The following is a 115,343-nucleotide window of genomic DNA, read 5'->3' on the forward strand; positions in this document are numbered from 1 at the left end:
AACGGCTAGATATACCGATGTGCGTACGCAATTGTACAGTCCGGTTGACTCGTTTAGTGGTGATCAAACCCTAAAAGACAAAGGCCTAGACGTTAAATTTAGAGTGTGGAAGGAAAGTTATTACCTGCCTGATATAAGCGTTGGATTTCGCGACTTTGGGGGCACCTAAGCTTTTTTGAAAGCGAGTACGTCAATGCCAGTAAATCTGTAGGGCCTTTTGACTTTCACTTAGGGTTAGGTTGGGGCTATTTAGGTACCGCTGACGATATTACTAACCCCTTCTGCGAATTAAAAGACAGCTTTTGCGAACGCCCTGGCGGGTTTTCTGGTCGCGGTGGCAAGGTAGACTACGATCAGTTCTTTAAGGGAACCGCAGCCTTTTTTGGTGGCGTTGAGTATCAAACCCCTTGGGAGCCGTTAACCCTGAAACTTGAGTTTGAAGGCAACGACTATTCCCGTGACAGAGCGGGTGTATTAGAGCAAGACTCGCGCTGGAACGTTGGAGCCGTGTATCGCTACAAAGATTTTGACTTCAGTCTAAATTACCAGCGTGGCAATACGGTTGGCTTCGGTGTTACGTATCGTTTCAACATGAATACTGCGTCGCAAATTAAAATTGATGAAGCTCCGCGTTCTTTGATGAGTAGACGTGCGCCAGACACGGTAGATCAGGTAAATAAGTCGCGCCTGTATAACGACATGGTACGAAAAGGTGGCTTCCTGCTATCTGATGCAGAAGTGTCAGAAGACAGCGCGGTATTTTACGGTACGCAATTGGCATACCGCGACCAAGACGAAGCCATCGAAAGGCTTGGTAGAATAGCAGCATCTGAATTACCTGATAGTGTTAAAACCTACAACATCATCGACAATGGTGCTGGCATTCCCATGGTTAACACCCAAGTTGATGCAGAGGCCTTTATCGCCGCTGCGCGATATGAATCCGTTGAGTCAGATATAAAAGAAACGTACGTACGTGTCGCGCCTACGCAAAGCCAAATGGAAGACTACGACCCCGAAAATACTACGGGTATGTTCTACGGTGCTGATTTTTTCTGGACACAGTCATTCGGTAATCCAGAAGATTTCTATCTGTATCAAACAGGCTTGTTGCTTACGGGCGGATATGCTGTTGATGAAAACTTAGCATTTATCAGCAGTGCACGCGTTACCTTGTTAGACAACTTCGATAAATTCAATTTCTTAGTTGATAACGAAGAAGTGTCACTACCTCGAGTAAGAACGCGAGTACGCGAGTATGTGTCTGAAAATGACATCTGGCTTGATACCGGATTTCTGCAATATAAAGACAGCATTAGCGAAAATGTTTTTGCGCAGGTCTATGGGGGCTACCTAGAGACCATGTTTGCAGGCGTGGGCGGCGAAATTCTGTATCGCCCAGTAGATAGCCGTGTTGCCTACGGTTTAGATATCAACTATGTCAAACAGCGTGACCCTTACAGTCAGCTAGGTATGGACGACTACGAAGCGCTAACAGGGCATGCTAGCGTATATTGGCGACCGGAATTTCTTGACGGCACCCAAATTAGTGTAAGTGCAGGGCAGTTCTTAGCTAAAGACAAAGGGGTAAACATCGACTTCGCGAAGCGATTCGACAGCGGCATTATCGTGGGTGCGTTCGCGGCCTTTACCGATGTATCGTCAGAAGAATATGGTGAAGGGAGCTTTACGAAAGGCTTCTATATCTCTATTCCAACCGACCTCTTCTTGCTGAAGCCGTCCAAAGGTCGCGGTATCTTCCCATGGATCCCGATTTCTCGAGACGGTGGTCAGATGCTGCGTAGACCGGTACGCCTGATTGATACAACAGAAGTGCGCTCACCATTTTTCGATTAGTGCAGTGCTCGCTAATTAAAAGTATAGAATGTAAAAAGGGAGCATACGCTCCCTTTTTTATTGTTCACTTACCGCCAATATCCCATCCGCTTGCGCAGTTTCAAGTTTCGAAACCAATTTTTCGGTTTCGGGCAGTTCTCAGGTCTTGGAAAGTGCTCAATCTCATCAATCGTCGCCGCTAAAACGCGCTTTGCTGATTCTCCGTCTGTGTATGGGTGCATATCACTGCTATACACATTGATGGCGTGTTCTAGCTCAACATCCATGGCGAGTGCTTTTTCAAGGCTAGATTCTAGTGCGTCAGCATTATCGATATTAATAAGTACGGGCTCTGGCTGTGCATTATTAAATGTGACTACGGGTTTGCCCATCAACAAAAACTCTGTGATAGCTGACGAGGTATCAGAAATCATCACGTTACTTTCTTGCAGCAAAGGAAGAATGCTGGATGATGCAACCACTTCGAGTTTGTCATGTTGAGCGGCTTGGTACTTCTCAACTGTGGCGCTGTCCATCTTAGGGTGAAACTTCACCTTCCACTGCCAGTCATGCTTTTTACTTAGCGCCACAATTTGTTCAAACAATGCGTCAGTAGAGGTTAGGCTTGGAGAAAACGTTGGCGCGTAAAGGATAATCGGCTTTTTGTTAGTCGAGGCATCCGCGTGGTTTGCCTTAAACAAGTTATCTAACTTGGTCCATCCTGTTTCTTTCACGGTAAAGTGAGGATGTTGCGCTCTTAGCTCTTCAAACTTCTTAGTGAAGAAAGGGCCTTGAGTGCAATACAAATCAAAGCAGCCTCTAATTCGAAAATGACCTTTCTTTTTCCACTCAAACCCGTGGAACAACTGTACCTTTAAACCAGGTAAAAATGATGGAACCAGGTTACCAGGCACAAAAGAGGCATCAGGATTAAATTGTATGGCTTGTTCAATTGTCGGCAATACTTCTTCATCTTCTTGAAAAAGCGATGTGTTAACGTCACGCCCTTCGACAAACCATTTGACGTCATGACTAAGCGTTGCGCATCTCTTGCTGAAGAGGTCGCATTATTTCAAACGAATAGTTTTGAGATAAATAAAGCAAAAATCTCATGAATGGACGTCTCGAATAATTTCAATAATTTCTGTGGTAGAGATAGACGGCGTTCTTGGTAGATAGATAACGTCACAAATGTCTTTGAACTCATCAAATTTACCTTCCCAATCATTACCCATAACCAATGCATCAGCGTTGTGCTGAGTAATGTACTCACGCTTTTTCTCAAGCGACTCTTCCATGAACACCTCATCAACGAAGCGCAACGAAGACAGTAACTCTTCTCTGCTGCTGTAAGGGTAAATAGGATTACGCCCTTTTTTACTGAAGTTGAGTTCATCAGAAGACAGACCAACGGTTAAGTGGTCGCCGTAGGCTTTGGCACGCTTAAGAATGCGGATATGCCCGACATGGAGCACATCAAATGTGCCGAAAGTGATTATTCTTCGCAAGGTAACACCTGATTATTTGTCGTGAGATAGTGAGCAATTCGTGAACTGCACTTTCCGTCCATTTCTCCTACCATAAAACGGGTAATTGAGAGGCGTTCAGAACTTTTTGCATGGGGAGCATTAACGCTTTCCCGTAGCAGTTTATTTGCGTTAACCGGGTTTGAAGCGTGGTGCGCAATATCATGAAAAATAGCTATATCGGAATCGAGACGCTTATTCATTCTAAACTTGAACAGGCCTGTGTAATTCCATTTCTTCTTAGTAAAATCGCACCATACAACGGGTTTATTAATGGCTGCGAACTCGAATATAGCAGAAGACGCATCAGACAGCATTACATCAGCAATTTTCATAAACGACACTAAGCAAAATTCGCTTTTTTGTGTGAGATATACGTTGTCATATGAAGACCACCTTTTTAGTTTTGATTTTTGGGCTGCGTATTTCTCTTTGGTCATGCTGAAAAAGTGGGGTTTAAGAATAATATTAAAATCTGATAGTGCGCTTGGCCAGTTATCGTCGAAGCGCTCTATGCTGCTTGGGAAAAAGGTGGGGGCATAAAGCACTGTCGGCTTTGCGGGATCCAGCCCCAGATCCTCTAATGACACTACGGCTGGACTGCCGTCATAAAGGGGGTCTAATTTAGCGTAGCTTATGTTGACGAAAGTGCGTTGCGGAAAAAGTTTAGTTAGCCTTGCTAATCTGCTCTCGCCCTCAACAAAACGAACATCGAAAGGGTATTCTGACACCTTGTAATAGCATGATTTAGGTCCGATTCCGTGCTGCATTAAGGCTAACTTTGCGTGTAGCAACGCTTTATCTTTACTAGGAAACGGTGGCACGTTTCCAAATATAATCCAATCTACTTCTTGCTGCTTATAAAATTCAAAGGCGTAGGATTTGCCAGAAATAAAACAGTAATCAAACTGTTCCTCGTCAAGCTTTTGCGCTTTTATCTCGTCGTATCCGGCTTCTTTGTGTAATATGAACCTTACTTCGACGTCTTGGCTTTTAAGCACCTTGGCAACAGGAAGGTACTGGGGTAAGTAATAGAGATGTTGCACATCAAAAAGGACAATTGATGCCATATTGCGACTCCCAAAATGCATGCAACGCATGTGACGTTACAAACTGACGCTTATTATTAGTATCGATCAACGCAAGCTAGTATATCGCGCTGAAATAAAAATGTAACAAAGTTTGCTCGCACGGGCGATGGCTAAGTGCAAAAAGTTGTTATTTTGGGCTGAAAAGGCGTTTTGGCTAAAAAGTGAGCGCAAAAAAAGATAAAAAGTAACCTTTTTGTAGTTTCTTATTGAAATGATCCTGCCTTTGCTGTATAAAATGCGCCCTCTAATTTATAGTAATACGTCATTTGACCCAGCGACTGTTTGAGCGATTGGGATTGACTGACGCGACAGTTATCGTTGTTCTGGAGACAAATACAATGTCAAGAGTATGCCAAGTAACAGGTAAGCGTCCAACGGTTGGTAATAACCGTTCACACGCACGAAATGCGACTCGTCGTCGCTTTTTACCAAACCTTCAAACACACCGTTTTTGGGTTGAGAGCGAAAGCCGTTTTGTAAAACTACGTTTGTCTGCTAAAGGCATGCGTATCATCGATAAGAAAGGTATTGATTCAGTACTAACTGACATCCGTGCCCGTGGTGAGAAAATCTAAGGAAGCCGACAATGCGTGATAAAATTAAACTAGTTTCTTCAGCAGGTACAGGTTTCTTCTACACTACTGATAAGAACAAGCGTAACATGCCTGGCAAAATGGAGATCAAAAAGTTTGATCCTGTTGTGCGTAAGCACGTTATGTTCAAAGAGGCAAAAATCAAGTAATTAGAAAGAGCACTTGCTTTTGTCTCCACGAAAACCCGGCCCTTGCCGGGTTTTTTGCGTTTTGCCGATAGGTTTTTGGTAGTCGCAACGGTTGGGCGATCATGACGGCAACAGCGATCCTAAACTAGGCGTAGAATCTCGTCGTACTAGACATTACTATAGCCTGTGAACAACGACCCACATTCCCAAAGGATACACGCTGGTGGCACGAATTTCTCAAAGAGCAATGAACAACGTGGTTATTGTTGCCATGCTGCTTATGATTGCGCTTTTCAATATAGATAGCTTTTTGCCAAAACAAGATATTGCACAATATCAAAGTTTGCTTCCTCAAGACGTGTACGTGTTAAAAATAGAACACGATGAAAATAGTCTAGAACGCAGTGGACAGGTCTGGCGTCAGCGTACTACTGATGCGGCATTATCTGTGCCCCCAGATCGCCAGTTTTCAGCATGGCAGAAAGCCATACTAGAGCCGATATCGGGCGTTCCACAAACCGTGTCATCTATGCAGCCATTGGTCGTAGTTGTATGGGTGGCAGGCCAAGCCAACGGTTTAGTGTATGGGTTTTATCCCAGTACCAGTCCAACCGTTGTAAAGTACGATGGCAACTGGTATACCCTGACCAACGCCGAGCTTGATAGTTTACTCCCTTGGAAACATTAAATGCCTGAATTACCAGAAGTTGAAGTTAGCCGTTTAGGTGTCTCTCCTTATTTAATTGGAAACCGCATTAATCGCATGGTAATTCGCGAGCGAAGAATGCGCTGGCCTATTCCAGAAGAAGTGTCATTGGTAGAAGGTCATGTGGTGACAGCAGTTAAGCGTCGGGCGAAATATCTATTAATCGAAACAGACGTCGGGACCTTGATTTTGCACCTTGGCATGTCAGGTAAATTACGGGTTATCGATGCTCAAACCTCGGTCATCAAACACGATCACGTAGATATTGTGCTAGATACTGGAAAATGCCTTCGGTTTAACGACCCTAGACGCTTTGGTGCATTACTATGGCAAGCACCCGGCGCATCGCTAAGTATGCTAGGCAATTTAGGCCCAGAGCCACTTACAGACGACTTTGATGATAAGCGTTTGTTTACGTTGTCGCGCAACAGAAAAGGGCCAGTGAAGAACTTCATTATGGACAATGCCATTGTTGTTGGCGTTGGCAACATATACGCCAACGAAGCGCTATTTTTAGCTGGTATTGACCCACGCCGCCCGGCAGGAAAGATAAGCGCAGAGCGATACAAACGCCTAACACAAACCATAAAGCAAGTATTGGCAAAAGCCATTGAGCAAGGCGGAACAACGCTTAAAGACTTCGCACAAACTGACGGCAAACCGGGTTATTTTGCACAACATTTAAATGTATACGGTCGTAAAGGTGAAGCGTGTGAAGTGTGCGGTAAAGCCATCGAGAGCAAAGTGATAGGGCAGCGAAATACGTTTTTCTGTACTCACTGCCAGCGCTAATACTATCCGCTTTTATGTAAGCGCTCCTTAAGCGCTTGTTCAACTACAGGGTGGCAAAAACCACTTACCGCGCCGCGGTGTAAGGCAACCTCTTTCACCAATGTAGAAGAGATAAATGAATTCTCTTCTGCCGGAGTTAGAAATACGCTTTCTAGTTTTGGGTTGAGTCGGCGATTCATGTTGGCGAGCTGAAACTCATACTCAAAATCTGATACAGCTCGCAAACCGCGAATTAAAATAGTGGCTTTTTGCTGGTCAGCAAAATCAGCTAACAAGCCAGTAAAGCCAACCACTTCCACGTTGGGCAAATTGGCCGTCACTTTCTTAATCATTTCTACACGTTCTTCTAACGTGAAAAGGGGCTTCTTGCTTGGGTTTGACGCTATAGCAACAATAACATGTGAAAACAGTTGAGACGCACGCTCAATTAAATCAGCATGTCCGTTGGTAATGGGGTCGAATGTACCTGGGTAAAGTGCTCTTGTATGCATAAGATTGCGTCTTTTCTTTGTAAGATAGGGTCAATGTCAACGGGTCTTAAATGTAACACATTGACAGAATATACCAATTACACCGTGGCGTTACTTACCGCGTTGTAACCGTCAATACAGCTCTGCCATTGCTCTACTTGCCAATGAAAAACCGGGTTCTTGTTTTTTTCTTTGTGCAATGAGCGTAAAAGCCGATCTAAGTTTTGTTTTTTCCACGCGTTGCCAGTGCGTATTTTGCAGCGGTCGAAGTCAATAAGCCAAATATGTCTTTCGTTATCCATCATGATATTACGTACGTTGGCGTCGTGATGATAAACCTGGCAGTTATGCATGGCGGCAAGGGCTTTTCCTACATTTTGCCAGTCTTGTGTACTAAGCGGGTTTTCACACAAGGCTTTGTGTAAATCGACACTATTTGGAATGGTTTGGGTAATGAGATCACCGCGATAAATTAAACCAATACGATGAATTCGTGCCGCAACAGGCACGGGCACACGGAGGCCTTTTTTACGCATGTGCTCAAGCAAACGAAACTCTTCAAATGGTCTAGAGCGCTCAACACCACCAAACAAATATTGGTCGCTAAGCACTTTACCCACTAAGCCGCCGCGCATGTAATGACGTAGCACCCAATGCTGATGATCATGCTCAATGAAAATGGTAGTACCACGCCCCTTCGCTTTACCTGTTACCTTATTCTCTAGGTGCCAGAAATGCGGCGTAAACGTATCTTCGTTGGGGTCACGGATGAGGGTGTCGTCGAAAATAAAATGGTGCCCAGCACCGAGGTCTCGTCGTATTGTCGCCATGTTGCCCACAACTTATGGTAAATTTCACATTCTAATGATTTATTTTGGTTTTTCAGCAACGAGAGAGCTTCTGTGGGAAAAAAGATTTGTTTAATGCGTTTGTCGGCCATTGGAGATGTTTGTCATGCGGCCGCTATGGTAAATCGAATTCAAACCCAGTGGCCTGATGCACAAATTACCTGGGTAATAGGCAAAGTAGAGTATCAACTGCTAAAGCTTATGCCCAATATACGGTTTATTATCTTCGACAAGTCTCAGGGAAAAGCGGCAGTAGAGCAGCTTAAGCAAGCGGTCGCTAATGAAACGTTTGACGCTTTACTTATGATGCAGGTGGCACTTCGCGCCAACATGGCATCTAGAGTGATAAAAGCAAAGCAGCGAATAGGTTTTGACTGGTCTCGTAGCAAAGAGCTTCACTACTTATTTGCTAACAAGCGAGTAGCTGCCACCAAACATGCACATGTGTTAGATGGCTTTATGGATTTTGCAGACGCCTTGGGTGTGCCCGCTGTTTCTGAGCCTTCATGGTCTATTCCGGTGTCAGACGAAGACCGTAAATGGGGCGAAGACCAAGCAAGCAGCTTGGGCAAATATGTCGTTATTTCGCCAGCGGCCAGTAAAGAAGAACGTAATTGGTTGCCACAACGATACGCAAGTATCGCAGATCATATCCAGTCCCTAGGATTGACTGTGATATTGTGCGGCGGCCCCGGAGCCTTAGACAGAAAAACGGCTGATGCTATCAAAACGAACGTTACAACAGAGGTGCTTGATTTCACCGGGCAAACTACGCTGCATCAATTACTTATGTTATTGAAACATGCGCATCTTGTAATAGCACCTGATACAGGCCCCGCCCACATGGCAACCACAGTGGGAACACCTGTTATTGGACTGTATGCGCACTCAAACCCCCGACGGACCGGACCTTACAACAGCTTGGCACATGTTGTGTCTGTTTATGACGAGTGTGTCGAGGCGCAAAAAGGAAAACCATGGACCGCGTTACCCTGGGGAACGCGCGCAAAAGGTAGTCAGCTAATGGAAAAAATTTCGGTTGATATGGTGAAGCAGAAGCTAGCGCCATTTGTAGCTTAATTTACTTAATTGTAAGGTAAAAGTATCAACTACTATCTACACTTAGCCTTGCCAAGTGTTCCTTTGAAATAACAGGGAGTCGTTTCCAAATGAAAAAGCCCGCTTTGCGATGGCTATCGGCTGTGTTTGACGTGAAAAGTTTATCACGCACACTACTTTGTAGTGTTGTGGTGCTTTTATGCATGTCAAAAGTCGACGCCGCAGAGCTTGACGTTATGGTGAACGAAAGCGTCACTGTGTCAGAGCTGAATCGCTCTGAACTGCGCCAAATCTTCACTGGGCATCAGCAGTATTGGACAGACGGCACAAAAATTACCGTGTTTGTACTTAACGACGATAATGAACTGCATAAACAGTTCTGTCGCGATGTCTTGCAAATGTTTCCTTATCAATTATCCCGCCTTTGGGATCAGATCACGTACTCAGGTCAAGGTGTAACGCCGGTGCGTGTTTCCTCATACCAAGCTCTTATCGAAGCCCTTGAAAGTACCAAAGGCGCTATCGGCTATTTGGAGAAATCAGATATAGTGAAGTTACGACGCGTAGAGGTGAGTGAATCATGAAAATGAAATGGTTATTCGCGTTGTGTTTTGCCAGCGTTGCGGCAAAAGCAGACCACACCAGCTTTTCTTGGCACGGTTACGTCTCTCAGGGTGTAACCCAGTCCAAAGACAGCAGCTTTATTACAGACAACAATGAGATTACTGGTGAATTAACCGAAGTAGGTTTAAACGGTTACTATCAGTTGTCAGAAAATCTCTCCATCGCTGGCCAAATAAACTACCTCGACGGCGGTAATCGTTTTGAGCAAGGCACGCGGCTTGATTACCTTTTTGTCGATTGGAAAATTCCAAAGCTCATCAGCGGGTGGCAAGCCCATATTCATGCTGGGCGTTTCAAGAACCGCCATTGGCTTTACTCTGTTACGCGAGATGTTCCTCAAACGCGCTACACTTCAGTGCTACCTCAATCGGTTTATTTTGACGGGTTTCGCGATGTAGCACTTGGCAGTAATGGTGTGTTGGCCAGTTTTTCTCGCTACGGCCAGCACAATATTTGGGAAGTCAATTGGAGCTACGGCCGCTCAGCTATCAACGATTCTCAGCGTGATTTCCTTTTAGGTGATGACGCGAAAGGCAACATTAAACAAGATTTTGTACATCAGGCTAGCGTGTTTTGGCAGCCGTCAAATCTAGCTTGGAAGGTGGGCGTTAGCTTACTCGAGTCAGATTTTAGCTATACACCTGCTGATATTGATAATCGCTTGGTAGGTGTGGCTACCATTCGCAGAATGATGTTATCGGCGCAGTATTTTGCTGAAAGCTGGGAAATTTCGTCGGAGCTGATCCGCGAAATACAAGATAGCGAAGGGTTGTTTGCCCAAGATTTTGAAGACAGACGACGTGGCGAAGGCGGTTTTGTCCAGGTTCGCTACTTATTCAATAATCAGTTAAGTGGCCTAATTGGCTACGATACCTACGTAAACGATGTGTCTGATCGCAACGGTGAGCGACTAGAGGCTAGCACAGGTGGTGTAGTGCCTGCTTACTTTGGCTATCAAGACACAATAACCGTAGGTTTCCGCTACGATATTGCACCTAAATGGCGCCTGCAGGGCGAGTATCATTGGGTAGATGGCGCTAACCGCGTAGTAAGCCTATTAAGCCGAGATGTGGCTTCTCATGCTGAAAAAGAATGGGAAATGTGGTCATTGCAACTGATGCATTGGTTCTAGGGTAGAACGATGACGGTAAAAGTCTCATTTACCACAAAAACTATCGTTATTTTGCTGGCGATGATGCTAACGGTTGCCGTGGTAATTTCTGCCGTGCTCATCAAAGAGTCTGAGGCAAGAGTGTTGCTTCAGCAGCGTGAAAATCAGGTGAGCCACCAACGGCGCGTGCAGTTGTTTGAAGAAATTCTTCACAACCGAATGATCACCTTAATTGACATTGTTAGCCGCCGAAGCGGCGCGCAAACGGTTGACCTTGAAGAGCTTCAATCATCGCTAAATAACCTAACAGAGTATCTGATCCTTAATTTTCAGGTTGAACAGTTGCTATTGTTTGACCAAAACGGCGTGGTCAATCAACCAGGTCTTGCCGTTGAAGACGAAGTCACGCAGTTGGTGAGTGCCACCCGAAACTCTTTTGAAAGTCGCTCAATACTGTCATGCACGAAAGTGTGTACCCATTACATTTCTATTCCTTTGATGGCCAACACTGAAGTTATCCCTGTTATTGTGGTGTCTACTTCAATGCGTGAGCTGTTGTACCTGTTTAGCCGAGCGACAGACGTTCAAAAAGTCGCGATTGTGCAAGAAAGCAATAATGCACCGGGCGGCACTGAGCTTGTGGTCTCTAGCCAGCTTTCAGTGGCAAATAAACAATATGTACAGGACGTATTTGCCGCTTTACCGAAAGGTTGGACAGTAGATGAGCTTGTGATTAGAGGCAAAAACGTTGCGCTCAATAATCAACAGCTACTGGTTAGCCTATTACCTTTTAGTCACGCAAATGGTGATCACCCATACTTATTTATTGTGCAAGATGTAAGTGCGTCTATGGCGCAATACAAGCAGTATCAATATATCGTTATCTCCAGTGCTATTGGTTTATTTGTCGTATTCTCGATGCTGCTGTACTTATTCCTCAATCAATACCGCACGCGCCTTTTAGGCGTAAGCGAACGCTTGCCCATGCTTGCCGAACACAAGTTTAACGAGTTCTACACGTCTGCTGCGAAACGCCGCAAAAAAACCATCTTTAACCTAACTGATGAGTTGGATGTGGTAGAAGATGCAGCCAACAACTTAGCCAGGCAGCTGGAGAGTTTTGATGGGCAAATGGCAGTAAACACCGCCAAGCTAGAAAAAATGGCCATGTTTGACGTACTCACTGGACTGCCAAATCGCAACATGCTTACGTTTCAAATAGAAAAGCAGCTTGCAGGTTCACTGCGTGATGAACGGCTTGTTGCGCTAATGTTTATGGATCTTGATGATTTCAAGAAAGTAAACGACAGCCATGGGCACGATGTGGGTGACAAGTTGCTTAAAGCCGCCGCCATGCGGATTTCCGGCCCGATAAGGGAATCTGATATTGCATCGCGTTTTGGTGGTGATGAATTTGTTGTATTACTGTCGAATATCGACGGTAAGGCGCAGGTAGACATTGTTGCGCAAAAGCTTATCGATGAATTCAACAAGCCCATTGTGGTAGATGGCACCGCGTTTTATGTCTCTATTAGTATTGGTATTGCCATTACTAGCCATGCGCGAGCTACGCCGGTAGAGTTGCTGCGACATGCCGATATTGCCATGTACGAAGCGAAGGCCAAAAAAGGGGCAGGTTATCGGGTGTACGATGCCACCATGAACCTTAAAGTGATGCAAAAGGTAGAGCTTGAGTCTGAAGCAAGGGAAGCGCTGCGCGATAACCAATTTTCACTTGCCCTGCAGCCGCAAGTCGAAATGCATACCGGTAAGCTAGTCGGTTTTGAAGCATTGCTGCGTTGGAAACATCCCACTAAAGGTGATATTTCTCCGGCTGACTTTATCCCCTTGCTAGAAAATACGTCATTTATGTTAGAGCTCGACTACTGGGTAGTGGCCCGCTCTACCTACCTAATTCGAGAGCTTAAAAATAGTGGCTACGACGACGTTAAAATGGCTATAAACCTGTCTGCAGGTCAATTCCTCGACCCCAGTCTGCCAGAGTTTTTACAACAGCAAATTCTAAAGCATGACATTTCTCCTGAACAAGTGTGCCTAGAGCTTACCGAGACCGTATTAGTTTCTGATATCGACCGGGCTACCGGCATTATGCGCACTATTCGCGACATGGGTTGTATGATTGCCATAGATGACTTTGGTACAGGCTATTCGTCGCTAAGTTACTTAAAGGCGCTGCCCGCTGACTTTATAAAAATCGATCGCTCGTTTGTGGCTAACATTGCCAACAGTGCAGACGATAGAAACATCGTGCACTCTACTATTTCCATGGTGAACAACATGGGTATGCAGGTGGTTGCAGAAGGGATTGAAACTAGCGAACAGTTCGAGATTTTATGTCATTTCAATTGCCATATTGGTCAAGGTTTCTTAATTAGCCGACCTATTCCTGAAGACAAAATTTGGGCAGTGTTAGAAAGTAAAGTGTCGCTGGGAATGTGGAAAGAGTCAGCATAGCGCGAGCTTTAAAGGGAAAGTGCGTCAACCCTAGTGAGCGCGGTGTGCCAAAAAATTTACAAAGCCTGTCGTTAAAGGCGTTAAATACAGCGCAATAGTGTGTACCCAACAGGTCTCTTTCATTACACTAGCGGTTTTACATACACCTACACTCGGAGAATGGCATGTCTGCGGCATTTATTTCTCATTTGCAATCGCAAATCGAAGCCACCAAACAAGATGGTTTGTACAAAAAAGAGCGCGTAATTACGTCTCAGCAGCAAGCTGATATTGGCGTAGCTAACGGCGAGCACGTAATAAACTTTTGTGCGAATAACTATCTTGGATTAGCAAATAACGACAGCTTAATTGATGCGGCCAAACAGGGACTGGACAGTCATGGCTTTGGCGTAGCGTCGGTGCGTTTTATTTGCGGTACGCAAGACATTCACAAACAGCTGGAAAGTTCTATTAGCGACTTTCTTGGTACCGAAGACACCATTCTTTACCCATCGTGCTTCGACGCAAACGGCGGTTTGTTTGAAACGCTACTAGGCCCCGAAGATGCCATTATTTCTGACGCATTAAACCATGCCAGTATTATTGATGGTGTGCGCTTGTGTAAGGCAAAGCGCTACCGTTATGCCAACAACGATATGGCGGCGTTAGAAGAGCAGCTTCAGCAAGCTAATGCTGACGGCGCACGCTTTAAGATTATTGCAACAGACGGCGTATTCTCAATGGACGGCGTTATTGCCGACCTTGCTTCTATTTGCGACCTAGCCGACAAGTACGACGCTATGGTGATGGTTGATGACTGTCATGCAACGGGCTTTTTGGGCGAAAACGGCCGAGGTAGTCACGAGTATTGTGGCGTGATGGGCCGTGTTGACATTATTACCGGTACATTGGGCAAAGCCTTAGGTGGTGCGTCTGGTGGTTACACGTCTGGCAAAAAAGAAGTGGTTGAATGGCTTCGTCAGCGTTCGCGCCCTTATTTGTTCTCAAACTCGGTTGCGCCACCTATTGTGTCTGCCTCTATCAAAGTGTTTGAAATGATGAAAGAAGGCGATGCGCTTCGCGAGCAGCTTTGGCGCAACGCTAACCATTTCCGCACCCGTATGGAAGAAGCAGGCTTCACGTTAGCGGGTAAAGATCACGCTATCATCCCTGTTATGTTGGGCGATGCACGTCTAGCGAGCGAAATGGCCGACAAACTACTTGAAAAAGGCATTTATGTAATTGGTTTCTCATACCCTGTAGTACCAAAAGGGCAAGCGCGCATTCGTACGCAAATGTCAGCAGGGCACTCGCTAGAGCACGTCGACAAAGCCATTGACGCGTTTATCGAAGTGGGTCGTGAAATGGGAGTAATTTCATGAAGTCGCTGGTAAAAGCCAAAGCAGAAAAAGGCATTTGGCTTCAAGATACGCCAAAGCCTGAAGTAGGGCACAATGACCTGCTTATCAAAATTCGCAAAACTGCTATTTGCGGTACCGATATGCATATCTACAACTGGGACGAGTGGTCACAAAATACCATTCCTGTTCCTATGGTAGTTGGCCACGAGTATGTGGGCGAAGTAGTTGGAATGGGCGAAGAAGTGCGTGGCTTTAGCGTTGGCGACCGCGTATCGGGTGAAGGGCATATTACCTGCGGACATTGTCGTAACTGCCGTGCTGGACGTCGTCATCTTTGCCGTAATACAGAGGGCGTGGGCGTAAATCGCCCTGGTGCGTTTGCTGAATACTTAGTTATTCCAGCTTTTAACGCGTTTAAAATTCCAGACAACATTAGCGATGACTTGGCGTCTATTTTTGACCCGTTTGGCAACGCGGTACATACCGCATTGAGCTTTGATTTAGTTGGCGAAGACGTGCTTATTACTGGCGCTGGCCCCATTGGTATTATGGCAGCTGCTGTTGCTAAACACGTGGGCGCACGCCACGTTGTTGTAACCGACATTAATCCTTATCGTCTTGAACTTGCCAAGAAAATGGGTGCAACGCGCGCCGTAGATGTAAGTAAAGAAGACCTTAAAGACGTAATGAATGATCTTGGTATGACCGAGGGTTTTGACGTAGGTTTAGAAATGTCTGGTATGCCAGTGGCACTGCGCGACATGCTAAATAAGATGAATCACGGTGGTAAAGTTGCCATGTTGGGCATTCCTCCACAAGACGTGGCAATTGACTGGAATCAGGTCATCTTTAAGGGCTTGGTGATAAAAGGCATCTACGGTCGCGAAATGTTTGAAACCTGGTACAAAATGGCAAGTCTACTTCAAAGCGGTTTAGACCTGTCGCCCATTATTACGCACACCTTTTCTATTGATGACTTTCAGAAAGGGTTTGATACCATGGGCTCAGGACAATCTGGTAAAGTTATTTTGGACTGGCAGTAATGACAACATTTTCACACATAAGCGTACAAGACGTGGCAGACTTTCAAGGTGACGTCGCCATTGTTGATATACGCGACCCGCAGTCTTTTGCTAATGGGCATATGCCAAACGCGGCACCATTGAACAACGATAATTTCGCTACGTTCATTGAACAAACCCCAAAAACGACACCTGTTGTAGTGGTTTGCTATCACGGCGTGAGCAGTCAGCAAGCCGCTCAAGTTATCGCACAACAAGGCTTTGAGACGGTTTACAGTATGGATGGTGGCTTTGAAGCTTGGCGATTGGCCAACCCCGTAGTCAGTGAATAAGAACAAATAAAGGTGCACTAAGCACCTTTATTTTTTTGTTTTGGGCACAATCCTTAAGGTATATTCAGTGCAATCGACCACCGTTTAGGGGCTTCACGTATACATGGGTCAACCGTTAATCGCTTTTAGTCAGCAAAGTGCTGCACATCTCCTTGCTAATTACCTATCAAGCCAGCAGATCCCCGCTAGTGTGGTTCAGCATAGCGCAGCAACCGACAACAACCAGTTTGTGGTTGTGATTGCCAACGCTGAGCAAACTGAACGGGCCCAAGTTATTGCTGAAGGTTTTTTGAAAAACCCGACAGACCCAAAATATCAGCAGGCAGCGTGGGACAACGGTAAAAATGTTAAGTTAGCGCGCACATCTAGCGGCTTTTCATTGGCGACTATTTTAAATGACGCCAAATATGCACCATTTACTTCGACTATATTTGTGCTGTGTGCAGTCGTGTACATACTGTCGCTACTGGGGTTATTTGCGCCTATTGCCGAATATCTATTAATGCAGCCTTTTTCTGTACTTGCTGAAAACCAACAATGGTGGCGTTTGCTGGGCCCCGCGTTTATTCATTTTTCGATACTACACATTGTGTTTAACTTGCTGTGGTGGGCCATGTTGGGCGCAAAAATAGAACGCACGTTTGGCCTAAGTATGTTGCTTATTGTTTTTGTGGTGTCTGCCGTGGTGTCTAACGGAGCACAAGCGCTATTTAGTGACCCCATGAGCAACAACATGTTCTTGTTTGGCGGCTTGTCTGGTGTGGTGTACGCCGTGCTTGGCTTTGTTTGGTGGTTAGGCTGGTTGCGCCCAAGTTGGGGGCTGTCACTGCCTAATTCGATCGTCGGCTTTATGTTAGTGTGGCTAGTGCTGGGTTATGCCGATATTCTGTGGGTAAACATGGCTAATGCCGCGCATACTGCGGGGTTGATATCAGGGTGCTTATTGGCGGCACTACTAAGTTTAGGGTCAAAAAAAGCGAGCTAATGCTCGCTTTTTACAAAACAAATAACACGCCTAAACGCACTTCATTAATTCAAGTGCACAGGTTTTAAGTGCCTTAGCGTTAAGCGCCCTGGTAGAGGTACTTAGTAAAAATCACGTTTTTAATTACTTCGCCGCCAGTCTCTTGCTTCATATGATCTTGCAGCGCTTTGAGTATTGCGCGGCGAATATCTTCGCGACCGGTTAACGACTTTACTTTTTCCGATGGCTGCTGACCAAAAATCTCAATAGCCGTTGCTCGCAAAAGCGGCAAGTGGTGCTCGGCAATTTCGAGTTGACCAACATCGTGGATCATAAGCTCAACGGACACGCGAACGTAACCCAACTTTGCTGAGTTGTCGCTAATGTAGTTAGTCACAATTTCGGGCTCAAGGCCCAAATAAGCATAGCTTGATTTTTCCTGTGCTAATGCAGATGCACTGGTACCAAAAACAAAACAGCTTAATAAAAAACAACGTGCTAATAAAGACTTAAACATGGTGAAGACCAAAAGACCCAAGAAAAAGGTTAAATCACAGGTAGTGTAGCAAAACTCTAATTAAACACACTACTGCAAAAGTCGTAGCAAAGTAAAAAAAAGATAAACTTTTCCGCTTTCTACACAACCCAACGGTTCGCTGTCATTCTCGCTGACACAGTTTATATACGTGGTATGATACTAACAGATTAATAATACGAGCTTTTCACGTGAGTTTTAACGCCTCATTTCCAGTGGGCTTAGCAGTAAACTGGCAGCGCCCAGAAGACATCAGCGTATATGATGCCTACTTAAAAAATTGGTTGCTTGATACTGGTTCGCTTACCGAGCGCGTGCAGTCGCTGTGCCATCGCTTTTCGCTTCAAGTTCTGGGACAGGCAGTAGGCAAACCCCACGACAACGAGCTTTCCTTGCTGACAGGCAATGGCGACGTGCCATATCATGTGCGTGAAATTTTGTTGTGCGGTAATGATGAACCTTGGGTGTTTGCGCGTTCTATTATTCCTCAAACAATTATTGATGCCGAGCTGTCAAATTTAGGCAACGAACCCTTAGGAAAACGACTGTTTAACGATTCGCGCTTCCGCCGTTCTAATTTTGACGTTTGTACGCTGCACGCATCGCAGTTAGGCTATCAACAAGCGCAAACACTGTGGGGAAGACGATCTGTTTTTACGCTAGAAGGGCAAAGCATGATAGTTGCTGAAGTTTTCTTGCCCCAGTCGCCCGCCTACACACATGTTTTTACCAACGAGTCATTAGTATGAGCAAAGCTACCCTTGGCGCCTACGCACGCTTAATGCGACTAGACAAACCCGTCGGCATTTATTTACTGTTGTGGCCTACGTTGTGGGCACTACTAATGGCGGCGCAAGGGCTACCCTCGTTAGACATCTTAGCTATTTTTGTTGCTTAGGTGTTGTTGTAATGCGCTCGGCGGGCTGTGTAATAAACGACTATGCTGACAGAAAAGTCGACGGCAGCGTTAAGCGCACCGCGGCGCGTCCACTAGCCACTGGTGAGGTGTCGCCAAAGCAAGCGCTGACACTATTTTCTGGCCTTGTCGCAATAGCATTTGTACTGGTGCTATTTCTTAACTGGCAAACCATTGCGCTATCAGTGGTGGCATTGCTATTGGCTTCATCTTATCCATTTATGAAGCGCTATACCCACTTACCTCAGGTAGTGTTAGGTGCTGCGTTTGGTTGGGCCATACCAATGGCATTTATGGCTGTACTAGAAACTGTGCCTCCCTACGCATGGTGGTTATTTGTCGCAAACCTTTTATGGACAGTGGCCTATGACACTATGTACGCCATGGTAGACCGCGATGACGACCTTCAAATTGGTGTAAAATCTACCGCTATATTGTTTGGCAAATATGACGTGCGCATTGTTATGTCTCTGCAAGCTACGGCCTTAGCTATTTTATGGGGCATAGGATGTACCATAGATGCGACATGGCCCTATTATGTAGCCATCTTATTTTCCGCGTTGCTATGCGTACGCCAGTATCAACTGATAAAGCGCAGACAACGAGAAGGCTGTTTCAGCGCCTTTCTTGAAAACCACTACATTGGCCTTGCGATCACTTTGGGTACCGCGCTTCACTTCTATTTGGGGTAGCTGTGGTCAGCCAAGTCTAAACCCGTTGAACTTATGCTAACCCTTAAAAAACTGTACCTATGTCCTGTTGGTGCTCAAAGAAAGCTGCCTTAGCATAGTCACAGGCTTGTAAACTAATTCAAGTCCTTTGACTGTATATCTCATCTTTCAAATTCTAAAAGTAACTGCGAGTGGATGGTGTGCCACTTAGTGTTATACTTGTGTCTGGAAAAGGATTTCATGCGCATATTCAAATCAAAATGGTTCATGAAGTGGGCAAACAAACAAGGAATAGATGATCGCTCTCTCAAAATGGCGGTCGAAGAGATTAACGCGGGCTTAGTAGATGCAGACCTTGGCGGCAATGTGGTTAAAAAACGCGTTGCCCAGAATCAGGGGAAACGCAGTGGTTTTAGAACCATCCTCGCGTTCAAAGCTGGCGAAAATGTATTCTTTATATATGGTTTTACCAAAAATGTTCGCGCAAATGTAGATGCCAGAGAACTTAAAGCGCTGAAGCAGCTAGCTAAAATGTTGCTGAGTTACAACGATGTGCAGCTAAGGAGAGCAATTGAGGCTGGCGGTATTGAAGAGGTGATGTGATATGAAAGACAGTATTTTAGACGTGGTGCACAATACCGCCAGAGACTTGACTGATGCTGGCGTCATGGACATCCAAACTATGCACGAGTTTGACGCACTATGTTTGCCCAAAGTAGAGCAGTATAACGGCAATAGCATAAAAGCAATTCGTGAGAAAGAGCGTGTTAGCCAAGCCGTTTTTGCGGCCTATTTGAATACGACCCCTTCTACGGTGAAGCAGTGGGAGCAAGGCGCAAAAAGACCAAGGGGGACTTCTCTCAAACTGCTTAACTTAGTCGCCCAAAAAGGATTAGCCATCCTTTTATGATAGAAGGCCTATAGCAAACTTACTTCTCAACAGTTTCAATAAACACCAAGTAATACGCTACTAAGTATTTGAACTACCAAAAATATGCAGTTTGTGACAGGTAACAAAAAATAGCGCTAGTAAACAAGCGGTCTTCAGGTGAGTTGAAACCTTGTCGGCCAAAATGCCGTATATAGTTAAACTTTCTCTAATCTGTTACAGATTGTGGCGGCCAGCCCAAGGAAATTGTCTGTAAACTAAAGCCTTAAAAGAAGGTGTAGTTTGAAAAAAGTTTTCTCAAGCCTCTTTGCAACACTTGTAGCAGTATTCGCATTCAGTGCGACGGCAAAAACCATTTTTGTTATTGAAAGCTATCACGAAGACTATCCTTGGGTGAAAGAATACCGCAAAGGCTTAGAGCACACCTTAGGTAGCGAGCATGAATTGGTATACTTTGAAATGGATACCAAAAGGCTAGCCGACAGCGATTTTACTCAACGAGCTGCTGAAGCGTGGGCTGAACTAGTTAGCGTGTCGCCAGACTTCGTTATTGTTGCAGATGACAATGCGCTTGAGTTGTTAGCGCCAAAGCTAAATACCTTAGATCAAGGCTATGTATTTTTGGGTATCAATGGCAACCCAAGGCATTACGGTGTAAATCTTTCGAGAAACTCTGGTGGCGTGCTTGAGCGGCCTGAAATAAGGGCATCCATTGCCCAGCTACAAGAGGTATCGCCATTCAATAAAGTGCTAATTATTAGTGAAAAAAGCACAACCTCAGACACTATCCTCAAATACATGTTAGGCGGTGAAATAAGGTCTTCAATTGCCAACGTTCAAGTAGATTTTCTAGAAGTAAAGCATTTCGAAGATTGGAAAAACCTAGTTATGTCGGCAGATGACAGCGGGTACGACGCCATATTTGTAGGTTTATATCATGCGCTTAAAGACAGTTCGGAACAACCTGTAAATGGTAATGACGTTATTCAATGGACGTCTCAAAACGCAACAACCCCACTTTTTGCTTTGTATGACTATGCTATTGGGCCAGACAAAGCATTGGGAGGCTTAGTATTATCAGGTTACGACCAAGGCGTAAAAGCTGGGCAACTTACCACAAACTACTTTGAAGGCGTGAAAAACGCGCCGCTACCTGTAAGTACTAAAAACGTGGCCTTTATCTTCAGTAAAACACAAATGGAAAAGTGGCAGCTAAATATACCAGAGCATCTGCGCACGAAAGTGCAGTGGGTTGACTAACTAATTATTAAAAAAGCGCCTCAAAAGGCGCTTTTCTTTATAACGTTTTTACTTTTCAGCAAGTTTTGCTTCAAGTTCTGCCATTCTGGCTTCCATGGCATCTAGCTTTTCGCGGGTGCGAATAAGTACTTGGCTTTGAATATCAAACTCTTCGCGAGTAACTAGGTCTAGCTTTGACAGCTGAGACTGCAATACTGTCTTTACTCTGCCTTCGGCTTCTTCAGCCATGTTTTTAACGCCAGGTGGAATGGCATCAGCAATTTGTTTCGCTAAATCTTCGAGTTTCTTCGGATCCAACATGGAATTCCCTTATAATGCGCAGCTCAAATTATGAAAGCTATTCTATCGGTATCGGCACGACATGCAATGAAAAGTGTGCCATCGCCATTTTGTACGTTGTTGTAGGACTAGAATGAAACTAAATGAAGCCCAAGAATCTGCAGTAACCTTTGTATCAGGCCCGTGCCTGGTACTGGCAGGTGCAGGTAGTGGTAAAACCCGCGTTATTACCAACAAAATTGCCCATTTAGTACGAAACTGCGACATGCCAGCACGTTACATTGCTGCGGTAACCTTTACCAATAAAGCCGCGCGTGAAATGAAAGAACGTGTTGCGCAAACGTTAGGCAAACCCGAAGCCCGTGGCCTTAAAGTATCTACCTTTCACACCCTGGGGTTAAACATCATTAAAGCCCACGTTAAAGACTTGGGTTTAAAGCCAGGCTTCTCGTTATTTGACGATAAAGATTCAACAGCATTACTAAACGACCTGACAACCGACACCATAGACGGCGATAAAGACCAGCTGCAGCTACTACAAAGCTGTATTTCAAACTGGAAGAACGACCTTATTTTGCCTGACGCATTGCTTAAGTCGGCAAGCAGCACCTATGAGCGCGAGTTTGCTGAGGCCTACAAGCGTTATCAAGACAACTTAAAAGCATACAACGCGCTAGATTTTGATGACCTTATTTTATTGCCCACGTTACTGCTTAAGCACAACGAAGACGTGCGAGCAAAATGGCAAAACAAAATACGTTATCTGCTGGTGGACGAATACCAAGACACCAATACCAGCCAGTACGAGCTAGTAAAGCTGTTGGTAGGCGAGCGCGCGCGTTTTACTGTAGTAGGTGACGATGACCAGTCTATTTACTCATGGCGTGGCGCAAAACCGCAAAACCTGCATTTGCTGCAACAAGACTTTCCTCGCTTGAACGTTATAAAGCTTCAGCAAAACTATCGCTCTTCAGGGCGCATCCTGCATTGCGCCAACATTCTTATTCAGAACAACCCGCACTTGTTCGACAAAACCCTGTTTTCTGAACTGCAGTACGGCGAGCCACTTAAAGTTATTGAAGCAAAAAATGAAGAGCACGAAGGCGAACGTGTAGTTGCCGAATTGCTGGCGCACAAATTTATGAACCGCACGCAGTTTAAAGACTACGCCATTTTGTACCGCGGTAATCACCAAAGCCGTATTTTTGAAAAGCTGTTAATGAGTAACCGCATCCCATACAAAATAAGTGGCGGTATGTCGTTCTTCGGCCGGGCAGAAGTTAAAGACATCATGGCGTACTTGCGCTTGTTGGTGAACCAAGACGACGATAATGCATTGCTTCGCATTATTAACACGCCAGGGCGCGGAATAGGGCGAGCTACGCTAGAAAAACTGGGTAATTTCGCCAATAGCTTGGGCGTGTCGATGTTTGAAGCGGCGACACATCCTAATTTAAATAGCGTATTGCCAGACAAAGCTTTTCATTCGGTGTCAGGTTTTGCGCGATGGGTTGTTGAGCTTTCAGACAACGCACAGCGCGGTAATACGGTAGATGCGGTACGCAGCATGATCCGCACCATGGGCTACGAAGAATGGCTGTACGAAACCAGCGCCAGCCCTAAAGCAGCTGAAATGGCCATGGCCAATGTTAGTACCCTGTTTGGTTGGGTAAACGACATGCTAGAGGGTAACGACCTTGACCAACCAATGACCCTTATTGAAGTGGTAAACCGTCTTATTTTACGCGACATGATGGAACGCGGTGAAGACGATGGGGAAGGGGACCAAGTACAGCTAATGACCCTTCACGCGTCTAAAGGCTTGGAGTTTCCCATTGTATTTTTGGTGGGTATGGAAGAAGGCTTACTGCCACACCAAAGCAGCATAGACGAAGACAACGTAGAAGAAGAGCGTCGTTTGGCCTATGTGGGCATTACGCGCGCCCAGCGAGAACTTATCTTTAGCCTTGCCAAAGAGCGTCGCCAGTTTGGCGAGGTCATTCAGCCAGAACCTAGCCGTTTCTTGTTTGAACTGCCGCCTGATGACGTACAGTGGGAAAACCAAAAGCCAAAGGCCACCAAAGAAGAGCGCCAGCAAAAAGCACAGGTCGGCATTGCAAACTTGCGCGATATTTTGGGTAAGAAGTAAGTGATTTTGGAATGGAGTGAATGCTTACTTACTTTGTGCCGCTTTATTTAAATGGGGTTGATTGGCTGGGTTAGCCGCGCGTTAGCCTGCCAATAAAGCCATGTTTAGCACTTTAGCGTGCTTAATCACCTTGCCCTGCCCATATCGACATTCAATTTCATTTAGCGCATCTAGCTGGGCCTGAGAGTCGATGCCCTCGGCAATCACCTGAAACTTCAAGTGCTCAGAAATTAACATTACCGACTGAATCAGCTTAAGGTTGCGCTGCGAGCGTGGCAGCGATTTCACAAAGCGGTGGTCAATTTTAATGTAATCGAAGGGGTAGGCAAACAAATAACTCAGTGACGCTAAGCCACTACCAAAGTTATCCAGTACCAGGGTAACACCTGCGCGCTTAAGCTTTTTAATGGCAGGTAAAATAAACTGCGAGCGGCGGTTTAAGTCGTTTTCGTCAAACTCAAAAACCAGCTGGCTTGGCACAATGCCCGACGATTCAATTACTTTAATCATTTGATTAACCATCGAGGCCTGCAGTAAATGGTTAATAGACACATTTACCGCAATTTTGTTTATGCTTTCGCTAGAATCTTTATAGTAATTTAGCAGTTCACAGGCTTTGGTTAGCTGGAACAAATCTAAATCTAACGTAAGCCCGCTATGCTCGGCGACCTGCCTAAACTGCTCGCGTGCAATTTTGCCATAGGCTGGATGCGACCAGCGAATATACATTTCTTTATACAGAGTAGAGTTATCGCTTAAATCAATAACAGGTTGTAAGAAGTAATCGAACTCTTCTTCACGCAGGGCGCGCCTGAATTCATTCTCAAGTTCAAGCTCTTCAATAAGGCGGTCGCGCATGCTTTTATCAAACATAACAAACCTGCCGCGCCCCAACGTTTTGGCTTGGTACATGGCGGCATCGGCGTCGCGCAGTACTTCATCGGCGCTGCGGTAATAACTTTCAAGGTGTGCAATACCAACGCTGGCACCTGAATACATCTCACGACCATCAAGTAAGAATGGCTCAGAAATAGACGCAATAATACGGCTTGCAACTTCTTCAACGTCAGAGGCGTCTTCAAAGTTATCAAGCAGCACAACAAATTCGTCACCGCCTAAGCGGGCCAACAAGTCATGACCGCGAATACAAAGGGCTATTCGACGGGCCACCTCAATTAAAAACTCGTCGCCAGCATGGTGGCCTAACGTGTCGTTAATCACTTTGAAGCGGTCTAGGTCGATAAACAGTACCGCAAACATGTTTTCGCTGTAGCGCTGTTTGCTGGCAATGGCCAGTTCTAAACGGCTAGTAAACATGGCGCGGTTTGGTAAGTCGGTTAGTGCATCGTGGTGGGCGTCGTGAATAAGCTTAAGCTCAATTTCTTTACGCTCTTCAATTTGCTGCTTAAGAAACTTATTCGCGCGGTTTAGCTCGCCCGTGCGCTCTTTAACACGCTCTTCAAGTTCGCTGTTGTAGCGCTGCATTGATTCGGTATTGCGCTTGCGTTCCATGGCCACGGCAATGTGGTGAGACACAAAGCGCAGTAGCTCTTGGTCACGCGACGTGTACTTGGCATGCTTACCGTAGGTTTGTACTGCGATAACCCCAGCAATCTCGCCCTCAACAATAAGCGGCGAGCCTAACCACGAGTTGGCGCTATTAAGCATGTTTTGTGCAACCGACACATCAATTTCGCCCGCTTCGGCTAACTGTAAAACACGTGGCGGGTTTATTAGTTCAGCTTGGCCTGTGCGCAACACCAATTCAGTAAGGCCTAAACCCAATGGTCGGGTGTCTACCTTTTCCTGCATAGAATCGCTGAAATAGGGGAAAGACAGCAGTTCTTGCTCTTTATCTAAAATAGCAATGTAGCAGTTAGGCGCACTGATCAAGCGTTCAAGTATTTGGTGCAAGCTAGAGTAGAACGCGTTCATGTCGCCTTCAAGGTTGGCGGCAAGCTCAGATATCTCAAACAAGGCTTGCTGTAGCGACTCTACTTTCTGGCGCTCTAAAATTTCTTCTTGAAGCTCGTCATTTATTTTACGAAGCTGACGCGTGCGTTCACGAATGGTGCGTTCGGTTAACTCGCGGTTTTTAACCCGGTCAACGGTGGTCACAATATGCTGCGACACGAATAACAGTACTTCTAGGTCTTCTTGGGTGTAGTGCACGCCTTCATCATAGGTTTGCACAACCATAGCCCCAATAACCTGGCTGCCGCGCTTAAGCGGTACACCCAATAATTCAAAAGGCTGAGAGCCAACAAGCTCAATTTCGTGCTGTTCTGCGAAGGTTTGTTCGTCGTCGCGCTTATAAAATAAATGGTCGCCGGTTTTAAGGATATAACCGGTCATGCCGTTCATTAACGACTCAGCGGGCATTTTCTTTACGGCTTGTTCGTCAAACTCATCTACAAAGTAGGCAAAGTCGACTACGTTACTTTCGGGTTCGTAAAACGCAACATAGAAGTTATCGGCATTCATAAAATCGGCAATGATTTCGTGAATAGCGCTGTAAAGACGGTTGAGGTGGCTTACGGAACTGGCTAACTCAGAAATGTCAAAAAGCGCTTTCTGAACACGTTCAGCGCGCTTATACTTTTCTGTAAGTTGTTGAAGCTGCGGAATTAACTCTCGCAGTTCTTCTTCTGTCAACTCATATTGCGTTGAATCTGATGACATTCCTATCGCCAATATAAAAAGAACGTTTCCCCGAGCGGTTAAATTAACCGATTAGTCGAGAAAACGCTACTTTTTCAAGCAATTTGAAGAATTATTAAAGGTTTAGATACCTTCGATCATATATTCAATTGCAGCTTTAATTTCGTCGTCTGAACAGTTACCGCAAGTACCACGAGGAGGCATAGCGTTAATACCGTTCAACGCGTTTTGCCAAACGCCGTCAAGGCCACGGTCGTCTAGGCGAGGCTGCCAGTCGGCTGCGTCGTGAAGCTTAGGTGCACCTAGTACACCAGCCGCGTGACATGCAACACAGGCAGAGTTGTACACGTCTTTACCTGACTTAGCACCGCCTGCCGCACCAGCGTTACCCGCTGCCGCTGCGCCTGCTACGTGAACCTGACCTGCTGGCTTAATGCGCTCAGCAATTTCATCGTTACTCATTTCTTGTGCTTGTGCTGCAAAAACGGTTAGCGCAGTAGCAGCAACAGTTAACCAAGTCTTTAATTTCACATCTGTCTCCAGGCAATGATGAATTTGTTTAAAATATAACTGGCCAGATTATAACGGTAAATTGGGGCTGGACAACTATTTGCGCTCAATTACCCAGAAAAAGTAAGGATTTTTAACAAACTGGGATGCGCCGCGAAAAGACTTTTGCATAAATCAGTTGATGACAGCCCGTGGCCTAAGTATTATTACGCCCCGTTTGCAGGATACGTTTATTAGCGTATTTTCATCTTTGTAAACGTCTACTACGCACCCGTAGCTCAGCTGGATAGAGCGTTGCCCTCCGGAGGCAAAGGTCATAGGTTCGAATCCTATCGGGTGCGCAATTTTTAAAGCGCTGTAGCCTGATTCTGTTTTTCTATGAACCTCTTTTTTGAACTATCACGTTTTTCTTAGTGAAGTGAAAATATCACTGAAGCGTTTATTTTCATCGCAGAACGCTTTGAGTTTTATTTCATCATATCCACAAAAATCAGATTGACAGCTATTTAATTTTATATATACTTCACTTATCAAGTATATTTTGAGTATTGATAAATGAAAAGTGAAGAAAAGTATGGGGATATATCAAAAAGTCTCTGGTTGAATTCGGCCATAATATCTAAACATTTAGACAATAGTTTGTCTGCTATACATGGAATTGGATTAACTGAGTACATGGTGTTGCATAGTCTGGTGAAGGCGCCTAATAGGGCGCTGCGCCGAATAGACATTGCTGAAGCATTAGCTAGGACTGCGTCCGGAATTACTCGGATACTTATGCCAATGGAGAAAATTGGTTTGATTGCTAAAGATGTGAACGAAAGAGATGCGCGAGTGAGTTTGGTGAAGATTACAAACACTGGTGAAGAACTTTTTAATAACGCCACCACAACATTGGAAAAAAAATCCGAAACATTGTTAAAAAACCTAGATGATAAAAGTGCTGATAAATTTCTCGCTTTATTGCAATCTATTTAAGGATACAACAATGACTACCTTGATTGGTTCATGTGTTTGCAGCGAAATAACGTTTAGCGTTGAAGACCAGTTTGCTTATGCTGGCTATTGTCATTGCTCTTTATGCAGAAAGTCATCGGGTGCATCTGGTACTGCAATTGGTGGGATTTTGAGCAAGTATTTTAAGATCACAAAAGGTCAGCAACACCTGAAACGCTACCACAGAAGCGCGGATACTGTCTCTTGTTTTTGCGGCCTATGCGGCTCAACCCTTTTCGGGGAAAAGCCTTCAATAAATAGGGTGCACATCAGATATGGCGCTTTAAATGCAAGTCCATCACTTTTGCCTCAAGCACATATGCACGTAGCATCAAAAGCAGATTGGTATGAGATCACAGATTTACTCCCCCAATTTGAAGCATTTCCGCCCCAATAGTAGGGGTTAAATGTGGAATGCCGCGCAACGTTATTTCGACCTGAACATTGCGCGGTTAACACTCTATTTCTCACGTTTTTGCCCAAATACTTCCAACAATCATACTTTCAGCTTAAGTGTTGCTGTTGACGCAGTTTGTCTCGTTCGCGTCTCCATACGATACAGCGTTAAACCAATCAATGACTTCGTTTATTTGCTTATTTTTATTGGAAAAGAGATGGCCTTCTCCATCATGTAATGACAGGCATACAGGTCTTTTTTTAGATCTTAACGCTTTAAATAACTTAATGGAGTTGTCGGCACTCACTCGTTCATCTTCAGTCCCATGAACAAGGAAAATAGGCACTTCACTAGGTAAGTCATCAATCCAATGTAGCACCGAGCGCTGTTTTAACGCCTCTTCCTTATTTTCTTGGTAATTCGGGATTAAGGCTTGGTATACATTTTCCATCTCAGGACGAAACTCAAGTTCTGCTTCAAGATCAGAAACTCCTGCGTGTACTGCTATTGCTTTAATGTCGCTACGCGTTTTACCTACCAAGAAACTCATCATTCCTCCACGACTCACGCCGTATAGAAAAATTCTCTTATCATCTACTTCATTTTTTGATTTCGCGATATCAATTAATGTGTGAACATCTAGTACGTCACTGCCACCAAACTCATCCTTGCCATATAGCTCAGGTTGCTTTCGCATATGTCCACGGTATTGGCTTGCGACTACAGCAAATCCTTTATCAACGAATGGTTTCAAATATTCCATTAGCGTTACGAAATTTAACGCACCAAATGAGCCATTTCCTCCGCGATTAAAAACAATTAACGGACGCTTCTCTTGTTGTGTCGTCTTGGGCGTAAGATAGTATCCAGTCACTTGAATATCGTTTACTTTGTATTTAATTACATTACACGTCACATCCCGATGAAAGCTTTCAAATTGGTCGCGAGGAAATTTCCACTTAAATACAAACGATGGTGTGAATGTGTTTTTATCGCTTAAAAAAGAGATAAATGCATCATAGTTCTTAAACGGTGAGCACCCTTCCTTTTCATTGAATTCGAGCGCGCTAATTGGTGCCACATAAAATGCAATAAGTATCAGAATGGTAAGCCGAATGAAGGTTTTATACATCCTCAGTATCTCCTTTTTATGAGCAGTTTAAGCATTATTCCGAGACGGCTATTTATACAATGCGCTGGAAAGTAAGCCTCTGAGTGTAGATACCTTCGGTGAAATCGAGGTGAAAAAACAACGGTATACTAAGCTAAGACATAGAAACCTAAGCAAGGAATTGTGAATTTTTCCAAATGCTTCACTCTAATTTCACTTCATAAACATTAGGCTTGAAGCCCTTTCACACTAGGAGTTTAGATGTCCTTGAGTAACATCGGTAGAAAGCATTGGTATCGTATTCTTATTGGTAAGACGGCTATCTTTTTAGCTTGGGCTTTTTGTGTGGCCGCAGTGATGTTGCTGGTTGTTATCGTATTCGCCCACCTAGCAACGCATTACCATGAAAGAGTTCCAGTTAATGAGAACCTTAGTGAAAAGTGGTTGTTAAGCAATGCAAACGTTGTCGACTTAAATGGCAGCCAAGAGTTGTTATTAGCGCAGGACCTTCTCATTGAGAACGGAATTATTAAGGATATTGTCCCTCATGGCTCTAAGTTTTTTAAGGTCAGAAAAATAGATACGTCGGGGAAATTTGTTACAGCTGGCTTAATTGATTCTCACGTGCATATTGAAGACAGTGCCTACCTTGGATTGGCGCTTAGCTATGGTGTAACCACCGTTCGTGGAATGCGAGGTAATACCGCTCAACTTAAGTGGCGAGAGCAAATCAATAATGGCGAATGGCTAGGAAGTCGTTTCTATGTAGCGTCACCGATTATAGATGGGCAAGCTGGCGATCCATTTCATGTCACAGTGACGTCAGCTGATCAGGCTGAGGAATTGGTGCGCAGATACGCGGATGGAGGCTATGACCTAATTAAAGTATACGGCTCAATAAAAGGCGAGGTATTTGATGAAATTATTAGCACAGCGAGAAAATTAGACATACCAGTAGCGAAGCACGGCCCTTACCCAGCGAATGAAAGAAGCTTTACCTCACTACAATCTCTCCAGTCTGTTGAGCATATCGAGGACATCTACTCTAAGTTACTCAATTATTCTGTAGAGAATAAAGCGGCACTGAGTGTTGCATTAGAAAAGCTAGCTACTGCAGATGTACCTGTAGTGACGACATTGGCCGTTTTTGACGAGTTAGCGTTAATCAGTCGTGATAAATATAAGTATATCGAAGAGTTACCACTACACTTTTTTAATGATGCGCACCTTCAACTGACGACTATGTTTGGCGTAGAGCGTTGGTTGAATGCCTCTGAGGAACTTGCTGCTAGAAATGTTCAAGATCTGGCGCACTTGAAGCACATATTAAGAGAGCTAAAAACGCGAAATATACCTATTGTGCTAGGTTCTGATAGTGGTGCGTTGGTGGGTGTAACTGGCTTTTCTACTCACAAAGAATTGCAGCTGTTAATTGATAGTGGTTTTTCAAATAAAGAAGCATTACTTGCTGGTACTATCAATGCGGCAAAGATGCTAGGTGTTGGCGATAAGCTTGGGGAAGTAAAAAAAGGGTTTGTCGCTGACTTTATAATTACTGCTGACAATCCGCTTAAAAATATCAAAACACTGCAATCGCCCGACGCGGTTTCTTATCGAGGTTTATATCTTGATAGACGCAAACTTGATGAACTCAAAGTCAACGCTGAGAAAACGCTACCGGTTTGGCTTACTTATCCTATGCTGTTTTGGCAAATGATTAAGGAAAACTATGTCAGCAGTACTTAAAGAACAAGAAAAGTTATTGGCGCGTATTCTTACGCATGTATTTCTGCTAACGAGTTTTCTTTCATTTCACGTTTTTGGAAGTGACAGCGCCTTGTCTGTCAACAACTGGAAAGAAGATTTAGCGTTTTATAAAGAAGAGCTAAAAGCAAACCATATCAACCTTTTTCATAACATGTCGGAAGATGATTTTAATAATCACCTCAACCAGATAATGAATGAGTTGCCCAATTTATCTCGCTGGCAAGTTATAACAAAGCTCATGCGGCTTACTCGGCTTATAGGTGATGGGCATACAACAATTCCACTTTGGGGCGAGGAATCACTTAGGCTTCCCATTGTTGTTGAGCACGTCAATGGGCGATATATAGTCACTACATCGTCGCCTGAATTTAACGCATTACTAGGGGCCGAGTTAACTTCCTTAAACAAGGTAAGTACCCGCGATATTGCCACCAAGCTGTCTGAAATTGTGCCCTTTGTCGAAAATGAATTCTCGCTTGGTGTGCGTGTTGCGCAGTCTTTAACTAATGCTTCTTTACTATTCGGTGATGGTATTTTGCTAACGCAGAATGTAATTGAAGGTGAGTTTCTTACCGGAAACGGTCAAGTTGTTAAGGTAACTATGCCTTTGCTGTCTTCTGAAGCGTGGCAGTCGAGCAGCTGGGAAAGCGTAGTATCAGCTTTTCCTGAAGGAATTTTAAATAAAGTAGACACTTTATCAGTTAAAGGCTTTATTGATGTGGGCGCTCAGCCACAAACAAAGACAGTGTATTTAAAGATCACTTCATACCCTGATTTTGAAACTATGATTGGGTTTAGCAGTGCATTGTACGAATACATGTTACAGCAGTCATCGCAAAGCATAATCATCGATTTGCGGGAGTCGTACGGTGGTGACCTATATATGGGCATGCTGTTAGCGTCATTTTTAAATCAAGTAAACAGTGTCGACTGGCAGTCAGGCGTGTTTGTGCTCACCAGTCATAAAACATTTTCGGCCGCGATGGTAAACGCAAGGCAATTTTGGCGATTGTTAAATGCAAAGATATATGGCGAGCCTACAGGTGCAATACCAAATGGTTTTCAGGATATGGACAGCTTTCAATTGCCTCATAGCCAGTTAACCATTACTTATTCGAAAAGGCACTTTCGTATTGAGGATGAGCCAAACAACGCGGTTATTCCTGATGTTATTGTTGAAACAACAGTAGAAGATAAGCGGACAAATTACGATCGCGTGTTACGCAAAGTGATGCGACAGATAACTGACGAACTATCTCGGAGAAATAATGGCAAGGTTAAACAATAAAGTCGCCCTTATAACGGGTGCTGCACAAGGTATTGGTAAAGCTATCGCTGAGGTTTTTGCCAAGGAAGGAGCCGTCGTAATTCTTTCTGATATTGAACGTGAAAAGGGGCAGCAAGTAGCAGCTGCTATTGGCGCTAACGCCTCGTTTATGTATTTAGATGTTACCTCTGAGCAAGATTGGATAGATGCCATTCAGGGTATTTCAAAAGCGCACGGCCACCTTGATGTACTTGTGAATAACGCGGGCATAACCGGATTTATGGAAGCGCAGGGGCCTTTTGACCCTGAAAACGTTAGTATTGAAACATGGCGTAAAGTACATAGCACGAACCTAGACGGTGTGATGCTGGGGTGTAAGCACGCTATAAGTCTTATGAAATCAGCAGCCAAAGCGAGCATAGTAAACATATCATCCCGTTCTGGGTTGGTGGGCATACCCGGTGCGGCCGCTTATGCGTCGAGTAAGGCAGCTGTTCGAAATCATACCAAATCAGTAGCACTTTATTGCGCGCAGCAATCTTACTCTATTCGGTGTAATTCAATACACCCTGGCGCAATTTTAACGCCAATGTGGGACGCAATGCTGGGGGAGGGGGAAAGTCGAAGCAACGCAATTGCAAGTGTTGCTGCAGATATACCCATCGGCAGAATGGGAGAGCCCGAAGATGTGGCGTATGCTGCACTATATTTAGCCAGCGACGAGTCTCAATACGTTACGGGTATTGAACTAAACGTAGACGGTGGCATTTTAGCGGGTAGTGCCGCTGCGCCAAGTAAGCAATAAATTATGATAACGTCAGAAAATATAGCCATAAGAACAGTACGCAAACAGGGTTTACCCGTGCTTTATGCCTTAAGCCAAGACTTAAATAGTGCATTATTAATCCGAGAAGAATGGAAGCGAACTTATAGCAAGCTATAAGAATGTGTAGCCGTTTTCCCCTTAAGCCTTATGAAGAAATATTGACTCTTAATTCACCCTGCCATTGTTAACGTAGTTGCAAATTCCCCCTATGTCATAAGGAACTAGCAATGCGTTTAATAAAAGTAGCTATAGCCACTTTCTGTTTTTTCCAATCAGCAGTATTTGCGGCTGCTGATACTACAGTTATCTTTGAGGTAGGTTTTGGTACTAAGGCTAACATCTGGGACCCTGTAATAGCGCTGCTACCTGATAACGTAAAAGTGATAAACGAGACCCGAGGTAGCTTGATGACGCCCGATGCTGAACCAACAACATTGGCTCAGGATGTAGCTGCAATGCAAAAAAGGATAAAACAAGCTAAGCAAAACGGAAGTGTGATTGTGGTAGGGCATTCCTATGGTGGATTGGTTGCAACGCAAACATTAAAAACCAGCTTGTCAGAAATTGATGGTATGGTGCTTATTGAACCAACTACGTTAGTGCACCGATTACGCTTTAAGGCGTTAGATAAAGAGCGTGTTATTGCCGACGATAAGGTTATCGCAACGTATATGCCCACTCACCTTCAGTCACAGTATCAGTTATTAACTGATACTTTAGATCAGGTTCAAGAAGCGTTAATTCCATTACCAAGCAACGCTTCCGACTATTCTTTTTACTTCAACACAAATATATGAAAAGCCGATGTTTATTGAGGAAACTCAAAAAGGCAAAGCACTTTGGCTACAATTACACAATGCACTATTTCAGCAGGTGGAAACTGGACAGCATATTCGCTCAAACAAGTGGGGGCACTCGGTGCATGTTGAAGCGCCTGAGGCAGTAGCGCAAGCCATTATGAATGTTGTTGATATGATATCTTCACAGAAAAGTGAGATATGAGCTGTGTATGGCTTCCATCTAAATACCATAGCAGCCAATAGCAGGTTAGGGAGAAATGAGGCATCCTACTTGTTATCGTTGTTTCCTTAGTATCCAGTTTGTCGCGGTCTAAGCATCCCGCTCGCTTCTCAGGCTGCTTGATCTTGCTGAAGAATGTCTTCAAAAAACCATGCTGACAATGCATAGCGCCCTTCGAGTTGTGATTTGGCATAAACTGCTGATGCTTGTTGTCTCACCGTCTTTTCTTTGGTGTTTCTTGCCGCTGCTATTTCTTGTGTACTCAATCCTTTTAACATAAATAGCGCCACCTCTTTTTCGCTGGGAGTCAAGCGCCATTCATCAAACTGAACTTCAACGGCATGTAAATACTGTGCTTTGGCAAGTTGCAATTGGTTATTCATAGACTTAAGTTTTACACGGGTAGAATGTAATTCGCTAAGAAGCCGTTTAGTTTTGCGGGTGCGAAGTCGAATATCAAAAATCAAATAAATAGCCATTAACCCGGCGACAAGCACAATCATCGACTCTTCAATAATATGTGATGTCGGTACATTCAAAGATAAATCAATTATGACGTCTCTGAAATTTAAGAACATAATGATTAGTAGCGCAGTGGTAATTATTTTATCTTTCATTTTTTCTTTTATAACAGTTGCTTATGTTTTATGGGACACATGTCTAATGACATTAAATGTAAAAAAAATTGATACTTTTCATATCACTTTTTTAAACACAAGTAATTATGCTCTCTCGCTTTCCGTCGGTTCTATTCAGTGCTTGTTTGCTACTTTTATTTCTCACAGGGGTATCACAGGCGACGTCACTTTCAGTCTTATATGACAATACTACACAGCGACTGAAGCGAGTTTATGATGTTAACCCCGAAAAATTGCAGAACAACGCTGATGCAATCAATCATTGGTTGCAAGGCCCAGCATCTTTACAGCTTATTGCTTTACCCAGTCAGGAGCAAGGCGGCACGGATGAATTTGAGGTTGGGGTTTTCTTACCCTTTCGCTCACTAGCTGCAAGAGAGTTAGATAACCAGCAACTAGCGCTAACAGAAGCATTTGATATAGCTCGCGATAAACGTTTTTCGCTGATGACAAGCGGACTAGTGAGAGAAGCATTGTGGCGACGTCTTGTGGCTCGAGCACAGGTCGATGGGTTACAAGCAAAACAGGTTTGGATAGAGTCGCTCGACACGCTAATTTTACAACTGCAAAAAACGGGAGAGCTCGATCAAGCGGCATTTCTCCGCTGGCAGCAAGAGAAGCTGACACAGCAGTTGGCGTTAAGGAAAGCACATATTTCATTAGAGCGGGCGCAGCTGCACTATCGTCGGGTCATGGGAACTGACGAACTACCCGAGCAAACCACCGAAGCGTTATCCGATAGGTTAGATGAGAAGCTTCAAGCGCATCCAGAACTTAAGCTATTGTTGATAAGCCAGTCTCAATTAGACTTGAATCTTACACAGTCTGACCAGTCCCTATCTCCATGGACACTAGGCCTTATAGCAAGGCAGCTTCGTGGTCCTACAGGAAGCGAAAACTTGGTAGGGGTTAGTATTAATATCCCACTATCAGATGGTACGCCTGTCAGTAACTACGCGTCTTGGAAAGAAGCCCATAATACGCTTAACCACGCATTAGCCGAAACCTATACGACACTTCAATTACAACTCAGTGAAGCGTTACAAGAAGTAGATTATCTGTCAGAAGCACTGCTTGTATTAGAGCAGCAAGTAAACCTGGGCGAAGAAATAACAGCGTTATATCAAAAGCAAAAAGATGCTTTACCCAAGACCTTCTGGCTAGAGCAGCTTATTGCGCAACAGGACCTTAAACTAGACTTTGCTATGTATAAAGTACGTTATGCAGAGGCCATATCAAAAGTTAACCAAGTAGCAGGAGTTACACTTTGAAACCATTTCTTTTTTTCTTACAGGCCTATTTGTGCTGCCAGTGGTTGCTCAGGACGATATAAGCTTAGATAGCCTTGGTGAGCTTGCGTTAACTTATGCTACCGCAGAACTTTCACAACAGGTGCAAAAATCGGTATCCACTGGTGAAGTTGAGGCTATGCCCGGTGCTGACTTGCGTTTAATGGCACCCATGTCTCCGCAACAAGTACACTATCTAGTTGCTGATGGTGCAATGGTAAATGAAGGTCAGAAACTAGCGCTATTAAGAGGCAGCGAAGTACACCACTTTACTCAGAACCTACAAGGTAAAAAAGCGCTGTACGACATAGCTAAAAAGCGGTTTGAGATAAACAAACCACTCTTCGAGTCCAATGCAATATCGCAGTCGGCGTGGTTATCGATAGCTCAAAATTACTACGATGCAAAGCTTGCGTGGGGACACCTCGATCACTTTGCAGAAATATTTGTGCAGGGTGATGATGAAGACGAAGGTTTTTTAATTGCTCCCGAGGCCGGACTGTTTAGATATGCAAATGATGAATCTAATGCTGAGTTAACGTCATTAGGAGCAATTATTAAGCAAGATACGCTTAGGCTTACCACATACATAAGCACGACTTTAGTTCATCAAGTATCAGCGCTAACCACCTCTAGGTGCCAAGTTGGTGTTGCGCGAACTGAAGAAGTGGTTACTCAATACTTAACGAAAATATGGTCTGAATTATTGCCTGATAACTGCCAGCTAAAATTAGGCCAGCGTACACAAGTTAATGCATACATAAATTTGCAAGCCTACAAAGTGCCAGCAGAAAGCGTTTTCTATTATCATGGGCAGCCGTCAATTTTTGTTTTAAATAATAGAAGCTTAACGGTTACGCCTGTAGAAATAGTGGGTCAATTGGCGAACGAATATCTGCAAGTTAGTGCGCAAGCTACACTGAACAATCAACAAGTGCTTGCCTCTTCGGTAAGTGCTGTTCAAGGTGTCCTTTTAGGGCTGGGAGGGGTTGAGTGATTGCCCGCATAATTCAGCTTGCCCTAGTACAAAGGCTATTTGTTCTAAGCATTTTCGTTGGGCTGACCTAGCTTTGGCATGCATGCTTGGTTAAACCTACTCTATTGACGCTTTTCCTGATATATCACCTACCCAGGTAAAGGTGATCATGAAAGCGAATGGCATGACAGCTGAAGAAGTTGAGGCGCAAATAACACAACCTATAGAAACTGAATTGCTCGGTATACCGCATCAGACAACATTGCGTTCAACGACAAAATATGCAATCACATCTATAACACTCGATTTTGAACAGGGTACTGATATTTACTGGGCTCGTCAGCAAGTAAGTGCTCGCTTAAGTGGCATTAAAGGTATGCTGCTTACTATTGCTGAAGGGGGCGTAGCACCCATGAGCACACCCTTGTCTGAAATGTTCATGTTCACAATTGAAAACCCAGCACTTTCACTACAGGAAAGAAAGTTTATTCTTGACTGGCAAATACGACCCGCGCTGCGCACTGTTGCGGGTGTCGCTGATGTGAATGTTCTAGGAGGCTTTACTAAAACATTTCAGTTTGCACCAAACTTATCACGTTTAGTTGCCTATGGATTTAGCCTTGAACAGCTAGAGGCTGCGCTTACGCAAGCCAATGTAAACGGTAGTGTAGGGCGCGTGCGAGCTGGAGCTGACTCGCTAGTTATTAGAACCCAAAGCCGTGCAACCACCCTTGAAGAACTTGGTAACCTAGTTGTAGGTAGTGTGAATATGCAGCCTGTTAGGCTTGCCGATTTGGGAACATTATCTTTTGGAAGCCTTACCCGCTACGGAGGAGTAACACGAAACGGTGAAGAGACTACACAAGCGCTAATTGTTGCGCTGAAAGATAGCAACACGGCAAAGGTAGTTGAAGGTGTAATGGAAAAGCTTGATGCATTGCGGCCATCGTTACCAGAGGGCACAGCGCTGAATGTGTTTTATAATCGTAAAACCTTGATTGACACCGCTGTTGGTACGCTTACTAGTGCACTAACTCAAGCAGTCATTATTGTTATTCTGGTATTGGCAGTATTCTTAGGTAACCTGCGCGCCTCTTTCGTTGTGGCACTAGTGATCCCTGTGGTAGTGCTGCTAACGTTTTTGGCTATGAGCTTAACGGGTCTTACTGCTAACTTGATGAGTTTAGGCGGACTTGTCATTGCCATAGGTATGCTGGTCGATGCGTCGGTAGTGGTTGTTGAAAATACTGTTTCACAGCTAGACGCCAACAGACGACTTCCGCGTTTACACTTAGTTTATCGCGCTACCCATGCTGTGGCTGTACCAGTAATTGCAGGCACGCTAATCGTCATCGTAGTGTTTATGCCACTGTTAACGTTAACGGGGCTTGAAGGTAAATTATTTTCACCTATTGCTACTACGATTGTTTATGCCATGGTCGCGTCACTTATTACGGCATTTACGTTAATTCCTGTGGTTGCGTCTTTTTTATTATCAATAAAAGATGGTGGCGTTCCTCGGTATCTTCAGTCTTTACAGATAGTTTATCAACGCTCGCTTACCGTTGTATTGAAACACGCTAAATTAACGGGCGCGTTTGCAATTGCTTTTCTTGTGGTTAGTGGGTTTTTATTTTCAGTTTTAGGCAAAACATTTATGCCAGTAATGGATGAGGGTGACATTATTGTTCAGTTGGAAAAGTCGCCGACTATTTCGCTGTCATCGTCACTTGCGCTCGATAAGCAAGTAGAAAACATGTTGCTTGAACGCTTTCCAGAAATTGAACAAATAGTAGCAAGAACAGGTTCAGATGAGCTGGGGCTCGATCCTATGAGTTTAAATGAAACCGATGTGTTTATGCAGCTAGCGCCTATCGAAACATGGCGATTTGAAACGAAACATGAATTAGAAGCAGCAATGCGAGAAGCATTACAAGCCTATCCAGGCATAAATATTGGCTTTACTCAGCCAATACAAATGCGTGTATCTGAAATGCTCACAGGTACTACTGGAATGGTAGCCATCAAAGTGTTTGGGACAGATATGCAAACACTGGCTAATATGGCAAATAGCGTGGCCAGCGTTGTGCGGGCTCAGCAAGGTGCCGTAGACACCAATGCTACCCTTATCGAAGGCGGAGACTTTCTAAGCATTATTCCTAAACCTGGTGTGGCAACAGAGTTTGGTATGACAAACGTAGCGCTATCACGTTACCTAAAAATGCAAGTTACCGGCATTAAAGTAGGCGAGGTAATTAAAGATAGGGTACGCACGCCAATAAATTTTGGCGACTTAACGCAAGGCGAGGCGGCTTTTCTCTCTCCAGAAATACTTAAAAACATGTCAGTTATAATGCCCAATGGTGAGCAACTTATGTTGTCAGATATTGCGGATATTACAAGAACGCAGGGGCCAGCTGTTATTGAGCGTGAAAAAGCAATGCGATTTGCTGTGGTGACAACAAACGTTGAGGGGCGTGATTTAGTGGGCTTTGTGGACGAGACACGTAAAGCTGTGGCTTCACGTGTTAGTTTGCCCGCGGGTTATTCGTTGGAGTATGGGGGCGAATTTGAAAATCAGATACGAGCAAGTAACAATTTACTCACTGTTATTCCGTTAGTCGTTGTAGTTATTGTGCTTATTCTATTCACTATTTTCGCTTCATTGCCATTGGCAGGGCTTATTATGGCAAATGTACCATTTGCAATGATGGGAGGTGTTTATGCGCTGTTTGTCACTGGTGAATATCTATCAGTACCTGCGTCTGTTGGCTTTATAGCACTGCTTGGCGTGGCGGTATTAAATGGTGTTGTTATGGTGTCGCATTATGAAGCGTTAAAAAGACAGTCGCTCTCTTTACAGCAGCGTGTTACTGATGGCGCAGTATCACGGCTACGACCCATTCTTATGACGGCCACTACGGCAATGTTCGGCTTATTGCCATTAGCGTTTGCAACGGGGCCAGGAGCTGAAGTGCAAAAACCATTAGCGATAGTGGTCATCGGGGGGCTCATCTCATCAACCTTAATCACACTGTATTTATTACCCATTGGTTATCACTACCTGGAGCAACGAAAAAATGGATGAGCAGCAGCTACTCACCTTATTTATTGATAAAGCGATAGAAGCCGACGTAGTTGACTGCTTAATGCTGTTAGAGGATATAAGTGGCTTTACGGTGTCGCAATGTTTTGGTTATAGCCACAGTCATTCTCAATTTAATATTGCAGAACAAGTTGCAGGTGGGCGTCAGCTACTGAAGGTTGAAGTTTTGCACAGTGACAAGCAAACCCAGTCGATATTATCAGCGTTAAAATCGACGCATAGTCGCAGTAGAATACGGTACATGCTTACACCTAGTGAGTGCTTGTGGTTATATCACCGAATAGCACTTTGGCAAGCACTATTCCAATTGTGGCAATTTATATGGGGTAGAGGCTCTTTAGCGTTGTATTTTTTATGGCACTAAAAAGGGTTTACCGTATAGCCATTTTGCTGAAGCAATGCATGAGCGGTCATCGCCGACAACTGAACCTCGACTCCGTCAACAAGCTCACTAGTATTAATTGCATGAGCCGCTGCGCTTTGACCACACAAAATTACGCGTACATTGTTTTGTAAAAGGGCGCTTAGTAAAGGGGCGTTAGCATTAGTGGTTTCATATTTATTCTGATACGCCACGTTATTTAATAAATCGAAGGTGGCTTTACCGTGCACAACAAGTGCAAGCTGTATGTTTTCTTTTTTAACATAAGCTGCCACATGCATATTAATGAAGCGTGCCAAGCTATCGAATTTACGGTTTATTTCACCAGCATTACCTGCACTGGCTACATCAAAGGCAATTTTAAATGCATCGTTTTCAGCCACGGTATGCGTTAGTACAGGCGCAGTTTTACCAAAACCTTTTATAACTGGGCCATCGTTAAACGTAGACATTTGTGCGCTAACGCCAGCACTAAAACTAAATAAAACAACTAAATAACAAGCCATGCGGCTTAACGTTTTTATCTTTATAGAGCTCTTCATAGTGGTTACCTGTATTTTCAGTGAAATTTAATTTTTAGTGTTATTAACAAGCGGTGTTAAATAATAGCGAAGTCTGGCCTCGGAAAGCTCTCCCATATGGCTAGCGCGCATTTTGCCGTTGCCATCAAAAATAACGTAGCAGGAAGGCCATAAGCGCCTAACTTATCTGCTGAATTGCCAGCAAAGTCATAGTAGACATTATCAAGTTCAATACCTTGTTCGCGTAAAAAGCGCTGTGCGTGACTAGGCGCTTCGCTCTGATTTACAAACACAAACTCGATATTATCATACCTATTTTGAGCACGCTGTAAGGTTGGCATTTCACGGCGGCATGGCGGGCACCTCGTTGCCCAAAAGTTTACCGCCATCTCGAATATCAAAAGCCGAGAGCCAGTCGGTTTGGTACACTTCCCATAACGCAATAACAAAGGCAATTCTGGCAGCTAAAAAGCCAGTAACTACACTGTAAAACAACGTCTCAGTAGTGAACGTTTGGTCAGGTTTTGCCTTTTTGGAAACACAGAAATAAACAGCCAAAGAAGTGCAATACTTACCATGGTAAGTAACGTATTGGTCATTAATGCAAACGGGCCGAGCGAAATACTTATCACAATTCTAAAAATAGTAATTACAAGGAATCAATACGGTAGCAGATGACGACAAGCTTAAATATAGTCATTTCCTTATAATTATGTTGTCCTTTATTTTGTAAAAACGACACAAGATTTTCTTGAATAATATCAGCGCCTATTGCTACTTCATTTACGATTGACGTATTGTTTATAACGTTAATTGAATATAAGGACGCAGAGATGAAAATTGATATCGCACTTTTAGAAGGCCAAAAACTACAGGCAAGTTTTGGAAAGCACCATATAGTAAGCGATCAAAGTGTATCAGCGGGTGGCGACGAGGCTTACCCTGAGCCTTTCGACTATTTCCTAGCGAGCATGCCGCTTTGTGCTGCTTTTTATATTCGTAAATTTTGTGAAGCAAGAGACATAAGTACAGAAGGAATTAGCCTAAGCCAAGAGCACAGCACGGTTGGTGAAGATAAATATCACAAAGCTTTTTCTATTAAAGTTACTTTGCCTGAAGGCTTTCCTGAAAAATACAAAAAGCCTCTTCTAGCAGCTGCTAATAGCTGTACGGTGAAAAAAGTTATTCAAGCTATGCCAGAGTTCAGTATTCAAATTGAAGAGTAGTGGGCTTAATAAGTGGCACCTCTCCTTAGTGCCACTTAACATGCACAACATATGAATTACGAAAAGTACTACTCACCACTGCGCGCAGTGCATTCGGCAGATTTTCATCGTTGTGTTTATTGCGGCTGCGAGTCGGCTCTTAACGACTTTATTCCACCTGTGAAGTTTATTCACGAATGGCGCGAGGTGAGTAAAGAGGCCGACTTTATTTCAGTTCCTACGTGTATTGAATGCCATGACCTTCTGAAGAACCAAAACAACGGCACTTTGGAACACAGAGTAAGTGTTGTAAAAAAGCTCCTATCTGAAAAATACGCCAAAGCAATTAGGGTTTTTAACCATTGGAGCATGGAAGAAATTGAAGAAATGGATGCCGCATTTCAAATAAGTCTTAAAGGTGGTATACGCTTAGGTAAAGAAGCCTTTTCAAGAATTCGTTTTGCAGGCTTCGATTATGAAGTAAATGGTAGCTTTACGTGCGTTGCTGCACCGCAGCACCAAGTGTTCACGGTATATGAGCAAGCGTTTGAGAGCTTCAGAGAGGCGTTAGCGTTTGCTAGTAACGCCTACCAAATAAAAAAGAGCCGCCTAAGCAAACTCTATTTTGAACATGGCGAATCGTTTGAAAAGGCGATAGAGGTTTTTCATAAGTTGGTTGATCACCCAAGATAAGTGCTATATTTCAAACTTGCTTAAGGTCTATAGTATAGGTTGATTCAATGGGCTTTTTCTCAAAGTTACACAGCTTCACTTTAGACCTTAGAAGCCTTTTTTCTATTTTAAGTCGAGCGCTTTCATCTTTTTCATCCTTAAGGAGCTTTTCGTTAATTATTATTCTTTTTTTCAAAAGTCTTTTGACCTTTATCCTGACTAAGAAAGGAGCTTTTCTGTTGCCTATGTGTTTAACACTCTCGCTATTTAAATCAGGTTTTATTTTAAAAATGAATCGATATCCAAAGCCTTCTGTTTTTGAATATAGTAAGTGAGAAGTCAGCTCTATCTTCTTTAAACCCTCAATTTTTTTCAGCTCATCGATAATGTCATTCAAGTCATGTGCATCCAATTCTTCTGTACCCTTTATATGAAGTGATACTCTTTCACTATCCAAAAAGCCGACTGACCCTCTTCCTTGAATTGGAGTTGCTAGATTTCCTCTTAGTTTCTTAAAGAACAAGGGTGGAATAGTTAGCAGGAGAAGACCAATTAACAAAATTGAAACTAACACTTTGTAGAGCGTTGCCATTTGACCGAGAACGACCAAGCCAAGCAATATAGTCATGGAAATTGCTTAGTGCTAGCCGGACAATTAACCCTACCAATGACGTGTTCAAGTACCTGTTCTTTATGAGAACTTTTTCTTTGCTAGCAGTTCCTCGATACCAAAACAAAAAAAGAGGTGCGAAGTAAAAGAAAAAACAAATGATCAAAGCTAATAACTCTAACAACATGGATTATTCCCAACCTTTTATTCAAAACTTAACAATTTAGACTTCTTAAGAAGTGATTTTAAAGAGTCGCAAATAGAAACAATTGCAATATTGTACTCTCGAGAATCTATTCAACAGATAAGCCTTTCTTTTTGCACGCGTAACGTTTGTCTTTTAATTCTCGAAGTTCGGCTTTTAATACTTCGCCTTCTCTAGCTGAATAACCCGCACGCATCTTTGACTTGATGGTATCAATTCGTTGTTCGATCCCTGAGCAAGCATATTTAGTCGGGGTAAAATGAGTAGCTGCAGTCGTATTAGAGGAGATAAATAACAGGGCGAGCGTTATTGAAATTACCTTCATGTTTCTTCCTTGAATAAATGAATTATCACAGTTATTCAGCCACAGCCTTGTTGGCTGGGCAAGGTCAATTGGTTATCGCTTTCTGTACTTATGAATTGTTTTTTATCTCAAAGCGTATGGAGCTTTTAACTAAACTAAAACAAGCAAAAAGTAGTTAGTAAAAGGAATTACGATGAAAAGCGCTAAAGGTTTGTGTCTTAAAGTTTTTCTTCTGTTCGCAGTGGTCTGCATCAACGGTCTTGGCGTTGCTTATTTTGCAAAAGACAAAATAGATTTGCCCAGCTGGTTGCATGATGTGCTTAGTATGTCACAGCAACTGGTTGAGTTGTTTGAAGTAGAGGAAAACCCTTCATATTCTCATCTCCTCGAAGTCGAAAGCAGTGTTTCCGAAAACAACGCTATCGATATTGCTGATTTTGCCACGCATACAAATCATGTTTGTATGGACAAGAGGGCCGCCCCTTCAGCCAAGACGATTTACACATGGACAGATGGCAAGGGTATTCGCCACATAAGCGACAAGCCAAGAGATATCAACGGTAATACTTCTGTGAAAGTTGCTGGCACAATCAAGCCAGATGCAATATCTATCAACTTCCTTTCTCAAAACCTCTCTTACGAAATAAGAGCCAACGCGCTTAAAAAAGTAAAGCAGGCAATGAAAGTGTTTGCCGCTGTGACCCCTGAAGAGTCTATTGTACCTGTAATTGCAAAAGTTAAGAGCTACGACAGCAAAGCGTTATATGAACTTAACCAAAAGGCTACTGCGCCAAATTTGTCGCCAAGCACAGGTTTCTATTCAGCGAATAGTAACGAATCATCAGTCCTCATTCGCAGTGATAGCCAGACAGTGGCAACGATTACTCACGAGCTAGTGCACACCATCAATCGTCATTGGTATGGGCAGATGGTCATTTGGCTAAATGAAGGCATGGCCGAATATGCTGAATACCCTGAAGGTTTGCATAAAAGTGATTGGTATAGTTATCTAAAAAAAGTGCAACCTGTACCGTTAAATCAATTGCTAAATGGGTCAAGGAATAAGTGGAGGCAGGAACCGAAACGATACTATGCAACAAGTTGGGCTTTTGTTGCGTTCATAATGTCGGAAAATAAACCATTTATGAGCAGGTTGCTTCTTGTTGAGTCAAAAAACGGCTGCCAAGAGCTTTCTGCAAAAGATGTTGAAAAGCTTTACGGAAAAAGCATTGTTGCTATGCAGCACGATTTTCAACGTTGGATGAACAAAGCGTTGCGTTAGCGGCTTAACGTTTTGTTTTGCTACCAATCCTCCAACTGCTGCAGCGCTTTTATTCGATCGCGCTGAAGCATAAATGCTTCAAACACATCATCAAAATTAGTGTTGTCGGGGCGTAGGTTTGGCAGTGCTAAATTTGCTTGGCTGAAAAACTCATTCTTGTCGTGCTGCCAGCCTTGCTTCCACCAGTGCACTATCAGTTCTCTAGAGCTTGATAACTTTAAGCCAGTAGGCAGTTTGTCTGACTTCTTTGCGTTTATTTGGGTTTTTGTGGGCAGAAGATTCCACAAGTCGTTGTTGGGCCACCGGGCAAAAGGGAAGGCATGATCAATGGCGTAATTTGGGGCCATTAGCTTTTTTCCAGACCAACAACATGCTACTTCTTCATCGGCCATTAATTCGCTTACGCGCTTACGAATTTTTGCGGTAGTGCGTTCAGGGTCTTCCCACTTAAGTGCATTTAGGTAATCCACCTTGCTAAATTTGTGCTCTTTATTGCGCCCGTAACCTAGCCATTAGCGAAGACCATTCATTAATTAATGCAGGCTCTATCCACACGCTAAATTGCGTTAGAGAATCCCAAATATGCACAGGAACATAAAACTTGCCTAGCGATGACAAAAAGCTGAAGTCTAAAAGCAGATCGGTCTTGGGGCGTATATTTTTATTAAGTTCTACCTGGAATACACTTTCTTTTGTTCCTGGTACTTTTATATGCCCCACAGGCATTTTTTCTATAGTTGACGAAATCTTCATGAGCGCTCGATGTAGCCCTTTCACAACATCCATATCCGAGTAAAATGCACCGATATAAAAGTGGTTGCTCGTATAGGATGTAAGGCGACGCCAACCATTTTCTGTTATGAACCCCAGTCCTTTGCTCGAGTTACTGTTTTGCTGCATACCGAACTGATCAACAAGCGGTTTGTAAAGTTTAAGCCAGTACAGGGCAACTAGCCCAACAGGCAGTACAACATGTTCATTGGTTTGTTCAATAACGGCCCCCGGGTGGCCTTCAGCTATTCTAAGTAACGATCTAAGCAAGCCAACCTTGTAGGTAGATGATTTGCTGTCATTTACGACAATGTTTCTAATAAGCGGAAATGCACCCGTGCCGTTATCTGGCAACGTAAGCATAACCGTTTGCCATGTAACATCATCACGCCCTAATGCATCTGCGCTTTGTTCGTTAGTAAGCAGTCGATAGGTCAGGCCGAACTGGCTAGCAAACTGCGCTAGTTCATCTGCTGAAACGTCGTACATGGTGCGCTCATCGTCACAGTTTCCGTGGCGCAGCGAAATAATTAGTTTGCCGTTGGGTTTTAGTAGTGAAGAAAGCTTTCTAAAGGCGCGTTCTCGTGACGATGGCGCAATGTGCATCCACACAGCACTGAGTAAAATAAGGTCGAACTTGGTTTGTAGTCGAAAAACTTCAGTAAGTTCTGGTAGTGAGTCATCAATCCAATGAATGGGGTTAGCAACAGTATATTGCTGGGCAAGTTCGCGAATGCCATTTGCTTAGCTCAACGGCTACCACACCAAGGCCTTTTGCTGCCAAATAGCGAGCATCTCGACCTGAACCCGCACCTACATCAAGCACCATTCCGTCTTTAGGAATTTCGTTAAGCCATGCCTTATGCACTTCATCAAACGGCACGCTGTTATATTGCTTTGCCAGTTCAGAAGCATTGGCGGAATAGTAGGTGATATTCTTAGTCAAAATGGTTACTAGTTCGCAGCTTGATTAGATTCGATTTTATAATGATTCTTCCACATATTTATCAAATTCAAGAATTTCATCTTTAAATGGCGATTGCTCCAAAAAGTCGTTGGCTTGCTGAGTACTTTTACGTTTTAAACTCCGATAGATAGTTTCTGAAAGTCGCTGTTGGTCTTTTTTGCTATCAAGATAACTCATGTACTTCATTGCAAATTGAGGTTGGCGATAAGCTGCGTCATTAACAAAGTCAGCAAATGTTTTCTGATTGTAAATCGCGTCAGGTTGTTTAGTGAACCATTGCATAGCGGCCTCAGGTTCGTCCCAAGCCCAAGATCGCAGAAAATTGACAACTTTTTTTCCGGCTTTATCAGGTGCAGTATTATCTACAAGCCAGTTACCACTGCTCTCTCTGTCGTTATATCCCCACGTCTGTACAAAGTTGTCCTTGAGTTGCTCTAGGCGTTCGCCAGAATAGTCCTTAAGAAGCCACTCTCCTACTTGTTCGGGGGCACGTCTTGCCCATTCGCTAATAATGCCATCTTCTATTTCATGGTTGTCAAAGGATTCGGTGAGTGTAAGTAAGTCCAAGAATTCCTGTTTCGACTCGAGGCCTTGAGTGAGCCCCCACAGCGGCATCGTGACTCCATGTCCTAGTTGACTCAATTCGTTCAACTTATCAATTGCCAGCGACAAATCTTGTTTCGCTAAACCAGAAAACGTTGCTATTAGGCTACTAGATAGACGTTGCTTACTAATCCCCTCATTTCCTTGAGACTTCCCAGTAAGCGCTACAAAACGTTCATAAGAAGCTAATGGGTCCTGTTTGGCTAGGTTTACCAAGCTTATGTTTAACAACATATTCTTAAGCTGCTCATCTGCCATGTCGGTCATTGCAAAGTCGAGCGCCGCGGGCGGGTTTAATTCAGCATAGCGACCATAAAAAATGGTAAATACTGTCTGGTTTTCTTCGGATTCTTTGCTAGATAAATCATGAATAATTGCAAGCAACTGGGCCTCAGATAAATTACTCACAAACATGTATATGTTTGCCATGTCAGAAAAGGTTAGCGACATAGGGTCGCGATTGACCAGCGCCTTTAGCTGCTGTGCAAGTTCACTGGCAGTCGCCGCTTCTTCATCGTCGTTTTCTTTTTCTTCAGTATTTGGCGTGGATGCACGTGCGGTTGCAGTGGTGGCAGATAAGCGCTTGTCTTCAGCAGCCCCTTTTTCCGCTGACATGGATTTCTTCGGCTGCCCATCCAAAGGCAGTGTTTCAGAAGAAAAGTGATTAACAAAATAGCCTGCCGAAAACGCAAGCAAAAGAGAAATAAACCAAACAACATGTTTCATTGAAGAGATAACCTAACCAAGTCCATTTTAGTGCGGCCAGATTATCACCTTCAATTGCACAGAACAATGCAACTTCAAAAAGCTTACTGCTCTTGGGTTTTAGTATCTCTTGCGTCAAACCAGGCTCGCTGCCTTACTTCCATCATGCGCATTTCTTTTGAAAGCATGTTGCGGTTGGTTTGCATGAATATCCAAAGCTTGGTGGCTACCTGGGCATTAAAGCTCAGTATTAGCAGTACGCCCCAGAAAACTTGGGTGGCTTCTGGCGCTGTGAAAAACTGATAGCCACAGTAAAATAAAGCGATAGAAAGCGTTATAGCTATGGCATAACCCAGTTTCATGATGCCTGAAAAGTTGCTGGCAAAACCCAGTTTAAGGTAATCGGTTAAGCCGTCGCCTAGCATGCTGTCTAGCTCTTGCGATTGCTGCTTAAGGTAGCGTTTAATATCGTCGTCTGAATTATTCGTCATAACCGTACTCCGTTCTAGAAATGCGTTGTTTAAGTAAGGCGCGTGCGCGGTGTAATCGCGACTTCACCGTACCTAGTGGAATGCCCGCCACTAGGCTTATCTCCTTTATGTTTAAGTCGTTTAGGTAAAACAGCTCTGCAACATCCCGTTCGTTTGCGGGCAGGCTTAACAGATGCTTTAACGGCGATAAGGGGTCGCTATATACCAGCTCAATGGCTTTTTCTGGTATATGACCGTCATGTAATACTTCGTTGCTAGTTGCGCGATACCAGTCGATAATTTCCCAGCGCAGCGCTTTATAAAGCCAGCTTTTAAACAGCGATACATCGTTTAACTTGGTTACGCGCTTGGCGACTTTCGCCCACACATTTTGAACAAGATCGTCTGCCACCATACTGTCTTTTACTCGCAATACGGCGTACTTGCGCATGGCTACATGAAAATGCGCATACAGCTTACCCAGCGCCGCTTTGTTGCCAAATTGAAGCTCTACTACCAGTAGCTCTATGCCTGCATTTGTCATTGGTTTATAACAATCTCAAGTACATCAATAAGGAAAGTAACCAATAGCAGTAGTAGTGGTATTAACATTGAATGCCCTCATCGTTTTATATAAAGACGAAGCTAATGGGTTTTGGGTTCGCGGTTTTTATGTTCTGTTCTTATCATATTAATTACGCTAACCTCAAAATAAGTAGAAAACACGGATGTGAACATAAGGATATGGGATGAAAAAGACTGAACGACGCTACATGGTTCACCAATGTGAACAACGTTGGTTTACCTTGAACAAAATTGAAGGTACTTCTGATATCCGATTTTGCGCGCAGTGCACGAAGACAGTTCATTGGTGTAAAACCGAAGATGACATAAAAGAGGCCATAAGGCATAAGCGGTGCGTTGCTGCAGAAAATTCGCTTGTATACACTGACAAACCCGAAGTAAAAGAAAGTGATGATTCCTCTGAATCTCATCGCCGAGCAACGCTTTGCGTTGGAAACGTGGGATCCACGTACCGAGTTGAGGTGACTAATGCGACAACCGACGAGCCGGATTTTGAATTGTAGGGTGTCAGCATCTTGTTAAAACACCAAACTAAAGCATGCGCCGCCGTTTGGTTGGTTTTTTACGTTTACTTGCCCGCCGTGGGCCACCATGATTTGCTGCGTTAGGGCTAACCCCACACCAGTACCTTCGCGCTTGGTGGTAAAAAACGGTACAAACACTTTGCCAATGATTTCTTCGGGAACACCTGCGCCATTATCGGCAATTTCTATTACGCATCTACTGCGCTTAGTTAAGTGAACACTAATGGTAACTTTAGGGTTGGCGATACTAGTAACAGCATGTTCGGCATTATGCATAATGTTCACAATAATTTGCTCAATCATGTGTCTGTCGGCGTTTATTTGAATAGGGGCTGCACCCAGCTGCATGTCTATCGCAACCCCTTTTTTCTGCCATGCTTGAGCAAACACCGCTACGGTTTGTTCAAGTAACTCGTTAACCTTTACGGGTGCTAAATGTGGTTCGGGTAATCGCGTCAGTTTTTTATAGCTGCCAACAAACTGCATCAAGCCGTTACTTCGTCTCGATAAGGTGTCAGCGGCGTGCTCTACGTCATTTAGCTCATCTAGTAGTGCGCTGCTGTGTTGATAGTTTTGTTTTATGTCTTTCACTAGGTGTGATGTGGTATCGGCAAGCGATGCAACGGGCGTAATGCTGTTCATAATTTCATGGGTAAGCACGCGCACAAGTGCCTGCCAAGCCTGCAACTGTGCTAAGCCAAGTTCGCTATTAATGTCTTGTAGGCTAACTAGTTTTTCTTGTTTGCCCGCAATAATAATATGCGACACCGACACGGTAAGCTTATGTTTGCTGCCGTCGGCCTCAAACTCTACCAACTCTTTTTCACCGGGGCGCATGTTCACAAGTTTTGTGGCAAGGTCTGGCGAGAACTGCGCTAAATCACGCTTGTTCTTTACCAGCACTGAGCCAAAAAGCTTTCGCGCCGTGTGGTTCCACAGCACTATTTCGCCGCTTTGGTCGCCATTTTCATAAAGGCTTAGCAGCGGTACAGGCACTTGTTCTACTAAGGCTTTTAAATGCCTGAGTGTTTGCTCTTGTTCCGTCCGCTTTTGTTGAAGGTCGCTTAAAATGCTAGTAAAAGTTTCGCCCAACTTTTCAAAGCCACTGCCAAATTCGGGGTACGAGAAGCGCTGAGTAAGTTCGCCATGGCGAACCGATTCTAAAAAACGGGTTAGCTCAGCATTGGTTTTACTCACAAACTTACGGGTTTCAAATGCCAGTGCAATGACAATAACCATGGTAAGAAAAAACGTTGCGGTATAGCCGGGCGTAAACCATAGGTAGGCCGAAAGCGCTACTGCCACCATAAGGCACGCAACCCGTGCGCTCAGTAAAAGCGAAAATCGATTAAAGCCCATGTTTTTCCATCCGTCGGTATAGAGCTGCTCGTGTTAATCCAAGCGCTTTTGCAGCATGGCTAATGTTGTAGCGATACGCTTTTAACGCTTTCGATATTGTCTGCTTTTCAATGTCTTCTAGGTTGAACTGTTCGCCAGCGCCCCCCGCAGGCTGCTGTGGCGGGGTACTTGTTGCAGCGTCATTCATAATATCCGCAGTATGGTTTCCTGCCTCTGCAACATGTGCGCTAGGGGTGTTTATGTGAGGCGATACCGCCTGTAGCTGAAAGTCATCAAGGCTAAGTTCTTCACCGCTACATAAAATTACCGCGCGTTCTATGGCGTGTTTTAGCTCGCGAATATTGCCAGGCCACGAATACGCATTAAAAGCGTCTTGTAGGCTAGGGCTTAAACGTATGCCGTCTTTTGCGTATTTGCGAGCATAGTCGGCTAAGTACATATTGGCTATGGGCAGAATATCTTCTTGTCGTTGGCGTAGTGCGGGTAAGTTAAGCTCTACCGTATTTAACCTAAACAGTAAGTCTTGTCGAAAGCGGCGTTCGTCGCGCAGCTGAGTAAGAGGCATATTGGTCGCTGCTAGAATACGCACGTTAAACGGCGTGGCTTTGTTGGCGCCAACGGGGGTAACTTCTCGCTGAGCCAGCACCGCTAACAGTTTGGCTTGTAGGTGCATGGGTAGGTTGCCAATTTCATCTAAAAACAGCGTACCGCCGTTCGCGGCTAAAATACGCCCAACGCGGTCTTCCATAGCGCCGAGTAAATGCGCCTTTTTTGTGCCCAAACAGCTCACTTTCAAATATCGACTCTGGCACTGCGCCTAAGTCTACGGTAATAAAAATATTGTTACTGCGGCTGCTTTTTTCGTGAATGGCTCTGGCGATCACCTCTTTGCTTAGGTGCCGTTTTCACCCAGTATTAGCACGTTGGCGTCGGTAGGAGCGCAGCGCTCTACTATATTCATCACTAGCTGCATTGCCGTAGCCTTGGCAATAAAAGGTTGAGACTGTCTGCTTGTCAGTTTGGTAAGGGTTTCGTTGGTTTGCCTAAGAGCACTGGCTTCGCCGCGCGACTGCCCCAGTTTGACTGCCGACGATACGGTGGCTATCACCTTTTCATTTTGCCAAGGTTTGGCGATAAAGTCGGTAGCGCCGCGTTTCATCACCTCTACGGCGGTATCAATGCCGCCATGAGCGGTAATCATAATGACGACGGCTTGTGGGTCTAACGAGATAATTTTATCTAACCAGTTGTACCCTTGTTCACCGCTGCTCTCGCCTGGGCCAAAATTCATGTCTAACAAAATGGCATCAAAGCGATGTTCGCTTAGTAACGTGGGAATGTGCTCTGGCTGGTTGCAAATTCTCACATCAGAAAAGAAGCGTTTAAGCAGTAGCTTGCCAGCTACCAATATATCTTCATCATCATCTACCAGCAGTACGCTTCCTTGTTGCTTCATCATAACCTCAATACCGTTCTAGTGTTCATTAACGTACACCAACTGTTCATAAACGTACACAATGCGACAGGCTGTTTTTTGTGTTAATTCATTAAAGTTGTTTTAAATCATATGCTTATGTTTTTTGGAACGCTTCTTGTGTTAGTGAGCCCAACACAAACTTGTTTCACATGAGCATAAGCAACAAAGAGGTAGCAAAGGCTACGCCAATACTCAGCTCATGTACGCACATAGCAGGCAAAACAAAGGTACACCATGACTCAACTTAAGCGCGTAAACACAACGTCCACGTCGTCACATTCAGGCGCGACCATGGACAGGCAGGTGAAAAAAGCCAAGCCTTGGTATGCAAAAATTTATGTATTGGCGTTGGTTGCACTAGCGGTGCTCTTTGGCTTTTATAAGGCTTTCACATTCGAAAGCAAAAGCCTGTCTGTCGACGGGCAGCGCTTGTCGGTAGCCACTGTAACGCGCGGTACGTTTGAAGACTTTATTCCGGTAAGAGGTCGCGTAGTGCCAAGTCGTACCTTGTACTTAGATGCGATAGAGGGCGGGCGAGTTGAACGCATTTTGGTTGAAGACGGAGCTCAGCTTGAGCCTGGCGACTTAATTGTAGAGCTGTCGAATGCCAGCTTACAGCTTAGTGTGTTAGGCAACGAAGCTCGCGTGGCCGAGCAGCTTAATAATATTCGCAGTATTGAACTTAGCCTTGAGCAAAATCGCCTTCAGCACAAAAGTGACCTTGTAGATATTGAATACCAAATAAAGCTACTTACCCGAAAGCTAGAGCGTGAAGCACCGCTTCTTGCGTCTAATTCCATCAGCCAGTCACAGTATGACGACACAGCCGACTCTTTGTATTGGTATCAGCAGCGCTTGGCTTTAACCAAAGAAAGTCAGGCGTCGGACGCCAGAATGCAAGAGTCGCAGCTAGCGTTTCTTAAAAGCACTGGCGAACGCCTAGAGCACAACCTAGAAATCTCTCGCAAGAACCTAGAGAACATGAACGTAAGAGCGCCGGTGGGCGGCAAGCTTTCTGGCTTTAGCGTTGAAGTAGGGCAAAGCATTGGTCGCGGCGAACGCTTAGGCCAAATAGACACACCAGACGACTTTAAAGTAAGCGTGCTGGTGGATGAGTTTTATTTGCCTCGCGTCGATTTAGGGCAAACCGCGGTGTTCGACGAATACCAACTGACTATCAGCAAAATTTATCCGCAGGTACAAAACGGTCAGTTTGAAGTAGATCTTACTTTCGACCAGCAGCAGCCAACAGACATACGCCGCGGACAAACCTTACAAATGAAGCTAACGCTTGGCGATGCGAGCGAAGCGGTACTTATTCCAAACAGTGCGTTTTATCAAGACACAGGCGGCAACTGGGTGTTTGTGCTCAGTAACGATGGCTCACAAGCCACGCGCCGTAATGTGCGCTTAGGCAGGCGCAACAATAACGCAATTGAAGTGGTAGAGGGCCTTTCAGTGGGCGAGCGTGTGATAACCAGCTCCTATGCCGACTACCTAGACATGCAAGTTTTATATATTGACCAAAAATGAGGGACGAACAATGTTGAAAATGAATGATTTAAAGCGAATTTACCAAACTGATGAAGTAGAAACGTTAGCTCTCAACGGGGTCAATATTGAAATAGAAAAAGGTGAGTTTGTTGCTGTAATGGGGCCATCGGGCTGTGGCAAATCTACCTTACTAAACATTGTGGGCATGTTGGATAACCCTAGTAGCGGCGAGTATTGGTTTAACGGTGAGAACATTGCTTACTATAACGAGTCACAGCTGTCTAAAATCAGAAAGCATCACATTGGCTTTATCTTTCAGAACTTTAACTTAATTGATGAGCTTACCGTGCAAGAAAACATCGAGCTTGCGCTTTTGTATCACAAGATCAGTGCCAGCGAGCGCAAAAAGCGTGTGGCTGAGGTGATGGACAAAGTGGGTATTGCACATCGTGCTAAGCATATGCCGGGACAATTGTCGGGTGGTCAGCAACAGCGCGTTGCGGTGGCACGTGCCGTTGTCGGCGGGCAATCGATGATATTGGCCGATGAACCAACAGGTAACCTAGACAGCGCCCATGGCCAAGAGGTGATGGAGATGTTGCAAGCGCTAAATGAAGAGGGCACCACTATTGTGATGGTTACCCATAGCCCGTCTCACGCCGACTACGCGCGACGCACCATTCATTTGTTTGATGGTCATGTTGTTACCGAAAACGTAAAAGCGGCGTAGCGCTAAGGGTTTATTATGTTCAGTAACTACATTCTTATTGCGTGGCGCAATATCATTAAAAAGCCGTTGTTTTCGGCTATTAACATTATCGGCTTGGCCATAGGCCTAATGAGCTGCATATTGATCATGCTGTTTGTACGCTCAGAGTCTGGGTATGACGCATGGATGAGCGAATCAGATCGCGTAGTGCGTCTGCATACGGCGTATCACAACCCCGGTCGCCCGTCATTTCTTACGGTGCGCAGTGCGGGCATGGTAATGCCAGCCGTACGCGATTTCATGCCCAATGAAATTGAGGTGGGCGCGCGAATATTTTCAATGAATACCACTATAAGAAAAGACGGTGAAGGCTTTGAGGATAACGTACTGGTGGGCGAAGAATATTTCTTTGACTTGTTCGACTTACCGTTAGCGCATGGTTCGCTTGATACAAGCTTTGCCAAGCCTAATGATTTATTGGTTACTGAGGAAACGGCTATTCGTTATTTCGGTCGCACCGACGTAATAGGCGAAACCCTAACGCTTTGCTGTGTTGCTGGAAGACCTATCGAACTTGCCATTTCTGGTGTGCTACAAGACTTGCCCGACAACACGCATTTAGATATCAGCATGTTGGTGTACATGGATGTTCAGCTGTTTAGCACTTTCGATGGGCTGTTAAACACCTGGAACAGCGTAAATGTGTACTCTTATTTTAAGCTGCGTGAAGGCGTTAGCGTAGAGCAAGCACAGTCGCGTTTAGACTACTGGCTAAATAACGAAAGTCCTTATGCCGAGAATGCTAAAGACGCTGGTGGCGTAATGGGTGAGAGAAAGGTGACAGACTCAGTACAGCTGCGCTTTATGCCTCTTGAAAAGCTTCATCTACATGCACATAAACACGCGGGCAATATGGGTGATTTTACCGAGCTAGGAAGCGACCGCATGGTGTTTACCTTCTCCTTGGTTGCGCTGCTTATTTTGCTTATTGCCTGTATTAATTTTATGAACCTGTCTACAGCGCGCGCAGGGCTACGAGCACGTGAAGTTGCAATGCGAAAAGTGTTGGGGGCAAGTCGCGGGCAGGTTGCGGTTCAGTTTTTGGTGGAAGCAATATGCTTGGTGTTTATTGCACTTCTGCTAGCGCTTGTGGGCGTTGAAGTTGCCTTGCCGTTTTACAATCAAGTGCTAGATAAAAGCATTACGTTTGACTTGTTTTCATCGCCTGATTTACTGCTGTCATTAGCAGGCATTGTGTTGGTGGTTGGTTTAGGTGCTAAGCAGTTATCCGGCACTAGTGCTTAGCCGTTATATGCCAGGGAGAGTATTGAAAGCTAGCAAAAGTAGCGACTCTGGGGGTTCATCAAAACTGCGTTCAGCATTAGTGGTAGGTCAGTTTGCTATTTCAATTGGTTTACTTATCAGCACGTCGGTTGTGTATCTACAAACTCAGCACGCCAATAATATGGATTTGGGGTATACCACAAACAATAAATTGGTGCTTGATATTGGTTCGGCACGCGACAACCGAGATGCACTTAAAAGTCAGCTAGAGGCAATAGCTGATGTAACGGGGGTGAGTTACTCATCAGAAGCACCATCTCAAGACAACGAAAACAACACTAACTTTACCCGTCCGGGGTTCGACAATAACGAACCTGTTACCGCATTGCTTAATTACTATTCTATGGGGTATGGCTTTTTTGACGACTACGACGTAACACCGCTGGCGGGGCGTATTTTTAATGAGGCCAATAGCAGCGATGTTTTTGTTCGCGGCGACGATGAGGGAATGGGGATAGGCAGTATTGTGCTAAACCGTTCCGCCGTTACCAAGCTAGGTTTCGATACGCCAGAAAGTGCTATTGGTGCAGTTATCCATAGTAGCTATGGTGGCGGTATGTCTGAGCTTAGAGTGGTAGGCGTTATTCCTGATATCTATTTCCGTTCGGTGAAATTTGATATTCGCCCGTCTATTTACTTGCTCGACCCTAATCGCTTTCGCGTGGCGACCATTAGCTATGCCTCGAACAACGACAAGGCGGTGCGAGAAGCAGTAGAGCGAGTGTGGCGCGATGTAGTGCCGCTTGAACCAGTTAATGTGCGCTACCTTAACGACATGCTAGAGCGTCAATATCAGCAAGAAAATGCACAAATGAAGTTGCTTAGTGCGTTCGCAATACTAGCTATTGTAGTGGCGTGCTTAGGTTTATACGGATTAGCAGCCTTTAGCGCAGAGCGAAGAACGAAAGAAATAGGTATTCGTAAAGTTTTGGGCGCAGAAGTCAGTGACATTGTTAAGTTATTGGTGTGGCAGTTTACCCAGCCAGTGGCTATTGCCAACGTAATAGCGTGGCCTGCAGCAGTATGGTTAATGTTAAGTTGGCTACAGCAATTTCCTTATCGCATAGACATATTTTGGCTTATTCCAATCTGTATTGGCGCAGGCGTAATATCGGTACTTATCGCGTGGCTTACAGTAGGCGGCAACGCTGCTCGCGTCGCCCGCTGTGCCCCTATTAATGCTCTGCGACACGAATAATAAACCCTCTAACACGCAAAAAAGCCTAATATAGCTATGTTAGGCTTTTTGTTATCTATTGGCTTACAACACGCAGTCACTTTGTTGAATTAGCCATGTTTTTCTCTTTAGCAGGTGGCAGCCATCGCTATTTCTTGACTTACCCTTCTAGAAGGCATATACCCATTGTAATGAATGCTAAGTATTAGCCTTTTGGCTAAACAGGTCGCTTGGTGAAGTCAAAGTTTACTAATAACAACTTCAATAATAAGAACTTAAATAACAACAATGCAGTTTTTATGGCAGTAAAGCACATCACAATAATACGGAATTTGTTCTCGATGTTTTTGCTCATCGCTTCATGGCAGGCTATGGCAGATGATGCTCGTATTGAAAGCCTGAAAACGCAGCTTGCCTCAATGAGCAATGATGATGTAGCTAGCGTGCCTGTACTGCTTGAACTTGCCGACCTGTATTTGTACCAAGAGCCAGCCCTAGCAGAAGAGTATGCTTCAAAAGCCTTGCCTATAAGTATGCAGTCAGAAGATGACTATAACCGAGCAAGGGCGTTTCGATTGCTTGGTATGGCAAGCATGTACCTGGGTAAAACCAACGAGGCTTTCACCTACCTTTCTCAGGCGCTCAGCGCGGCGCAAAATACCGAAGACGCCCATCTGCTTTCTATCTGTAACCGTTCGGTCGGCGTGTATTATGAATTAGTGGTCGACTACGACAACGCTGTTAGGTATTACATTGAAGCCATAAAACATGGTAGGTTAAGCGATGAAATTAGCGATCTTGCCCTTGTGTATAACAACCTAGGAAACGTGCTTAACTCGCAAGCTGACTATAGCGAGGCCATCGAATATTTCAAAAAGTCTGCCGCTATTCACCGTCGTACAAAAAACTATGCAATGGAAATGAATGTCACAAATGGGTTGGGAGTATCATACTTAAAGTCTCAGCAATACGACCAGGCGCTTGCATTATTTAAAAGCGTATTAGATAACGACGAAGGCATTTACGATTTCACCTACAGTGAAGCGAGCGTTAACCTGGCTCATGTCTATCAAGCGCTGAACATGACTGACGAAGCCATTAGTATGTATCGCCATGTTATTGAGGACCCTCGCGGAGGCGCTTACCCTCAGGCATTGGCTTCTGCCTTTCTTGGTTTGGCAAAGCTTTATACTACCCTTGAGCGTTTTGATGAAGCGCTAGCATTGTACAGAACGGGCATTGTAGAAGTTAAAAACAAAACGTCGGTAGAAAGCGAAATAGCATTGTACGAAAGCTTGGCAATGTTAGAGCTTAAGCTTGGCAGGTATGAAGATGCCGCTAACACGCAGGCCGAGTACATCGCACGTCGAAATACCATTCAGCCTGTAACACAAGCGGGCATTATTAAGAAGCTGGAAAGCCAGCTAAAAACAGAACGCGAACTTATTCAACTGCAAGAAGACTTATTGCAACGAGAGCGCGAGGCACAACACTCATGGTTCTTCATATTTACCTCTGTGGTTATCTCGCTGTTGTGTTTGGTACTTTTTTTAGCGCTGCGTTTACGCCAACAAAAGCTACTGCGTCTTGAGCAAACCAATCAGTCGCTGCTGGTGGCATCAGAAACCGATCCGCTCACAGGCGTGGGTAATAGACGCTTTTTAGACAGACGACTTTCAACAATGCGCACAACCTCAATGGAAATGGCGTTTCTATTGCTGGATATCGATCATTTCAAACAGCTAAACGACACGCACGGGCATGATGTAGGTGATGATGTCCTTGTCCGGCTTGCAGAGCGCTTAAACACACTGTGTCGTAAAGAGGACGTGCTGGCGCGCATTGGCGGCGAAGAGTTTGTCATACTGCTGCCAAATGTTGATGAACAGGCCTCTTTAGCGTTCGCTGAGCGCATTAGAGAAAGCGTGGCAGATAAGGCGTTTTATGCGAAAGCACCCATTACCGTCAGTATTGGTGTTGCCGTAGGCAATACAAAAAGTGCTTGTTTTGATGATCTGTATAAGCAAGCCGACATCGCGCTGTATCAGGCTAAGTCTGACGGCCGCAATCACGTGCGAGCCTTTTCGTAAACACCAGAATTATTCACCGCTAATTCACCTTTTTGCGTTTATTATTGCTATAACGAGCTGCTGCCAACAACGACAAACATTCAATGCTAACCAAACGGAGTGAAAGCATGCCTGACAAACCGTTATCAATACTTCTCATCGAAGATAACTTGGCGTTGGCTAAGCAAGTTTGCCGTTTTGTTGAAGGTCTTGGTTGGCAGGTGGATTTTGCAGATAAGGGCAAGCAAGGTATTGCACTGGCAACGAGTACCGCTTACGACGTAGTAGTACTTGACCTAAACCTGCCAGATTGCGATGGACTGACGGTGTGCCAAGAAATCAAATCGGCGCAGCAGCGTGTAACGCCAATACTGATGCTTACTGCTCGTGATGCGTTTGAAGATAAAGCTAAAGGTTTTATGTCGGGCACTGACGACTATCTTACTAAGCCGTGCGACCTTCGAGAATTGGCCTTTCGCTGCCAAGCCCTTGCTCGCCGTCCAACGCTGCATACCAACACGGTATTGCAAAAAGGCAAACTTTGCTTGGACACCAAAGCCATTACCGCCTCTTTCGATGGCGAAGTTATTAAACTTACTAAAGTGGGCTTTCAAATTTTACATGAACTGGCTAATGCTTATCCAAGCCCTGTTGCAAGAAGTGATTTGATCACTACCCTGTACAATGGTGAATTGCCTGAGAGTAATCCGCTGAAGTCACACATTTACAACTTGCGAAAGGCACTGTCTCAATCTGGCAGTTCGCTGTCGCTGGCGACTATTGGCAGCATTGGCTACAAGCTAGAAGGTGTGGATGATGTTTAAGAAAACATCACTAGCTACGCTGCGCATTAAGGGCATTCGCGCACAACTTTTCTTTGGTTTTGGTGCTTTGGTGGTCGTAATCAACTTGTTCTATTTCAGAATGACCACGTTATTTGTTGATGTTACCGAAGGATGGGTGTCACATTATATTTTGACCAGTGAAGCACAAAACTTTGCTCAATCTGGCAATAACAGCACATCCAAAAATGACGTGCCAGCGAGTGAAAATACACTAGACGGCTTCTTGGAAACTGACCTTGTTATCGTTAGCGATGAAGGGCTTAACAGCTTAGTGTCTATTACCCCAAGTTTGTTTGACGAGCATTTATTTCGTTTTGAATACCGAGGAGCAGCGGGGTATGCCTATAAATTACTGGTTACAAACGACTATGTGCTACTAAACACGAAGAACACGCTTGGCGCTGGCGTATTTTTCTTCGGTATTTGGTGTGTTTCTTTTGAGTGCTGCAATTGGCGTTATCCTGCTTACTGTTCTCAGCACCTGGTTTATTGCAGCTAAACTGTCCGCGCCAATTATCGCACTTACAAATAAAGTGGCGTCTCAGCAAGTGGAGCGCCCATGTGAGATAGAAGAGTCGTCACGTCAGGACGAAATAGGCGAATTGGCCAAAACTTTTGAACAGACTTTTTTAGCTTTACAACAGGCTTGGCGCAGAGAACATGACTTTGCTAGCGATGTGAGTCATGAATTGCGCACGCCAATAGCACTCATCCAAAACACGCTTGTGTTAAACCAACAGCAAGACGGCGCACAAACCCCAATGTCTGAAGATGATAGGCAACTTATCGCTATGTCTGCGCGTACTCTACAAAATACCGTAGAAGTCTTGCTGTCCCTTGCCAGAAAAGAGAACCTCATTTTTGAATCTCATTTGCTGCTGCCCTTTATTGAACGGACGCTCTTGTCTTTATACGGTGCTAACCCGAACAACGAATTTGAGGTAGATGTAGACGTCAGCCCTAAAGCATTGGGTATTGGTAACGGGCATTTGATAACGTTGTTGTTTCAAAACTTAATCAACAATGGTTTTTATCACGGCGGCAAAAGTGAGTCTCACGCCAGCATGCGCGTTTACTCTAAACAAATGAGTGTGCCGGATAGCGAGCCTGAACGCGCGGGTTATGCAATAGTGTTTGAAAATGCTGTAGATGCATTTCCATCTACTAACTATCAGGGGCTGGGTCACGGGCAATATTTGGTTAAACGCATTGCACAGGTTATGCAGTGGCATATTGAGATTGAGAGCAGTGATATCGCGTACGCAGTTACCGTGTATCCTAAGCAGTAATACGAGCCTTTGCGCTAGCGCGATACAATAAGACGCCAACCCATATAAACCAAAATATATGTAAGACGCCAAACAGTGCGCCAGCATTGGCAAGCGAAGGGATAAGGGTAAGACAGCCCAAGCTACCTACTCCGGCGCCAAATAAGTGCAAAGCGCGCACAGGTAAGTGATATTGTAAGCCGTGTATGCTTAACACCAACAGCCAAAACCCGCCTACCCATTCAACGCCATCACCAAGCCCCATTTGGATGCTATAGATGGCAAACCATACGGTGCGCTGTTCTTCACTAGGTAGCATAAGTAAATATTCGATAGACAGAATGGCAATGAAACCACAGGCAATGGTGTAACACGCCCAAATAAAGCCAAACATCATGCTGAGATGGTAGGTCCATGCCTGGTTAGCGGCAATGATGCGATTGATGGTGTTTACTAGCAGAAGCAGGCTACACCCAAATACAACAAAAATGACCACATACCAAGCCTGAAAAAAGCGACCATTGGTTAAAATGAAATCAAGTCTTTGATGCGGATTTAAATGAATACCAGGCTCGATATAAAAGATCATCATAAAGCCCACCACAAAGCACATTGCACAAATAAAGGTAAGCAAAGGTGAAAACGCTTTTAAACAACTTTCTTTGTTCATTTATGATTCACCTAAACACTGATAGTCTCTTGCGTATCTAAATTAATAGGGTTTTACAACCTGGCTAAAACACGGGGAACCAATGAAGCATTCCATTTACTTAATGCTACTGTGCGTAATTTTATCAGCGAAAAATTGCACTGCTGAAACATACAACGCTTTACTGTCAGACATTAAGCAGAATATTGATACCTACTACGTCATATCTGAAAGCATTCCCCAAATAAAAACAAGCTTAGACGATGTCACTTTGCAACAAGCTGTTTCAAAAGCGACATCACAAACTCAATTAGCCGAAGTGCTCACTCAACACCTACAGCAGTTTGATAAGCATTTTAACGTTCAATATCGACCCAAAAGCCAAACGGCTGACTCGAAAAGTGTTGCTACGACATCTAAGAAGGAATCTTGGTTCAATCGGTTAGCCCGAAATAATGCGGGCTTTAGGCAAGTTTCAATTATGCCAGGCAACGTCGGTGTTGTTGAATTCTGGGGTTCGCTTCGCTTAACGCTTTTACCAAGAAAAAAATACACGCTGCAATGACAATGCTAGAAGATGTGGATGCACTGATTATCGACCTGCGTGAAAATGGTGGTGGCAGTGGTGAAACCGTCAGCTGGCTCACCAGCTACTTTACTGATGGGCGCATACATTTAAATAGCTTTTATACACGCTACACCGATACGCAAAGTCGTTTTTATACTGACGAAACGGTTACAAGCCATACTTTACAGTCGGTGCCAATTTATATCCTAATTGGGCCAAATACGTTTTCCGCTGCTGAAGAGTTTGCCTACAATTTGAAACACCTTAAAAGGGCAACTGTTATTGGTATGCCGAGCAAAGGCGGGGCTAATCCTTGGGCGTGGTTCTCACTTAATGATGAATTTAGAATCGGCATACCCACCACAAAAGCTATCAACCCTATTACAAAGACTAACTGGGAAGGCATGGGCGTACAGCCTCATGTGAAGGTGAACGAGTCGAAGGCGCTTGAGCGTGCGCATACCATCGCCCTTGAAGTTATTGCGCCGTCGTTGACCAACGAGTATCAAAAGCAAGAGGTGGAAGCGTTGCTTGGTGAGGAGACACGCTAAAACAAAAAAGCCGTGCTAATGCAATGCAAAAGCGCGGCTTGGCTTTGATAAACGCCCAGGGAGGTGGGCTTTACATCAATTAGAAATTGTAACGAGCGTTGAAACCAAATGTGCTTAGGTCGTCAGACGTTTCGTAGCTAACACCAACTGCAAACATTGGGCTGAAAAAGTAGTCAGCGCCAACTAATACTGATGTGTCGTCGTCTTCGTCAAGGTCGATGTACTTAATCGCACCGCGAAGTTCAAGATTATCTAAGATCATTGAACGTACACCGGCTTGAAGGCCAAAGCCGTCTTCGTCAGCAGACTGGCCAGAGCCAGAAAGTTCAACATCTTCGTAGCTCACGATACCGAATAAGTCTGTTCTTTGAGACAGCGCATAGCGGTAGCCTAAGCCAAGTGTAAGCATGTCTAGGTCAACATCGATGCCAAGAATATCGTCTTCTTGCATTGAGTATTCACCCGTTACAAATACGTCATCAGTCAGCAGTTTTGATGCTGAGAAGGCAAAGCCATCTGGCTCGTAAGAAAAGTCAGACTCGTCAAAGTCAGTGATGACATAACTGCCCTGAACGAAGTCCCATGCAGGTGCGGCAGCAAAAGCGCTAAGCAGATGCAACACTCAGTGCTACAGCGAGTGCAAGTTTTTTCATGTTATTTCCTTATTGTGAAAGTTATTGGTTGCTAGACCAATAGTAGGCAACGCAGGCAATGTAAGAGGAATCACAAAAGAAATCATCAACTTTCATAAGCTTAGTGTTACAGAATGTTACTGATGTTGCAGTCGACGTTTTTGTGAGCAATGGGTGGTCAAGATACTTACAAACATAAACAGAAAAGTTTACAGTCACTGTCACACTAGCTTCACACTATGGGCGTGTGATGTGGTTGGAAAAATAGCAAAGCATAGTGCCTTGCTATACAGTGCCGCGAAATTGAGCAGTTAAGGGTTTGAGAGGTCTCATTGTTGTCATTTGTATTGCGTAAAATGCTGGTGTTGCTGTGCTTCTACCCAACTCTGTCTTTTGGTGAAGATATTGTTTGGTTATCGGAATGGCATGCCACTGACAACAAAGCCTTGACCATGGATGAACAAACGCGCGATCTCATAATTCGCGATATGAACGCGTTTACGGTGTTGCCACAGCAAACCACCTCCAGTCGCGCTTTGTTGCGCGTACGCGACGAAGACAATGTGTGTGTAGGCGACCGTGTTTATAACAACGAACGGGCAGAGTACAGCGTGGCAAGTGCACTGCCACAAGTTGTGGTCCCGGGGCTAAAATTCTACTTGCTTGATTCCTTTGTCAATAAACACAACATCTCACCAAAGGCGCTAAGTCAGCTATCGCTACCTGAAATTCTAGCGCGCTATCCCAGTATGCGCTTGGGCAAAGTGGCAGACAGGTCGTACGGCAAAGCTATTGATAATGTGCTTATGCGTGAAGATTTGTCGTCACGTTTATGGAAAAGAAATAGCACAGACATGGGGGAAGGCGTTATTGATATGTTAGCGTCTGAGCGTATTGACGCGGTCTTCGAGTACCCTCCACTTTTTGAAAAAGTACGCCAGCAAAAGGCGATGTCGGTTGAGGTGCACGCTATATCAATAAAAGGCGTGCCGAAGTTTGGTGTAGGTTTTGTGCTTTGCTCAAGAAGCCCTGAAGGAGAGCGCGCAATCACGGCGATATCCGATCGGTTAGCAGAAGTGTCTAAACAGCGCGCTTATCTGGACATTCATTTAAACGCTATGCCTGATGCAATAAAAACCGATATGTTGAGCTTCTACAATCAAGTGTATGGAACGGACTTTTCACTTGTTGAACAGCCCGCCGATGCTAAGCAGTAGCGCCCAGAACGTTGCGAAAACACAGTGAAAAATAAAAAACGCGGTAAAAGCCGCGTTTGTGTTTGAAAGTAAAAATTCGCCGGGTTTACTGACTCGTTCTACTGGTATTTCTTAAGCTCTAAGCGAGAAACCATGCCTTTGTGTACTTCATCAGGGCCGTCTGCTAAACGAAGCGCACGGGCGCCAGCGGCAAAGCGTGCCAGTGGGAAGTCACTACACATACCCGCGCCACCATGAATTTGTAGCGCCATATCGACCACACTTTGTAGCATATTTGGCACGACAACCTTGATGGCAGATATTTCTGTCATGGCGTGTTTAACGCCTAAGTTATCAATCTTCCACGCCGCGTGTAGCGTAAGTAAACGGGCTTGTTCAATAGCCATGCGCGCGTCAGCCACACGCTCTAAGTTGCCGCCCAAGCGAATAATTGGCTTGCCGAACGCTACGCGCTCATGTCCACGCTTAAGGGCAAGTTCCAATGCTTTTTCTGCCATGCCAATGGCACGCATGCAGTGGTGAATACGACCAGGGCCCAAGCGGCCTTGCGCAATTGCAAAGCCTTTGCCCAGCCCCATGATAAGGTTGTCTTTGCTTACTCGAACATTGTCGAAATGCATTTCACCATGACCATAAGGTGCATCGTAATCGCCATAAGCATCTAGCATGCGCTTGATGGTAATTCCCGGCGTATCTAACGGCACTATTACCATGCTATGGCGGCTGTGCTTGTCGTTCTCGGGGTTAGACAGCCCCATAAAAATAGTAAAGGCCGCATTAGGGTGGCCCAAGCCAGTTGACCACCATTTTTTGCCGTTGATCACTACATCATCGCCATCTTCAATGATGGTCGCCGCCATATTGGTGGCATCAGATGACGCCACGTCTGGCTCAGTCATTCCAAAAACAGAGCGAATTTCTCCGGCTAGAAGCGGCTTAAGCCATTTCTCTTTTTGCGCGTCGTTACCGAAGTGATATAGCACTTCCATGTTGCCCGTATCAGGCGCATTACAGTTAAAAATTTCAGGTGCAAATAAGTATTTGCCCATGCGCTCTGCCATAGGCGCGTATTCTAGCGTAGTAAGACCTTGGCCTAGCTCAGCGTCAGGTAGAAATAAATTGGCAAGACCCGCTTCGCGCGCTTTTGTTTTAAGCGTTTCTGTTCCAGAGTGCAGTTTCCAGTTTTTCCAATCACCGTGGTTGTTTTCTTTGTGGTGAAAGTCGTACACCTCGTTTTCGATAGGCGCAATGTGTTGCGCAATAAAAGCATCAAGTTTTTCAAGTAAGGCTTTGGTTTTATCGTTATGCGAGAAGTCCATAGGGCACCTGTGAATGTGTTTGTGTACCACCTATAGTAGAGAATGTTGTTAAGTGAATAAAATGAAATATAATCCTCTGTCGCTGTGAATTTCATTCATAGTATTTACGTGCTATGTTTTGTGCTTAGTCCAGTAAAAATCGGGAGAAGGTGTGATAGAGCAAAGGCAGTTCGAAAAGCTAGATTTGAACCTACTAAAAGTGTTTGAATCGCTATGGCAGCATAAAAACATGACGCGCGTTGCAGAGTCTCTTCATATCACGCCTTCTGCGGTAAGCCATGCTATGCGCCGCTTTCGCGACATCCTTGGCGACCCGCTATTTGTCAAAGAAAAACAAAGTATGTTGCCCACGGCGGCATGCGAACGTTTAGCGCCTGCTATTTTACAAGCACTAGGTGACATTAGACGTGCGCTAGGCGAGTTTGCAGAGTTTAACCCTGCGCACAGCCATCAGCGTTTCGTTATTGCCATGCAAGAGTCATTAGAATTGGGTGTACTGCCTATTTTGCTCTCAAAGCTAGAAACGCAAGCGCCTAATGTGGAAGTGGTGAGCACGCGGCTTCATCGCGACACAATGCTAGCCGACTTAAGCAATAGAAATTTACATCTTGTTATTGATATTGGTCGTGCGGTAGCAGCACCTATTGCTCATTCACTGTTAAGGCGCGATACGTATAGAGTGCTGATGAACAAGCAAAACCCACTGGTGAATAACCTCGATAAACGTAAGTATTTGGCGGCTAGGCATATTACTGTGTCTAATCGTGCCAAAGGGGCATCGGTTGAAGAGATTGCACTTCAACAGCTTGGTGTTAGTCGTCCGTCGCTGTGGCGCTGCCAAAACTATCGCGCCGCGGCCGATGTGGTTGCCAATACTCAAGCACTTCTCACACTACCTGGTTCATTAGCCGATTCGGTAGCAGATGAAAGCTTAGTCAGTGCTAAGCTACCTTATGGTCTACCCGCACTAGAAACGCACCTATATTGGCATCGTCAGCACGAAGGGGAACCTGGTTTGATGTGGTTTAAAAATCTAATGTTACATTTGTTCGACGAATATAGTCATAACAAGTAATGTTTGGTAGCATTCAACCGTTAGTATTTGAGTGCGCTTATGAAGATTCATACATTATCCGGTTATATTCAGCATATTTACCTTGTCGAGGACGGTGATAAGTTACTGTTACTAGACGGTTGCAGCCGCGCCGATGTCGATAAGGTTTGTACGTACATTACACAAACCTTGGGGCGCGCACTAAGTGACTTAACCCTGATTGTAGTAACGCACATGCATCCTGATCATGCAGGCGGCGCCATGCGCTTGCGCGAACGCTCTGGGGCGCAAGTTGCTTCGCACCCAAAAGCAAAGAATTGGTATTCTGGGCTGTCTGGGCGCTTAGCTCATGGTATCGACTTACTGCTAACGTGGTGGGTGGCTAACCGCATTGGCAAACCAAGAATGCTTAGGTGTGGTATAACCCCATTCTTGCACCTGATCTGCTGTTAAAAGAAGGGCAGTTGTTACCTGGTTTTGCCGATTGGCAGGTTATGTTCACTCCAGGTCATACCGACCACGATTTATCGATAGTGCATTTGCCCACACAGCAGGCTTATATTGCCGATGTACTGGTGCAGGTAAAAGGTGAATTGGTCCCGCCGTATCCTCTTTGTCACCCTAATCAATACCGTGAAAGCTTATCAAAGCTAGCGCAGTCACAAATTGATACATTCTTTTGTGCACACGTTCCACCAACCAAAAAAGATGCCATTGATTTTGCTCATGTCATCGAAAATGCCCCTCGTAAGCCCAAGAATCACTGGCATTCGAGCAAAAACCGCATTAAGAAAAAATTGTTTGGCTTAACCCGCGAGCACTAATTTTTGAAGGTATTTAACGCGTGGGCTTTGCGCGTTAAGGCCTAATTGCGCGTCGAAGGCCTTGCTTTTGACTGCTTTACAACCACATTTATATTATCTTGGTTGCTTTGCAACGACTATCATTCTGACATGTGCATTGTGATGGTAAATGCTGGGTAAGTTAGAAGGTTGTTGCAGCAAAAATAAAGGAAGGCCGCAAAGAAACATGCAAAAGAACATTGCTTCGCTGGTAGGTAAAACCAAAGCTATGGCTGCGTTTACGGGTGACAAGCTTGCCGATGTGATTAGCAAAGAAACGCATCGATTTACCATCACGGGGTTAAGTCGTAGTGGTAAATCTATGCTGTTTACCAGTCTTATTACCATGCTTAAAAGCAGAAGCGAGGAGGGGTACGCCTGTTTGCCGCTTTTGCGATACCTGCCGCCAACACGTGTGCTCGACATGCGTATCGAGCCCATTGAAGGTTACAAACCCTTCCCCCACTTAGATAACATAGCAGCACTAGAACAAGGCGCCTGGCCTGATGCTACAGAAGAGGCCTATGGTTTTAAGCTTATAGTACGACTTAAACAAACGGCTTCAATCAAACGGCACGTGTTACCGCACACAGACGTGGTATTTGAATTTATTGATTATCCCGGCGAGTGGATAACCGATATACCTATGCTCAGTAAGTCGTATGCCCATTGGTCAGATTCAGCCTGGGCGCAGTTGAGCAGCGGTCCACAGCAGTATTTCGCCAATACATGGAAGCAGTTTGTTAATCAGTTCGACTTTGAACAAGCGCCAACCCAAGCGCGCATATCTGAACTCGTTTCAGCCTATCGAAGCTACTTAGTTGAAGCTAAATCCAACGGTATATCTTTGCTTCAACCGGGAAGTTTCTTGCTAGAGTCGAGCGACTTTGACTGGCATGAGTTTGGTTTTACGCCTTTGCCTTCCAGCATTACCAGTGATGTATCGCACCCCTGGTTTATTGCCTTCAATAAGCATTACACAACTTTTCAAACTAAATGGTTAACGCCACTTAAGCAGTCCATATTTAAAGAAACAGACAAACAAATAATCCTTATTGATTTGTTTGAAGGGCTTAACCACAGCAGGCAGCATTTGTATCAGCTAAAAGAAACGCTAAGTCATTTGGCCGATACCTTCGTTTATGGCCAAAGTGGTTGGTTTTCAAAACATGTACTGAAGAAAGAGCAAATAGGGCGGGTGGCGTTTGTGGCGACGAAATCTGACCTTATTCCTCAAAATCAGCGGGACAACTTGCTGAGCTTACTTCAACAAATTACCGAAGGTGCTAGAGCTCGTTTCACTGATAAACCAATAAATTTCGAACATTTTTTAGTGTCTGCAATGCAAGTGACGGACGAGGGCGCAAGCGACAACGCTATTCGCTACAAAGACAGCGAAGGGCGTTATGTTGAAGCAACGTTCGAACCCGTGCCCCGCACATTGAAGGAAATGGAAGAGGGAAGCCACTTTCCCGTACCACAGGTCACAGTGCCACAAGACTTTAAAGCGCGTATTCTTGCGGGTAAAGGGATAGACAGACTACTGCAATTCTTACTAGGCAAAGGCGTTGACTAGAACGGGTTAACCCCTGGTTTGGTGATAACAGAGGATATCGATATGAACGAGCGGCCGACTTATAAAACCAAGGTAACCACACAAACCTTGAATATCGCTCAGCCACAAACAAAGTTGCCAGAGCAAGTTAAGCAAGACGTATGGGAAATAGAAAGCACCAATAACGGTATGTCGTTAGGCAGTGCAACCTTAGGCTTTGGCGTTCTATCGCTGCTTGGTTTTTTTGTTTTTGAAGCTTACACCACGCTTGCGGCAAATATGGCAGAACACCCGATTGGTGCTACTACCTTGGGGGTTATGCTGGCTGGTTTTGTCAGCTGTTTTAGCTTTTTAAGCTTCCGCGAATGGCGAGGCTATAAACAAGTGAATACAGCAATGCAGGACGCAGGCAAGATAAGAGAGCTACTTGCCAATGAAGGTGCTGATACATCACCTAAAGTCGTGAGTGATATTTTGCTTAATCACGGCGAGCGTTTTAGTCGTGACTCCTATGCCGCCCACTGCTTCGCTCGCTATCAGCAGCATATGCAAAGCGACATGACGTCGGCTGAATTTTTAGGGTTATACGAAGATACTGTCCTTACTCCTGTGCAAGAAAAAGCGCATAGCGTTCTTAACAAAGAGTCGGTCACCGCAGGCAGCTTGGCGTTTATTAGCCCAAATAATCTTATTCAGACATTTGCTGTCATATGGATAAGCTTTCGCACCATTCGGCGTTTGGCAAAGGTATACGGGCTTCGCCCTAGCAAGGTAGGCAATTGGAAGCTAATGAAAATACTGGCGCAGAACATTGCGGCTCAAGGCATATTCGATTTGGCAACGGATGAAGTTGCCAATCAAATTGGGGTAGCCTTTCAGCTAAGTTTATGGAGAACTCAGCTGAGGCCGTTGCGGCGGGCGCCCTAAATGCACGATTAGGCCGCGCGCTGATAAAGCTACTTAAATAGCTGCTACCAGTAAACACTGACAGGCGCTGTGGAATATCTATAGCGCCTTTTTGGTGGGCACTACAACGTTGGCAAAAATAAGCCCGGCCACTAGCGACATAAAGATTAAAAACACTTCTTGCCCCAAATGATCCGCTTTAACGAAGTCTTGCCCCGTCATAAATGAATTTAATCCAATATAGGTTTTAGACCCAGGTACTAGCACAATCAAACCATGCATGGCGACGATTGTTGCGGGTTGGTTTGCTATACGGGTAAACGCGTTGGCGAATATACCTAAAGCAAAAGCGCCGACAAACGCGCCTAACCCAGGGCTCATGTAGTCAGAGCTCCATGCGGTGGCGCTGTAGGCGATAAAGGCCGCTGCTAGCGCCCAAGGGATGTGCTTCAGCCGCGTGCGGAAAATAGCAACTAGCGCACAGCACAATAAAAATACCGCTAACCATGTTGCCCAATAAGGCAATGATTCTGCTGGTGTATAGATGTTTTCGCCAAACGCACTAAAGCCAATAGATACACCCAAAAATGCACCAAAATACAATTTAAACAGCTGCATAATAGCGTCCATGGTTCGCGCTGTGCCTGACACCATATTTCGCGACGACAACTCGGCAAGCCCCATGGTAAGTGCAAGACCGGGTACAAATACGATGACCGATGACAACACAACAAGCGGAATGTTAATACCTGGGTCGATATAGCTACCTACAGCACAGGCTAAAATACCGCCAACAAAGGCTGTTACAGGCTCAAGCATCAGGTTAACGCGCTTCGATTGCTGTGCCCAAAGTGTCCAAAGATAGGCCACAATACCAAGTGCGCCCGACCAGCCTATTTCGCTCCAGCTTGCGCCCATTAGCATGGCAAATGCACCAGTAGCCATGGCAAACGCCACACCCGTAACAAACTTACCGTAGGGGCTACCCATAGCATCAATTTCGTTAAGGCGTTTGTCGGCTTCGCTAAGCGATAAATTACCTACCAATAGTTCACTGGCGAGTTCATCGGTCAATGACAGGGCATTCATATCCAAATCACCAGGCAGAAGTCTGGCGGCATGGTTGTATTCGTCTTCGTGGCGGTCGCTCCAAATAACGAATGTCAGCGAGGTTGGCGTAGAAATGAAGGAGGCGTGTACGCCCAAATACTTAGCCACTTCTCCAAGATACGCTTCAAGACGAAACGCAGGTGTACCGTATTTGTGCAGCATCTTGCCGAGCTTCACAATAAATCTACGAATTTGAATAAATTCAACGGTATCCAACGCACTGTCCTTTTAAAAATGAGAAATCGATATGGCTTATCCCAATATGGGATAGCTAAAACAAAAAAGCCAGACAAACATGAAAGTATGCCTGGCTAAAATTTGCGCGGATTGTACGGGCGGTTTAGCGATAAATCAAAATATATTTTTTCTTTTTTGTACTAAGAAAAACTAATGCGAATTAACACTGGTTATCGTCCACTCAGTGATTGTAAATGGCTGTTTTATTAATGATTATGGGCAAGAGCCTTGCATTATAAATGCTACGTCTCCTTGCGGGGTGAAAAAGCGCCAAGTGCATGACTTTGGCGAGTCATCTGTTTCGTGAAACTTCGGAATAAAACCAAGACCTGTACCAAAATCGACAGCGCCTTCGCCCTCTTTAAAACTGCCATCAGTAGGGTCTGATTGAATACTGACCTCAAGGTATTGATTTAAGCGTTCTAACAGGCAAGCGTTGGTATCTAGCAAACGTCCTTTTTTCAGCGCACTGATAGCAATACCATTTATGCGTGAACGACTGTTGTTAACTTCTAACCCGATAGTGTCGTTATTCATAGAGACGTTGTAAGCAATGGCGTTCTTAGGGGGCATAGTGTCACGAGAGCTAGGCATGTTTTGAGAAAATTCAGCGTGTAGTGGTATTGTTCCGCTGTGGTTTTCCCACGTACCGTCAATATTCATATTGCCATTGCCAACTGAAAACGAGCTTGACCGAAGCTCTCGCTTGGCAAGTGTCGAGTTTTCGTCAGGATATGTCTTTGAATATGCAGATTGTATCAAGTCTTGGTAAGCACCTATTGTTTTGGGGTTAAAAGAAGCATCGACAGCTTGAACAATATGCGGATAGTCGCCGCAATTTTCTGAAAGGCGTGTTGTGCTTGAAGGTGCAAGAGATGTGGGGTTAGCAAACTTCACCTGATCATCTAGAGCTTGGTTTACCGATGCAATGACATCGTTTAGCTTTGCATAGGACGAAACCACATACGTCATCAACTCAAATGCACTGTCTGAGACATCAATGGGCCTAGCACTTAAACTTCCGGCCTCAATAGATACCTGAAAGCCCCACATTTGCGCTGTTTTAGCATTAGCGACTAAAACGTGTTTGGGTTTCGAATTACATGACTTTGCATTGCCCTCACTATGACCATTTTCGCAAGCAAGCGACGCAGTAAAATCTCTAGACAAGGCTAGTGTTTTTGCTTCTGATTTAGTGCAGTCATAACATATTTTAGCTTCGAAATTTTTTGCAGATGCAGAAAACACAAATAACATCGAAGACAAACAAAGCAGCTTAACAAGTGCGTATTTCCCTTTTTTCATTTCTCTATTTATCCATCAATAGGTAAGTACTCATCTATCTCTTCTTGAGATGCGAGTGGCACATGATGGTAAATAAACATCAAAAAATCAACCGACATGAAGCTTCAATCATATTCCAGCTAGGTTGGTAGAAAAAGGCATCCAGTCTTTCCACACGGGCTCTAAACCATTTTTTATCATAGCGTTGACCACGTCGCTAACGGGCTTACCGTCGTCAATATCAAATTGATTGAGCGCTGTTGTTGGGGTGCTATAGCCGCCTGGTTGTGTTTGCGATGCAGCACTCATCGATGTGATGCCCAAGGTCATTGCACCATTGCGAAATGCGGGGGACTCTCGGGTAGACAGCGACAGTTCTGCCTGAGGGTTAAATAATCTGTGTGCACAAATTAGCTGGAGTAGCTGGCGCTCGTTGGGAAGATGCTTGTTTTGCAAAGCGTCGCTGCCAGTATTGTTACCTTCACAAGCGCGAAGGCGAGGAAAGGCAATAGAAACGCGGCTTTGCCAATAGTGTTGCTGGATAAGTTGTCCGTGTAATGCGGTCATCACACTATCTACTCGCCAATCGCCTAAGCCAAGCAGTGCGCCGACCCCAATCTTATCGATACCTGCTTGGCCTATACGATCGCTTGCTTCCAAACGCCACAAAAAATCCTGTTTCTTCCCGCGTGTATGCACCTTCGCATAGTGCTGGGGAGAGTAGGTTTCCTGATACACCAATACTGCGTCTAGCCCTTTATGTTTTAGTGCTTTATAGTCGTTTAGCTTTAGCGGCTGCACTTCCATCATTAGATAGCTAACTTTATCGCGAATGGCGTCTAATGTTCTTTCAAAATAAGGCATGCCGACTTTGCTCTCATGCTCGCTCGGTCACTAGTAACAGCTGATCAAACCCCATAGCCTTTATTGCTTCAACTTCGGTTAGGGTGTCGCTTACGGTAAGGGTGGTGCGCTTTATTTTGTTGCTCATGGTAAAGCCGCAATACGTGCATTCATTGGCACATAAATTTGATAAATAAAGCGGAACAAAAAGCTGCATGGTATTGCCAAAACGATGGCGAGTAAGCGTATAGGCTTTAGACGCCATAGTCTCCAAATAAGGCTGCGCCGCGGGGGAGACCAAGGCCATAAAATCTTCAAGAGATATCGTAGCTTTGCTAAGCGCTCGCTCAACGTCAGCCGCAGTCTTGCTGTTTACCGACAATGCAATATGTGACAAGTCTTGTTGAAGTAATTTTTCAGCTACTTTCATATTGATATCCTTGTCACAATTAAGATGGGCTTAAGAATGCCGTTAAAGGGCTTGAAGCACTAGCTGCATGCAGCGTACTACCAAGGCCAGCCTCATAGGCCCGTCGACCCGTTTTGACTGCGCAGGCAAACGCATCTGCCATGGCAACGGGGTCGCGCGCCGTCGCGATGGCAGTGTTAACTAATACGGCATCCACACCCATTTCCATCGCCGCCATCGCCTCACTGGGTTTGCCAATACCTGCATCGACTATTACGGGTATGGATGCTTGCTCTACAATAATCTTTAAAAACGGTTTAGTTTGCAGACCCTGATTGCTTCCTATGGGCGCGCCGAGGGGCATAACAGCACCGCAGCCAACTTCTTCTAATCGCTTGCAAAGTACTGGGTCTGCGCCGCAGTAAGGCAGTACATGAAAGCCCTTTTTAACCAGCTGTTCTGCCGCTTTAAGTGTTTCGATAGGGTCGGGAAGTAGGTAGCGCTGGTCAGGATGAATTTCAAGTTTTATCCATTGACTACCAATTGCTTCGTAGGCCAATTCTGCTGCGAAAACGGCCTCTTCGGCATTTTTCGCGCCAGAGGTATTAGGCAGTAAGGTTACGCCCAATTTTTTTAATACGCCAAGCGTGGAGTCTAACCGTTCGTTACTGGCTACGCGTTTCATAGCCAACGTCACTATGGCGCTTTGCGACGCTTGAATGGCACGTTCCATTGTTTCAGGGCTACTGAACTTGCCTGTGCCAGTTAAAAGGCGCGATGAAAATGTCTGGTTTGCGAGTGTTAGCATGATTTAGCCTCCTGCAACCAAAGTAAAAATATCAACAATATCGCCGTCATCTAAATAGGTCGTAGACCATTGCCTTTTGCTTACAATAGTATTGTTGCGGGCGATTGCCGTACCCTTATCATCTAGAGTTTTTAGCGCAATTAGTTCAGTCAATGAAATAGGTGCAATAACGTCTAAAGCATCATTGTTAACGCTGATTTTTATTTGTGTCATTGGCATACCTCGCAGTCAGATGAAGGCGCTAGTGAAAATGATTTTGTCATGCCGCTTACAGCATGACCGCTGATGTAATGCCCCCATTGAATGCTGGCGCTGAAACGCTTGGCTAAAAATAGCAGTGCTTGCGTGGCTTGATGGCACGCCGCTATACCTACCACGGGGCCTAGTACTCCCTGACTAATACAGTCTTCACGCACGTCAATATGGTCAACTAAGCAGGCGTAGCAACCTGTGGCATTGTCGTGAGTAGAGACATTAATGGCCTGCCAAGTTAGGCCGCTAGCCGCGGCTATAAACAACGGGGTTTGCGCAGCAATACAGGCGCGATTGATGTGCTTTCTCGTAGCAATGTTATCGGTACAGTCCAATACGCAGGTAGCGTCATCTACAAGAGTTGGTAAGTTGTCACTATCAGCAAATAGACTTTTATATTTGACGCTTATGTCTGGGTTAACCTTGATTAGCTCGTGGTAAAGCACCTTGGCTTTAAGATCGCCCAAGTGCATTTCATTGTAGGTTACCTGTCTCTGCAAGTTGCTTTTATCAACCACGTCGCCGTCGACAAGTGTGATCGAACCCACACCTGCACCCACAAGATATCGCGCCGCCAACGCGCCCAATCCGCCAAGCCCAATTACGACGACATGAGAATGGACAATGTTGTACTGACCTTTGTCGCCCACGTCGTCTAATAGCAGCTGCTTGACTGTAGCGCTTAATATCTTCGTTGCTAAGCAAAGCCTGCCTCCTCGGCCAGTTGGCGGTAAGCCATAAGAGGATTGTCGGCTTGGGTAATCGCAGTTACTACGGCAATACTATCTACCTGTGTTTGTGCCACTGCTTGAACGCGCGAGAGCGTAATGCCACCAATTGCTACTGTTGGAATCCCCTCACATAAAGGGACGTAGTTGGCTAAGCGGGCAACGCCCTGCGGGCTTGAAGGCATATCTTTTGTGGCAGTGGGAAAGATGTGGCCGAGCGCTATGTATGACGGTTTTAGCTTTTTAACTCGTTGAATTTCGGCATAGCCATGTGTGGATACGCCTAATCGTAAACCTGCTTGCTGTATAGCGTTAAGGTCAGCTGTGTCTAAATCCTCTTGGCCTAAATGTACGCCGTAAGCGCCAAGCTCGATGGCCCACTCCCAATAGTCATTAATAAATAGCTGGCATTCGGTATTACTGGTTAGCGCAATAGCTTGAGATATCTGCTGGCGAATTTCACTGTCAGAGCCTTCTTTAAGCCTTAACTGCATGACTTTAACGCCCGTGGGCAGCAACATTTTCAACCAGTGTATGCTGTCTACAACCGGGTAAATACCTAGCGACTTGTCTATAAGGGGCGCGAAGGGGAGATAGGAATCGCGAGTCTCATTTACATCTATTTCAGTACTCGCTTTATTGCCCTCGCGTTGTATATCAACTGTCGGAAAAGCACTAGGACATTGAGGAAACCCAGTGGTGCGCGCAAAGTACGTTGCGCTAGGCAGTTGCTCACAATATTGGCGCACTTGGTTGACATAAGCGACTGCCAGCGTGAGGGCGTCAGGTACATCGTAATGTCGAACTACAAATGCACAAAGGGCACTGGCCAGCATACAGCCAGTACCTCTTAAATTTCCGCCAGACGAATAATTAACAGAGAATGTATAGGTTTGTTCGGGGGTGACAAAAACATCGCAGACCTCGCTTTGGCTTTCGTTCTCAGATAAGTGGCCACCTTTTACAAGTACACTATGTGCACCTAGGGCAAGTAATTGCTTTGCTTGTGCCTTCATGTCCTCAACGCTTGATAGTCTGCGCGTACTATTGGTTAACGAACACAGCTCGTTTGTATTAGGACTGACAACATCAACGCTTTTCAATAATTCAGTGACAGTGTTCTGACTTAGCGTGCCTAGTTGTCCGCCAGATGAGGTGCGAAAGACGGGATCCCACACCACAAAGGGGCGAGGCGAATCAAGCGACTGCAGTCGAGCACAAATCAGTTGCGCTTGCTCATCATTGGCAAGTGCGCCAATTTTTATCGCACTTGGCGGCGTGTCTTCCCACAGTACTTGCCATTGAGCATTTAACGCAGACACACTGGATTCGTTGCGGCTAAGCATGACGGTATTGGACTGCACAGTAAGCTGAGTAGTCAGTACACAGGCATGTACGTCTAAATCGGCTAAGGTAATGGCGTCGCGTGTAATGCCCGCGCCGCCACTTGAATCTACCCCTCCAATACACCATACAACCCGTTTTTTTATCAAGGGTTGTGTCATGGACGCTGTACCTTGCTATCTGCTGAGTGATAAAGCTCAGCGCCCGACTGATTAAAGGCGTTTGCCATATCCTGCATGCCTTGCTGTTTTTCCTCGGCCTGTTTTGCCACATCACGCACTTCTTGCGAAATTTTCATGCTGCAAAACTTAGGGCCGCACATAGAGCAAAAATGCGCAACTTTGCCTGATGCCTGAGGAAGCGTTTCATCGTGATAAGCACGGGCCGTGTGAGGGTCCAAAGCCAAGTTAAATTGGTCTTCCCATCTAAATTCGAAGCGCGCTTTTGACATGGCGTTGTCTCGCATTTGTGCGCCGGGGTGACCTTTCGCTAAATCAGCTGCATGGGCAGCAATTTTATAAGTAATAAGGCCTTGCTTGACGTCTTCTTTATTAGGCAACCCTAAGTGCTCTTTGGGCGTGACGTAACACAGCATGGCGCAGCCATACCATCCAATCATGGCAGCACCAATGCCTGAAGTGAAATGGTCATAACCAGGGGCGATGTCTGTGGTAAGTGGGCCTAGGGTATAAAACGGCGCTTCGTGGCAGTGGGTTAACTGCTCTTCCATGTTCGCTTTAATCATGTGCATTGGCACATGCCCTGGGCCTTCAATCATTACCTGAACATCGTATTCCCATGCAATTTTAGTTAGCTCGCCTAACGTACGCAGCTCTGAAAACTGTGCATCATCGTTTGCGTCCGCTACGCTGCCGGGACGAAGACCGTCGCCAAGTGATAGCGACACGTCGTACTGCGCACAAATCTCACAAATCTCGCGAAAATGTTCATACAAAAAGCTTTGTTTGTGATGGCTTAAGCACCACTTAGCCATGATAGAACCGCCACGCGACACAATGCCCGTTACGCGTTTGGCGGTAAGGTGCACATACTCAAGCAGTACACCTGCGTGAATGGTGAAATAGTCAACGCCTTGCTCTGCCTGTTCAATAAGTGTGTCTTTAAACATTTCCCAGGTTAAGTCTTCTGCTACGCCATTAACTTTCTCTAGCGCTTGATAGATAGGGACTGTACCTAGTGGCACGGGACTGTTACGCAATAACCATTCACGGGTTTCGTGAATGTTACGGCTAGTAGACAAATCCATAATGGTGTCTGCACCCCAGCGGGTTGACCACACTAGCTTTTCCACTTCTTCTTCAATCGATGAAGTCACCGCGGAGTTGCCAATGTTGGCGTTAATTTTCACCAAGAAATTACGCCCGATGATCATTGGCTCAAGTTCAGGGTGATTAATGTTACACGGAATAATAGCGCGGCCCGCGGCGACTTCATCTCGTACAAATTCAGGGGTAATGGTCTCTGGTAAGTTGGCGCCAAAGTGTTCGCCTTTGTGCTGCTGCGTTAGCTCTGCTTCTTTAATGGCCTGTCTGCCCATATTCTCTCTAATGGCAATGTATTCCATTTCGGGGGTCACAATACCTTGGCGAGCGTAATGCAGCTGCGTAACATTCTTGCCTTGCTTGGCTTTCAGTGGCTTACGCTCACGAATAAAGCGAAAGTCTTCGGTGAAAATGTCGTTCTCTCGTTCTTTGGCGAATGATGACGATACGCCATCCAGTGCAAATGTGTCGTCTCGCTCTGCAATCCATGATTGGCGAAGTGGTGACAAGCCCTTGTGAACATCAATGGTTTGCGCTGGGTCACCATAAGGTCCTGCCGTGTCATAAACAGGAATGGCTGGGTTGGCTTCAAAAAGCGGGTTTTCTTCTGTACCACCTACCAAACTGTCGTGCTGATGGATAAGGCGCATAGCCACGTTAATATCATCGCGGCTGCCGGTTTCGTAATGGCGTGTAGAGTTAGGGTACGCTTCGCCCGCTAGTTCATTGATAAACTGTTGCGCTTGTTGGCGCTGTTCGCGTCGTGTCGACATAGCATTTTGGCCTTAAAGGTTTAGGTTTAAAAATGCTTGTCAGGAGTGAAGGAGAATATAACGCAGGATTGAAGCAAGAAAGTTGTCACGGTATGTGGCTTTTTGCGCTGTGCAACACTAAAACATTAAGATGCTAAGGCATCCAAATAACTAACAGCGCGTGCTACTACAAAAGCACAATAGCACAACAAAAATTCTACTTCAGCATTATATTTTCTTGTTCCCTTCGCAGGTATTAGCCTGATCAGGTTCAACGGATCCCGCTTTCGCGGTCTCAGCTTACTGGGTATCCAGTGAAGCACTCCGACAAGTAACTTGTATTTGAATATACTTAAAGTGAAATAGATTTCAAGGGCAGAAATTTATTTCTTTGTCATTTCTTCGTGGTGTTTCGTCTAGTTATCGAGAGCAAAACAACGGTCACAAAGAAAAGTGCAAGATGTTCTGGCTCGCTTACCTCACTGACCTGAACGTTGCCAGAAAACGCGCCTTCGAAATTGAGTTGCGCGCCAGCGTAAGATGAAAAGGTATCAACATACACTCCACCCGTTATTAGTCCTTTTTCAAATGTGAAATCCGCATATGGGGCTAGAATATGCCCGTGAATATTACCTTGTTCAAATGTGATAACTTCAGCATTGATGAAGTTGTAGAGTATATTTGAACGCTCTGGCAGCCCCCAGAGTACGTCGAATGAATCAAGAGTAACAACGTTTTCGCTGGCTATATTAACAACTAAAAAATCGTCAGTTTCAAACAAGTTACCTTTAAGGCCTGTATAAGTATTTAATTCGGCTAGTGTTAGATCCGCAACGAACATGTTATCACTATACGCGTTCTGCCTATCCGCTTGTAATTCAAGTATTGAATACTGTGCACTTGCGCTCACGTTAGATTCAAGTTCTGCTAACGCTTTAGAAAATAGCGCAAGTTCTGCAAATGCATCTGAAATGTTTAAGTCGCTTGTTTTGTATAGCTGACTTCCCCACGAGAGCGGATCATGCCATTGGCTTGATGAGTCGTTCGTATAGTTTCCTTTTACAACAGTATCACCCTTAATATTTCCGCTGCCCTTTGCACTTAGGTCACCGTCTACATGCAGGACTTTACCACCATTCGATGTCACTCCTACATCGTAATGATCAACAATAGCGTTGCCCCCCACGGCGATTGCGCCTTGAGAGTCTGCGTCATACAGGTTCGCGTTTTGACGAGTTACAAGATTGAAGTTCGCTGACTCACCCAAACTAAGGTCTATATGACTAGCTTGTGCGTGCACAGATAGTGCAGCGATAAAGCAAATGCTAATGAGAGAAAAGGTAAGACGCATAGATACTCCACAGATACGTTCACAGCTAGACAGTTAACTTCACAAATTACATAAAACTTCGCAATGACAGCGTTGTCATTGACATTGGCGAAGGAGTATAAACTTGTGTTTGAATTTTGTACAGTGATTTATGTGAGTCTAACTCTCGTTAGACTCTTTGGGGGTGCAGTGCAAGCCCTTCTTTGTATAGCTTAAGGGCGGTCGCTGTATCGTGATTGCGCTCACTAATGGCCGACAGAAGAAGCAAGTCTTCTTTGTTAGCTTTCATTTTTGTGGCTTTCAATAGCGCTTTTTCAGCTAGTACATCGTCGCCCGAGTTAAACGCGACCTGACCCAGCGTGGAGTAAAGCTCCACGTTTTCTTCGTCTTGCTTAATCCAGCTTTCTAGTATTCTAAGCGACGGTGATGAATCTGGAATATTTAACTGTGAGAATAGCGGGAACAGGGCATGGTTAGGGCCGCGTTTTTGCCATTCTACCAACAGCTGTTGCGCATCAGCGTGCATGCCTTGATCAAGTAATTGTTGAATATATGCCGCGCGATAGGCGTCATCATGACGCAGTTTGCGTGGAAGATTATCCCAATATGACTTTAACTCAACTGCTCCTTGCTTGCTGGCAATTTCTGCAAACTTACCTTTCGCGATACGCGCTGACCAAGCTGTGTAGTCGTCCTTAGGCAGGGCTTTGCGCCATGCACCTAAATTATTTTGCAATGTCTGCCATTGCCCTAATTCTGCTAAGATCTGCGCTTTTAACTGCACAACTTGTTTGCTCTCGCTGGCTTTTTCATCGAGTGCATTTAACTTTTCAAGCGCGCTCTCTAGCTTGCCATCAACCATATCAATACGCGCGTGCATTACCGTAGACGACACTTTTGCATTTGAAAAGTCACTGGCTTGATCTAAAAAGTAACGCGCTTTGTCAAAGTCGCTGTTGGCAAACGCTATCTGCGCTGAGGCGAGGTAGTTTACGCCTTCAAAGTCGCCATTGGTGGTTTTGCCCAGCGCTTTTTGTGCATTTTCAAAATCACCCGCAGCCATGGCATGCAAACCGTCATAAAAAGCGCGTCTGCGTTTGCGCTCGCCCAGTGCGCCAAACCATTTGTGCGAACCTGTAAACAAGCTCAATGTCCACATTATCAACCGTAGAAGGCCGTATATGCCCACAATGCCGATAATAAGAAACAAGCTAAAGCTTATAATGGTCATCTCTATGCCCTTGTTGCCAAGGGATATCAGTACATAGCCTTTGTCTCCCAATATCATGGGACCGACAATAAGCGTTACAATAAATGCGGCAAGTACCGCAAGCGCAATGACTAACCATCTCATAGTGCACTTGCTCCCTGACCGAATACCTGCTTAACGCGACTATCTAGCAACCCTTCTAAAGGCTTTTGAGCTTGCAATTCACTTGGAATAGGACGAGATACTTCGGTGTTAAGCAAGTTTTGAAGCGCACTAACAAAGCCGGTTACTTGGCTGGCTTCAATATCAAACTTTTCGATAAGCAGGGTTTGCGCATACTGTAATGATTGCCCATAAAGCCCTGCATCGCCTTTGAGTGCGGCAGATTGTGCATGCATGAGTTGCAGGCGTAGTTGTTCTTTAATTAAAAATTGCGCTTCAAGTGACAAAACGGGCTCAACGGGACCTTCTATCGTTTTTACCGTGAAAAGGTCATCTACTAGTGACTGCCATACTTTTGCTAAGTTCTCTTGCCAGTCGTCTGTAGACTCTGACAAGGTGTTATCTTGAGCGTTTACGTCTTTGGGCTTTTCAAAGGCGTCCAAAGGCAGTTTGTCTATCTGAGCAATCATACCCGTTAATGCAAGCGCCACCGAGCTAGGCGACACTGGATTTAACTGTTGAAGCGTTTGAATATCTGCAGCAAGCGCTGCACGCACAGGAAGAACTGATGGGTCAGCCAGAGACTTTAGTCGTTTGTCAGCGTTTACTAACAATAAAATAGCCGTGCGAACATCGTTTTCTAGCCATAGTTTGCGGCCTGCCATGCGCACCAAATAATCGGCTTCGGCTATTAGCCAATCTGCTGGACGGCGGCCTTCCATATTCTTAATTTGTTCAAGTGCCGATTCGGCTTGAAGGGCGAGCGTTTCATTTTCCGCTTTTAACGCACTAACGGTGTCGGCAAGTGCATTGTTACGCTGAGTTATCGCATCAATTTTGTCGGTGAGTTGCGCGCGCTGTTGCTCCATGGATTGCAGTGCCACAGTGTTTTTCTGCTGTGTGTCTAGCGATGACAGTCGCTCTGTTTGCTGCTGCATATAATACCAATAGCCAGCGCCAGCAAGTCCAATGACAAGAAGAAATAAGATAACAACGACAAACCACAGCAGGCCATTTCCGGAAGACTTTTCTTTTTTAGGCGCAGTAGTCGGCGTATCAGGCGCTGAATCGATAACCTCTTTGTTATCGTTAACATTCACCAGCGCATCGTCTTGAGGACGACTATCATTATTATTGGCCATTCAATACTCCCAGTTATCCTTTACCCAAGCCGTTAAGGCTTGATCGGTTGCGCGTGAACATACAGATACGCGCAATACCCCAATTTCTCTTAATGAAGTCGCAATTCGCTCACTCACCGTTAGCCAAGGTAATGTTAGAAGCGCGTTACCATAGTGAGAAATAAGCTGTGTTGCCATTGCTTCGCTTGTTGCGATAATGCCGCTAACGTCGCTAATTTTCCACCGTTTTGTGTAAATAGGTTGGGTAAGTTGCTCCCTTTTATACACACAAAAGTGGCTTACTTCATAGCCGCGTTGCTGCAACCCTTGGGCAATAGCGTCGCGACCACCTTCTCCTTTTATAATAACCACATGTTGGTTTCTTGGCTCATTAAGCTGCTGCATTGCCAGTATGCCCTCAGATGTATGGGCATCTGGCGTCAATACGGTGGCGCCGTCAACATTGTTTAGCGCATGTTGAAGCTTTTTCGCTGTGGCATCGCCCACGGCAATTACGGTGGGGAGTTTGGCACCTAAGTCACTTCTTGTTTTTAAGCCACTAATAGCTGACTGCGTTGCGTAAACGCTGGTGACAACCACAGCTTGAACAGGGTTTTTTGCAATGAAATCAATTGCTGCTGCGCTCTCTGATGGCACGCATACGATATCCGATGTGGCAACGCCTACCGCATTAATACCCGCATTCTCAAAAGCTCGACCTGTCACGTTGAGTTTGGGTAACGGGCGAGTGAATAGCAACATGGACTTGCGGTTAGCTTAGTTGTCGTAAAGGGCTTTGAGTATTTCTCCAGCCCCTTGAGAGAGAAGAGCTTGTGCGACTTCAATGCCAATGTCTGATGCCTTGTCTCGCGGTGCGGTAGCTGAAGCAAATAATAATTCAGAACCATCCGGCTTACCTACCATTCCCGTAAGCGTTAATGCGTCGCCCTCTAACGTTGCGAAGCTACCAATGGGTACCTGGCAACCACCTTCTAAACGTTCATTCATCGCACGCTCAGCGGTGACTCGCGTGTGCGTATCGCTGTGATTAAGTGCCTGTAAAAGTGCAATAAGTTCGTCATCGTCATTGCGACATTCTATGCCAACCGCGCCTTGACCGACCGCAGGAAGTGACACGTCGGCCGGAATTGGCATGCGAATGCGGTCTTCCATCTCTAGTCGAATAAGCCCAGCTGAAGCCAATATAATGGCATCGTATTCACCTGCGTCTAGCTTTGCCAAACGTGTATTGACGTTACCGCGTAAATCTTTAATCACAAGGTCTGGGCGGTATTTTCGAATTTGGCACTGGCGGCGTAGGCTAGACGTGCCCACCACGGCGCCTTGTGGCAACGCGTCTATATTATCGAAATGATTAGAAACAAATGCGTCAAACGGGTTTTCGCGCTCACAAATAGCATGAAGGCCAAAACCGTCAGGAAAGGCTACTGGCACATCTTTCATAGAGTGCACCGCAATGTCGGCGCGCCCCTCTAACATGGCAATTTCAAGTTCTTTGATGAATAAGCCTTTGCCGCCAATTTTCGCTAATGGCGTATCAAGAATTTTGTCGCCCTGCGTGCTCATGGGCACTAACTCTACCGTTAGCGAAGGATAGTGCTCGATAAGCTTCGCTTTCACATACTCTGCTTGCCACAGTGCTAGTGCACTTTTTCTTGTTGCAATGCGAATGGTACGGGTAGTGTTAAGGTTACTCATGGTGATTCCAATCAATTAAAATTAATACTGTGGTGCGTATGCTAGAGCTTGTTGTCTTGGGTTGCAAAAATGTAATGCATTGAACACGTTCTAGTATACGTATTCTACGGTTTAATGTTGGAAAATGCCCCAAATTTTCTAGCTGGAGATATGATGTAAATCAGTCTAAGCTGTGTTTTGAAAAGTTTTTTATGATGGTAACGTGTTGGCATTAAAGCCTTTTTGATAGCAAGGCATAACGCGTAAAAAGGAGAGCAGGTGCGGTAATGGAGCATTCATCAGTACGACAATTACTGCGAGGTACGCAACAAAATGAGGCTGAAGCAAAACGCAGAAGGCTAACCCTTTACTTTATCTCGTATGTTGGCGGCATCATTATGGCTGTCATGGCGTGGATAAACATTGAGGGGGGCGACACATTGCTAGTGGGTTCACTCGCTGGCTCGGCAGCCGTTATTTTTGCTAACGTCATTTTATCGCACGTATTTCCCCGCTATGACCTTTTCTACTATATTGCGGGTTTAATTGTTTGCTTCACCATAAATGCGCTGGTTTATACAGGAGGACTGAATAACACCGGGTTGTATTTTATTTTTCCTCTATTGTTCATTCAGATAATTGTGGTGAGATACAAACCCGCTATTTTGTACGTTACAGTAACGCTTGGTTTGTCTATGTTAATGTTATTCAATCAAGACAAAATAGCAGCTGAATATCCGCCAGAGCACGTGTCTCGCTTTCTTATTGCCACCTTTTGTTTTGTTTGCGTGGCGTTTATTGGTGAATATTTTTGGCACCAAAGCCGAAGGGAAATGCTGCAAGAAAATTTAGAGCGCATGCGGCAAGCCAATACAGACCCGCTGACGAAATTGCCCAATAGACGTTTTCTTGAAGCTGTGTTTTTTGAGCGCGCCATGCAAGACCCAGCCAGTTATTTTCCCTTAAGTACGGTTGTGGTCGATATTGACCACTTCAAACGGGTCAATGACAAATTCGGACACGATATCGGAGATGAAGTCTTAATACACTTTTGTGAGTTAATGCGTAAAACCGTGCGAAATACAGATGTGGTAGCGCGTACTGGCGGGGAGGAATTTCTTGTTCTTTTCCCACATGCAAGCCTAAGTCAGGCCGTTAAACTTGCAGAAAAAATGCGGAAGACCATTGAAGAGAACCCTTTTGTTAAAGGTGATATTCACCACCCCATAACCGCCAGTTTTGGGGTGGCTACAGCGCTTACTGACAGTAATATCCATGCCACGTTAAAACAGGCCGACGATAACCTGTATACCGCAAAAAACAGCGGCCGCAACAGAGTGGTCAATTAGAAGATGTGCTGGCTTTACGCCAGCACTTTCTGAAGCCATGCACTGATGTCATTTAGCTCTTGCATACACACATTGTGTTGCATGGTGTAGGTTTGCCATGTGGCATTAAAACCATTGTTGGTCAGTGTGTTGTACGCGGCGTTACCCATAAAGACTGGCACAACTTCGTCTTGATCGCCGTGGGCCATCATAATGGGTGTGGTGCGATTGACGTCAGTTGCCTCATTTGCCAAAAGTGTGGGCTCGCACATATAGGTAGATAAAGCCAGAACCCCAGCAAACTGTTGTGAATAACGTGGCGCTAAATGCAATGCCACCACACCACCTTGTGAAAAGCCTGCTAAAACGATGCGATTTGCGGGTATTCCGTTTTTAATTTGTGCTTCAATTAACTGTTCAACTTGCTCTGCAGACTCTTTAACACCAGTTAAATCTGCGCGGCTATCAAAGTCGAGTGATTTTATGTCGTACCACGCACGCATACGCATACCGTTATTTATGGTAACAGGACGCTCGGGTGCGTGAGGAAAAATAAACTTAACCGCCATGCTATCAGGCAGGCGAAGCTCAGGGACAATAGGGGCAAATCCGTGGCCAGAATCACCAAGCCCGTGTAGCCATATAACGCAGGCATCAGGCGTGGTGGAAGGGTTGATTTCTACGCACGGTAGAAGTGGCTGAGTCATGCTCATGTTCCTATAGTGGTCTTGTTGCTTGTTAGCCAAAGCGCGTAATCAAAAAGCGCTTCATGACATTATTGTTATCATTTTTAAAACGCATCACGTAAAAGACATTGTTATCACGCATTATGATTGCGTTTCTGTTAACACAATGGTTATTACGGCAGTGCGCTTACCTATGCTATCATTGCGGTTTGAAATCACCATACTTTGATAGAATTTTAATATTTTATGGCCTCACTACTCGGTAATCTGTTTATTCTTGCTGCGCCTTCCGGTGCTGGCAAATCTAGTCTTATAAAAGCGCTAATGGAAAAGTACGAAGGCAATACGACGTCGCCAATGCAGGTGTCTGTGTCTCATACTACACGTCAACCTCGCCCAGGTGAGGAAGATGGCGTTCACTATCACTTTGTAAGCCGAGAGCAGTTTGAAGCCCTTATCGAGCAAGGTGTTTTCTTCGAGTATGCCGAAGTTTTTGGCAATTACTACGGAACATCACGTGTGACAATTGAACAAACGCTACACCGTGGTATTGATGTTTTTCTTGATATCGATTGGCAAGGTGCGCGCCAAGTGAAAAAATTGATGCCAGATACGTGTGGTATTTTTATTTTGCCACCTTCGTTAGATGTGCTGGAACAGCGCTTAAATAATCGCGGTCAAGATAGTGATGAGGTGATTGCAGGCAGAATGTCACAAGCCGTGGCTGAAATGTCACACTTCAATGAATTTGATCATGTCATTGTTAATGATGACTTCACGACCGCGCTTGGCGACCTTGAAGCCATTGTTACGGCTCAGCGTCTAAGAACCGTTAAACAGCAAATGCGTCATCAGCCTTTGTTGGACGAATTGCTCGGTAACGCGTAAGCTTACATTAAGAATTACGTGTTTTGACCAAAAAGCGTGTGATCACAGCGATCGCGCTGTGTTAATTTCACACAAAACGCTAGGATCGCGAGGTACAACCATGTATACTACGCGGCCGTTTTTTGAATAACTTGCTCAACCTAATTTTCGGAGAAATACATGGCTCGCGTAACTGTAGAAGATGCCGTAGATAAAATTGGTAACCGCTTTGACCTAGTGCTTGTTGCTGCACGCCGTGCACGTCAAATTGCCACTGAAGGCAAAGATCCTATGGTTGACGTTCAAAACGATAAGCCAACAGTAACTGCACTTCGTGAAATCGAAGAAGGTTTAGTGACTGCTGCTACGCTTGAGCAAGCAGAGCTTCAAGCACAAGAACAGCAAGAACATGCTGAATTTGCTTCAGTAGCAAACATTCTATCTGATCAGTAAAACGTGCCCTTTAGGGCTGTTTACGAGTAATTTAGCGCCAGTGCTTTGAAAAAAGCACTGGCGCTTTACTTTTGGCGTATTGGCTTATAGCACAATAAAACGTATTCTTAGGGTTGTAACGTTATATAAGGGTCACGCTGCACTGTGTATTTGTTTGAAGGTTTAAAGCAGAAAGTTGTTGAATATCTACCAGCCGAACGGGTTCAGCTGGTACAAGATGCTTTTGTTTTGGCGCAAGAAGCCCACGATGGCCAAATGCGTTCAAGTGGCGACCCCTATATCACACACCCTGTTGCAGTAGCGGGTATTCTTGCTGATATGCATTTAGACCATGAAACTATTATGGCTGCACTGCTGCATGACGTTATTGAAGACACCCATTACGACAAAGAAGACTTAGCTGAAGCCTTTGGTGACACCGTCGCTGAGCTTGTGGAGGGCGTCAGTAAGCTTGATAAACTGGCATTTAGTACCAAACAAGAAGCGCAAGCGGAAAACTTCCGTAAAATGATGATGGCCATGGTACAAGATATTCGCGTTATCTTGATAAAGCTGGCCGACCGAACTCACAATATGCGCACGTTGGGGTCGCTTCGCCCAGACAAACGCCGTCGCATTGCCCTTGAAACGCTGGAAATCTACGCACCTATCGCGCATCGTTTGGGTATTCACGATATTAAAAATGAGCTGGAAGACCTAGGTTTTCAAGCCATGTACCCTATGCGTCACCGTGCACTTAAATCAGCTGTGCGTCAGGCTCGCGGTAATCGAAAAGAGATTATTGAAAACATTAGGCAGGAATTAAACACGCGCCTTGAAGCCTACGAAATTGAATCGAATGTGCTTGGCCGTGAAAAACACCTGTATTCCATTTACCGTAAAATGAAAAACAAAGAACTGATGTTCAATGAGGTAATGGATATATACGCGTTTCGTATCGTAGTGTCGTCAGTTGATAACTGCTATCGCGCTTTGGGCGCCATGCATGGTCTGTACAAGCCTATCGAAAACCGCTTCAAAGACTATATTGCCATTCCACGTACTAACGGCTATCAGTCGCTTCACACTTCATTGATTGGTCCACACGGTATCCCTGTTGAAATTCAAATTCGTACGCAGGAAATGGATCAAATGGCTGACAAAGGTGTTGCGGCGCATTGGTTATACAAAGAGCCTGGTGACAATGGCACTACGGCGCAATTGCGCGCGCGTAAGTGGATGCAAAGTCTGTTGGAACTGCAACAGTCGGCCAGTTCATCGTTTGAATTTATCGAATCAGTTAAAACTGACCTGTTCCCTGACGAAATTTACGTGTTTACACCTGATGGCCGTATAATCGAGCTGCCAATGGGGGCCACGGCGGTTGATTTCGCTTACGCCGTTCACTCTGATGTGGGTAATACCTGTGTGGGCGTGCGCGTCGAGCGCAGAAACTTTAGCTTGAGCAAGCCGCTGGAGAATGGGCAAACGATAGAAATTATTACCTCGCCGAAAGCTAAGCCAAATGCTAACTGGCTAAACTTTGTAGTAAGCGCACGGGCGCGTACGCGCATTCGCCAGTACTTGCGTAAGCAGCATTCACAAGAAGCAGTGAACATGGGGAATCGTCTATTACGTCATGCGCTCGGTGCCGTGAAGCTAGACGATATACCTCAAGACGATATCGACCGCGTTGTGGCTGAAACTAAACACGATAGCTTTGATGATCTATTGGTAGATATTGGGCTTGGTAATGAGCTAAGCGCTATTGTTGCACGCCGCTTGTTGGGTGAAAGTACTTCTGATTTGTCTGACAAAAAAGGCAACGTGGCTATTCGTGGAACCGAAGGCTTGTTGGTGCATTATTCGCGCTGTTGTCACCCTATTCCTGACGATGAAATTGTCGCGGTACTTAGCCCTGGACGCGGTATGACTATTCACCAAACGGGGTGTAATAACATCCGTAAGCTCGCCAGAGAAGAGCCTCAGCGAGTATTGCCTATGCAATGGGATGATGAGCCACAAGGCGAATTTAAAGCGTCGCTGCGAATTGAGCTCATCAATCACCAAGGGACGCTGGCAACATTAACGAACACTATTTCGGGTTGCGATTCCAACATCATTGGTCTGCAAACCGAAGAAAAAGAGAGTAATATCTACTTTATTGACCTAGAGCTAACCACGTACAACCGCGTGCATCTGGCCCGTGTAATGAAGAAAATTCGTACCATGCCAGAGGTTCAGAAAGTGTCTCGTCATAGTCAATCTCGACACTAATTTTATATTTTTTAGGAATCATTATGTCTAAGTCTATTATTCAGACCGATAAGGCACCTGCTGCTATTGGTACATACAGCCAAGCGGCTAAAGCAGGCACTACAGTATATCTTTCTGGCCAAATTCCTTTGGTGCCAGAAACCATGGAAATGGTATCTGACGAATTTGAAGCGCAAGCTGTTCAGGTTTTTGAAAATGTTAAAGCAGTGTGTGAAGCTGCTTAGCGGAACAACAAATGACTTGGTTAAAGTAAACATCTTTTTGACTGACCTAGGTCACTTTGCCACCGTTAACGAGATTATGAGCCGCTATTTTACGCAGCCATACCCAGCTCGCGCAGCGGTGCAGGTTGTAGCACTGCCTAAAGGTGCACAAATTGAAATTGACGGCGTTATGGAATTGCCGGAGTAAGTCATGTCACCTGAGCGTTATCAGCGAATTAGAAGTGTGCTGGAAAGACGACAAACCGATCTTACGGTTTGCCTTGAGAACGTGCATAAGCCACACAATGTATCGGCTGTTGTGCGCACGTGCGACGCGGTGGGTATTCATCGCGTTCACACCGTGTGGGAACAGAAGTATCAATTTCGTCGCGGCACAGCAATGGGCAGCCAGCAATGGGTGCGTCAAACCAACCACGACAATATCAGCGATGCCATGTCCGAATTGAAAGGGCAGGGTATGCAAGTGCTCGTTACGCACTTGTCTGACAGCGCGGTAGATTTTCGCGATATCGATTACACCAAACCTACTGCCATTTTGTTTGGTCAAGAAAAGTATGGTGCCACTGATGAAGCCAAAGAAATGGCTGATCAGGATATTGTTATTCCCATGATGGGCATGGTGCAATCGTTAAACGTTTCGGTTGCCGCAGCACTTGTGTTGTACGAAGCACAGCGTCAACGCACAATTGCGGGTATGTACAATACGCAACATTTGCCAGAAGAAGAATGCCAGGCACTTGCCTTTGAAAATGGCTATCCTCGTTTGTTTAAACTTTGCCAACGCAAAGGACTACCACTTCCCCCTATCAACGCATTAGGTGAAGTGGACGCCACCGATAGCTGGTGGAAAGAAATGCAAATCACCAAAGAAGAAGCCAATGCACTAGACGCCAGCTAGTGGCAAAAATGCAATATTAGCAATAACGGCGTTATGATAACGCCGTTATTGCGCTAACTTAGCATCTGTTACAACGGGCGTGCGATGCCTAAATCTCCTTCTGCATTCTCTTTTATCTGTGTTTTCCTTTCGGCAATAAAAAGCCGGATTATCTCACCAACAATACTACTGAATTCATGAAACTCTTCGGTATTACTATTGATATTCAACGCAACAGACAGCTTGTATTTAGGCACTACAACAAGAAAGCTCTGTGCACCTTTAGAAACACCCCCGTGGTGAGCGTAAGTGACCTCCTCATCATCACCTAATGACAACGTGTGTACGCGCCAGCCAATACCGTAGTTTTGGTGGTTTGCCTTGCCGCTATTTAGTATTTGGGGTGTCCAAAACTCATCTTTTATGGAAGTGGCAATAAAGTTGTTATCCATGAAGCCTTGCCCCAACTTAACCAGATCTTTTGATGTTGAAAGCCATCCGCCTCCGGCAAGTCTATGGCTTAAGTCTACGTCTCTCCATTTACGTACTCGGCGTTGCTCGCCCTTTTCTTGCCAATAAAAAGTGGCTACCTGCTGGTCTTTTTGGGGGTGGTGTGACGAAGGGAGAGGCTGTTCTGGCAAGGTGCTGTGCATGGCAAGGGGAGCTAGAACCTGCTCTTGCATCCATTGTTGGTAGGTTGTCTCGACACTGCTTTGCATAGCGGCGCTTAACAGCACAGTGCCAAGGCTTGAGTAATAAAACTTCTCGCCTGGCGCAGACAAGGTTTCGCTGCCATCAAATAACCTAACGGCATCATCAACATTCTTATAATGACCATTCAAGGTGATCGACTTTAGCAGCCCATAATAATCGGTATTTTCCTTGTAATGAGGCATGCCTGCACTGTGAGACGCGAGTTGACGAGGTGTGATATCGGCCCATGCTTGGTTTGGTAATTCAGTGAATATGGCACTTAAAGGCCTATCAAGTGAGATTGCTTGCGCTTGAACCATACGTGCTAAGCCAGTAGCCGTTAGCGCTTTGGACGTACTTCCGATGCGAACAATAGTATTAGGTGTCATGGGGGTATTAGTTGCTACATCAGCCCATCCTGAAGCCCCAGCCCACACTAGCTCTTGTTTTATCGCCACCGCAATAGAAAGGCCTGGGGCATTAATGGCTGCTCTATGTTGACCAATACGGTGTAGTGCTTTTTCGGCAGTGTTTGTGAAATGTGGTTGATAGACCTTGCTGTTTTGCGGCGCGTTTTGAGGCAAAGATTCGTATCCCCATGGCGTTAACATTGGGGCTTTATGTTTATGGGTATAAAACTGATAAATTGGGTAAGTAAAATAAAAGAACACACCAATAAGAACGGTAACCGCTACCGTTTTTTTGTATTTCATTAACGAGTACTCCACAAAAATTAGCAAGCTCTAGTTAATTGAAAATACGAAACTTTTTCTTATCGTTTTTTAAAAAAACATGATCATTTTTGAAAACGTTCGCGGTATTGCTTCGGCGTCATGCCCATATGATGCTTAAACGCGCGATTAAACGGTGCTATTGAATTAAATCCCGCCTCTAGGGCCAACGTGAGAATGGGGATATGTTGTTGCTGAGTATTTTCTAACTGACGACACACCTCAGGAATGCGATAACTATTGAGGTAGTGTGAGAAATTGGTAAAACCAAGTTCTTGGTTTATGAGTTTACGCAGCTGATGTTGGGGTATACCTACAGCCTCAGACAATGCACTAACCGAAAAATCGGGCTGTCGATAAATACCTGACTCCATCAATTCATACAGTTTTTCTGCATTCACTGAACGCGGTGGTTTACTCGAAGAGGTTTCTTTAATGGCTGATGACATAGTTTTTTCATTCACTGGCCTATCATCTGCATTGGGCTTAATGTATCTAGCGCTAAAAATAAATGAGAGCAAGGCAATGGTGAGTGCGTTCAATAAGCTAAACAAAGAAAGGTCTTTTACGAAACGAAAAGCTAATTCGAAAAAGGTCAACACAGCCATGTAAATGCCGCATCCTGTCACTATGATAAGTCGTGCACTACGTCGTTCATCTACTAGATCGTCAAAATAGCCGTGCAAGCATCGATAAATCACATAACCAAGAACAACAAAACCGATGACATGGCTTGCGTCGTGCAACACGCCTTTTCCTGGTGTAAATAAGAAAAAATAGGCCAGCCAAACACACCACAGCCCTACAGGTATAGTCAACCATTTGGGGTAATCCATTAATGATCGCTGCGGTTTGAGTATTGTTAACACTAAGTACCAAATAGAGAAGGCGGTAAGGTCGGTCAGAAGCAGCAAAGGTGCGCGCAACCAGCCGTAGTCTTCATTGGCAATTGGGGTGGTTAGCAGTATGTAGCTAATGATGCACAATACAAAAAATTGGTAGGCTCGCTTTTGCGTCTTAGGTTTGTATTGACCGAACCAGTATATCAATAGGCCTAGCTGGCCACTTGCTGCTAAGCGAAGGGCTAAATCCACTATTTCCAAGTGTGTCAAAGTGATCATGCTGCTAACAACGGTGTAAGATAAACACATGGCACGTTATAAGTTACTGAAAATAATAGCAACCACAGTTTTTGAGTTCAGTTTTCTTTGTGCTTTTCCTATTTTGTTCATGGTTCTTCAAAAACTGACCTAAAGCGTACTCGCCAACCTAGTCGCAATCCTTTACACTTCGTTTAAATTTAGGCGCTTAGCGTCAGTATCAAATAGATAAAAGAAGGACTTCGACCAATGCAAGCACTGGCCACTACACCGATTACTGCGCTTAAAGGCGTAGGTGCAAAGGTGGCAGAAAAGCTCAACAAAATTGGCCTGTTCACCCTTCAAGATATTTTGTTTCACCTTCCTCATCGTTACGAAGATCGAACACGAATATACAGCGTAGCCGAATGTCGCCCCTTTACCCATGTGAGTGTGCAAGGGGAAGTGATGAGCGCAGATATCCAGTACGGTAAAAAACGCATGTTGGTGGTGAAGCTAAGCGACGGTACAGGTACGATTACGCTGCGCTTTTTTCACTTTGGTGCGGTGCAGCGCTCAATGATGACACCAGGTAATACAGTACGCTGTTTTGGTGAAGTTCGAACCTAGCAAATGGGGCATTGAAATGATGCACCCTGAGTTCAAGCTGGTTGAAGAAGATGCGCCGCCAAGTGAAGAATCTTTGACTCCAGTCTATCCCACCACGGATGGCGTAAAGCAACTGACTTTACGCAACTTAACTGAGCAAGCGCTGGCATTGCTAGATAAAGGTGCGCTTGCTGACCTGTTGCCAGAAGGCATTTACGATGAGCAAATCAGCTTAAACGAAGCATTGCATTTAGTGCATAGGCCGCCACCAGATGTCGACGTTCACGAAATGGAAGAAGGTCTGCATCCTGCTCAATACCGGCTTATTTTAGAAGAGCTGCTGTCACATCACTTAAGCGTGCTTAAAGTGCGCAAGCTCTCTGATGCACAGCCGGGTATTCCTATTGACGTTAATCAGGTGCTTATCGATAAAATGCTTGCTCAGCTGCCATTTTCCCCGACAGGGGCGCAGGCGCGAGTAGTAGCAGATATTCAAAAGGACATGCAGCACGCTCGCCCCATGATGCGCTTAGTACAAGGCGATGTGGGGTCTGGTAAAACGCTAGTTGCTGCGCTTGCGGCGCTATCTGCCATCGGTGCGGGTCATCAGGTGGCCTTAATGGCGCCCACAGAGCTGCTTGCTGAGCAGCATGCGAATAACTTTAGAGGTTGGCTAGAGCCACTCGGCATTGAAGTGGGCTGGCTTGCTAAGCAAACTAAAAGGCAAAGCGCGTAATGAAGTGCTGGCAAGACTAGAGGCGGGCGATATTCAAATGCTCGTGGGGACACATGCTATTTTCCAAGAAAGTGTAAACTATCAGCAGTTAGCACTCGTTATTGTGGACGAGCAGCACCGTTTTGGTGTACATCAGCGTTTGGCATTGCGTGACAAAGGCGAACAGCAGGGGCGCTATCCTCATCAGTTGATCATGACCGCCACGCCCATTCCAAGAACGCTCGCGATGACCGCGTATGCCGATTTAGATACCTCGATAATTGATGAGTTGCCGCCGGGGCGAACACCAGTACAAACGGTGGTATTGCCCGATACGCGCCGCGCCGACGTAATAGAACGGGTACGCCAAGCGTGCAAAGAAAATGGCAGACAAGCGTACTGGGTATGTACGCTAATTGACGAGTCTGAAGTACTCGAGTGCCAAGCCGCAGAAGACGCCGCGGTGACGCTTCGTACTGCGCTACCCGACCTGCAGGTGGGGTTAGTTCACGGGCGCTTAAAGCTGAGCTGAAAAAGCACAAGTTATGGCAGATTTCAAAGATGGCAAGTTAGATTTGCTTGTTGCCACAACCGTAATTGAAGTAGGCGTAGATGTACCTAATGCCAGTATTATGATTATTGAAAACCCTGAACGGTTGGGTTTAGCTCAACTACACCAATTACGCGGTCGCGTAGGGCGAGGTGCGGTAGAAAGCCAGTGTGTGCTGATGTATCAAAGCCCGCTGTCGAAAACAGCAACTCAGCGCTTAGGGGTATTGCGTGAATCTAACGATGGATTTTACATTGCTCAGCGCGATCTAGAAATTCGTGGGCCTGGAGAATTCATGGGTACCAAACAAACCGGTATGGCCGAGCTTAAAATAGCCGACTTGGTGCGCGACGCCGCGCTCATTCCTAAAGTGCAAGAGATAGCCTACACGTTATGGGACAAATATCCTTCTCACGCACAAGCTATCATTAACCGCTGGATTGGGCACAAGGAGCAGTATGGCCATGCTTAACACACTGCCATTAGTAGTAACCAGCGCGCCCGCAGATGCGTGTTTTGATGCAGACACAGACCTTGCAAAAGCGATAAGTGATAAGTGGGGCTTTAGTTATAATGAAAACAACCTACCGCGGCAGATGGCTTTTATTTGCAAGTCCACAACAACGTTTTAGGGTTAAGTGACGCCAGTGAAAAAAAGGTGTTACCCGTTGAAGTCGATTTTGCGTCGTGCAGCGAGCATATACCGAAAACAACATGGCGGTGGTCGCAAAGAGCCTATCGTTAAAGCGGTAGGGTTAAAAGGTAACGAACAATGGCACGTAGTAGATGCCACCCCTGGCCTAGGGCGCGACGCCTTTGTGCTGGTAAGTGTTGGCTGCCACGTTACCATGATTGAGCGCTCGCCTATTGTGGCAGCTTTGCTGGAAGATGGCATAAGACGACTTCAGATTGACTATCCTGACTTGGCGTCACGAATGACACTTCAGCATGGAAATAGTGCTGAGGTAATGCAATACTTTGATGGTGAGGATGTGAATGCGATATATCTCGATCCCATGTTCCCGCATAAAAAGAAATCGGCCTTGGTGAAAAAGGAAATGCGGCTGTTTCAGCAACTGTTAGGACACGACCCTGACGCAGATGCGCTGTTACCGCCAGCACTAAAGCTAGCTACGCACCGAGTGGTAGTAAAGCGACCAAACAGTGCAGACGTGCTGGCAGGACATAAGCCATCAATGGCAATAGAAAGTAAGAAACATCGATTTGACGTGTATTTGTGTCAGAAAAATTAGGAGAACATCATGATACAAGTTGGTAGCACTCTGCCTGAGGTGGATTTTAGCCTTTTAGAAAATGGTGAAGTAACTAACCCAGGAACTAATGAACTGTTTACTGGAAAGCGTGTGGTAATGTTTGCGGTGCCTGGTGCATTTACACCAACCTGTTCTCAAGCACACCTACCTGGTTACGTTACTCTGGCTGACAAAATTAAAGCCAAAGGCGTAGATAGTATTATTTGTCTAAGCGTAAACGACGCATTTGTTATGGATGCGTGGGGTAAGGCCAGTAACGCAGAAGACATTATCATGCTAGCTGATGGCAATGGATACTTTACTAAGCAAGTAGGCCTAGACATGAATACAGGTAACTTCGGTGGCATGCGCTCACTGCGTTACTCAATGCTGGTTGAAGACGGTGAAGTGGTAAAAATTAACGTAGAAGACCCAGGCCGTTTTGACGTAAGTGATGCGGAAACTATGCTAAATAGCCTCTAAGCATTTAGGATTTATATCGATAAAAAGCTCGCCTTATTTTCGCGAGCTTTTTTTATGTTTGTCAGCAGCATATACATTGTTTTTTAATTCATTAAAATGAAACAAAACTGTGATCTCTCGTGTCTGAATAATCGTTAAATATCATCAGGTTTGCGTTTATTTACTACTATTGCTCGTATTGTAAACCCAGATATTACAGGGCTTTGCGCCAGAGGTGGGTGACCTTGACACTCGCTGAGTTACCTTTACTTGCTTAATGATAATAAGTATCATTTGCGTGAAAAGACAATGTTTTAGGAATAATCATGACAACAACACTGAAAAAAATGAGTGCACTCGTATTTGCTTCGGCAATGTCATTGACCGTTGCATCAGGCAATGCCTTAGCAAACGGTGAGATTGGCGACCATGTCAATAACTTGCATGCGCATATTGCTGAATACACAGAAGAAGTTCACTGGCTGGAAAGCAAATTCGGTGGTGTTGTAAATGCATATGAAGCTAAAGATGCTTCGCTCAATACCGATGCACTTATTGAATATTGGGAAGAAGTTGAGTTTCATTCTGCTATTGAAACCCAATATGTACCTATCTATGCCTCAATCTGGCAAGGTATTTACGGCGTGAAAATGGCCATTGATGGTAAACAACCTATCAAGGTAGTTCGCGAGGAACAAGAGAAGCTAAATCATGCCTTGTGGCAAGCGCTAGGCGCGGTTAAACTTGCGTCCCAGTATCAGAAGAAAGGCCTGGTCGACGTTGTTAAGACAACAGAAAAAGAACCGACTACGGGCCCTGAAATTATCGATGACATTAAAAATCGCCTCGACCGTGTAGTTGCCAAATATGCAGAGCAACTTCATGAAGTAGCAACAACATTAGTGCACGATACTTACCTTCAACGCTTCGAGGGCGTAGAAGGCGATCTAATTGCAAAAGATGCGGCACTGGTTGAGGACTTAGAAAAAGACTTTAACGTAACGCTTCCACAAGCCATCTCAAAAGATAAAGGCGTAAATGGTGTGCGAAAGGTTGTAGAAACCATGCAAGCAAAATTGGATCGCGCACGTATGCTTCTAGTGGAAGCAGAAAAAAGTCGTAAAGACGTATTTTAAGGAAGCGCAATGCAAAGAAGAACATTCTTACAGGGCCTAGCGGCAGCGGGTGCGTTAGGCAGCTTGCCACTAAGCACTGTGCACGCCATGACGCAAACAGGCAGTGTATCGGTAGATTCACTACCCAAGCTTGAAGGCGACCTAACGTTGTATTTGGGTCGAGGCGAAGGCGGGCTTTATGAGAATGTTCTGAAAGCGATAGAAAAGCGTAACCCAAACCTTAATTTAAAAGTGCGTCGCGGTGGCTCTGCTGCGCTAGCCAACACCATAGTGGCGGAAACCAAAGCTGGCGTTAAACGCGCTGATTTGTTTTGGGCGGTAGATACCGGCTCCATAGGCGTGGTTACCGATGCAGGGGCGGCAAAACCTCTGCCTTCGGATATGACCGCTCAGCTTAAGGAAGGCTTTCAATACCCAAGCTGGTCCCCTGTTACTGGGCGTGTTCGAACGTTGCCATACAACACGAAGCGTGTTTCATTAGAGCAAATTCCCGACAGCGTGATGGCGCTAGCCGATAGCGATCTTAAAATTGGCTGGGCCCCTGCTTATTCATCATTTCAATCGTTCGTTACCGCAATGCGAGTGTTAGAAGGCGAAAAAGCCACAAAAGCATGGCTGAAAGGCATCAATCGCAATGCGAAAAAATACGCAGGTGAACTTGGTGTTGTGATGGGGGTTGAACGCGGTGAAGTAGATGTTGGCTTTGCCAACCACTATTACACGCTGCGCCTTAAGTCGGGCAAGCCAGATGCCAATGTCGCTCTAGCTTACACCAATAACGACGCGGGCTGTTTGGTTAATGCATCGGGCATTGTTGCACTAAGTGAAGGTAGCTTATAGGTTAACTTTATTCGTTATCTTTTAAGCACCGAAGTACAGTCTTACTTAGCCCGCGAGGCATATGAAATTCCGCTGGTACAAGGTGTTGCCCAACCAGAAGGCCTGGCAAGCTTAAGCAGCCTGTCGCCGCCAGAGATGGATTTGCGTAAGTTAGCCGATCTTCGCCCTACGCTTAATATGATGAGGGAAGTTGGCGTACTGTGACAAATTGGCCTAAGTCGTATCCCCTGGCACTACTAATAGCGCTGATGGCTTTATTGCCCGTCGGCGTTTTGTTTTCTTTAGCCCAAGACAGCGCCCAGCTGTTCGATACACATAATCTACGTGTTTTAGGTAACACACTGTCGCTTGTGGTGTTAACCATTATTGGCGCAGTGTTGATTGGTGTTCCACTGGCATTTTTAACCGCTTATGTGCAAATGCCGTTTAAGCGCTTTTGGCTTATCGTGCTTGCGGCACCGCTAGCGCTTCCCAGCTATATCGGCGCTTTTGCGATGTACTTCTCGTTTGGGCGCGGCGGTGAAATTGAAAATGTATTGGGTTTCACAATGCCACCCATCAGCGGTTTGTGGGGCTCCGCGTTGGTCATGAGTTTGTATACTTACCCGTTTGTGATGATGACCACCAGAGCAAGCCTGCTTAGCTTAGATGCGAGCCTAGTCAATGCTGCTCGCACATTAGGACTAACACTAGGCACAAGCCTGTGGCGCGTGGTGTTACCGCGTGTAGTTAACAGTATTGCGGCAGGTGCCTTATTGGCTGCACTTTATGCACTTTCTGATTTTGGCACGCCCGCCATTATGGGGCTAGACACGTTTACCCGCGTTATTTTTGTTGAATATAACGCCTTTGGTCTTAGCCAAGCTGCCATGCTGAGCCTGCAGCTGATGGTCATTGTGGGGTTAATCTTATTTATTGAAAGCCGCATTGGCGGCGCAAAAGAACGGCCTGGAAAGCACCTTGTGCTATTTCCTGCTAGATGGCAACGCAACCTAATGCTTGTTGCTGCGTTCCCTGTTGTGTTTATGGCAATAGTGCTACCGCTGGCTGTATTTATACTGTGGCTTGTACGAGAGGGCACGGGTGGTTTTGAACTCAGCTATGCTTGGAACTCTGCTCATGCCTCATTCATTGCAGCTTTAGTGGCGGTGCTGCTGGCAATTCCCGTTGCCCATGCTGCTATTGCGGGCAAAGCCGGTCGCTTCATGGAGCGCATCACCTATTTCGGTTTTGGTGTACCTGGTATTGTTATGGGGACCGCACTGGTTTATGTCGGCCTTCAGCTTCCGGCCTTTTATCAAACGTTGAGTTTGCTGGTAATGGCCTATGTGCTTCGCTTTATCCCTCTTGCTGTTGGTAGCGTAAGGAGCACGTCTGAAAATATTGACTCGGGTCTTGTGAAGGCTGCTCGGGTGCTGGGCGCAAGTCCGCGAGAGGCGTTTATGCGCATTACGCTTCCACTTACCCTTCGTGGTATGATTGCTTAGCGCTGCATTGGTCTTTTTGGAGGCCATGAGAGAGTTACCAGCTACCCTTATGCTGGGGCCTACAGGATTTGAGACACTTGCTACCTATATGTGGCGTGTCTATGAAGCTGGCTACTTTGGCCGTGCTGCTGTGCCAGGCTTACTACTGGTATTATTGTCAGGCATTGGCCTAGTGCTTATGCTATCGGGTGAACGAAAAGCCCAATTTACTGTAACTGAGGATGAACGTTCGTAATGCTAAGTGTGAGTAATTTGTCTGTAAATTATGGGTCTACCCGCGTAGTCGACAAGTTAAACCTAGAACTTGGGCAAGACGAAATTCTCATGCTGGTGGGACCAACGGGCTGCGGCAAGACTACCATATTACAGGCTTTAGCCGGGCTTATTCCGATTTGTGAAGGCAGTATGCAATTAGGAAACTGGGAAAGTACCGCAACCAAACACGTTCCCCCTGAAAAGCGCAACGTGGGCATGGTCTTTCAAGATTTCGCGCTGTTTCCACACCTCACCGTACAACAAAATGTTTGTTTCCGCCTGAAAGACACGGCGCTTGCCGATCATTGGTTGAAGCTTCTTGGGCTAGATGCGTTTCGTGATGCCAAACCTGCGCGTCTTTCGGGTGGCCAAAAGCAGCGCGTAGCATTGGCGCGAACCTTGGCGCATGAGCCCGCTTTTGTGTTACTTGATGAACCGCTTTCAAACTTAGATGCAGCCCTTAAAGACAGCTTGCGATGGGAAATTCGCGATGCCCTTAAAAAAGCAGGCGTGCCTGCTATTTGGGTTACGCACGATCAAGATGAGGCGCTTAGTGTTGGTGACAGAGTAGGTATTCTAAACAAGGGTGTGATGGAGCAACTCGACTCACCTGAAGCTTGCTATTCAAAGCCTGCAAGCCGCTTTGTTGCGCGCTTTATGGGAGAGGCTAGCTTTTTAAAGGCGACGTTTGAGACAAGCGAAAGTAACGTTGATAACACGGTTGTTACGCACATTGGTAATGTACCTGGTACGCCATTACAAGGCGCGAGCGGCGAAGTAGACCTGCTTGTTCGCCCTGATGACTTAAGCTTAGACGCCCAAAGTAACGAAACTAACTGTGCGGTTAAGTGGGTGCGATATGAAGGTGAAAGCCGCTTGTATGCGCTGAGTCTTGATAGCGGCGATGAGCTTAAAGTGCGCGTAAGTCACGAAAACGCGGTTAAACCGGGCACTCGTGCCTTGGTCAAGCTCATCACCACACATCCACTGGCCGTGTTTCCTCGCCAGTCATAATACATCCACCTAACGGTTAAGCACTCTCGTTTACCACGATAACTTTGCGGTGTGGAAACGGAATTTCGATATTGGCTTCATCGAGGGCTTTCTTCACTTGCTCCGGCACTGAAAACAAAATGTCGAAGTAGTGCTCGCCGTGACAGAAAGGGCGCACGATAAAATCTACCGAGCTATCATTAAGCGTAGAGACCTCAACAAACGGTGCAGGGTCTTTTAATACGTTAGGATGCTCACTAAGTACCTTTTCGATAACGGCTCTCGCTGCATCAATATTCTCGTCATAGGCAACGCCAAATGTCATATCAACACCACGAATTTCATGGTGTGAGTGGTTAACGATTTGTTCTCCCCAGATTTGGCTGTTGGGGATAATAATTTGTTTGTTGTCGAAGGTTTGAAGAATGGTGGTGAATAGATCTATTTCTGTGACCTTACCAAACTTACCTGCTGCATCTACAAAGTCGTTAACCTTGTAAGGGCGGAAGATCAATAACATTACGCCTGCCGCTAGGTTTGACAGGGTACCTTGAAGGGCCAAGCCAATTGCCAGACCCGCTGCCCCTAATAACGCAATGATTGATGCGGTCTGTACGCCAAACCGATTCAATATAGCAATACCGACAAAGGCAAGAATAGTGTATCGCGCTACGCTGCCGAAAAACTTAAACAAGGTGTCATCAAGTTGAGGATGGCTATTGGCAATAGCAACGATGCCGCGATAAACCTTACTAGCAATCCATAACCCGATAATAAGAATAACTAACGCAAGTAAGATATTTGTTGCCCATGCAAGTGCTGCGGGTAGGTATTGATTAATGTCTATTGACGCTAAAAGTGCTTCCATACATACATTCCCCTGTAAGTGATTAGATTGGCCTTTGTGGTTTTAACTTTGACTGGCATCACCGCGTTTAGCGGTAAGTGAAAGCTTATTAGCAAAGAACAAAAAGTGTACTAAGAAGACTAGCACGCCTAAAAATAGGTTTAACACTATTAATAAGTATGAAAATGTGCGAAGAGCGCTGGGCTGCCTAATATTAAATTTACTTACCAAGTAGGGTTATCGTTGTGTGAATGTTTTCTACACGTATAATCCCGTGTCTCAAGCTGGCAGCGAACGCCAGCAACAAGGTAGACGCTTAAGGAAGGGCAAAAATGAAAGGCAAAAATGAAAGGTAAATGTCAGTGATAAAACGCGATGTCATTGTAATTGGTGCGGGGGCTGCAGGACTATTTTGTGCTGCACAAGCGGGGGCCCGTGGGCGTAGCGTTGAAGTGCTAGACCATGCCAAGAAAGTGGGAAGAAAAATCCTGATGTCGGGAGGAGGTCGTTGTAACTTCACCAACATGTATGCGGCACCAGAGAATTTCCTTTCGCAAAACCCTCATTTTTGTAAATCAGCGCTTAGTCGATATACCCAATGGGACTTTATTGGCCTTGTGGCCGAGCACGGTATTGCCTACCACGAAAAAACGCTAGGCCAATTATTCTGTGATGACAGCGCAAAAGATATCGTTGATTTGCTATTAAACGAATGCCAAAAAGCTGGCGTCACCATTACCACGCGTTGTGAAATTCTCTCAGTAGAAAAATCAGGAAGTGGGTACTTACTTTCAACGTCTAACGGCGATTATGGTTGTGAATCGCTGGTGATCGCCACTGGTGGTTTGAGTATGCCTAAGCTTGGCGCAACGCCTTTTGGCTATAAAGTTGCGGAACAATTTGGTCTCAATGTTTTGCCCACGCGGGCGGCATTGGTGCCATTTACGTTGCACGACAAAGACAAAGAAACGCTAGCTGAGCTAAGCGGCATTGCGGTGGACGTGTATGCCAGCTGTAACGACACCACGTTCAAAGAAGCCATGCTGTTTACACACCGAGGCTTAAGCGGCCCTTCGATGCTGCAGATCTCAAGCTATTGGGAAGCTGGCGATACGCTTAGTATTAATACACTGCCAAATGAAGATGCCCACGCGTTTGTCAAAGCGGCGCGAGAAAACACGCCCGACGCGTTGCTTGCCACTTGCTTAAATAAAGTCTTCCCTAAGCGCATGGTACAGAGCTTTATTGAATACAATGAATGGCGAAATGTGCTTAGGTAAAACAATTGTCACACGCAGAATGCGATGCCATAGCCAACACACTTGAGAATTGGCAAATAAAACCTAATGGAACAGAAGGGTATCGCACGGCAGAAGTGACCATTGGTGGTGTTGATACCAACGAGCTTTCGTCTAAAACCATGATGGCCAAAAATGTAGATGGACTTTATTTCATTGGTGAAGTTGTCGATGTCACTGGTTGGTTAGGCGGCTTCAATTTTCAATGGGCGTGGAGCAGCGGCTGGGCTGCCGGGCAGGTGGTGTAGCCGCCGCTCACACTAGCGGCTAGTAGCGCAACAACCAATATGCCCAAAAGCCTCCGTCAGCCATAACATATGTAGTAGGTTGTCCACCTTCCGTTATACCCGCTACGGCACCGTTTACTAAATTCATATAATTTAGCATTAACGATGAGCTGTCGTTCCCGGTAAGTGTAGCTTCACATAAGCCCTGAATACAGATGATGCTAAGCATGTCGATAGATGGGTCGGTGTTGTTCATTACCAGGTAGTCCCGAATAGCCTGCTCCACATTGCTGCGCTGCGACAAATCTTCTTCAAGTGAGTGTTCAGCTATGGGGTCGTTTAAAAACGCATTTTCTTTGGTAATTTGTTCAAACATAAGCTCCGCAACGTCGTCTCCCAACTTATTTGCCATCTTTTCTTTTAGCTCTGTTTTGTAGCGCTGTGTCCATTGAGAGAGCTCTTGTTGAGCAAGCGGATATTTCGTTGTTTCCTCAGCAGATAATGCTTTTTGTTCGTTAGTTGCACCGTAATGGTCATTTTTGTGTTGGTCAGGAACCACGCCCTGTTGACTCATTGTTGAGTCAGCACGCTGTTGATGTGCCAATTGTGTTTCCTTGGTGCCCATTTCGCTAGCTGGGCGGGGGCTTGTTGGCGCAGAATGATTTGAAATGGTTTCTTCTCCAGCTATCTCTTTCGCTGCTTTGTCATCTTGGCCTTGTCCTGAGCTCGTTGAAGCGGCCGTATTGTTATGCGCCTGTGGTGGTGCGGTCATGGTATAACGACCCGTAATAAAGCCCGCAATGAAAAGAATTGTGGCTAGAAGTGCAAAAGTAGCGTATTTCATGAGAACGTCCTTGTTAGTATCTTTAAATACCATATCAGCGACGATTAAGTTACTCAATACATTAGCTTTTGTGATTAACTACAAATGTTAAGTTAGTCAAAAATGATGGGCTAGAATGATCACGGATATATGCGTACGCAGTATAAAATTTGGGAACTATACTGTTATGAAGGAACAGGAGAGCAAGTTCAATGCAAGCAATAACCAATTTATCGCGCTTCATTTGCAGTATGATACTGCTACTATCAGCCACAGTGACTGCAGAAAGCTCGCGACCACTTTCTGCTGAGGCTTCAGATCCTAAAGTCATGGGATGGATGCAGGGCTATCCGTTGGCAGATGAAAAACGCATTGAGCAACCTGATAGTAACTATTTCAGTTTCCCCAAATTGCGTTGGTCAGTGTGTCACTTGAGAGAGTTTTTACCTACCCGCGAAATCAGCCGAGGTGTTGGTAATTCTATTCCCCTTCAATATCTTCCCGATATGCAGTTCTCAAAAATACGTGACCAAATAGACGCACTGACCTTTACGCCACTTAATAGTGAAAACGCGATGACGTGGGAGCAGTCACTTTATGAAAACTATACTGACGGTATGCTCGTTATCCACAAAGGGCGCGTGGTGTACGAACGCTATTTCGGGTGCTTAGATGAACGTGGTCAACATGCTGCAATGTCGATGACAAAGTCAGTTACGGGGCTTATTGCTGAAATACTTATTGCGAAAGGCGTGTTGAACGAAGACGCATTGGTAAAAACACTGGTACCGGAAATTGGTGACAGTGCGTTCGCTAATGCCACTGTCAGAGAAGTGATGAACATGACTACGGGCGTCGCATTTTCAGAAAACTACGCTGATCCTAACGCAGACATTTGGCGGTATTCTAAAGCGGCGAGCCCGTTTCCTAGAACAAAAGAACAGACAGGGCCAAATGGTTATTGGGAGTACTTACAAACAGTTAAACCTGAAGGCGAACATGGCGCACTTTTTCACTACAAAACAATTAACTCGGATATGCTAGGTTGGATCATTAGCCAAGTGACACAGCAATCGGTGACAGCATTGGCAAGCGAATTGTTGTGGAGGCCAATGGGGGCAGAGCAAAGCGCCTACCAAACGGTTGATGCACGAGGCGTTGCTTTTGCTGGTGGCGGTATTTCTGCTGGTTTACGTGATATGGGCCGTCTCGGTTTACTCGTACTGAATGAAGGTGCTGTTAATGCTCGGCAAGTGTTCCCTCAACAGGTGGTGCAGAGCATAAAAGATGGCGGCGACAGAACCAAATTCACGAATGCATTTCCTACGCTTTCTGGTGCAAGTTACAAAAGCCAGTGGTGGGTTTTTCACAATGAACATAATGCTTTTGCTGCACGAGGCGTGCATGGACAGACCATTTATGTAGACCCTACGGCTGAGATGGTGCTGGTACGCTTTGCTTCTCACCCTCAAGCCAAAAATGGGTACATCGATCCTACGTCACTTCCTGCTTACCATGCACTTGCAAAATTTCTTTTAGCTTACGAGTATGGCGGCGAGTCTGAGTAGTGCGCAGCGGTGAAAGGTGCTTGTGTTAAAAGACGAAGCCTATGGCTAGGCCCGCGACTACCGCATCAGGGTGATCTTTGTGGTAATCGTAATGAAGTTGTGGTGAAAGCGTAATGCCTGAAAATTCAAATTCATACAGCAACCCTAAACGCGCTACTTCTATTTTATCACCACCGTGAAACTCCATGCCTGGACCGACTTGGGCAATGAAGTTGTTCGTTATATGCAAGTCGGCTACAAACAAATAGGTGTAGGCATCAATATCATCAAATGCGTATTCTGCCACAACGCCGAGGCCCAAAAAGTCGTTTACTCTGTATTCATAGTCAAAACCTAGCGTAAACGCACTCTCTTCGCTTTCGATAGAAGTAGTGGCCAATAAAACAGAAACATGATGCGGTGACGCGTGCCAATCATGAGGTGAGGTAGAGCCATATCCATATTGACTGCTCAAAAGACCAAAGGTAACGATAAGTATTAGGCGCTTTAGCATGGCAAAAATCACTTCTTCAAATATGCGTTCTTGTTTATATTTTTAACGCTAATGTAAGCGTAGGCGAAAAAGGTGAACTGTGCCTGTTCATTATTCTACAAACAATGTGGTTGTGCGCGAGGCTAGGGTTTCATTGGCGCAACAGAGCGCTAAAAATAGTGCTAAGTTAATAAGAATAATAGAAGCGCGATAAATAGTGATGAAAACCAAGAAAGGACATAAACATGGATGACTCAAATGCACAGAAGGTTTTTTTAGCTGCCTGTGAGGCTAAACTCATTGCACTATTTGAAGCGAGTAAAGCGGGTAAAAATGTAGACGCCGACAAGCATCGTGTGCAAGGCTTTATGCATGCTGGTGAAGTTCTAGGCTTATTAAGTAAAGCGGAGGGAAAACAGCTTATAGGGGAATTACATTTAAAAGTGTTTGGCGAAACGGTTGCGGTAAGAGCCGCGCGAAAAGACATGCTCAATACACTTAAAGAGGCTGACCCAGACGCCTATTTTGATATTCCTGCTATCAGCCGTAGATAATGCGAAATTCACTAAAAGGGGGCATGCCCCCTTTGCTAGTGATGCTGTTAGAATTGGTAGCGGGCATACAGACCGAATACTTCAGAGTCTGAATATTTGGTATATTCTGCACCCAGTGCTACCGAGTTCCATTTGTATTGCGCACCCAAGTTGTACGCTTTTTGGTCGCTACCCTCGTCCCAAAACTGCCACTCTAACCCTGCAAAAACCTCCCAGTTAGGGGTAATGTTGTGTCGAACGTTAGACTCTAACATGTAGTAGTTTGTGCCCGTAGACGCTGATTCTTCACTGTTGCTTAGCCCAAGTTCAATATCGCCATAGCCAGCCTGAAAATCTATAGCGGTAGATGGCGAAAAGCGGTGCACATAGCCCAAAGCCACTTCCCACTTGTCGACGTCAAAATCGAATCCGCTCGCATCGTCAGATGCGTCAAAATACATGGCTTCGACAAACACATTGTAACCCAACTCTTTGCTCGCCTTGAATTGAAATCCTTTGGCGTCAAACTCAGGGATGTCAGCGAAATCTGTTTGCACTGCCCCCAATTGAACATAGTCATAAGAGATTGGTGCTTGTTCTGCAGCAACCTCAGCACTCAAAAGTAATGGTGCAAAGGCAAAAGCAGTCGCTAGATATAAATTTTTCATCACATTTTCCGTATGTTGTTGAGAACGAGCGATAGAGTAATAAAATTAAAGTGAATATAAGGTGAACGAATTACAACATTGAACTACGCTTTTACTATCTTTCGTCTTTTGCTAATCGGTATGAAGGCGAGTAAGCGAAAAAAGTTCTCAATTGACACGTTCTATTTGCTAGAGGGATTTGGCTGTAGTTACAGCAGTAAGGCAAATCTATGTTGGCAGGTGTGCTTCAATATTTGATACGCATTTCGGCTTTAACAGTGATGTTAGCCATAAGCTCGTACGCACTTGCAAATTGTAATGTACAGCATTTAGAAGAGACAGCGAAAAGTCAGCCGTATTCTCTGGCGCAAGGCCTTCAGCGTATCGTCTTGGTATGTGATGTTGCCGATACCGCTATTTTTCATTTCACCCGAAACTACACGTCTTTTGCGCAGCTTTACACTGAAGATATGCAGCGCGTTAATGCGCTACAGGCGGCAAGAGTGAGCTTTGTACTACCGCCAGGTAAGCGTACCTATTTGCTAGATGTTAACGCGCAAGTGGTGCGACCTCTCGATTTCAAAGTCAGTTCATTAGACGAGTATCAGTCAATAACCTCAGTCCATACACTTACGCTCAGCTTGTTTATAGGGTTTTGTCTTGCCCTGACGGTTTACGTAGGAGTTCTTGGTAATAGCATAAGAAATAACGGCTTTTACTCGTATAGCTTTTATGTACTAAACGCAGCAATTTTCTTTCTGTTGCAAGAGGGCTTGATAAACATTATCTTGCCTAATGTCAGCGTTTTTAATAGCTATCAGCTGCATGTTTTCTTTGCTTAGGTGTCACGGTGTTTGCGGCGGTTAATTTCTTAGATCAGCTCCTTGATTTCAAAGTACTACTTCGCACTTGGATTCGCTTCATCATTATGGGGTTGGCTTACTTAGCACTGGTGTTGGCGTTTACTCAAATTGTTTTGTCGACACGTGAAGCAGATAAGGTAAACCAACTGTTAAGTCTCATTACCCTTGTCACCATGGTTTTCACTCTTTCTAGCTGTGTTTATGCCTGCGTAAGAAAGGTTCACTGCTCGTACTTAGTAATGAGTGGTATTGCTATCATGGTAACGGCAATGTCATTTAGGCTTATTCTGAGCGAGACATCGCCATTCTTACACCGTTATGGCCTGATCATTGGCATCACATTAGAGGCATTTATTTTTGCGCTAGCCACATCGAAAAAAGTAAGAAAACTTGATGATGATAGGCTTTCAGCATTCAAGCGGGCGTCTACCGACGCGTTGTGTTCTGTGCTCAATCGCACGGGGTGGGAAGGCGTGACAAGAAACTTGCTAGATACCTTTAACAAAGAAGGTGGGTTTTTAACGCTATCGTTTATTGATATTGATGATTTTAAAACGATTAACGATGCCTATGGGCATACAGCTGGAGATGAAGTTTTAAGAGTCGTCGCAAAAATTTTAAAAAGCCGGTGCAGGCAGCAAGATGCTGTAGGGCGTTTAGGCGGCGATGAGTTTGTCGTGATGAGTCACTGTTTCAGTAAAAAACAAGCGCAGCGACTTGCATCTAGAATTGAAGAAAGCTTGTTGCGGCGTGATATTCGAACCGCAAATTATTCTATTCTGATTACGGCAAGCGTCGGCTCGTATATTACCGGAGAAAAATGTGACAGTTTAGAGGGACTTCTCGATAAGGCTGATAAGCTGATGTATGTCGCCAAGGCTGAACATAAGAAAAGCCTTGTAAAAGAGGCGTTGCAGTAATGTAAGGTGCAGACTATTTACCTGCACCTTTGTATTACTACTTCACCCAGTTACAAGTTTATGTTGGCTCTAGTGCCTAAACCCGGTCCATAAACAATTGCGTTTAACAATAAGCGGTTAGTGCCTTTCGCTGCACCACGGAAATTGGGTTGGCCGGAGAACAAGATAATTTGACCTTTCCCGTGTCTCTCACGCGTTAAGTAGGCTGTATTGGCAACGCGCTGCTGGGCTTCGGGCCATAACAAACCACTCATTCTCACGTTAAGCGCTTTGTCTTCAGGTAGGGTAAACCAGCGCGATGCGCCTTTCTTATCATCCCCTTCTTTCTTAGAGCCAGAATCTACATACACACCTGCTCGCACAACTGCCTCACTTTCATCACCACTCATTAATAAAGGCTGACTGCTATATAGCAAAGGCAGTACGTCAGGTGTACCAGCGGTTAGCCAGTGTTTTTGGTCGGTGCGCCCAGCTACAATAGCGCCACTTGGCATAAAAATACTTAGCCATTTATCGCGTCGCTTTAGCTCTTCCTCACTTAACGCTTTAGGGAATGAATCCCAAGGGAAGCTAAAATCAGCGTCCAAGGTGTGAGACATTGCTGCTTGCCTCGCAACGTCCTCATTGACCGCCATGTATTCACGCATTAGTGCAATGTCATAATCCAATGCTTTATCAAAACTGTTTTCAATGGTTTTGACCTTTGCGATGCCTTCTTTGCTGGCAAGCGCTTGGCTGCTTTGCGCATGAGCGATAAGCGTACCGCCATTTTTCACCCATTCTTGCAAGGTAGACTGTACAGCTTTGCTTAGGCTTCCATAACTAGTAGGCAAAACAAGAACATTGTATCGACGTAGATCAGTGCGACTAAGTGCATTGATATCAAGCTGGCTGTGACGAATGCCTAAGTGTGTATCAATACTGTGCCAAGTGGCGCCAACGTCATAACTAGATACGCTGCCATGGCTAAGCAATGCAAGTTGAGGTCTGGTTAACAGGCCAAAGTGTTCACCGCCCCACTCAGGAAGTTCGCCTTCGCCAAAACCAGGTGCGAGTAGCAAATACACCAAGGTTTAGCTCGTTAGCCGTTTCTTGAATAATGCCTGCTAAATTTTGCTGACTAGGGTTGTCTGTAACAGTGACAGCAATAGATCCGCGATTAAAGCGAACACCTTCGTACTCTGACTCTTTATCTACAAACCGAACGTATACACCGCGCTCCATAAGGCGCGCAGCAAATGCTACAGAACGATCGTCAGCACCATCAACCATCCAAGCTATTGCGTTATCAAACCACTGGCTTTGCGGTGTTGTTGGTGAGTATGGGCTAACGCTGCGTGTTATATTTTCAGGTACAGTGACGCTTTCTAAGCCATACATCATGGTGAGGTTCCATGCTGTGGTGTCGTACATTAACGATGAACCGTCGCGCAGTGTTCTTTGGCGTTCTTCAAGCAAGACTGCGTCATTAACACCTGCGTCAAACTCCATAATGGCTGCAATTAGCGGCGCTTCAGGTTGGCGATTAGGTACAAGGATACTGCCTTTTGGAATAACAAAGTCTTTTTGCGTAATCCCTTGCTGAGTGACCGCTTTTTTGACTTTGATGTCTTTGTCTGCCACATATACATTTATATCTTGCGCCAGAAGCTTGTCGACAAGAGATTCGGTTCTGCCCACGTTATCATTGGCAAGGATGACATAGGTACGATCAGCAAATTTGCCTTTTGACGCAACATTGTTTTTTCTACCTTGCCAGTAATCTTGATACATAGCTTTGCTGTGTTTCGCCAAGGTTTCTAGGTTAGCAATAGTAGAGACAAATTGGTGGTGTACCGATTCAATGTAAGTCTGTACGGTGCCTTCAGGGCGGCGCACGCCGTCTTCTGCCATTCGAGATTGCTCATACAGAATATGCATAGTGCCGCGATATTCGGCATAGTTTGAATATCCTGGGTACCAGTTTTCGAACCATTCGCCGGTGTAATAGCGCCAGCCTTTTTCGTCAAAAGCAGCCGATTGGTCCTGCGCAAATGTAGTGGCCCATTTTTGCAGATTAGGGTCGATATTCTGATTTAACGGCTGGCGAGGTGGTCCCATCAAATAGGTGTCTTGACTGCCCATCTCGTGGCCGTCAATCATCAGCTGTGGTCGCCATTGGTTGATAAGTCGCACGCGCCCAACGGTTTCTGGTTGCGTAAGGTAGAAGAAATCGCGGTTCAAATCGAAGAAGTAATGATTGGTTCTGCCGTATGGCCAATCACCGCGATGTAACAAAGACTGGTCATCCACATTGGGCGCAGTGCCTCGGTACTGCTCAAGCGACTTGGCAAATCGTGCTCTCCCATCGGGATTCATCATAGGGTCTATCACCACCACCATATTATCAAGCAGCGCCGCAATTTCGTTGCTTTCGCTGGCGATGAGATGATAAATAGCAGTCAGTGCTGCGTCAGCCCCTGATGTTTCGTTGCCATGAATTGAATACGCCATCCAGGCTATTGCTGGCAAACGGTCAATAATGTCTTTGGCTGTCGCGTCTTTTGTTGAAAGTGGGTCGGCAAGCCTCTGAATATTTGCCTTGGTTTCATCAAGCGAAGCCAGTTGCTGAGGTGTTGAGATAAATACTGCTAATAGCGGACGACCTTCGTGGGTGCGCGCGTATTCTACAACTTGCAATCTATTTGATTGAGACGCCCACGTCATCACGGCATGATGAATTTGTTTTGGTGAAGCAACGCGAGAGCCTATAGGAAACCCAAGAAGGGTATCTGGGTGAGTGATTTGGTCATTGTAAGGGCCAGACAAAAGTTCGCCTGAGTAGACTAAATCTGGATCGTTAACGGGCTTCATTAACACGGCTGAATAAACGGGTAAAACCGTCATACTCAACAGCAATAAAAACCACTTTCTTATGGATAGCATGTGTGTTCCCTTGTTGTCTTTTAATTGATTTTTGTTTCTACTACAACAGTCTGCATAGTGTAGTGGATTTTTTGTACGGTCAATTAATCTGCGATGAAGCACGTGCTCCTAGCGACCTATAAGAAGGCACGTACAAAACACTATCGAAGCTGCTGCTTTGCAATGTGTTTTACCGCTTTTGTGAGGTCGCCCAAAGCAGCAGAATCTAGCGTTATCCAGTGCCAAAAAAGTGGGACACCGAGTTCTTTGTCGGGGAAGAGCGGAACGAGGCTGCCTTCTTCAACTTCTTGCGTAACTTGTAGTGTTGGCAGCAGTGCCCACACCACGCCATCTAGCGCCATTTTGACGAACCCGTGTGACGATGGATACCAATGGCAGGTGGTAAATGACGGCGCCATATTTAAGCACTCACGTTGGTAGTCGGTCAGCAAGGTAACATCGTACTCATCGTACAATAAGCCAGGTGTTTGCATGACTGCGTCGGCACTAATACCTTTAGAAAGATAGCGCTCAATAAAACACGGTGAGGCATAAAGCTGGTACTTCATGGTACCCAAGCGCAGTGATTGACCGCCTGTCACTGGTGTGCCCGTTTGGCTAATACACGCCATCACGCGGCCTTGCTGCAAGATATCGCGGGTTTGTGTTTGGTCAGCGTTAACAATATGCACGGGGTTTGCCCGTGTTTCACTGAATATTGCCAGAACCTGTGAAAACCAAGTTGCCAAAACGTCATTGTTAACGGCAACACTTAGCGGTGCTGCACTGGCCGTTAAACCACTTTGAATGTTCAACGCTTCTTCCAATACGCTCACTTTTTGTATGTGGGCAAGCAACTCGTTGCCCAAAGGCGTTGGGCGAAGGGGCTTGGTGCGCACCAAAACTGGTCCACCAACACTATGCTCTAAACGTTTAATCTTTTGGGACACCGCAGATTGAGTAAGACTCAACGCTTGGGCGCCTTTTTCAAAACCGCCATAACGCAAGACTTCATCAAAGCAACGCAGCGCGTCGTAATCTAGCATGCTCAAACACCTGTGAAAAAACCGTTATAATTATTAATTTTGTTAATCAAAAACAAATATCATTAATTTAATTTAGTTTCAAAAGCTGTATAAAATCAAGCCAATCTTA

At 45.2% G+C, this 115,343-nt stretch carries 109 protein-coding genes, 1 tRNA gene, 11 pseudogenes and 1 riboswitch (1 of these 122 only partly in view); of the genes and pseudogenes, 69 read left to right on the forward strand and 52 right to left on the reverse strand.

The features are described from left to right. A pseudogene (locus tag V6N89_RS00285) lies at positions 1–1,857 on the forward strand (YjbH domain-containing protein); it begins 248 nt to the left of the window's first position. 68 nt (positions 1,858–1,925) lie between these two features. Here the strand turns inward: V6N89_RS00285 and V6N89_RS00290 are convergent. The 3 genes from V6N89_RS00290 to V6N89_RS00300 form a co-directional block, all read right to left on the reverse strand. After that, a complete protein-coding gene (locus V6N89_RS00290) occupies positions 1,926–2,798 on the reverse strand; it encodes a CDP-glycerol glycerophosphotransferase family protein (protein WP_338519627.1) in 873 nt (290 codons plus the stop codon). A 147-nt stretch (positions 2,799–2,945) separates the two neighbouring features. Continuing rightward, complete coding sequence (locus V6N89_RS00295) at positions 2,946–3,344, reverse strand: adenylyltransferase/cytidyltransferase family protein (protein ID WP_338519629.1); 399 nt, start codon at positions 3,342–3,344, stop codon at positions 2,946–2,948. After that, positions 3,332–4,432: a CDP-glycerol glycerophosphotransferase family protein gene (locus V6N89_RS00300; protein WP_346993253.1), complete on the reverse strand. Its 1,101-nt coding sequence runs from the start codon at positions 4,430–4,432 to the stop codon at positions 3,332–3,334. The genes V6N89_RS00295 and V6N89_RS00300 overlap by 13 nt, the downstream gene beginning before the upstream one ends. A gap of 359 nt (positions 4,433–4,791) precedes the next feature. Here V6N89_RS00300 and rpmB point away from each other — a divergent pair, with 359 nt between their 5' ends. The 4 genes from rpmB (at position 4,792) to mutM (ending at position 6,672) form a co-directional block, all read left to right on the forward strand. Then, positions 4,792–5,028 carry a 50S ribosomal protein L28 gene (gene rpmB / locus V6N89_RS00305; protein WP_012516576.1) on the forward strand — a complete coding sequence of 79 codons (237 nt, stop codon included), beginning with the start codon at positions 4,792–4,794 and terminating at the stop codon, positions 5,026–5,028. Positions 5,029–5,039: 11 nt separating this feature from the next. Further along, on the forward strand, positions 5,040–5,195 hold the full coding sequence (rpmG, locus tag V6N89_RS00310) for a 50S ribosomal protein L33 (RefSeq protein ID WP_013786148.1): 156 nt from the start codon (positions 5,040–5,042) through the stop codon (positions 5,193–5,195). 202 nt (positions 5,196–5,397) lie between these two features. Beyond that, positions 5,398–5,862 (forward strand): hypothetical protein, encoded by a 465-nt coding sequence (locus V6N89_RS00315; RefSeq protein WP_338519637.1) that lies wholly within the window; start codon positions 5,398–5,400, stop codon positions 5,860–5,862. Continuing rightward, a complete protein-coding gene (mutM, locus tag V6N89_RS00320; protein WP_338519639.1) occupies positions 5,863–6,672 on the forward strand; it encodes a bifunctional DNA-formamidopyrimidine glycosylase/DNA-(apurinic or apyrimidinic site) lyase in 810 nt (269 codons plus the stop codon). It begins immediately after the preceding gene. 2 nt (positions 6,673–6,674) lie between these two features. Here the strand turns inward: mutM and coaD are convergent, their stop codons facing one another. Both coaD and V6N89_RS00330 read right to left on the reverse strand, forming a co-directional pair. After that, positions 6,675–7,163, reverse strand: a complete 489-nt coding sequence (gene coaD, locus V6N89_RS00325) for a pantetheine-phosphate adenylyltransferase (RefSeq protein WP_346993254.1) — start codon at positions 7,161–7,163, stop codon at positions 6,675–6,677. 77 nt (positions 7,164–7,240) lie between these two features. After that, the gene (locus tag V6N89_RS00330) at positions 7,241–7,972 is read right to left on the reverse strand and encodes a 3-deoxy-D-manno-octulosonic acid kinase (protein ID WP_338519641.1); all 732 of its coding nucleotides are present in this window, start codon (positions 7,970–7,972) and stop codon (positions 7,241–7,243) included. A gap of 72 nt (positions 7,973–8,044) precedes the next feature. On the opposite strand from V6N89_RS00330, the gene V6N89_RS00335 reads away from it, so the two are divergent. The 8 genes from V6N89_RS00335 (at position 8,045) to glpG (ending at position 16,938) form a co-directional block, all read left to right on the forward strand. Further along, a complete protein-coding gene (locus V6N89_RS00335; protein WP_338519642.1) occupies positions 8,045–9,070 on the forward strand; it encodes a glycosyltransferase family 9 protein in 1,026 nt (341 codons plus the stop codon). A gap of 182 nt (positions 9,071–9,252) precedes the next feature. Next, complete coding sequence (locus V6N89_RS00340; protein ID WP_338519644.1) at positions 9,253–9,633, forward strand: hypothetical protein; 381 nt, start codon at positions 9,253–9,255, stop codon at positions 9,631–9,633. Beyond that, positions 9,630–10,805 (forward strand): hypothetical protein, encoded by a 1,176-nt coding sequence (locus tag V6N89_RS00345; protein ID WP_431189753.1) that lies wholly within the window; start codon positions 9,630–9,632, stop codon positions 10,803–10,805. The genes V6N89_RS00340 and V6N89_RS00345 overlap by 4 nt, the downstream gene beginning before the upstream one ends. Before the next feature lie 9 nt (positions 10,806–10,814). Further along, on the forward strand, positions 10,815–13,259 hold the full coding sequence (locus V6N89_RS00350; protein ID WP_346993255.1) for a bifunctional diguanylate cyclase/phosphodiesterase: 2,445 nt from the start codon (positions 10,815–10,817) through the stop codon (positions 13,257–13,259). A gap of 164 nt (positions 13,260–13,423) precedes the next feature. Then, positions 13,424–14,620, forward strand: a complete 1,197-nt coding sequence (locus V6N89_RS00355; protein ID WP_338519654.1) for a glycine C-acetyltransferase — start codon at positions 13,424–13,426, stop codon at positions 14,618–14,620. Then, entirely contained in the window at positions 14,617–15,642 is a 1,026-nt protein-coding gene (tdh, locus tag V6N89_RS00360) for an L-threonine 3-dehydrogenase (protein WP_346993256.1), read from the forward strand. Before V6N89_RS00355 ends, tdh begins: the two co-directional genes overlap by 4 nt. Continuing rightward, positions 15,642–15,953, forward strand: coding sequence for a thiosulfate sulfurtransferase GlpE (gene glpE, locus V6N89_RS00365; protein ID WP_338519657.1), 312 nt, complete (start codon positions 15,642–15,644; stop codon positions 15,951–15,953). Before tdh ends, glpE begins: the two co-directional genes overlap by 1 nt. Positions 15,954–16,056: 103 nt before the next feature. Then, entirely contained in the window at positions 16,057–16,938 is an 882-nt protein-coding gene (glpG, locus tag V6N89_RS00370) for a rhomboid family intramembrane serine protease GlpG (RefSeq protein WP_338519658.1), read from the forward strand. A 79-nt stretch (positions 16,939–17,017) separates the two neighbouring features. Here glpG and V6N89_RS00375 read toward each other — a convergent pair whose 3' ends face one another. Then, a complete protein-coding gene (locus V6N89_RS00375; RefSeq protein WP_346993257.1) occupies positions 17,018–17,434 on the reverse strand; it encodes a flagellar basal body-associated protein FliL in 417 nt (138 codons plus the stop codon). A gap of 209 nt (positions 17,435–17,643) precedes the next feature. Here V6N89_RS00375 and V6N89_RS00380 point away from each other — a divergent pair, with 209 nt between their 5' ends. The 5 genes and pseudogenes from V6N89_RS00380 (at position 17,644) to V6N89_RS00400 (ending at position 21,188) form a co-directional block, all read left to right on the forward strand. Continuing rightward, complete coding sequence (locus V6N89_RS00380; RefSeq protein ID WP_338519659.1) at positions 17,644–18,201, forward strand: chorismate--pyruvate lyase family protein; 558 nt, start codon at positions 17,644–17,646, stop codon at positions 18,199–18,201. A gap of 32 nt (positions 18,202–18,233) precedes the next feature. Continuing rightward, a pseudogene (ubiA, locus tag V6N89_RS00385) lies at positions 18,234–19,060 on the forward strand (4-hydroxybenzoate octaprenyltransferase). 219 nt (positions 19,061–19,279) lie between these two features. Continuing rightward, entirely contained in the window at positions 19,280–19,642 is a 363-nt protein-coding gene (locus tag V6N89_RS00390) for a type II toxin-antitoxin system RelE/ParE family toxin (protein WP_338519660.1), read from the forward strand. A gap of 1 nt (position 19,643) precedes the next feature. Then, complete coding sequence (locus V6N89_RS00395) at positions 19,644–19,949, forward strand: helix-turn-helix domain-containing protein (protein ID WP_338519661.1); 306 nt, start codon at positions 19,644–19,646, stop codon at positions 19,947–19,949. 261 nt (positions 19,950–20,210) lie between these two features. Then, positions 20,211–21,188 carry an ABC transporter substrate-binding protein gene (locus V6N89_RS00400; RefSeq protein WP_338519662.1) on the forward strand — a complete coding sequence of 326 codons (978 nt, stop codon included), beginning with the start codon at positions 20,211–20,213 and terminating at the stop codon, positions 21,186–21,188. 48 nt (positions 21,189–21,236) lie between these two features. Here V6N89_RS00400 and ubiK read toward each other — a convergent pair whose 3' ends face one another. Beyond that, positions 21,237–21,488 carry a ubiquinone biosynthesis accessory factor UbiK gene (ubiK, locus tag V6N89_RS00405; protein ID WP_202263084.1) on the reverse strand — a complete coding sequence of 84 codons (252 nt, stop codon included), beginning with the start codon at positions 21,486–21,488 and terminating at the stop codon, positions 21,237–21,239. A 112-nt stretch (positions 21,489–21,600) separates the two neighbouring features. On the opposite strand from ubiK, the gene rep reads away from it, so the two are divergent. After that, on the forward strand, positions 21,601–23,616 hold the full coding sequence (gene rep, locus V6N89_RS00410; RefSeq protein WP_346993258.1) for a DNA helicase Rep: 2,016 nt from the start codon (positions 21,601–21,603) through the stop codon (positions 23,614–23,616). Positions 23,617–23,697: 81 nt separating this feature from the next. Here rep and V6N89_RS00415 read toward each other — a convergent pair whose 3' ends face one another. Both V6N89_RS00415 and V6N89_RS00420 read right to left on the reverse strand, forming a co-directional pair. Then, positions 23,698–26,298, reverse strand: coding sequence for a sensor domain-containing phosphodiesterase (locus tag V6N89_RS00415; RefSeq protein ID WP_346993259.1), 2,601 nt, complete (start codon positions 26,296–26,298; stop codon positions 23,698–23,700). A gap of 102 nt (positions 26,299–26,400) precedes the next feature. Then, positions 26,401–26,808: a c-type cytochrome gene (locus V6N89_RS00420; protein ID WP_338519663.1), complete on the reverse strand. Its 408-nt coding sequence runs from the start codon at positions 26,806–26,808 to the stop codon at positions 26,401–26,403. Positions 26,809–27,054: 246 nt separating this feature from the next. Here V6N89_RS00420 and V6N89_RS00425 point away from each other — a divergent pair. The 3 genes from V6N89_RS00425 (at position 27,055) to V6N89_RS21640 (ending at position 28,180) form a co-directional block, all read left to right on the forward strand. Continuing rightward, positions 27,055–27,128: transfer RNA gene (locus tag V6N89_RS00425), tRNA-Arg, on the forward strand. 214 nt (positions 27,129–27,342) lie between these two features. Next, positions 27,343–27,765, forward strand: coding sequence for a MarR family winged helix-turn-helix transcriptional regulator (locus V6N89_RS00430; RefSeq protein ID WP_338519664.1), 423 nt, complete (start codon positions 27,343–27,345; stop codon positions 27,763–27,765). A gap of 10 nt (positions 27,766–27,775) precedes the next feature. Further along, a complete protein-coding gene (locus V6N89_RS21640) occupies positions 27,776–28,180 on the forward strand; it encodes a GFA family protein (RefSeq protein ID WP_431189754.1) in 405 nt (134 codons plus the stop codon). A 112-nt stretch (positions 28,181–28,292) separates the two neighbouring features. Here the strand turns inward: V6N89_RS21640 and V6N89_RS00435 are convergent, their stop codons facing one another. Further along, positions 28,293–29,312: an alpha/beta hydrolase family protein gene (locus tag V6N89_RS00435; RefSeq protein WP_338519665.1), complete on the reverse strand. Its 1,020-nt coding sequence runs from the start codon at positions 29,310–29,312 to the stop codon at positions 28,293–28,295. Positions 29,313–29,552: 240 nt separating this feature from the next. Between V6N89_RS00435 and V6N89_RS00440 the strand changes: the two genes are divergently transcribed. The 5 genes from V6N89_RS00440 (at position 29,553) to V6N89_RS00460 (ending at position 34,153) form a co-directional block, all read left to right on the forward strand. After that, complete coding sequence (locus V6N89_RS00440; RefSeq protein ID WP_338519666.1) at positions 29,553–31,037, forward strand: amidohydrolase family protein; 1,485 nt, start codon at positions 29,553–29,555, stop codon at positions 31,035–31,037. Continuing rightward, the gene (locus V6N89_RS00445) at positions 31,021–32,346 is read left to right on the forward strand and encodes a hypothetical protein (protein ID WP_338519667.1); all 1,326 of its coding nucleotides are present in this window, start codon (positions 31,021–31,023) and stop codon (positions 32,344–32,346) included. Before V6N89_RS00440 ends, V6N89_RS00445 begins: the two co-directional genes overlap by 17 nt. Beyond that, positions 32,327–33,130, forward strand: a complete 804-nt coding sequence (locus V6N89_RS00450) for a glucose 1-dehydrogenase (RefSeq protein ID WP_338519668.1) — start codon at positions 32,327–32,329, stop codon at positions 33,128–33,130. The genes V6N89_RS00445 and V6N89_RS00450 overlap by 20 nt, the downstream gene beginning before the upstream one ends. 248 nt (positions 33,131–33,378) lie before the next feature. Continuing rightward, entirely contained in the window at positions 33,379–33,948 is a 570-nt protein-coding gene (locus V6N89_RS00455; RefSeq protein WP_346993260.1) for an alpha/beta hydrolase, read from the forward strand. A gap of 7 nt (positions 33,949–33,955) precedes the next feature. Further along, a complete protein-coding gene (locus V6N89_RS00460; protein ID WP_346993261.1) occupies positions 33,956–34,153 on the forward strand; it encodes a hypothetical protein in 198 nt (65 codons plus the stop codon). Positions 34,154–34,281: 128 nt separating this feature from the next. Here V6N89_RS00460 and V6N89_RS00465 read toward each other — a convergent pair whose 3' ends face one another. Next, positions 34,282–34,788 carry a helix-turn-helix transcriptional regulator gene (locus V6N89_RS00465; protein WP_338519670.1) on the reverse strand — a complete coding sequence of 169 codons (507 nt, stop codon included), beginning with the start codon at positions 34,786–34,788 and terminating at the stop codon, positions 34,282–34,284. A gap of 146 nt (positions 34,789–34,934) precedes the next feature. Between V6N89_RS00465 and V6N89_RS00470 the strand changes: the two genes are divergently transcribed. The 4 genes and pseudogenes from V6N89_RS00470 to V6N89_RS00485 all read left to right on the forward strand — a co-directional run bounded on the left by V6N89_RS00470 (position 34,935) and on the right by V6N89_RS00485 (position 40,544). Further along, the gene (locus V6N89_RS00470) at positions 34,935–36,080 is read left to right on the forward strand and encodes a TolC family protein (protein WP_338519671.1); all 1,146 of its coding nucleotides are present in this window, start codon (positions 34,935–34,937) and stop codon (positions 36,078–36,080) included. A gap of 31 nt (positions 36,081–36,111) precedes the next feature. Next, positions 36,112–37,095 (forward strand): hypothetical protein, encoded by a 984-nt coding sequence (locus V6N89_RS00475; RefSeq protein ID WP_338519672.1) that lies wholly within the window; start codon positions 36,112–36,114, stop codon positions 37,093–37,095. Continuing rightward, positions 37,092–40,162: pseudogene (locus V6N89_RS00480) on the forward strand (efflux RND transporter permease subunit). Before V6N89_RS00475 ends, V6N89_RS00480 begins: the two are co-directional and overlap by 4 nt. Continuing rightward, positions 40,155–40,544, forward strand: coding sequence for a DUF3240 family protein (locus V6N89_RS00485; protein ID WP_338519676.1), 390 nt, complete (start codon positions 40,155–40,157; stop codon positions 40,542–40,544). The pseudogene V6N89_RS00480 and the gene V6N89_RS00485 overlap by 8 nt, the downstream one beginning before the upstream one ends. Here the strand turns inward: V6N89_RS00485 and V6N89_RS00490 are convergent. Genes V6N89_RS00490 through V6N89_RS00500 form a run of 3 tightly spaced genes read right to left on the reverse strand, consistent with a single transcriptional unit; the run spans position 40,541 to position 41,641 of the window. Beyond that, on the reverse strand, positions 40,541–41,104 hold the full coding sequence (locus V6N89_RS00490) for a DsrE family protein (protein WP_346993263.1): 564 nt from the start codon (positions 41,102–41,104) through the stop codon (positions 40,541–40,543). The two genes, V6N89_RS00485 and V6N89_RS00490, sit on opposite strands and share 4 nt — an antisense overlap. 56 nt (positions 41,105–41,160) lie before the next feature. After that, a complete protein-coding gene (locus V6N89_RS00495) occupies positions 41,161–41,424 on the reverse strand; it encodes a TlpA family protein disulfide reductase (RefSeq protein WP_338519679.1) in 264 nt (87 codons plus the stop codon). Between the two features lies 1 nt (position 41,425). Then, positions 41,426–41,641, reverse strand: a complete 216-nt coding sequence (locus V6N89_RS00500) for a hypothetical protein (protein WP_338519680.1) — start codon at positions 41,639–41,641, stop codon at positions 41,426–41,428. Positions 41,642–41,916: 275 nt separating this feature from the next. Between V6N89_RS00500 and V6N89_RS00505 the strand changes: the two genes are divergently transcribed. Further along, positions 41,917–42,309, forward strand: coding sequence for an OsmC family protein (locus V6N89_RS00505; protein WP_338519681.1), 393 nt, complete (start codon positions 41,917–41,919; stop codon positions 42,307–42,309). A 51-nt stretch (positions 42,310–42,360) separates the two neighbouring features. Then, on the forward strand, positions 42,361–42,981 hold the full coding sequence (locus V6N89_RS00510; RefSeq protein ID WP_338519682.1) for a hypothetical protein: 621 nt from the start codon (positions 42,361–42,363) through the stop codon (positions 42,979–42,981). Between the two features lie 10 nt (positions 42,982–42,991). On the opposite strand, the gene V6N89_RS00515 is transcribed toward V6N89_RS00510, so the two are convergent. Both V6N89_RS00515 and V6N89_RS00520 read right to left on the reverse strand, forming a co-directional pair. Continuing rightward, positions 42,992–43,588: a hypothetical protein gene (locus V6N89_RS00515; RefSeq protein ID WP_338519683.1), complete on the reverse strand. Its 597-nt coding sequence runs from the start codon at positions 43,586–43,588 to the stop codon at positions 42,992–42,994. A gap of 275 nt (positions 43,589–43,863) precedes the next feature. Continuing rightward, complete coding sequence (locus V6N89_RS00520) at positions 43,864–44,100, reverse strand: hypothetical protein (protein WP_338519684.1); 237 nt, start codon at positions 44,098–44,100, stop codon at positions 43,864–43,866. A gap of 172 nt (positions 44,101–44,272) precedes the next feature. Here V6N89_RS00520 and V6N89_RS00525 point away from each other — a divergent pair, with 172 nt between their 5' ends. Then, entirely contained in the window at positions 44,273–45,361 is a 1,089-nt protein-coding gene (locus V6N89_RS00525; protein ID WP_338519685.1) for a hypothetical protein, read from the forward strand. Positions 45,362–45,381: 20 nt separating this feature from the next. On the opposite strand, the gene V6N89_RS00530 is transcribed toward V6N89_RS00525, so the two are convergent. From V6N89_RS00530 to V6N89_RS00555, 6 genes are all read right to left on the reverse strand, one after another. After that, on the reverse strand, positions 45,382–45,831 hold the full coding sequence (locus V6N89_RS00530; RefSeq protein ID WP_346993264.1) for an HNH endonuclease domain-containing protein: 450 nt from the start codon (positions 45,829–45,831) through the stop codon (positions 45,382–45,384). Positions 45,832–45,850: 19 nt separating this feature from the next. Continuing rightward, positions 45,851–46,738: a hypothetical protein gene (locus V6N89_RS00535; protein ID WP_346993265.1), complete on the reverse strand. Its 888-nt coding sequence runs from the start codon at positions 46,736–46,738 to the stop codon at positions 45,851–45,853. Between the two features lie 94 nt (positions 46,739–46,832). Further along, entirely contained in the window at positions 46,833–47,078 is a 246-nt protein-coding gene (locus tag V6N89_RS00540) for a class I SAM-dependent methyltransferase (protein WP_346993266.1), read from the reverse strand. Positions 47,079–47,114: 36 nt separating this feature from the next. Beyond that, positions 47,115–48,428, reverse strand: a complete 1,314-nt coding sequence (locus tag V6N89_RS00545; protein WP_338519689.1) for a hypothetical protein — start codon at positions 48,426–48,428, stop codon at positions 47,115–47,117. Positions 48,429–48,511: 83 nt separating this feature from the next. Next, positions 48,512–48,898, reverse strand: a complete 387-nt coding sequence (locus V6N89_RS00550; protein WP_338519690.1) for a DUF6768 family protein — start codon at positions 48,896–48,898, stop codon at positions 48,512–48,514. Next, positions 48,888–49,421, reverse strand: a complete 534-nt coding sequence (locus V6N89_RS00555) for an RNA polymerase sigma factor (protein ID WP_338519691.1) — start codon at positions 49,419–49,421, stop codon at positions 48,888–48,890. The genes V6N89_RS00550 and V6N89_RS00555 overlap by 11 nt, the downstream gene beginning before the upstream one ends. Before the next feature lie 205 nt (positions 49,422–49,626). On the opposite strand from V6N89_RS00555, the gene V6N89_RS00560 reads away from it, so the two are divergent. Continuing rightward, positions 49,627–49,965 carry a hypothetical protein gene (locus V6N89_RS00560; protein ID WP_338519692.1) on the forward strand — a complete coding sequence of 113 codons (339 nt, stop codon included), beginning with the start codon at positions 49,627–49,629 and terminating at the stop codon, positions 49,963–49,965. A 15-nt stretch (positions 49,966–49,980) separates the two neighbouring features. Here V6N89_RS00560 and V6N89_RS00565 read toward each other — a convergent pair whose 3' ends face one another. Genes V6N89_RS00565 through V6N89_RS00580 form a run of 4 tightly spaced genes read right to left on the reverse strand, consistent with a single transcriptional unit; the run spans position 49,981 to position 52,804 of the window. Then, a complete protein-coding gene (locus tag V6N89_RS00565; RefSeq protein ID WP_338519693.1) occupies positions 49,981–51,345 on the reverse strand; it encodes a sensor histidine kinase in 1,365 nt (454 codons plus the stop codon). Then, the gene (locus tag V6N89_RS00570) at positions 51,335–52,126 is read right to left on the reverse strand and encodes a sigma 54-interacting transcriptional regulator (RefSeq protein WP_346993267.1); all 792 of its coding nucleotides are present in this window, start codon (positions 52,124–52,126) and stop codon (positions 51,335–51,337) included. The genes V6N89_RS00565 and V6N89_RS00570 overlap by 11 nt, the downstream gene beginning before the upstream one ends. Beyond that, positions 52,035–52,229 (reverse strand): sigma 54-interacting transcriptional regulator, encoded by a 195-nt coding sequence (locus V6N89_RS00575; protein WP_346993268.1) that lies wholly within the window; start codon positions 52,227–52,229, stop codon positions 52,035–52,037. The genes V6N89_RS00570 and V6N89_RS00575 overlap by 92 nt, the downstream gene beginning before the upstream one ends. Before the next feature lie 8 nt (positions 52,230–52,237). Further along, entirely contained in the window at positions 52,238–52,804 is a 567-nt protein-coding gene (locus tag V6N89_RS00580; protein WP_346993269.1) for a response regulator, read from the reverse strand. A 252-nt stretch (positions 52,805–53,056) separates the two neighbouring features. Here V6N89_RS00580 and V6N89_RS00585 point away from each other — a divergent pair, with 252 nt between their 5' ends. The 8 genes from V6N89_RS00585 to V6N89_RS00620 all read left to right on the forward strand — a co-directional run bounded on the left by V6N89_RS00585 (position 53,057) and on the right by V6N89_RS00620 (position 61,749). Further along, positions 53,057–54,355 (forward strand): efflux RND transporter periplasmic adaptor subunit, encoded by a 1,299-nt coding sequence (locus V6N89_RS00585; RefSeq protein ID WP_346993270.1) that lies wholly within the window; start codon positions 53,057–53,059, stop codon positions 54,353–54,355. 10 nt (positions 54,356–54,365) lie between these two features. Beyond that, a complete protein-coding gene (locus V6N89_RS00590; protein WP_346993271.1) occupies positions 54,366–55,046 on the forward strand; it encodes an ABC transporter ATP-binding protein in 681 nt (226 codons plus the stop codon). 15 nt (positions 55,047–55,061) lie between these two features. Next, entirely contained in the window at positions 55,062–56,330 is a 1,269-nt protein-coding gene (locus tag V6N89_RS00595; RefSeq protein WP_338519699.1) for an ABC transporter permease, read from the forward strand. A gap of 22 nt (positions 56,331–56,352) precedes the next feature. Further along, positions 56,353–57,567: an ABC transporter permease gene (locus V6N89_RS00600; protein WP_338519700.1), complete on the forward strand. Its 1,215-nt coding sequence runs from the start codon at positions 56,353–56,355 to the stop codon at positions 57,565–57,567. Positions 57,568–57,887: 320 nt separating this feature from the next. Further along, positions 57,888–59,636 carry a tetratricopeptide repeat-containing diguanylate cyclase gene (locus V6N89_RS00605; protein ID WP_346993272.1) on the forward strand — a complete coding sequence of 583 codons (1,749 nt, stop codon included), beginning with the start codon at positions 57,888–57,890 and terminating at the stop codon, positions 59,634–59,636. A 107-nt stretch (positions 59,637–59,743) separates the two neighbouring features. Continuing rightward, the gene (locus tag V6N89_RS00610) at positions 59,744–60,439 is read left to right on the forward strand and encodes a response regulator transcription factor (RefSeq protein ID WP_338519705.1); all 696 of its coding nucleotides are present in this window, start codon (positions 59,744–59,746) and stop codon (positions 60,437–60,439) included. Beyond that, complete coding sequence (locus tag V6N89_RS00615) at positions 60,429–60,959, forward strand: hypothetical protein (protein WP_346993273.1); 531 nt, start codon at positions 60,429–60,431, stop codon at positions 60,957–60,959. The genes V6N89_RS00610 and V6N89_RS00615 overlap by 11 nt, the downstream gene beginning before the upstream one ends. After that, on the forward strand, positions 60,898–61,749 hold the full coding sequence (locus V6N89_RS00620; RefSeq protein ID WP_338519709.1) for a sensor histidine kinase: 852 nt from the start codon (positions 60,898–60,900) through the stop codon (positions 61,747–61,749). The genes V6N89_RS00615 and V6N89_RS00620 overlap by 62 nt, the downstream gene beginning before the upstream one ends. Here the strand turns inward: V6N89_RS00620 and V6N89_RS00625 are convergent. Beyond that, on the reverse strand, positions 61,739–62,398 hold the full coding sequence (locus V6N89_RS00625) for a hypothetical protein (RefSeq protein ID WP_346993274.1): 660 nt from the start codon (positions 62,396–62,398) through the stop codon (positions 61,739–61,741). The genes V6N89_RS00620 and V6N89_RS00625 overlap by 11 nt on opposite strands. A gap of 82 nt (positions 62,399–62,480) precedes the next feature. Between V6N89_RS00625 and V6N89_RS00630 the strand changes: the two genes are divergently transcribed. Continuing rightward, positions 62,481–62,942, forward strand: coding sequence for a hypothetical protein (locus V6N89_RS00630; RefSeq protein ID WP_346993275.1), 462 nt, complete (start codon positions 62,481–62,483; stop codon positions 62,940–62,942). Continuing rightward, positions 62,939–63,496 carry a S41 family peptidase gene (locus V6N89_RS00635; RefSeq protein WP_346993276.1) on the forward strand — a complete coding sequence of 186 codons (558 nt, stop codon included), beginning with the start codon at positions 62,939–62,941 and terminating at the stop codon, positions 63,494–63,496. Before V6N89_RS00630 ends, V6N89_RS00635 begins: the two co-directional genes overlap by 4 nt. Before the next feature lie 79 nt (positions 63,497–63,575). Here the strand turns inward: V6N89_RS00635 and V6N89_RS00640 are convergent, their stop codons facing one another. Further along, positions 63,576–64,118: an outer membrane beta-barrel protein gene (locus tag V6N89_RS00640; RefSeq protein ID WP_346993277.1), complete on the reverse strand. Its 543-nt coding sequence runs from the start codon at positions 64,116–64,118 to the stop codon at positions 63,576–63,578. 345 nt (positions 64,119–64,463) lie between these two features. On the opposite strand from V6N89_RS00640, the gene V6N89_RS00645 reads away from it, so the two are divergent. Beyond that, complete coding sequence (locus V6N89_RS00645; protein ID WP_346993278.1) at positions 64,464–65,345, forward strand: hypothetical protein; 882 nt, start codon at positions 64,464–64,466, stop codon at positions 65,343–65,345. Between the two features lie 98 nt (positions 65,346–65,443). On the opposite strand, the gene V6N89_RS00650 is transcribed toward V6N89_RS00645, so the two are convergent. Then, entirely contained in the window at positions 65,444–66,664 is a 1,221-nt protein-coding gene (locus V6N89_RS00650) for an acyl-CoA dehydrogenase family protein (protein ID WP_338519715.1), read from the reverse strand. Positions 66,665–66,815: 151 nt separating this feature from the next. Between V6N89_RS00650 and V6N89_RS00655 the strand changes: the two genes are divergently transcribed. The 4 genes and pseudogenes from V6N89_RS00655 to V6N89_RS00670 form a co-directional block, all read left to right on the forward strand. Then, a complete protein-coding gene (locus V6N89_RS00655) occupies positions 66,816–67,739 on the forward strand; it encodes a LysR family transcriptional regulator (RefSeq protein ID WP_338519716.1) in 924 nt (307 codons plus the stop codon). 39 nt (positions 67,740–67,778) lie between these two features. Continuing rightward, positions 67,779–68,542: pseudogene (locus V6N89_RS00660) on the forward strand (MBL fold metallo-hydrolase). Between the two features lie 205 nt (positions 68,543–68,747). Continuing rightward, the gene (locus V6N89_RS00665; RefSeq protein ID WP_338519717.1) at positions 68,748–70,136 is read left to right on the forward strand and encodes a YcjX family protein; all 1,389 of its coding nucleotides are present in this window, start codon (positions 68,748–68,750) and stop codon (positions 70,134–70,136) included. A 39-nt stretch (positions 70,137–70,175) separates the two neighbouring features. Continuing rightward, positions 70,176–71,083: pseudogene (locus V6N89_RS00670) on the forward strand (DUF697 domain-containing protein); the annotation flags it as partial. 37 nt (positions 71,084–71,120) lie between these two features. Here the strand turns inward: V6N89_RS00670 and V6N89_RS00675 are convergent. The 13 genes and pseudogenes from V6N89_RS00675 to hemC all read right to left on the reverse strand — a co-directional run bounded on the left by V6N89_RS00675 (position 71,121) and on the right by hemC (position 85,613). After that, positions 71,121–72,347, reverse strand: coding sequence for a threonine/serine ThrE exporter family protein (locus V6N89_RS00675; protein WP_338519719.1), 1,227 nt, complete (start codon positions 72,345–72,347; stop codon positions 71,121–71,123). Between the two features lie 234 nt (positions 72,348–72,581). Then, on the reverse strand, positions 72,582–73,673 hold the full coding sequence (locus V6N89_RS00680) for a hypothetical protein (RefSeq protein WP_338519720.1): 1,092 nt from the start codon (positions 73,671–73,673) through the stop codon (positions 72,582–72,584). Between the two features lie 108 nt (positions 73,674–73,781). After that, a pseudogene (gene thiH / locus V6N89_RS00685) lies at positions 73,782–74,925 on the reverse strand (2-iminoacetate synthase ThiH). 19 nt (positions 74,926–74,944) lie between these two features. Continuing rightward, entirely contained in the window at positions 74,945–75,712 is a 768-nt protein-coding gene (locus tag V6N89_RS00690) for a thiazole synthase (protein WP_338519721.1), read from the reverse strand. 3 nt (positions 75,713–75,715) lie between these two features. After that, positions 75,716–75,925: a sulfur carrier protein ThiS gene (thiS, locus tag V6N89_RS00695; RefSeq protein WP_338519722.1), complete on the reverse strand. Its 210-nt coding sequence runs from the start codon at positions 75,923–75,925 to the stop codon at positions 75,716–75,718. Continuing rightward, complete coding sequence (locus tag V6N89_RS00700) at positions 75,922–76,614, reverse strand: HesA/MoeB/ThiF family protein (protein WP_338519723.1); 693 nt, start codon at positions 76,612–76,614, stop codon at positions 75,922–75,924. The genes thiS and V6N89_RS00700 overlap by 4 nt, the downstream gene beginning before the upstream one ends. 47 nt (positions 76,615–76,661) lie before the next feature. Continuing rightward, positions 76,662–78,197, reverse strand: coding sequence for a thiamine phosphate synthase (thiE, locus tag V6N89_RS00705; protein ID WP_338519724.1), 1,536 nt, complete (start codon positions 78,195–78,197; stop codon positions 76,662–76,664). Beyond that, positions 78,194–80,092 (reverse strand): phosphomethylpyrimidine synthase ThiC, encoded by a 1,899-nt coding sequence (gene thiC, locus V6N89_RS00710; RefSeq protein ID WP_346993280.1) that lies wholly within the window; start codon positions 80,090–80,092, stop codon positions 78,194–78,196. Before thiC ends, thiE begins: the two co-directional genes overlap by 4 nt. A gap of 204 nt (positions 80,093–80,296) precedes the next feature. Further along, a riboswitch (TPP riboswitch) is annotated at positions 80,297–80,408 on the reverse strand. Positions 80,409–80,465: 57 nt separating this feature from the next. Then, the gene (locus V6N89_RS00715; protein WP_346993281.1) at positions 80,466–81,422 is read right to left on the reverse strand and encodes a choice-of-anchor A family protein; all 957 of its coding nucleotides are present in this window, start codon (positions 81,420–81,422) and stop codon (positions 80,466–80,468) included. 148 nt (positions 81,423–81,570) lie between these two features. Further along, positions 81,571–82,755: a heme biosynthesis HemY N-terminal domain-containing protein gene (locus tag V6N89_RS00720; RefSeq protein WP_338519726.1), complete on the reverse strand. Its 1,185-nt coding sequence runs from the start codon at positions 82,753–82,755 to the stop codon at positions 81,571–81,573. Beyond that, positions 82,752–83,915, reverse strand: a complete 1,164-nt coding sequence (locus V6N89_RS00725) for a uroporphyrinogen-III C-methyltransferase (RefSeq protein ID WP_346993282.1) — start codon at positions 83,913–83,915, stop codon at positions 82,752–82,754. The genes V6N89_RS00720 and V6N89_RS00725 overlap by 4 nt, the downstream gene beginning before the upstream one ends. Beyond that, positions 83,916–84,656 (reverse strand): uroporphyrinogen-III synthase, encoded by a 741-nt coding sequence (locus V6N89_RS00730; RefSeq protein WP_338519728.1) that lies wholly within the window; start codon positions 84,654–84,656, stop codon positions 83,916–83,918. A gap of 15 nt (positions 84,657–84,671) precedes the next feature. Further along, on the reverse strand, positions 84,672–85,613 hold the full coding sequence (gene hemC, locus V6N89_RS00735; protein WP_338519729.1) for a hydroxymethylbilane synthase: 942 nt from the start codon (positions 85,611–85,613) through the stop codon (positions 84,672–84,674). A gap of 266 nt (positions 85,614–85,879) precedes the next feature. Between hemC and V6N89_RS00740 the strand changes: the two genes are divergently transcribed. Continuing rightward, positions 85,880–86,941 carry a GGDEF domain-containing protein gene (locus V6N89_RS00740; protein ID WP_338519730.1) on the forward strand — a complete coding sequence of 354 codons (1,062 nt, stop codon included), beginning with the start codon at positions 85,880–85,882 and terminating at the stop codon, positions 86,939–86,941. A gap of 14 nt (positions 86,942–86,955) precedes the next feature. Here the strand turns inward: V6N89_RS00740 and V6N89_RS00745 are convergent, their stop codons facing one another. Continuing rightward, on the reverse strand, positions 86,956–87,627 hold the full coding sequence (locus V6N89_RS00745; protein WP_338519731.1) for an alpha/beta hydrolase: 672 nt from the start codon (positions 87,625–87,627) through the stop codon (positions 86,956–86,958). A 225-nt stretch (positions 87,628–87,852) separates the two neighbouring features. Between V6N89_RS00745 and gmk the strand changes: the two genes are divergently transcribed. The 5 genes and pseudogenes from gmk (at position 87,853) to trmH (ending at position 92,304) form a co-directional block, all read left to right on the forward strand. Beyond that, positions 87,853–88,494 (forward strand): guanylate kinase, encoded by a 642-nt coding sequence (gene gmk, locus V6N89_RS00750; RefSeq protein ID WP_338519732.1) that lies wholly within the window; start codon positions 87,853–87,855, stop codon positions 88,492–88,494. Positions 88,495–88,653: 159 nt separating this feature from the next. After that, positions 88,654–88,926: a DNA-directed RNA polymerase subunit omega gene (gene rpoZ, locus V6N89_RS00755; RefSeq protein WP_014947805.1), complete on the forward strand. Its 273-nt coding sequence runs from the start codon at positions 88,654–88,656 to the stop codon at positions 88,924–88,926. A gap of 144 nt (positions 88,927–89,070) precedes the next feature. Further along, positions 89,071–91,182, forward strand: coding sequence for a bifunctional GTP diphosphokinase/guanosine-3',5'-bis pyrophosphate 3'-pyrophosphohydrolase (gene spoT / locus V6N89_RS00760; protein ID WP_338519733.1), 2,112 nt, complete (start codon positions 89,071–89,073; stop codon positions 91,180–91,182). A 23-nt stretch (positions 91,183–91,205) separates the two neighbouring features. Then, a pseudogene (locus V6N89_RS00765) lies at positions 91,206–91,593 on the forward strand (RidA family protein). A 3-nt stretch (positions 91,594–91,596) separates the two neighbouring features. Beyond that, positions 91,597–92,304, forward strand: coding sequence for a tRNA (guanosine(18)-2'-O)-methyltransferase TrmH (gene trmH, locus V6N89_RS00770; protein WP_338519734.1), 708 nt, complete (start codon positions 91,597–91,599; stop codon positions 92,302–92,304). 68 nt (positions 92,305–92,372) lie between these two features. Here the strand turns inward: trmH and V6N89_RS00775 are convergent, their stop codons facing one another. Then, a complete protein-coding gene (locus V6N89_RS00775) occupies positions 92,373–93,689 on the reverse strand; it encodes a serine hydrolase domain-containing protein (RefSeq protein ID WP_338519735.1) in 1,317 nt (438 codons plus the stop codon). A gap of 83 nt (positions 93,690–93,772) precedes the next feature. Next, positions 93,773–94,858, reverse strand: a complete 1,086-nt coding sequence (locus tag V6N89_RS00780; protein ID WP_346993283.1) for a helix-turn-helix domain-containing protein — start codon at positions 94,856–94,858, stop codon at positions 93,773–93,775. 198 nt (positions 94,859–95,056) lie between these two features. Between V6N89_RS00780 and recG the strand changes: the two are divergent. The 8 genes and pseudogenes from recG (at position 95,057) to V6N89_RS00815 (ending at position 103,107) form a co-directional block, all read left to right on the forward strand. Next, positions 95,057–97,132, forward strand: a pseudogene (gene recG / locus V6N89_RS00785) (ATP-dependent DNA helicase RecG). Continuing rightward, positions 97,125–97,292 (forward strand): hypothetical protein, encoded by a 168-nt coding sequence (locus V6N89_RS21645; protein ID WP_431189755.1) that lies wholly within the window; start codon positions 97,125–97,127, stop codon positions 97,290–97,292. The pseudogene recG and the gene V6N89_RS21645 overlap by 8 nt, the downstream one beginning before the upstream one ends. 36 nt (positions 97,293–97,328) lie before the next feature. Then, on the forward strand, positions 97,329–97,913 hold the full coding sequence (locus V6N89_RS00790) for a class I SAM-dependent methyltransferase (protein ID WP_431189756.1): 585 nt from the start codon (positions 97,329–97,331) through the stop codon (positions 97,911–97,913). A 9-nt stretch (positions 97,914–97,922) separates the two neighbouring features. After that, positions 97,923–98,396 (forward strand): peroxiredoxin, encoded by a 474-nt coding sequence (locus V6N89_RS00795; protein WP_338519737.1) that lies wholly within the window; start codon positions 97,923–97,925, stop codon positions 98,394–98,396. Positions 98,397–98,701: 305 nt separating this feature from the next. Further along, entirely contained in the window at positions 98,702–99,511 is an 810-nt protein-coding gene (locus V6N89_RS00800; protein WP_338519738.1) for a hypothetical protein, read from the forward strand. A gap of 9 nt (positions 99,512–99,520) precedes the next feature. Beyond that, positions 99,521–100,555: pseudogene (locus V6N89_RS00805) on the forward strand (extracellular solute-binding protein). Next, a pseudogene (locus V6N89_RS00810) lies at positions 100,552–102,073 on the forward strand (ABC transporter permease). Before V6N89_RS00805 ends, V6N89_RS00810 begins: the two co-directional pseudogenes overlap by 4 nt. Further along, positions 102,073–103,107 carry an ABC transporter ATP-binding protein gene (locus V6N89_RS00815; protein ID WP_338519739.1) on the forward strand — a complete coding sequence of 345 codons (1,035 nt, stop codon included), beginning with the start codon at positions 102,073–102,075 and terminating at the stop codon, positions 103,105–103,107. Before V6N89_RS00810 ends, V6N89_RS00815 begins: the two are co-directional and overlap by 1 nt. A gap of 16 nt (positions 103,108–103,123) precedes the next feature. Here the strand turns inward: V6N89_RS00815 and V6N89_RS00820 are convergent, their stop codons facing one another. Next, the gene (locus tag V6N89_RS00820) at positions 103,124–103,954 is read right to left on the reverse strand and encodes a mechanosensitive ion channel family protein (protein WP_338519740.1); all 831 of its coding nucleotides are present in this window, start codon (positions 103,952–103,954) and stop codon (positions 103,124–103,126) included. A gap of 341 nt (positions 103,955–104,295) precedes the next feature. On the opposite strand from V6N89_RS00820, the pseudogene V6N89_RS00825 reads away from it, so the two are divergent. Beyond that, positions 104,296–105,479: pseudogene (locus V6N89_RS00825) on the forward strand (NAD(P)/FAD-dependent oxidoreductase). 19 nt (positions 105,480–105,498) lie between these two features. Here V6N89_RS00825 and V6N89_RS00830 read toward each other — a convergent pair. Beyond that, positions 105,499–106,302: a hypothetical protein gene (locus tag V6N89_RS00830; protein WP_338519741.1), complete on the reverse strand. Its 804-nt coding sequence runs from the start codon at positions 106,300–106,302 to the stop codon at positions 105,499–105,501. Positions 106,303–106,493: 191 nt separating this feature from the next. On the opposite strand from V6N89_RS00830, the gene V6N89_RS00835 reads away from it, so the two are divergent. Continuing rightward, a complete protein-coding gene (locus V6N89_RS00835) occupies positions 106,494–107,849 on the forward strand; it encodes a serine hydrolase domain-containing protein (RefSeq protein ID WP_338519742.1) in 1,356 nt (451 codons plus the stop codon). 25 nt (positions 107,850–107,874) lie between these two features. On the opposite strand, the gene V6N89_RS00840 is transcribed toward V6N89_RS00835, so the two are convergent. Beyond that, entirely contained in the window at positions 107,875–108,342 is a 468-nt protein-coding gene (locus V6N89_RS00840; protein WP_338519743.1) for a hypothetical protein, read from the reverse strand. A gap of 224 nt (positions 108,343–108,566) precedes the next feature. On the opposite strand from V6N89_RS00840, the gene V6N89_RS00845 reads away from it, so the two are divergent. Then, positions 108,567–108,875: a hypothetical protein gene (locus tag V6N89_RS00845; protein WP_338519744.1), complete on the forward strand. Its 309-nt coding sequence runs from the start codon at positions 108,567–108,569 to the stop codon at positions 108,873–108,875. Between the two features lie 47 nt (positions 108,876–108,922). Here V6N89_RS00845 and V6N89_RS00850 read toward each other — a convergent pair whose 3' ends face one another. Beyond that, a complete protein-coding gene (locus V6N89_RS00850) occupies positions 108,923–109,522 on the reverse strand; it encodes an outer membrane beta-barrel protein (RefSeq protein ID WP_338519745.1) in 600 nt (199 codons plus the stop codon). 209 nt (positions 109,523–109,731) lie between these two features. On the opposite strand from V6N89_RS00850, the gene V6N89_RS00855 reads away from it, so the two are divergent. Both V6N89_RS00855 and V6N89_RS00860 read left to right on the forward strand, forming a co-directional pair. Next, the gene (locus V6N89_RS00855) at positions 109,732–110,343 is read left to right on the forward strand and encodes a hypothetical protein (protein ID WP_338519746.1); all 612 of its coding nucleotides are present in this window, start codon (positions 109,732–109,734) and stop codon (positions 110,341–110,343) included. 8 nt (positions 110,344–110,351) lie between these two features. Next, on the forward strand, positions 110,352–111,284 hold the full coding sequence (locus V6N89_RS00860) for a GGDEF domain-containing protein (protein ID WP_346993284.1): 933 nt from the start codon (positions 110,352–110,354) through the stop codon (positions 111,282–111,284). A 50-nt stretch (positions 111,285–111,334) separates the two neighbouring features. On the opposite strand, the gene V6N89_RS00865 is transcribed toward V6N89_RS00860, so the two are convergent. From V6N89_RS00865 to V6N89_RS00875, 3 genes are all read right to left on the reverse strand, one after another. Then, a complete protein-coding gene (locus tag V6N89_RS00865; RefSeq protein ID WP_346993285.1) occupies positions 111,335–112,354 on the reverse strand; it encodes a hypothetical protein in 1,020 nt (339 codons plus the stop codon). Beyond that, a complete protein-coding gene (locus V6N89_RS00870; protein WP_346993286.1) occupies positions 112,305–114,209 on the reverse strand; it encodes a M14 family zinc carboxypeptidase in 1,905 nt (634 codons plus the stop codon). The genes V6N89_RS00865 and V6N89_RS00870 overlap by 50 nt, the downstream gene beginning before the upstream one ends. Before the next feature lie 140 nt (positions 114,210–114,349). Continuing rightward, the gene (locus V6N89_RS00875; RefSeq protein WP_338519750.1) at positions 114,350–115,234 is read right to left on the reverse strand and encodes an ArgP/LysG family DNA-binding transcriptional regulator; all 885 of its coding nucleotides are present in this window, start codon (positions 115,232–115,234) and stop codon (positions 114,350–114,352) included. Between the last annotated feature and the right edge of the window lie 109 nt (positions 115,235–115,343).

It is taken from the genome of Alteromonas gracilis (assembly GCF_036870955.2).
GTDB classification, from domain to species: domain Bacteria; phylum Pseudomonadota; class Gammaproteobacteria; order Enterobacterales; family Alteromonadaceae; genus Alteromonas; species Alteromonas gracilis_A.

What these genes read in the sequence shown, in the direction of transcription:
- V6N89_RS00795 (WP_338519737.1), top strand. Translation starts at nt 97,923, where the DNA reads ATGATACAAGTTGGTAGCACTCTGCCTGAGGTGGATTTTAGCCTTTTA.
- V6N89_RS00605 (WP_346993272.1), top strand. Translation starts at nt 57,888, where the DNA reads ATGTTTTTGCTCATCGCTTCATGGCAGGCTATGGCAGATGATGCTCGT.
- V6N89_RS00440 (WP_338519666.1), top strand. Translation starts at nt 29,553, where the DNA reads ATGTCCTTGAGTAACATCGGTAGAAAGCATTGGTATCGTATTCTTATT.
- V6N89_RS00780 (WP_346993283.1), bottom strand. Translation starts at nt 94,858, where the DNA reads ATGTGTTTATCTTACACCGTTGTTAGCAGCATGATCACTTTGACACAC.
- V6N89_RS00615 (WP_346993273.1), top strand. Translation starts at nt 60,429, where the DNA reads ATGATGTTTAAGAAAACATCACTAGCTACGCTGCGCATTAAGGGCATT.
- V6N89_RS00850 (WP_338519745.1), bottom strand. Translation starts at nt 109,522, where the DNA reads ATGAAAAATTTATATCTAGCGACTGCTTTTGCCTTTGCACCATTACTT.
- glpG (WP_338519658.1), top strand. Translation starts at nt 16,057, where the DNA reads ATGGGTCAACCGTTAATCGCTTTTAGTCAGCAAAGTGCTGCACATCTC.
- V6N89_RS00595 (WP_338519699.1), top strand. Translation starts at nt 55,062, where the DNA reads ATGTTCAGTAACTACATTCTTATTGCGTGGCGCAATATCATTAAAAAG.
- V6N89_RS00460 (WP_346993261.1), top strand. Translation starts at nt 33,956, where the DNA reads ATGTTTATTGAGGAAACTCAAAAAGGCAAAGCACTTTGGCTACAATTA.
- V6N89_RS00435 (WP_338519665.1), bottom strand. Translation starts at nt 29,312, where the DNA reads ATGTATAAAACCTTCATTCGGCTTACCATTCTGATACTTATTGCATTT.
- V6N89_RS00635 (WP_346993276.1), top strand. Translation starts at nt 62,939, where the DNA reads ATGACAATGCTAGAAGATGTGGATGCACTGATTATCGACCTGCGTGAA.
- V6N89_RS00505 (WP_338519681.1), top strand. Translation starts at nt 41,917, where the DNA reads ATGAAAATTGATATCGCACTTTTAGAAGGCCAAAAACTACAGGCAAGT.
- V6N89_RS00345 (WP_431189753.1), top strand. Translation starts at nt 9,630, where the DNA reads ATGAAAATGAAATGGTTATTCGCGTTGTGTTTTGCCAGCGTTGCGGCA.
- V6N89_RS21640 (WP_431189754.1), top strand. Translation starts at nt 27,776, where the DNA reads ATGACTACCTTGATTGGTTCATGTGTTTGCAGCGAAATAACGTTTAGC.
- V6N89_RS00490 (WP_346993263.1), bottom strand. Translation starts at nt 41,104, where the DNA reads ATGAAGAGCTCTATAAAGATAAAAACGTTAAGCCGCATGGCTTGTTAT.
- V6N89_RS00745 (WP_338519731.1), bottom strand. Translation starts at nt 87,627, where the DNA reads ATGACTCAGCCACTTCTACCGTGCGTAGAAATCAACCCTTCCACCACG.
- V6N89_RS00515 (WP_338519683.1), bottom strand. Translation starts at nt 43,588, where the DNA reads ATGACTATATTGCTTGGCTTGGTCGTTCTCGGTCAAATGGCAACGCTC.
- rpmB (WP_012516576.1), top strand. Translation starts at nt 4,792, where the DNA reads ATGTCAAGAGTATGCCAAGTAACAGGTAAGCGTCCAACGGTTGGTAAT.
- V6N89_RS00730 (WP_338519728.1), bottom strand. Translation starts at nt 84,656, where the DNA reads ATGTTGCTATTCACTCGCCCGTTACCCAAACTCAACGTGACAGGTCGA.
- rep (WP_346993258.1), top strand. Translation starts at nt 21,601, where the DNA reads ATGAAACTAAATGAAGCCCAAGAATCTGCAGTAACCTTTGTATCAGGC.
- V6N89_RS00355 (WP_338519654.1), top strand. Translation starts at nt 13,424, where the DNA reads ATGTCTGCGGCATTTATTTCTCATTTGCAATCGCAAATCGAAGCCACC.
- V6N89_RS00565 (WP_338519693.1), bottom strand. Translation starts at nt 51,345, where the DNA reads ATGGGCTTTAATCGATTTTCGCTTTTACTGAGCGCACGGGTTGCGTGC.
- V6N89_RS00550 (WP_338519690.1), bottom strand. Translation starts at nt 48,898, where the DNA reads ATGACGAATAATTCAGACGACGATATTAAACGCTACCTTAAGCAGCAA.
- V6N89_RS00485 (WP_338519676.1), top strand. Translation starts at nt 40,155, where the DNA reads ATGGATGAGCAGCAGCTACTCACCTTATTTATTGATAAAGCGATAGAA.
- V6N89_RS21645 (WP_431189755.1), top strand. Translation starts at nt 97,125, where the DNA reads ATGCTTAACACACTGCCATTAGTAGTAACCAGCGCGCCCGCAGATGCG.
- trmH (WP_338519734.1), top strand. Translation starts at nt 91,597, where the DNA reads ATGTCACCTGAGCGTTATCAGCGAATTAGAAGTGTGCTGGAAAGACGA.
- V6N89_RS00870 (WP_346993286.1), bottom strand. Translation starts at nt 114,209, where the DNA reads ATGCTATCCATAAGAAAGTGGTTTTTATTGCTGTTGAGTATGACGGTT.
- V6N89_RS00740 (WP_338519730.1), top strand. Translation starts at nt 85,880, where the DNA reads ATGGAGCATTCATCAGTACGACAATTACTGCGAGGTACGCAACAAAAT.
- V6N89_RS00820 (WP_338519740.1), bottom strand. Translation starts at nt 103,954, where the DNA reads ATGGAAGCACTTTTAGCGTCAATAGACATTAATCAATACCTACCCGCA.
- thiS (WP_338519722.1), bottom strand. Translation starts at nt 75,925, where the DNA reads ATGACACAAATAAAAATCAGCGTTAACAATGATGCTTTAGACGTTATT.
- V6N89_RS00300 (WP_346993253.1), bottom strand. Translation starts at nt 4,432, where the DNA reads ATGGCATCAATTGTCCTTTTTGATGTGCAACATCTCTATTACTTACCC.
- V6N89_RS00580 (WP_346993269.1), bottom strand. Translation starts at nt 52,804, where the DNA reads ATGATGAAGCAACAAGGAAGCGTACTGCTGGTAGATGATGATGAAGAT.
- V6N89_RS00835 (WP_338519742.1), top strand. Translation starts at nt 106,494, where the DNA reads ATGCAAGCAATAACCAATTTATCGCGCTTCATTTGCAGTATGATACTG.
- coaD (WP_346993254.1), bottom strand. Translation starts at nt 7,163, where the DNA reads ATGCATACAAGAGCACTTTACCCAGGTACATTCGACCCCATTACCAAC.
- V6N89_RS00455 (WP_346993260.1), top strand. Translation starts at nt 33,379, where the DNA reads ATGCGTTTAATAAAAGTAGCTATAGCCACTTTCTGTTTTTTCCAATCA.
- V6N89_RS00340 (WP_338519644.1), top strand. Translation starts at nt 9,253, where the DNA reads ATGTCAAAAGTCGACGCCGCAGAGCTTGACGTTATGGTGAACGAAAGC.
- V6N89_RS00495 (WP_338519679.1), bottom strand. Translation starts at nt 41,424, where the DNA reads ATGCCAACCTTACAGCGTGCTCAAAATAGGTATGATAATATCGAGTTT.
- V6N89_RS00585 (WP_346993270.1), top strand. Translation starts at nt 53,057, where the DNA reads ATGACTCAACTTAAGCGCGTAAACACAACGTCCACGTCGTCACATTCA.
- V6N89_RS00875 (WP_338519750.1), bottom strand. Translation starts at nt 115,234, where the DNA reads ATGCTAGATTACGACGCGCTGCGTTGCTTTGATGAAGTCTTGCGTTAT.
- V6N89_RS00555 (WP_338519691.1), bottom strand. Translation starts at nt 49,421, where the DNA reads ATGACAAATGCAGGCATAGAGCTACTGGTAGTAGAGCTTCAATTTGGC.
- V6N89_RS00330 (WP_338519641.1), bottom strand. Translation starts at nt 7,972, where the DNA reads ATGGCGACAATACGACGAGACCTCGGTGCTGGGCACCATTTTATTTTC.
- V6N89_RS00395 (WP_338519661.1), top strand. Translation starts at nt 19,644, where the DNA reads ATGAAAGACAGTATTTTAGACGTGGTGCACAATACCGCCAGAGACTTG.
- V6N89_RS00650 (WP_338519715.1), bottom strand. Translation starts at nt 66,664, where the DNA reads ATGGACTTCTCGCATAACGATAAAACCAAAGCCTTACTTGAAAAACTT.
- V6N89_RS00520 (WP_338519684.1), bottom strand. Translation starts at nt 44,100, where the DNA reads ATGAAGGTAATTTCAATAACGCTCGCCCTGTTATTTATCTCCTCTAAT.
- V6N89_RS00800 (WP_338519738.1), top strand. Translation starts at nt 98,702, where the DNA reads ATGACAACAACACTGAAAAAAATGAGTGCACTCGTATTTGCTTCGGCA.
- tdh (WP_346993256.1), top strand. Translation starts at nt 14,617, where the DNA reads ATGAAGTCGCTGGTAAAAGCCAAAGCAGAAAAAGGCATTTGGCTTCAA.
- thiC (WP_346993280.1), bottom strand. Translation starts at nt 80,092, where the DNA reads ATGTCGACACGACGCGAACAGCGCCAACAAGCGCAACAGTTTATCAAT.
- V6N89_RS00715 (WP_346993281.1), bottom strand. Translation starts at nt 81,422, where the DNA reads ATGCGTCTTACCTTTTCTCTCATTAGCATTTGCTTTATCGCTGCACTA.
- V6N89_RS00775 (WP_338519735.1), bottom strand. Translation starts at nt 93,689, where the DNA reads ATGAAATACAAAAAAACGGTAGCGGTTACCGTTCTTATTGGTGTGTTC.
- glpE (WP_338519657.1), top strand. Translation starts at nt 15,642, where the DNA reads ATGACAACATTTTCACACATAAGCGTACAAGACGTGGCAGACTTTCAA.
- V6N89_RS00465 (WP_338519670.1), bottom strand. Translation starts at nt 34,788, where the DNA reads ATGAAAGATAAAATAATTACCACTGCGCTACTAATCATTATGTTCTTA.
- V6N89_RS00350 (WP_346993255.1), top strand. Translation starts at nt 10,815, where the DNA reads ATGACGGTAAAAGTCTCATTTACCACAAAAACTATCGTTATTTTGCTG.
- V6N89_RS00830 (WP_338519741.1), bottom strand. Translation starts at nt 106,302, where the DNA reads ATGAAATACGCTACTTTTGCACTTCTAGCCACAATTCTTTTCATTGCG.
- V6N89_RS00560 (WP_338519692.1), top strand. Translation starts at nt 49,627, where the DNA reads ATGAAAAAGACTGAACGACGCTACATGGTTCACCAATGTGAACAACGT.
- V6N89_RS00815 (WP_338519739.1), top strand. Translation starts at nt 102,073, where the DNA reads ATGCTAAGTGTGAGTAATTTGTCTGTAAATTATGGGTCTACCCGCGTA.
- V6N89_RS00845 (WP_338519744.1), top strand. Translation starts at nt 108,567, where the DNA reads ATGGATGACTCAAATGCACAGAAGGTTTTTTTAGCTGCCTGTGAGGCT.
- V6N89_RS00510 (WP_338519682.1), top strand. Translation starts at nt 42,361, where the DNA reads ATGAATTACGAAAAGTACTACTCACCACTGCGCGCAGTGCATTCGGCA.
- V6N89_RS00720 (WP_338519726.1), bottom strand. Translation starts at nt 82,755, where the DNA reads ATGAGATGGTTAGTCATTGCGCTTGCGGTACTTGCCGCATTTATTGTA.
- V6N89_RS00625 (WP_346993274.1), bottom strand. Translation starts at nt 62,398, where the DNA reads ATGAACAAAGAAAGTTGTTTAAAAGCGTTTTCACCTTTGCTTACCTTT.
- V6N89_RS00535 (WP_346993265.1), bottom strand. Translation starts at nt 46,738, where the DNA reads ATGCACATTGCGCCATCGTCACGAGAACGCGCCTTTAGAAAGCTTTCT.
- ubiK (WP_202263084.1), bottom strand. Translation starts at nt 21,488, where the DNA reads ATGTTGGATCCGAAGAAACTCGAAGATTTAGCGAAACAAATTGCTGAT.
- hemC (WP_338519729.1), bottom strand. Translation starts at nt 85,613, where the DNA reads ATGAGTAACCTTAACACTACCCGTACCATTCGCATTGCAACAAGAAAA.
- V6N89_RS00590 (WP_346993271.1), top strand. Translation starts at nt 54,366, where the DNA reads ATGTTGAAAATGAATGATTTAAAGCGAATTTACCAAACTGATGAAGTA.
- V6N89_RS00450 (WP_338519668.1), top strand. Translation starts at nt 32,327, where the DNA reads ATGGCAAGGTTAAACAATAAAGTCGCCCTTATAACGGGTGCTGCACAA.
- V6N89_RS00390 (WP_338519660.1), top strand. Translation starts at nt 19,280, where the DNA reads ATGCGCATATTCAAATCAAAATGGTTCATGAAGTGGGCAAACAAACAA.
- gmk (WP_338519732.1), top strand. Translation starts at nt 87,853, where the DNA reads ATGGCCTCACTACTCGGTAATCTGTTTATTCTTGCTGCGCCTTCCGGT.
- V6N89_RS00630 (WP_346993275.1), top strand. Translation starts at nt 62,481, where the DNA reads ATGAAGCATTCCATTTACTTAATGCTACTGTGCGTAATTTTATCAGCG.
- rpoZ (WP_014947805.1), top strand. Translation starts at nt 88,654, where the DNA reads ATGGCTCGCGTAACTGTAGAAGATGCCGTAGATAAAATTGGTAACCGC.
- V6N89_RS00725 (WP_346993282.1), bottom strand. Translation starts at nt 83,915, where the DNA reads ATGGCCAATAATAATGATAGTCGTCCTCAAGACGATGCGCTGGTGAAT.
- V6N89_RS00665 (WP_338519717.1), top strand. Translation starts at nt 68,748, where the DNA reads ATGCAAAAGAACATTGCTTCGCTGGTAGGTAAAACCAAAGCTATGGCT.
- V6N89_RS00690 (WP_338519721.1), bottom strand. Translation starts at nt 75,712, where the DNA reads ATGCTAACACTCGCAAACCAGACATTTTCATCGCGCCTTTTAACTGGC.
- V6N89_RS00610 (WP_338519705.1), top strand. Translation starts at nt 59,744, where the DNA reads ATGCCTGACAAACCGTTATCAATACTTCTCATCGAAGATAACTTGGCG.
- V6N89_RS00855 (WP_338519746.1), top strand. Translation starts at nt 109,732, where the DNA reads ATGTTGGCAGGTGTGCTTCAATATTTGATACGCATTTCGGCTTTAACA.
- V6N89_RS00525 (WP_338519685.1), top strand. Translation starts at nt 44,273, where the DNA reads ATGAAAAGCGCTAAAGGTTTGTGTCTTAAAGTTTTTCTTCTGTTCGCA.
- thiE (WP_338519724.1), bottom strand. Translation starts at nt 78,197, where the DNA reads ATGACACAACCCTTGATAAAAAAACGGGTTGTATGGTGTATTGGAGGG.
- V6N89_RS00415 (WP_346993259.1), bottom strand. Translation starts at nt 26,298, where the DNA reads ATGTCATCAGATTCAACGCAATATGAGTTGACAGAAGAAGAACTGCGA.
- V6N89_RS00840 (WP_338519743.1), bottom strand. Translation starts at nt 108,342, where the DNA reads ATGCTAAAGCGCCTAATACTTATCGTTACCTTTGGTCTTTTGAGCAGT.
- V6N89_RS00375 (WP_346993257.1), bottom strand. Translation starts at nt 17,434, where the DNA reads ATGTTTAAGTCTTTATTAGCACGTTGTTTTTTATTAAGCTGTTTTGTT.
- V6N89_RS00430 (WP_338519664.1), top strand. Translation starts at nt 27,343, where the DNA reads ATGAAAAGTGAAGAAAAGTATGGGGATATATCAAAAAGTCTCTGGTTG.
- rpmG (WP_013786148.1), top strand. Translation starts at nt 5,040, where the DNA reads ATGCGTGATAAAATTAAACTAGTTTCTTCAGCAGGTACAGGTTTCTTC.
- V6N89_RS00545 (WP_338519689.1), bottom strand. Translation starts at nt 48,428, where the DNA reads ATGAAACATGTTGTTTGGTTTATTTCTCTTTTGCTTGCGTTTTCGGCA.
- V6N89_RS00680 (WP_338519720.1), bottom strand. Translation starts at nt 73,673, where the DNA reads ATGAAAAAAGGGAAATACGCACTTGTTAAGCTGCTTTGTTTGTCTTCG.
- mutM (WP_338519639.1), top strand. Translation starts at nt 5,863, where the DNA reads ATGCCTGAATTACCAGAAGTTGAAGTTAGCCGTTTAGGTGTCTCTCCT.
- V6N89_RS00445 (WP_338519667.1), top strand. Translation starts at nt 31,021, where the DNA reads ATGTCAGCAGTACTTAAAGAACAAGAAAAGTTATTGGCGCGTATTCTT.